Origin of the sequence: Allonocardiopsis opalescens, assembly GCF_003002095.1 — a bacterium.
In the GTDB taxonomy this organism is placed as follows: Bacteria; Actinomycetota; Actinomycetes; order Streptosporangiales; family Streptosporangiaceae; genus Allonocardiopsis; species Allonocardiopsis opalescens.
Genome location: NZ_PVZC01000007.1, coordinates 285478 through 396853, shown reverse-complemented (window position 1 = coordinate 396853; position 111376 = coordinate 285478). Strand labels below are relative to the sequence as shown.

The 111376-nt window shown below is 74.2% G+C and carries 110 protein-coding genes (2 of these 110 running past the window's edge); 62 read left to right on the top strand and 48 right to left on the bottom strand.

What is annotated here, in order from left to right:
- The 5 genes from CLV72_RS23495 to fahA all read left to right on the top strand — a co-directional run.
- Positions 1-1240 carry the 3' portion of an extracellular solute-binding protein gene (locus CLV72_RS23495; RefSeq protein ID WP_211303063.1) on the top strand. 65 nt of this gene lie to the left of the window's left edge, so 1240 of the gene's 1305 nt are visible here — the last part of the coding sequence; its start codon lies off the left edge, out of view; its stop codon occupies positions 1238-1240.
- 81 nt (positions 1241-1321) lie between these two features.
- Positions 1322-2305, top strand: a complete 984-nt coding sequence (locus tag CLV72_RS23490; protein WP_106250299.1) for a carbohydrate ABC transporter permease — start codon at positions 1322-1324, stop codon at positions 2303-2305.
- A complete protein-coding gene (locus tag CLV72_RS23485) occupies positions 2298-3137 on the top strand; it encodes a carbohydrate ABC transporter permease (protein ID WP_245930395.1) in 840 nt (279 codons plus the stop codon). The genes CLV72_RS23490 and CLV72_RS23485 overlap by 8 nt, the downstream gene beginning before the upstream one ends.
- 77 nt (positions 3138-3214) lie before the next feature.
- Positions 3215-4585, top strand: coding sequence for a GH1 family beta-glucosidase (locus CLV72_RS23480; RefSeq protein ID WP_106250297.1), 1371 nt, complete (start codon positions 3215-3217; stop codon positions 4583-4585).
- A 17-nt stretch (positions 4586-4602) separates the two neighbouring features.
- Entirely contained in the window at positions 4603-5820 is a 1218-nt protein-coding gene (gene fahA / locus CLV72_RS23475; protein ID WP_211303062.1) for a fumarylacetoacetase, read from the top strand.
- Positions 5821-5973: 153 nt separating this feature from the next.
- Here the strand turns inward: fahA and CLV72_RS23470 are convergent, their stop codons facing one another.
- Positions 5974-6741, bottom strand: coding sequence for a YqjF family protein (locus CLV72_RS23470; protein ID WP_106250294.1), 768 nt, complete (start codon positions 6739-6741; stop codon positions 5974-5976).
- A gap of 131 nt (positions 6742-6872) precedes the next feature.
- On the opposite strand from CLV72_RS23470, the gene CLV72_RS23465 reads away from it, so the two are divergent.
- The gene (locus tag CLV72_RS23465) at positions 6873-8387 is read left to right on the top strand and encodes an aldehyde dehydrogenase (NADP(+)) (protein WP_106250292.1); all 1515 of its coding nucleotides are present in this window, start codon (positions 6873-6875) and stop codon (positions 8385-8387) included.
- A 72-nt stretch (positions 8388-8459) separates the two neighbouring features.
- Here CLV72_RS23465 and ctaD read toward each other — a convergent pair whose 3' ends face one another.
- Positions 8460-10142 carry an aa3-type cytochrome oxidase subunit I gene (ctaD, locus tag CLV72_RS23460; RefSeq protein ID WP_106250289.1) on the bottom strand — a complete coding sequence of 561 codons (1683 nt, stop codon included), beginning with the start codon at positions 10140-10142 and terminating at the stop codon, positions 8460-8462.
- Positions 10143-10796: 654 nt separating this feature from the next.
- Here ctaD and CLV72_RS23455 point away from each other — a divergent pair.
- Together CLV72_RS23455 and CLV72_RS23450 are read left to right on the top strand one after the other, a co-directional pair.
- Entirely contained in the window at positions 10797-11507 is a 711-nt protein-coding gene (locus tag CLV72_RS23455; protein WP_106250286.1) for an L-2-amino-thiazoline-4-carboxylic acid hydrolase, read from the top strand.
- A gap of 212 nt (positions 11508-11719) precedes the next feature.
- Positions 11720-12967, top strand: a complete 1248-nt coding sequence (locus CLV72_RS23450; protein WP_106250284.1) for a glycosyltransferase — start codon at positions 11720-11722, stop codon at positions 12965-12967.
- Here the strand turns inward: CLV72_RS23450 and CLV72_RS23445 are convergent.
- Complete coding sequence (locus CLV72_RS23445) at positions 12964-13623, bottom strand: TetR/AcrR family transcriptional regulator (protein ID WP_106250281.1); 660 nt, start codon at positions 13621-13623, stop codon at positions 12964-12966. The genes CLV72_RS23450 and CLV72_RS23445 overlap by 4 nt on opposite strands.
- Positions 13624-13708: 85 nt before the next feature.
- Here CLV72_RS23445 and CLV72_RS23440 point away from each other — a divergent pair, with 85 nt between their 5' ends.
- The 3 genes from CLV72_RS23440 (at position 13709) to CLV72_RS23430 (ending at position 15595) form a co-directional block, all read left to right on the top strand.
- Positions 13709-14443 carry an SDR family NAD(P)-dependent oxidoreductase gene (locus CLV72_RS23440; RefSeq protein ID WP_106250278.1) on the top strand — a complete coding sequence of 245 codons (735 nt, stop codon included), beginning with the start codon at positions 13709-13711 and terminating at the stop codon, positions 14441-14443.
- A 174-nt stretch (positions 14444-14617) separates the two neighbouring features.
- On the top strand, positions 14618-15355 hold the full coding sequence (locus tag CLV72_RS23435; protein WP_211303061.1) for an SDR family oxidoreductase: 738 nt from the start codon (positions 14618-14620) through the stop codon (positions 15353-15355).
- Positions 15356-15406: 51 nt separating this feature from the next.
- On the top strand, positions 15407-15595 hold the full coding sequence (locus tag CLV72_RS23430; protein WP_106250276.1) for a hypothetical protein: 189 nt from the start codon (positions 15407-15409) through the stop codon (positions 15593-15595).
- Positions 15596-15792: 197 nt separating this feature from the next.
- Here CLV72_RS23430 and CLV72_RS23425 read toward each other — a convergent pair whose 3' ends face one another.
- On the bottom strand, positions 15793-16521 hold the full coding sequence (locus tag CLV72_RS23425) for a glycerophosphodiester phosphodiesterase (RefSeq protein ID WP_106250274.1): 729 nt from the start codon (positions 16519-16521) through the stop codon (positions 15793-15795).
- Between the two features lie 183 nt (positions 16522-16704).
- Between CLV72_RS23425 and CLV72_RS23420 the strand changes: the two genes are divergently transcribed.
- Positions 16705-17565 (top strand): CPBP family intramembrane glutamic endopeptidase, encoded by an 861-nt coding sequence (locus tag CLV72_RS23420; RefSeq protein WP_106250271.1) that lies wholly within the window; start codon positions 16705-16707, stop codon positions 17563-17565.
- Here CLV72_RS23420 and CLV72_RS23415 read toward each other — a convergent pair.
- Entirely contained in the window at positions 17562-18416 is an 855-nt protein-coding gene (locus CLV72_RS23415) for an NAD(P)H-binding protein (RefSeq protein ID WP_106250269.1), read from the bottom strand. The two genes, CLV72_RS23420 and CLV72_RS23415, sit on opposite strands and share 4 nt — an antisense overlap.
- 113 nt (positions 18417-18529) lie before the next feature.
- On the opposite strand from CLV72_RS23415, the gene CLV72_RS23410 reads away from it, so the two are divergent.
- Positions 18530-19456, top strand: a complete 927-nt coding sequence (locus tag CLV72_RS23410; protein WP_106250267.1) for an AraC family transcriptional regulator — start codon at positions 18530-18532, stop codon at positions 19454-19456.
- A 16-nt stretch (positions 19457-19472) separates the two neighbouring features.
- Here CLV72_RS23410 and CLV72_RS23405 read toward each other — a convergent pair whose 3' ends face one another.
- Genes CLV72_RS23405 through CLV72_RS23395 form a run of 3 tightly spaced genes read right to left on the bottom strand, consistent with a single transcriptional unit; the run spans position 19473 to position 22010 of the window.
- The gene (locus tag CLV72_RS23405; protein ID WP_106250265.1) at positions 19473-19883 is read right to left on the bottom strand and encodes a cupin domain-containing protein; all 411 of its coding nucleotides are present in this window, start codon (positions 19881-19883) and stop codon (positions 19473-19475) included.
- Between the two features lie 46 nt (positions 19884-19929).
- The gene (locus CLV72_RS23400) at positions 19930-20751 is read right to left on the bottom strand and encodes a phosphoenolpyruvate hydrolase family protein (RefSeq protein ID WP_106250262.1); all 822 of its coding nucleotides are present in this window, start codon (positions 20749-20751) and stop codon (positions 19930-19932) included.
- Entirely contained in the window at positions 20748-22010 is a 1263-nt protein-coding gene (locus CLV72_RS23395; RefSeq protein ID WP_106250259.1) for a Tm-1-like ATP-binding domain-containing protein, read from the bottom strand. The genes CLV72_RS23400 and CLV72_RS23395 overlap by 4 nt, the downstream gene beginning before the upstream one ends.
- A 230-nt stretch (positions 22011-22240) precedes the next feature.
- Here CLV72_RS23395 and CLV72_RS23390 point away from each other — a divergent pair, with 230 nt between their 5' ends.
- The 5 genes from CLV72_RS23390 (at position 22241) to CLV72_RS32360 (ending at position 24581) form a co-directional block, all read left to right on the top strand.
- On the top strand, positions 22241-22567 hold the full coding sequence (locus CLV72_RS23390; protein ID WP_106250256.1) for a nuclear transport factor 2 family protein: 327 nt from the start codon (positions 22241-22243) through the stop codon (positions 22565-22567).
- A 113-nt stretch (positions 22568-22680) separates the two neighbouring features.
- Positions 22681-23169: a nitroreductase/quinone reductase family protein gene (locus tag CLV72_RS23385; RefSeq protein ID WP_211303060.1), complete on the top strand. Its 489-nt coding sequence runs from the start codon at positions 22681-22683 to the stop codon at positions 23167-23169.
- Between the two features lie 215 nt (positions 23170-23384).
- Positions 23385-23624: a hypothetical protein gene (locus CLV72_RS23380; RefSeq protein ID WP_146159538.1), complete on the top strand. Its 240-nt coding sequence runs from the start codon at positions 23385-23387 to the stop codon at positions 23622-23624.
- A gap of 133 nt (positions 23625-23757) precedes the next feature.
- Positions 23758-24414 (top strand): DsbA family oxidoreductase, encoded by a 657-nt coding sequence (locus CLV72_RS23375; RefSeq protein WP_106250248.1) that lies wholly within the window; start codon positions 23758-23760, stop codon positions 24412-24414.
- A complete protein-coding gene (locus CLV72_RS32360) occupies positions 24411-24581 on the top strand; it encodes a hypothetical protein (protein ID WP_170141086.1) in 171 nt (56 codons plus the stop codon). The genes CLV72_RS23375 and CLV72_RS32360 overlap by 4 nt, the downstream gene beginning before the upstream one ends.
- Positions 24582-24630: 49 nt before the next feature.
- Here the strand turns inward: CLV72_RS32360 and CLV72_RS23370 are convergent, their stop codons facing one another.
- The 5 genes from CLV72_RS23370 to CLV72_RS23350 all read right to left on the bottom strand — a co-directional run bounded on the left by CLV72_RS23370 (position 24631) and on the right by CLV72_RS23350 (position 30044).
- On the bottom strand, positions 24631-25857 hold the full coding sequence (locus CLV72_RS23370; protein WP_106250246.1) for an MFS transporter: 1227 nt from the start codon (positions 25855-25857) through the stop codon (positions 24631-24633).
- Between the two features lie 29 nt (positions 25858-25886).
- Positions 25887-26900, bottom strand: a complete 1014-nt coding sequence (locus tag CLV72_RS23365; protein WP_106250244.1) for an ABC transporter substrate-binding protein — start codon at positions 26898-26900, stop codon at positions 25887-25889.
- Positions 26897-27688, bottom strand: coding sequence for an ABC transporter ATP-binding protein (locus tag CLV72_RS23360; RefSeq protein WP_106250241.1), 792 nt, complete (start codon positions 27686-27688; stop codon positions 26897-26899). Before CLV72_RS23360 ends, CLV72_RS23365 begins: the two co-directional genes overlap by 4 nt.
- A 1-nt stretch (position 27689) precedes the next feature.
- Positions 27690-28814 (bottom strand): FecCD family ABC transporter permease, encoded by a 1125-nt coding sequence (locus CLV72_RS23355; protein WP_106250239.1) that lies wholly within the window; start codon positions 28812-28814, stop codon positions 27690-27692.
- Positions 28815-29021: 207 nt separating this feature from the next.
- Positions 29022-30044: a glycoside hydrolase family 113 protein gene (locus tag CLV72_RS23350; RefSeq protein ID WP_106250235.1), complete on the bottom strand. Its 1023-nt coding sequence runs from the start codon at positions 30042-30044 to the stop codon at positions 29022-29024.
- A 454-nt stretch (positions 30045-30498) separates the two neighbouring features.
- Between CLV72_RS23350 and CLV72_RS23345 the strand changes: the two genes are divergently transcribed.
- From CLV72_RS23345 to CLV72_RS23300, 10 genes are all read left to right on the top strand, one after another.
- On the top strand, positions 30499-31281 hold the full coding sequence (locus CLV72_RS23345) for an ABC transporter ATP-binding protein (RefSeq protein WP_211303059.1): 783 nt from the start codon (positions 30499-30501) through the stop codon (positions 31279-31281).
- A gap of 2 nt (positions 31282-31283) precedes the next feature.
- Positions 31284-32123 (top strand): ABC transporter permease, encoded by an 840-nt coding sequence (locus CLV72_RS23340; protein ID WP_106250233.1) that lies wholly within the window; start codon positions 31284-31286, stop codon positions 32121-32123.
- A gap of 34 nt (positions 32124-32157) precedes the next feature.
- Positions 32158-33198, top strand: a complete 1041-nt coding sequence (locus CLV72_RS23335; RefSeq protein WP_106250231.1) for an ABC transporter substrate-binding protein — start codon at positions 32158-32160, stop codon at positions 33196-33198.
- A gap of 45 nt (positions 33199-33243) precedes the next feature.
- Positions 33244-34389: an FAD-dependent oxidoreductase gene (locus CLV72_RS23330; protein WP_211303057.1), complete on the top strand. Its 1146-nt coding sequence runs from the start codon at positions 33244-33246 to the stop codon at positions 34387-34389.
- A gap of 14 nt (positions 34390-34403) precedes the next feature.
- Complete coding sequence (locus tag CLV72_RS23325; RefSeq protein WP_106250230.1) at positions 34404-35003, top strand: amino acid synthesis family protein; 600 nt, start codon at positions 34404-34406, stop codon at positions 35001-35003.
- A 43-nt stretch (positions 35004-35046) separates the two neighbouring features.
- On the top strand, positions 35047-35805 hold the full coding sequence (locus CLV72_RS23320) for a class II aldolase/adducin family protein (RefSeq protein WP_106250227.1): 759 nt from the start codon (positions 35047-35049) through the stop codon (positions 35803-35805).
- A 51-nt stretch (positions 35806-35856) separates the two neighbouring features.
- Positions 35857-36789, top strand: coding sequence for a 3-hydroxyacyl-CoA dehydrogenase NAD-binding domain-containing protein (locus CLV72_RS23315; RefSeq protein ID WP_106250224.1), 933 nt, complete (start codon positions 35857-35859; stop codon positions 36787-36789).
- Positions 36790-36794: 5 nt separating this feature from the next.
- On the top strand, positions 36795-37628 hold the full coding sequence (locus tag CLV72_RS23310; protein ID WP_106250222.1) for an alpha/beta fold hydrolase: 834 nt from the start codon (positions 36795-36797) through the stop codon (positions 37626-37628).
- 73 nt (positions 37629-37701) lie between these two features.
- Positions 37702-38154, top strand: a complete 453-nt coding sequence (locus tag CLV72_RS23305; RefSeq protein WP_106250220.1) for a YbhB/YbcL family Raf kinase inhibitor-like protein — start codon at positions 37702-37704, stop codon at positions 38152-38154.
- 42 nt (positions 38155-38196) lie between these two features.
- Complete coding sequence (locus CLV72_RS23300) at positions 38197-38979, top strand: IclR family transcriptional regulator (RefSeq protein ID WP_211303056.1); 783 nt, start codon at positions 38197-38199, stop codon at positions 38977-38979.
- A 26-nt stretch (positions 38980-39005) separates the two neighbouring features.
- Here the strand turns inward: CLV72_RS23300 and CLV72_RS23295 are convergent, their stop codons facing one another.
- Positions 39006-40013 carry an aldo/keto reductase gene (locus tag CLV72_RS23295; protein WP_106250217.1) on the bottom strand — a complete coding sequence of 336 codons (1008 nt, stop codon included), beginning with the start codon at positions 40011-40013 and terminating at the stop codon, positions 39006-39008.
- 232 nt (positions 40014-40245) lie between these two features.
- On the opposite strand from CLV72_RS23295, the gene CLV72_RS23290 reads away from it, so the two are divergent.
- Complete coding sequence (locus CLV72_RS23290) at positions 40246-41109, top strand: LLM class F420-dependent oxidoreductase (RefSeq protein ID WP_106250214.1); 864 nt, start codon at positions 40246-40248, stop codon at positions 41107-41109.
- 54 nt (positions 41110-41163) lie between these two features.
- On the opposite strand, the gene CLV72_RS23285 is transcribed toward CLV72_RS23290, so the two are convergent.
- A complete protein-coding gene (locus CLV72_RS23285; RefSeq protein ID WP_245930394.1) occupies positions 41164-41568 on the bottom strand; it encodes a winged helix-turn-helix transcriptional regulator in 405 nt (134 codons plus the stop codon).
- A 95-nt stretch (positions 41569-41663) separates the two neighbouring features.
- On the opposite strand from CLV72_RS23285, the gene CLV72_RS23280 reads away from it, so the two are divergent.
- Positions 41664-42521 carry an SDR family oxidoreductase gene (locus CLV72_RS23280; RefSeq protein ID WP_106250212.1) on the top strand — a complete coding sequence of 286 codons (858 nt, stop codon included), beginning with the start codon at positions 41664-41666 and terminating at the stop codon, positions 42519-42521.
- A 134-nt stretch (positions 42522-42655) separates the two neighbouring features.
- Here the strand turns inward: CLV72_RS23280 and CLV72_RS23275 are convergent, their stop codons facing one another.
- Positions 42656-43072 (bottom strand): hypothetical protein, encoded by a 417-nt coding sequence (locus CLV72_RS23275; protein WP_106250210.1) that lies wholly within the window; start codon positions 43070-43072, stop codon positions 42656-42658.
- Between the two features lie 191 nt (positions 43073-43263).
- On the opposite strand from CLV72_RS23275, the gene CLV72_RS23270 reads away from it, so the two are divergent.
- The 8 genes from CLV72_RS23270 to CLV72_RS23235 all read left to right on the top strand — a co-directional run bounded on the left by CLV72_RS23270 (position 43264) and on the right by CLV72_RS23235 (position 54420).
- A complete protein-coding gene (locus tag CLV72_RS23270) occupies positions 43264-44451 on the top strand; it encodes a sensor histidine kinase (RefSeq protein ID WP_245930393.1) in 1188 nt (395 codons plus the stop codon).
- On the top strand, positions 44448-45050 hold the full coding sequence (locus CLV72_RS23265) for a response regulator transcription factor (RefSeq protein WP_106250206.1): 603 nt from the start codon (positions 44448-44450) through the stop codon (positions 45048-45050). Before CLV72_RS23270 ends, CLV72_RS23265 begins: the two co-directional genes overlap by 4 nt.
- Positions 45051-45218: 168 nt before the next feature.
- Positions 45219-46454, top strand: a complete 1236-nt coding sequence (locus CLV72_RS23260; protein WP_106250204.1) for a right-handed parallel beta-helix repeat-containing protein — start codon at positions 45219-45221, stop codon at positions 46452-46454.
- A 547-nt stretch (positions 46455-47001) separates the two neighbouring features.
- Positions 47002-48519 (top strand): family 43 glycosylhydrolase, encoded by a 1518-nt coding sequence (locus CLV72_RS23255; RefSeq protein ID WP_106250202.1) that lies wholly within the window; start codon positions 47002-47004, stop codon positions 48517-48519.
- A 90-nt stretch (positions 48520-48609) separates the two neighbouring features.
- Entirely contained in the window at positions 48610-50004 is a 1395-nt protein-coding gene (locus CLV72_RS23250; protein ID WP_106250200.1) for a glycoside hydrolase family 43 protein, read from the top strand.
- Positions 50005-50053: 49 nt separating this feature from the next.
- Positions 50054-51085: an arabinan endo-1,5-alpha-L-arabinosidase gene (locus tag CLV72_RS23245; RefSeq protein ID WP_245930392.1), complete on the top strand. Its 1032-nt coding sequence runs from the start codon at positions 50054-50056 to the stop codon at positions 51083-51085.
- A gap of 285 nt (positions 51086-51370) precedes the next feature.
- Positions 51371-52423 carry a DUF1996 domain-containing protein gene (locus CLV72_RS23240; protein ID WP_106250198.1) on the top strand — a complete coding sequence of 351 codons (1053 nt, stop codon included), beginning with the start codon at positions 51371-51373 and terminating at the stop codon, positions 52421-52423.
- 173 nt (positions 52424-52596) lie between these two features.
- On the top strand, positions 52597-54420 hold the full coding sequence (locus tag CLV72_RS23235) for an adenylyl cyclase (protein WP_106250196.1): 1824 nt from the start codon (positions 52597-52599) through the stop codon (positions 54418-54420).
- Positions 54421-54527: 107 nt separating this feature from the next.
- On the opposite strand, the gene CLV72_RS23230 is transcribed toward CLV72_RS23235, so the two are convergent.
- The 6 genes from CLV72_RS23230 to CLV72_RS23205 all read right to left on the bottom strand — a co-directional run bounded on the left by CLV72_RS23230 (position 54528) and on the right by CLV72_RS23205 (position 62499).
- The gene (locus CLV72_RS23230; RefSeq protein ID WP_245930391.1) at positions 54528-56318 is read right to left on the bottom strand and encodes a discoidin domain-containing protein; all 1791 of its coding nucleotides are present in this window, start codon (positions 56316-56318) and stop codon (positions 54528-54530) included.
- A gap of 178 nt (positions 56319-56496) precedes the next feature.
- A complete protein-coding gene (locus CLV72_RS23225) occupies positions 56497-57615 on the bottom strand; it encodes a LacI family DNA-binding transcriptional regulator (protein ID WP_106250191.1) in 1119 nt (372 codons plus the stop codon).
- 149 nt (positions 57616-57764) lie between these two features.
- A complete protein-coding gene (locus CLV72_RS23220) occupies positions 57765-58790 on the bottom strand; it encodes an ABC transporter permease (RefSeq protein ID WP_106250189.1) in 1026 nt (341 codons plus the stop codon).
- Complete coding sequence (locus CLV72_RS23215; RefSeq protein ID WP_106250186.1) at positions 58790-59752, bottom strand: ABC transporter permease; 963 nt, start codon at positions 59750-59752, stop codon at positions 58790-58792. The genes CLV72_RS23220 and CLV72_RS23215 overlap by 1 nt, the downstream gene beginning before the upstream one ends.
- Positions 59745-61334: a sugar ABC transporter ATP-binding protein gene (locus CLV72_RS23210; RefSeq protein WP_106250184.1), complete on the bottom strand. Its 1590-nt coding sequence runs from the start codon at positions 61332-61334 to the stop codon at positions 59745-59747. The genes CLV72_RS23215 and CLV72_RS23210 overlap by 8 nt, the downstream gene beginning before the upstream one ends.
- A gap of 94 nt (positions 61335-61428) precedes the next feature.
- Positions 61429-62499, bottom strand: a complete 1071-nt coding sequence (locus CLV72_RS23205; RefSeq protein WP_106250181.1) for an ABC transporter substrate-binding protein — start codon at positions 62497-62499, stop codon at positions 61429-61431.
- Positions 62500-62899: 400 nt separating this feature from the next.
- Between CLV72_RS23205 and CLV72_RS23200 the strand changes: the two genes are divergently transcribed.
- The 3 genes from CLV72_RS23200 to CLV72_RS23190 all read left to right on the top strand — a co-directional run bounded on the left by CLV72_RS23200 (position 62900) and on the right by CLV72_RS23190 (position 66904).
- Entirely contained in the window at positions 62900-65545 is a 2646-nt protein-coding gene (locus tag CLV72_RS23200; RefSeq protein ID WP_106250178.1) for an RICIN domain-containing protein, read from the top strand.
- Positions 65546-65708: 163 nt separating this feature from the next.
- Complete coding sequence (locus CLV72_RS23195) at positions 65709-66317, top strand: TetR/AcrR family transcriptional regulator (protein ID WP_245930389.1); 609 nt, start codon at positions 65709-65711, stop codon at positions 66315-66317.
- Positions 66314-66904: a GNAT family N-acetyltransferase gene (locus CLV72_RS23190; RefSeq protein ID WP_106250176.1), complete on the top strand. Its 591-nt coding sequence runs from the start codon at positions 66314-66316 to the stop codon at positions 66902-66904. The genes CLV72_RS23195 and CLV72_RS23190 overlap by 4 nt, the downstream gene beginning before the upstream one ends.
- Positions 66905-66964: 60 nt before the next feature.
- Here CLV72_RS23190 and CLV72_RS23185 read toward each other — a convergent pair whose 3' ends face one another.
- The gene (locus tag CLV72_RS23185) at positions 66965-68167 is read right to left on the bottom strand and encodes a right-handed parallel beta-helix repeat-containing protein (protein ID WP_245930388.1); all 1203 of its coding nucleotides are present in this window, start codon (positions 68165-68167) and stop codon (positions 66965-66967) included.
- Positions 68168-68531: 364 nt separating this feature from the next.
- Between CLV72_RS23185 and CLV72_RS23180 the strand changes: the two genes are divergently transcribed.
- The gene (locus CLV72_RS23180) at positions 68532-69317 is read left to right on the top strand and encodes an SDR family oxidoreductase (RefSeq protein WP_106250174.1); all 786 of its coding nucleotides are present in this window, start codon (positions 68532-68534) and stop codon (positions 69315-69317) included.
- A gap of 99 nt (positions 69318-69416) precedes the next feature.
- On the top strand, positions 69417-69767 hold the full coding sequence (locus CLV72_RS23175) for a DUF8129 domain-containing protein (protein ID WP_106250171.1): 351 nt from the start codon (positions 69417-69419) through the stop codon (positions 69765-69767).
- Positions 69768-69821: 54 nt separating this feature from the next.
- On the opposite strand, the gene CLV72_RS23170 is transcribed toward CLV72_RS23175, so the two are convergent.
- The 5 genes from CLV72_RS23170 to CLV72_RS23150 all read right to left on the bottom strand — a co-directional run bounded on the left by CLV72_RS23170 (position 69822) and on the right by CLV72_RS23150 (position 73499).
- The gene (locus CLV72_RS23170; RefSeq protein WP_106250169.1) at positions 69822-71384 is read right to left on the bottom strand and encodes an FAD-dependent monooxygenase; all 1563 of its coding nucleotides are present in this window, start codon (positions 71382-71384) and stop codon (positions 69822-69824) included.
- 90 nt (positions 71385-71474) lie between these two features.
- Complete coding sequence (locus CLV72_RS23165; protein ID WP_106250166.1) at positions 71475-72098, bottom strand: acyl-CoA-like ligand-binding transcription factor; 624 nt, start codon at positions 72096-72098, stop codon at positions 71475-71477.
- A gap of 62 nt (positions 72099-72160) precedes the next feature.
- On the bottom strand, positions 72161-72505 hold the full coding sequence (locus CLV72_RS23160; RefSeq protein WP_106250163.1) for a histidine phosphatase family protein: 345 nt from the start codon (positions 72503-72505) through the stop codon (positions 72161-72163).
- A gap of 74 nt (positions 72506-72579) precedes the next feature.
- Positions 72580-73125 (bottom strand): TetR/AcrR family transcriptional regulator, encoded by a 546-nt coding sequence (locus CLV72_RS23155; RefSeq protein ID WP_281262432.1) that lies wholly within the window; start codon positions 73123-73125, stop codon positions 72580-72582.
- 50 nt (positions 73126-73175) lie between these two features.
- Positions 73176-73499, bottom strand: a complete 324-nt coding sequence (locus CLV72_RS23150) for a DMT family transporter (RefSeq protein ID WP_106250160.1) — start codon at positions 73497-73499, stop codon at positions 73176-73178.
- A gap of 230 nt (positions 73500-73729) precedes the next feature.
- On the opposite strand from CLV72_RS23150, the gene CLV72_RS23145 reads away from it, so the two are divergent.
- A complete protein-coding gene (locus CLV72_RS23145; RefSeq protein WP_425428107.1) occupies positions 73730-74920 on the top strand; it encodes a DUF418 domain-containing protein in 1191 nt (396 codons plus the stop codon).
- On the opposite strand, the gene CLV72_RS23140 is transcribed toward CLV72_RS23145, so the two are convergent.
- Positions 74917-75363: a PaaI family thioesterase gene (locus CLV72_RS23140; RefSeq protein ID WP_106250154.1), complete on the bottom strand. Its 447-nt coding sequence runs from the start codon at positions 75361-75363 to the stop codon at positions 74917-74919. The two genes, CLV72_RS23145 and CLV72_RS23140, sit on opposite strands and share 4 nt — an antisense overlap.
- Before the next feature lie 65 nt (positions 75364-75428).
- On the opposite strand from CLV72_RS23140, the gene CLV72_RS23135 reads away from it, so the two are divergent.
- Positions 75429-75860: a MarR family winged helix-turn-helix transcriptional regulator gene (locus tag CLV72_RS23135; protein ID WP_106250152.1), complete on the top strand. Its 432-nt coding sequence runs from the start codon at positions 75429-75431 to the stop codon at positions 75858-75860.
- A 163-nt stretch (positions 75861-76023) separates the two neighbouring features.
- Positions 76024-76683: a lytic polysaccharide monooxygenase auxiliary activity family 9 protein gene (locus CLV72_RS23130; protein ID WP_106250466.1), complete on the top strand. Its 660-nt coding sequence runs from the start codon at positions 76024-76026 to the stop codon at positions 76681-76683.
- 98 nt (positions 76684-76781) lie between these two features.
- On the opposite strand, the gene CLV72_RS23125 is transcribed toward CLV72_RS23130, so the two are convergent.
- Entirely contained in the window at positions 76782-77135 is a 354-nt protein-coding gene (locus tag CLV72_RS23125; RefSeq protein ID WP_106250149.1) for a DoxX family protein, read from the bottom strand.
- Between the two features lie 170 nt (positions 77136-77305).
- On the opposite strand from CLV72_RS23125, the gene CLV72_RS23120 reads away from it, so the two are divergent.
- A complete protein-coding gene (locus tag CLV72_RS23120) occupies positions 77306-78178 on the top strand; it encodes a sigma-70 family RNA polymerase sigma factor (protein ID WP_106250147.1) in 873 nt (290 codons plus the stop codon).
- Between the two features lie 115 nt (positions 78179-78293).
- The gene (locus CLV72_RS23115; RefSeq protein WP_106250144.1) at positions 78294-78701 is read left to right on the top strand and encodes a YciI family protein; all 408 of its coding nucleotides are present in this window, start codon (positions 78294-78296) and stop codon (positions 78699-78701) included.
- 25 nt (positions 78702-78726) lie between these two features.
- Here CLV72_RS23115 and CLV72_RS23110 read toward each other — a convergent pair whose 3' ends face one another.
- Both CLV72_RS23110 and CLV72_RS23105 read right to left on the bottom strand, forming a co-directional pair.
- Complete coding sequence (locus tag CLV72_RS23110) at positions 78727-79260, bottom strand: GNAT family N-acetyltransferase (protein WP_106250141.1); 534 nt, start codon at positions 79258-79260, stop codon at positions 78727-78729.
- Positions 79261-79298: 38 nt separating this feature from the next.
- Positions 79299-79892 (bottom strand): helix-turn-helix domain-containing protein, encoded by a 594-nt coding sequence (locus CLV72_RS23105; protein ID WP_106250138.1) that lies wholly within the window; start codon positions 79890-79892, stop codon positions 79299-79301.
- 126 nt (positions 79893-80018) lie between these two features.
- On the opposite strand from CLV72_RS23105, the gene CLV72_RS23100 reads away from it, so the two are divergent.
- Complete coding sequence (locus tag CLV72_RS23100; RefSeq protein WP_106250136.1) at positions 80019-80690, top strand: TetR/AcrR family transcriptional regulator; 672 nt, start codon at positions 80019-80021, stop codon at positions 80688-80690.
- Positions 80687-81625 carry an alpha/beta fold hydrolase gene (locus tag CLV72_RS23095; protein WP_211303053.1) on the top strand — a complete coding sequence of 313 codons (939 nt, stop codon included), beginning with the start codon at positions 80687-80689 and terminating at the stop codon, positions 81623-81625. The genes CLV72_RS23100 and CLV72_RS23095 overlap by 4 nt, the downstream gene beginning before the upstream one ends.
- Positions 81626-81682: 57 nt before the next feature.
- On the opposite strand, the gene CLV72_RS23090 is transcribed toward CLV72_RS23095, so the two are convergent.
- The 7 genes from CLV72_RS23090 to CLV72_RS23060 all read right to left on the bottom strand — a co-directional run bounded on the left by CLV72_RS23090 (position 81683) and on the right by CLV72_RS23060 (position 87163).
- Positions 81683-81904 (bottom strand): hypothetical protein, encoded by a 222-nt coding sequence (locus CLV72_RS23090; protein WP_170141085.1) that lies wholly within the window; start codon positions 81902-81904, stop codon positions 81683-81685.
- A gap of 17 nt (positions 81905-81921) precedes the next feature.
- Positions 81922-83541 (bottom strand): ABC transporter permease, encoded by a 1620-nt coding sequence (locus CLV72_RS32355; protein WP_170141084.1) that lies wholly within the window; start codon positions 83539-83541, stop codon positions 81922-81924.
- Positions 83538-84434, bottom strand: coding sequence for an ABC transporter ATP-binding protein (locus CLV72_RS23080; protein WP_106250131.1), 897 nt, complete (start codon positions 84432-84434; stop codon positions 83538-83540). Before CLV72_RS23080 ends, CLV72_RS32355 begins: the two co-directional genes overlap by 4 nt.
- An 8-nt stretch (positions 84435-84442) precedes the next feature.
- Positions 84443-85651, bottom strand: coding sequence for a cytochrome P450 (locus CLV72_RS23075; RefSeq protein WP_106250128.1), 1209 nt, complete (start codon positions 85649-85651; stop codon positions 84443-84445).
- Positions 85648-86319, bottom strand: a complete 672-nt coding sequence (locus CLV72_RS33715) for a TetR/AcrR family transcriptional regulator (RefSeq protein ID WP_170141083.1) — start codon at positions 86317-86319, stop codon at positions 85648-85650. The genes CLV72_RS23075 and CLV72_RS33715 overlap by 4 nt, the downstream gene beginning before the upstream one ends.
- 123 nt (positions 86320-86442) lie before the next feature.
- Positions 86443-86706: a DUF3817 domain-containing protein gene (locus CLV72_RS23065; protein ID WP_106250126.1), complete on the bottom strand. Its 264-nt coding sequence runs from the start codon at positions 86704-86706 to the stop codon at positions 86443-86445.
- Between the two features lie 4 nt (positions 86707-86710).
- Complete coding sequence (locus CLV72_RS23060; protein WP_106250123.1) at positions 86711-87163, bottom strand: hypothetical protein; 453 nt, start codon at positions 87161-87163, stop codon at positions 86711-86713.
- Positions 87164-87256: 93 nt separating this feature from the next.
- Between CLV72_RS23060 and CLV72_RS23055 the strand changes: the two genes are divergently transcribed.
- Both CLV72_RS23055 and CLV72_RS23050 read left to right on the top strand, forming a co-directional pair.
- Entirely contained in the window at positions 87257-87592 is a 336-nt protein-coding gene (locus CLV72_RS23055) for a PadR family transcriptional regulator (RefSeq protein WP_106250121.1), read from the top strand.
- A complete protein-coding gene (locus CLV72_RS23050; protein ID WP_106250119.1) occupies positions 87589-88275 on the top strand; it encodes a permease prefix domain 1-containing protein in 687 nt (228 codons plus the stop codon). The genes CLV72_RS23055 and CLV72_RS23050 overlap by 4 nt, the downstream gene beginning before the upstream one ends.
- Here CLV72_RS23050 and CLV72_RS23045 read toward each other — a convergent pair.
- The gene (locus tag CLV72_RS23045; RefSeq protein ID WP_170141082.1) at positions 88272-88976 is read right to left on the bottom strand and encodes a hypothetical protein; all 705 of its coding nucleotides are present in this window, start codon (positions 88974-88976) and stop codon (positions 88272-88274) included. The genes CLV72_RS23050 and CLV72_RS23045 overlap by 4 nt on opposite strands.
- 36 nt (positions 88977-89012) lie before the next feature.
- On the opposite strand from CLV72_RS23045, the gene CLV72_RS23040 reads away from it, so the two are divergent.
- Positions 89013-89648: a TetR/AcrR family transcriptional regulator gene (locus tag CLV72_RS23040; protein ID WP_106250116.1), complete on the top strand. Its 636-nt coding sequence runs from the start codon at positions 89013-89015 to the stop codon at positions 89646-89648.
- A gap of 30 nt (positions 89649-89678) precedes the next feature.
- On the opposite strand, the gene CLV72_RS23035 is transcribed toward CLV72_RS23040, so the two are convergent.
- Positions 89679-90566 carry an alpha/beta fold hydrolase gene (locus tag CLV72_RS23035; RefSeq protein ID WP_211303052.1) on the bottom strand — a complete coding sequence of 296 codons (888 nt, stop codon included), beginning with the start codon at positions 90564-90566 and terminating at the stop codon, positions 89679-89681.
- A gap of 133 nt (positions 90567-90699) precedes the next feature.
- Positions 90700-91470 carry a hypothetical protein gene (locus CLV72_RS23030; RefSeq protein WP_146159537.1) on the bottom strand — a complete coding sequence of 257 codons (771 nt, stop codon included), beginning with the start codon at positions 91468-91470 and terminating at the stop codon, positions 90700-90702.
- Between the two features lie 132 nt (positions 91471-91602).
- On the opposite strand from CLV72_RS23030, the gene CLV72_RS23025 reads away from it, so the two are divergent.
- Entirely contained in the window at positions 91603-92301 is a 699-nt protein-coding gene (locus CLV72_RS23025; protein WP_106250107.1) for a DNA alkylation repair protein, read from the top strand.
- A gap of 40 nt (positions 92302-92341) precedes the next feature.
- Here the strand turns inward: CLV72_RS23025 and CLV72_RS23020 are convergent, their stop codons facing one another.
- A complete protein-coding gene (locus CLV72_RS23020) occupies positions 92342-93184 on the bottom strand; it encodes a helix-turn-helix transcriptional regulator (RefSeq protein WP_106250105.1) in 843 nt (280 codons plus the stop codon).
- Positions 93185-93323: 139 nt separating this feature from the next.
- On the opposite strand from CLV72_RS23020, the gene CLV72_RS23015 reads away from it, so the two are divergent.
- Complete coding sequence (locus tag CLV72_RS23015) at positions 93324-93590, top strand: Atu4866 domain-containing protein (RefSeq protein ID WP_106250102.1); 267 nt, start codon at positions 93324-93326, stop codon at positions 93588-93590.
- The gene (locus CLV72_RS23010; RefSeq protein WP_106250100.1) at positions 93587-94321 is read left to right on the top strand and encodes an SDR family oxidoreductase; all 735 of its coding nucleotides are present in this window, start codon (positions 93587-93589) and stop codon (positions 94319-94321) included. The genes CLV72_RS23015 and CLV72_RS23010 overlap by 4 nt, the downstream gene beginning before the upstream one ends.
- Positions 94322-94372: 51 nt before the next feature.
- Here the strand turns inward: CLV72_RS23010 and CLV72_RS33710 are convergent, their stop codons facing one another.
- Entirely contained in the window at positions 94373-94498 is a 126-nt protein-coding gene (locus CLV72_RS33710; protein ID WP_281262430.1) for a hypothetical protein, read from the bottom strand.
- A gap of 493 nt (positions 94499-94991) precedes the next feature.
- Here CLV72_RS33710 and CLV72_RS23005 point away from each other — a divergent pair, with 493 nt between their 5' ends.
- Entirely contained in the window at positions 94992-96083 is a 1092-nt protein-coding gene (locus CLV72_RS23005; RefSeq protein ID WP_106250098.1) for a glycoside hydrolase family 62 protein, read from the top strand.
- A gap of 75 nt (positions 96084-96158) precedes the next feature.
- Here CLV72_RS23005 and CLV72_RS23000 read toward each other — a convergent pair whose 3' ends face one another.
- The 3 genes from CLV72_RS23000 to CLV72_RS22990 all read right to left on the bottom strand — a co-directional run bounded on the left by CLV72_RS23000 (position 96159) and on the right by CLV72_RS22990 (position 99960).
- Complete coding sequence (locus CLV72_RS23000) at positions 96159-98063, bottom strand: sialidase family protein (protein WP_106250096.1); 1905 nt, start codon at positions 98061-98063, stop codon at positions 96159-96161.
- A 151-nt stretch (positions 98064-98214) separates the two neighbouring features.
- Complete coding sequence (locus CLV72_RS22995) at positions 98215-99138, bottom strand: hypothetical protein (protein WP_106250094.1); 924 nt, start codon at positions 99136-99138, stop codon at positions 98215-98217.
- Positions 99139-99264: 126 nt separating this feature from the next.
- Entirely contained in the window at positions 99265-99960 is a 696-nt protein-coding gene (locus CLV72_RS22990; RefSeq protein ID WP_106250092.1) for a TetR/AcrR family transcriptional regulator, read from the bottom strand.
- A 132-nt stretch (positions 99961-100092) separates the two neighbouring features.
- Between CLV72_RS22990 and CLV72_RS22985 the strand changes: the two genes are divergently transcribed.
- The 4 genes from CLV72_RS22985 to CLV72_RS22975 all read left to right on the top strand — a co-directional run bounded on the left by CLV72_RS22985 (position 100093) and on the right by CLV72_RS22975 (position 109149).
- Entirely contained in the window at positions 100093-100518 is a 426-nt protein-coding gene (locus tag CLV72_RS22985; protein WP_146159536.1) for a hypothetical protein, read from the top strand.
- Between the two features lie 103 nt (positions 100519-100621).
- Positions 100622-101014 (top strand): hypothetical protein, encoded by a 393-nt coding sequence (locus tag CLV72_RS31865; protein WP_146159535.1) that lies wholly within the window; start codon positions 100622-100624, stop codon positions 101012-101014.
- Between the two features lie 9 nt (positions 101015-101023).
- A complete protein-coding gene (locus CLV72_RS22980) occupies positions 101024-108412 on the top strand; it encodes a type I polyketide synthase (RefSeq protein WP_106250088.1) in 7389 nt (2462 codons plus the stop codon).
- On the top strand, positions 108409-109149 hold the full coding sequence (locus CLV72_RS22975; RefSeq protein ID WP_106250086.1) for an alpha/beta fold hydrolase: 741 nt from the start codon (positions 108409-108411) through the stop codon (positions 109147-109149). The genes CLV72_RS22980 and CLV72_RS22975 overlap by 4 nt, the downstream gene beginning before the upstream one ends.
- On the opposite strand, the gene CLV72_RS22970 is transcribed toward CLV72_RS22975, so the two are convergent.
- Positions 109119-110330 (bottom strand): sulfotransferase family protein, encoded by a 1212-nt coding sequence (locus tag CLV72_RS22970; RefSeq protein ID WP_106250084.1) that lies wholly within the window; start codon positions 110328-110330, stop codon positions 109119-109121. The genes CLV72_RS22975 and CLV72_RS22970 overlap by 31 nt on opposite strands.
- A 431-nt stretch (positions 110331-110761) precedes the next feature.
- Here CLV72_RS22970 and CLV72_RS22965 point away from each other — a divergent pair, with 431 nt between their 5' ends.
- Positions 110762-111376, top strand: the 5' portion of a protein-coding gene (locus CLV72_RS22965; protein WP_106250082.1) for a sensor histidine kinase. Its footprint extends 522 nt past the window's final position; only the first 615 of its 1137 coding nucleotides appear in the window; it begins with the start codon at positions 110762-110764; its stop codon lies off the right edge, out of view.

Sequence of the window (111376 nt, the reverse complement as noted above, 5' to 3'; positions counted from 1 at the left end):
CGGCGGTACGTCGGAAGAGGAAGGCCAGACCCTCACCTACTGGGCGACCAACCAGGGCACCAGCCTGGAGAACGACGCGGAGGTGCTCCAGCCCGCGCTCGACCGCTTCGAGGAGGAGACCGGGATCACCGTCGAACTGGAGGTGATCCCCTGGGCCGACATCCTCAACCGCATCCTGGCCGCCACCACCTCCGGCGAGGGCCCCGACGTACTCAACATCGGCAACACCTGGTCGGCCTCGCTCCAGGCGACGGGCGCCTTCGTGCCCTTCGACGCCGAGACCCTTGAGGCCATCGACGGCACCGGCCGCTTCGTGGAGTCCAGCCTCGCCTCCACCGGCGCCCCCGGCCAGGACCCCACCTCCGTGCCGCTGTACGGCATGTCCTACGGGCTGTTCTACAACCGGGCCATGTTCGAGGAGGCCGGCATCGAGGAGCCGCCGGCCACCTGGGAGGAGCTGATCGAGGTCGGCCAGGAGATCACCGGGGACGGCCGCTGGGGCTTCACCCTGGAGGGCGCCGCCTACACCGACAACGCCCACCAGGCCTTCATCATGGGCGAGCAGCACGGCGCCGTGCCCTTCAACGAGGACGGCACCGCCAACTTCGCCACCCCGCAGCAGGTCGCCGCGCTCCAGCAGTACCTGGACCTGATGGGCGAGCACGGCATCGTCAACCCCAGCAACGCCGAGTTCAGCAACGGCACCCAGGCCGTCACGGAGTTCGCCCAGGGCAATGCCGCGATGATGATCCGGCAGGCCGGCACGATGCGCGCCCTGGAGGAGCAGGGCATGACCACCGAGGACTACGGCGTGGCGCCGGTACCGCTGCCCGATCCGCTGCCCGAGGGCGGCCGGCCGATCACCAGCATGGTCGCGGGCATCAACATCTCGGTCTTCAACAACAGCGACAACCCCGAGGGCGCGCTGGAGTTCGTCCGCTTCATGACCAGCGCGCAGACCCAGATCGAGCTGAACTCCGCCTACGGCACCCTGCCCGTGGTCACCGACGCGGCCGACGACCCGGCCTTCCAGACCGAGCAGCTGGCCGTCTTCCAGGAGACCCTGCTGGAGTACTCGGCGCCGATGCCGCAGGTGCCCGAGGAGAGCCAGTACGAGACCCTGATCGGCACCGCGATGGCCGAGCTGTTCGCGCAGATCGCCTCCGGCGAGGAGGTCACCGAGGCCGACATCGAGGCGCAGCTGTCCGCCGCGAACGAGCAGCTGACCGTCGGTGGCTGAGGCACGCACGGCGGCGCGGCCGGGGCTCCCGGCCGCGCCGCGGCGCGCGGCCCGCCCCGGCCCGGCCGGACGGGGGGCCTGATGGCCGCGACCGCCACCCCCGCCCCGCCGGCGCGGCGCCGCCGCACGCCCCGGCGGCCCTCGGACCCGGCGGTGGCCGGGCGCGGCCGGCTGCTGCGCTGGCTGCCGTACCTGCTGGTGCTGCCGGCCGTGCTGATGGAGCTGCTGATCCACATCGTGCCGATGCTGATCGGCATCGGGATGAGCTTCCTGCGGCTCACGCAGTTCACCATCCGCAACTGGACCGCGGCGCCCTTCACCGGCCTGGACAACTACCGGGTCACCCTGGACTTCGGCGGCACCGCCGGAGCGGAACTGCTGCGCTCCTTCGGGGTGACGGTCGCCTTCACGGTCATCGTCGTGGCGGCGTCGTGGGCGATCGGGATCTTCGCCGGGGTGCTGATGCAGCGCCCCTTCCGGGGGCGTGGCTTCCTGCGCGCGTTCTTCCTGTTCCCCTACGCGCTGCCGGCCTACGCGGCGGTGATCACCTGGAACTTCATGCTCCAGCGCGACAACGGCCTGGTCAACCACGTGCTGGTGGACCAGCTCGGCCTCTTCGACGAGCGCCCGTTCTGGCTGATCGGCTCCAACAGCTTCGCCTCGCTGACCGTGGTGGCGATCTGGCGGCTGTGGCCCTTCGCCTTCCTGGTGATCATGGCCGGCCTGCAGAGCATCCCCGACGACCTCTACGAGGCGGCGTCCATCGACGGCGCGAGCATCGGCCGCCAGTTCCGGGCGATCACGATGCCGATGCTGCGGCCGATCAACATGGTGCTGGTCCTGGTGCTGTTCCTGTGGACCTTCAACGACTTCAACACCGCCTACGTGCTGTTCGGCAACTCCGTGCCGGCCGAGGCGGCGGTGATCTCGGTGCACATCTACCAGAGCTCGTTCGTGACCTGGAACTTCGGCCTGGGCTCGGCCATGTCGGTCCTGCTGCTGCTCTTCCTGCTGCTGGTGTCGGCCGCCTACCTGCTGTTCACGTCGAGGAGGGGCCGTGGCTGAGCCGCTGTGGTTCACCTGGCTGCGCCGGGTCGGGCTGACCGTGCTGACCCTGGTCACCGCGGTGCCGCTGTTCGTGATGGTGTCGTCGTCGCTCAAGCCCTCGGAGGACGTGCAGAGCGCCTTCCGCTGGGTGCCGACGGAGCTGACGGTGCGCCCCTTCATCGACATCTGGTCGACGGTCCCGCTGGCGTCCTACTTCGCCAACAGCCTGGTGGTGTCGCTGGCCGCGACGCTGTTCTCGGTGCTGATCGCGATCTTCGCCGCCTACGTGATCAGCCGGTACCGCTTCCGCGGCCGCCAGTTGTTCTCGATGACCGTGCTGTCCACCCAGATGTTCCCCGGCATCCTGTTCCTGCTGCCGCTGTTCCTCATCTTCGTCAACCTGGAGCAGCTGACCGGCATCCAGCTCTACGCCACCAGGACCGGGCTGATCATCACCTACCTCACCTTCTCGCTGCCCTTCTCCATCTGGATGCTGGTCGGCTACTTCAACACCATCCCGCGCGAGCTGGACGAGGCGGCCTTCGTGGACGGGACGGGCCCGGTCGGCGCGCTGCTGCGCGTCGTGCTGCCCGCCGCGACCCCCGGCGTGGTCGCCGTCGCCGTCTACGCGTTCATGGCCGCCTGGAGCGAGGTGCTGTTCGCCTCCGTGATGACCACCGAGGCCAGCAGGACGCTGGCCGTCGGACTCCAGGCCTACTCGACGCAGTCCGGCGTGTACTGGAACCAGGTGATGGCCGCCTCGCTCGTGGTCAGCGTGCCCGTGGTGGCCGGCTTCCTGTTCCTCCAGCGCTACCTCGTGCAGGGCTTCACCAGCGGCGCGGTGAAGTAGCGCGCCCGGCCGGGGGCGGCGCGCCCCCGGCCACCGACCGGCCCGGAGCCACCACCCCACCTGAGGAGACTGACAACGTGGACGACCTGCGCGCATTCGAGCCCGACTTCGTCTGGGGCGTGGCCACCGCCGCGTACCAGATCGAGGGCGCCGCAGCCGAGGACGGGCGGTCCCCGTCCATCTGGGACACCTTCTGCCGGGTGCCCGGCGCCGTGGCCAACGGCGACACCGGCGACGTGGCCTGCGACCACTACCACCGCTGGCCCGAGGACGTGGCCATCATGCGGCGGCTGGGCGTCAGCGCCTACCGGCTGTCCACCGCCTGGCCCCGGGTGCTGCCCGAGGGCACCGGGCGGGTCAACCAGGCCGGGCTGGACTTCTACGACCGGCTGGTGGACGCGCTGCTGGCGGCCGGCATCCGGCCCTTCGTGACGCTCTACCACTGGGACCTGCCGCAGGCGCTGCAGGACCGGGGCGGCTGGCCGGAGCGCCGCACCGCCGAGCACTTCGCCGAGTACGCCGGCGTGGTCGCCCGGACGCTGGGCGACCGGGTCACCGACTGGACCACCCTGAACGAGCCGTCGTGCTCGGCCTGGATCGGGCACCTCGACGGCCGGATGGCGCCCGGCCTGACCAGCATCGAGGCGGCGGTGCCCGCCTCGCACCACCTGCTGCTCGGCCACGGCCTGGCCACCGCCGCCATCCGCGCCGAGGCGCGGGCGACGCCGTCGGTGGGGATCGTGAACAACCTGAGCCCCTGCGAGCCCGCCACCGACCGGCCCGAGGACGCCGCGGCGGCGGTGCGCGCCGACGGCCACACCAACCGCTGGTGGATGGACCCGCTGCACGGCCGCGGCTACCCCGAGGACATGGTGCGGGTCTACGGGGTGGAGCCGCCGGTGCGCCCCGGCGACCTGGAGGCCATCGCCACCGAACTGGACTACCTCGGGCTGAACTACTACTTCCGCAACGTCGTCGCCGACGACCCGGGCGGACGGCCGCCGTTCATCCGCGGCGTGCCGGTGCCCGGCTCCCAGCGCACCGCGATGGACTGGGAGGTGCACCCCGACGGGCTGGCCTCGATGCTGGTGCACATGACCGAGGAGTACGGCGCGCGCCGCCTCTACGTCACCGAGAGCGGATCGGCCTGGGCCGACGTGCCCGGCGCCGACGGCGCCGTCCGCGACAAGCAGCGCACCGACTACCTGGAGCGGCACCTGGCGGCCTGCGCCGACGCGGTGCGGCGCGGGGCGCCGCTGCGCGGATACTTCGTCTGGTCGCTGCTGGACAACTTCGAGTGGGCGTACGGTTACGACAAGCGGTTCGGCCTGGTGCACGTGGACTACGCGACCCAGGCGCGCACCGTCAAGGCCAGCGGCCACCGCTACGCCGAGCTGATCCGCGAGCACGCGGCGCTCGGCGGCGCGCAGCCGCCGGCGCCGAGCTGAGCTGAGGGGTGGAGCGGGTGACGGGTGCGGCGGCCACCTGGGTGGACGTGCCGGAGGGCTCCGGATTCGGGCCCGCCAACCTGCCCTACGGGGTGTTCGCGCCGTCCGGCGGGGAGCCCCGGGTGGGCGTCGCGATCGGCGGCCGGGTCCTGGACCTGGCCGCCGCCCTCGGCGACCCGGTGTTCGCCGCCCCGGCGCTGAACCCCTTCCTCGCCCAGGGCCCGGCGCGCTGGCGGGAGGTGCGGGCGCGGGTGGCCGAGCTGCTCGGCGACGAGCGGCACCGCGCGTGGGCGGAACCGCACCTGCACCCGCTGGACGGGGTGGCGCTGCGGCTGCCCTTCGAGGTGGCCGACTACGTCGACTTCTACGCCTCCGAGCACCACGCCGCCAACCTCGGCGCCCTGTTCCGCCCCGGGCAGCCGCCGCTCACCCCCAACTGGAAGCACCTGCCGATCGGCTACCACGGCCGGGCCGGCACCGTGGTGCCCTCGGGCACCCCGGTGGTGCGCCCGTGCGGCCAGTACCGCCCCGACCCCGACGCGCCGCCCGTGTACGGGCCGACGCGGCGGCTGGACATCGAGGCGGAGGTCGGCTTCGTGGTGGGGGCGCCGTCGAAGCCGGGGGAGCCGGTGCCGCTCAGCGCCTTCGCCGAGCACGTCTTCGGGGTCTGCCTGGTCAACGACTGGTCGGCCCGCGATGTGCAGGCGTGGGAGTACGTCCCGCTCGGGCCGTTCCTCGGCAAGTCCTTCGCCACCTCGGTGTCGCCCTGGGTGGTGCCGCTGGCGGCGCTGGCCGCCGCCCGCACCGCCCCGCCGCCGCGCGAGCCCGCGCCGCCGCCGTATCTGCGCGACGGCGGCGAGCCGTGGGGGCTCGACCTCGCCCTGGAGGTGCGCCTCAACGGGCACCTGGTGTCGCGCCCGCCCTACGCCGCCATGTACTGGACCCCGGCGCAGATGCTGGCGCACCTCACCGCCAACGGCGCCGCGCTGCGCACCGGCGACCTCTTCGCCTCCGGCACCGTCAGCGGCCCCGGCCGTGAGCAGCGCGGCTCGCTGGCCGAGCTGTCGTGGGGCGGCGCGGAGCCGCTGCGGCTGCCCGGGGGCGCCGAGCGGACCTTCCTGCACGACGGCGATGAGGTGTCCATCACCGCCACGGCACCGGGCACCGACGGGAGCCGGATCGGCTTCGGTGAGGTCACCGGGCGGGTGCTGCCCGCCCGGCCGCCCGAGGGCTGATCCAGGCCCGCGCGTTCGCTGACGCGTGCCAGGCGCGTGACGCTTGCGCGTTCAGGTGACCCGGCCGGGGGTCGCCGCGGTGTTCGCTATGCGTTCCCAGGGGGTCGCCGCAGTGTTTGCTAGGCGACCCCGGAGGGGTCGCCGCGGTGCTTGCTAGGCGACCCCTCCGGGGTCGCCGAACCGGGCCCGCACCCCCGGCGACCACAGCACCGAGCAGGGCGGCTCCGCCTCGACCGGTAGGCCGGCGGCCCGCAGGACCGGGATCGCGGTCTTGCCGTCGCGCCCCGGGCCGACCAGTTCGGCGCGGTGCAGCGGCCAGGGCTCGTGGTCCACCGCCAGCCAGCGGGTGCCGGTGACGTGGGCGACGTGCAGGCCCCAGCGGGCGGTGAGGAAGTCGTCGAGCGGCGAGCCGCGGTGGACCGGCTCGTCCGGGTTCACCCGGAAGGCGGCGGTGACGCGCGGTCCCGGCAGCCGCCGCCGCGAGACGTAGCGGATGCCGTCGGCCCGGTCGGTGATCCGCACGTCGGCCAGCATGTAGGGCAGCTGGGTGAGCAGCCGCGCGCCGGCGACGACATGGGGGGAGTCGGCGTCCATCGACAGGAACACGGTGCCCTGGCGGCCGTGCCGGTCGCGCGAGTACAGCCGCACGTTCAGCTCGGCGAAGCCGCCGAGCGGCAGCAGCCCGGCCATGGCGTTGGAGGTGACCCGGAAGGCGACGATGCCGGCGTAGGCGACGCCGTCGAAGAGGTCGGGCTCGGTGCCGCGCGGCAGCAGCGCGGCCACGGCGGCGGTCGGGACCGGCCAGTGCAGGAACGCGACGTCGGCCCAGTCCTGGGTGACCAGCGCTGGGCCGCGCAGCGGCGGGCCGCTGCTCGGCGGCACCGTCTCGCGGGGAGGGTCGGCGGAAGCGTCAGCGGGCATGTGCTCCAGCTAACCGCATCCGCGGTCGCTCCCGCCACGCCGGAAAGCGCGTGTGGCAGACTCGGCACCGCCTGTGCGGATGCGATCTGATATACCAATATTCCGGACGCACGACTGGGAGAACCGACACCGTGGCACCCGTGATCAGTTACGACCCCCGTACCGGCAAGGCCGTCGAGGAGGTGATCGAGGAGAGCACCACCGCCGAGGCGGACGCCGCCTGCGTCGCGGCGCGGGACGCCGCGCCCGCACTGGAGGCGATGGGCCGCTCCGGGCGGGCCCGGCTGCTGCGCGGGCTGGCCGACGCGCTGGAGGCCGACCGGGCCGGCATCGTGGCGCTGGCCGACCGCGAGACCGCGCTGGGCGAGACCCGGCTGAACGGCGAACTGACCCGCACCTGCTACCAGCTGCGGATGTTCGCCGAGGTGCTGGACGAGGGCTCCTACCTCGAGGCCGCCATCGACCACGCGGGCGACACCCCGATGGGCCCCCGCCCCGACCTGCGCCGGATGCTGGTGCCGCTCGGCCCGGTGGCGGTCTTCGGCGCCAGCAACTTCCCGCTGGCCTTCTCCGTGCCCGGCGGCGACACCGCGTCCGCGCTGGCCGCGGGCTGCCCCGTCGTGGTCAAGGCGCACCCCTCGCACCCGGCCACCTCCCAGCGCTGCTTCGAGGTGATGCGCGCCGCCGCCGAGGCGGCGGGCGCGCCGGTCGGCACCCTCGGCCTGGTGCACGGCCAGGCGGCCGGCGCCGCGCTGGTCGAGCACCCGGCGGTGCGCGCGGTCGGCTTCACCGGCTCGCTCACCGGCGGCCGCGCCCTGGCCGACATCGCCGCCTCCCGCCCCGACCCGATCCCCTTCTACGGCGAGCTGAGCAGCATCAACCCGGTCGTGGTGACCCCGAGCGCCGCCGAGGAGCGCGGCGCCGACATCGGCTCCGGGCTGGCCGGCTCGGTGCTGCTGGGCGCCGGGCAGTTCTGCACCAAGCCCGGACTGGTCTTCGTGCCCGCGGGCGAGGCCGGCCGGGCGCTCACCGAGTCGGTGTCGGCGGCCGTCACCGAGGCGGCGGCCGGATGGGCGCTGAACTCCGGCATCGCCGGAACCTTCCGCGCGGGCGTGGCCGGCCTGTCCGGGCACGCGTCGGTCGCCACCGCCGCCAGCGGCGGCCAGGCCGACGGCGACGGCTACGCGATGTCTCCCACGGTGCTGGCCACCTCGGCCACCGAGCTGACCCCCGATCTGGTGGACGAGTGCTTCGGGCCGGTCACCCTGCTGGTGGCCTACGCCTCGGAGGCCGAACTGCTCGGCGCGCTGCGGCGGCTGCCCGGCTCGCTGACCGCCACCCTGCACACCGCCGACGGCGACGAGGAGCTGACCGCGCGGCTCACCGCCGTGCTGCGCCCCCGGGCGGGCCGGATCCTGTTCGGCGGCTTCCCCACCGGGGTCGCGGTGTCCTGGGCCCAGCACCACGGCGGGCCGTGGCCGTCCACCAACAGCCAGCACACCTCGGTGGGCGCCACCGCCATCCGCCGGTTCCTGCGCCCCGTCACCTGGCAGAACGCGCCCGAGCACGCCCTGCCGGCCGAACTGCGCGAGCAGCCGCCGAGCCCGCTGCCCCGCCGGATCGACGGGCGGCTGGTCCTGCCGTAGCGGCCCCGCCTCCGTGCACCGGGCGGCCCGGCCGGCCGGAAACACGGGCACCAGGCCCGCCTGAAGTGGCGGCTACCGGTCGGCATCTGCCCGGATCGGTTCCGTCGGCCCTGGATCGGGGTGGTGCAGGTCGAATGCGGGCCGCTCGGAGCGGATGCGGGGCAGCGAGGTGAAGTTGTGCCGCGGCGGCGGGCAGGACGTGGCCCACTCCAGCGAATTGCCGAAGCCCCACGGGTCATCGCTGGACACCCGGGCGCCCCGGCGCGCGGTGACGAGCACGTTGGCGAAAAAGAACAGCGTCGAGGCGCCGAGCAGGAAGGAACCCAACGACGACACCATGTGCAGCTCCCAGAAGCCGTCGCCGGGCAGGTAGTCGGCGTAGCGGCGGGGCATGCCCTCCGCACCGAGCCAGTGCTGTAGCAGGAAAGTGGCGTGGAAGCCGACGAATAGCGTCCAGAAGTGCCATTTGCCCATACCCTCGTGCAGGAACCTGCCGGTGAACTTGGGCCACCAGAAGTAGAAGCCGGCGAACATCGCGAAGACCACCGTGCCGAAGAGCACGTAGTGGAAGTGCGCCACCACGAAGTAGCTGTCGTGGACGTGGAAGTCGATCGGCGGCGAGGCCAGCAGCACGCCGGTGAGCCCGCCGAACAGGAAGGTCACCAGAAAGCCGATGGCGAAGAGCATCGGCGTCTGGAAGGTGAGGTGCCCGCGCCACATGGTTCCGGTCCAGTTGAAGAACTTAATGCCAGTGGGCACCGCGATCAGGAAGGACAGGAAAGAGAAGAACGGCAGCAGCACCGCGCCGGTGGGGAACATGTGGTGCGCCCACACGGTCATCGACAGGCCGGTGATACCGATGGTGGCCGCCACCATGGTCTTGTACCCGAACAGCGGCTTGCGGGCGAACACGGGGATGATCTCGGTGACGATGCCGAAGAACGGCAGCGCCACGATGTACACCTCGGGATGGCCGAAGAACCAGAACAGGTGCTGCCAGAGGATCGCGCCACCGTGCTCGGGATTGAACACGTGGGTGCCGATCATCCGGTCGGTGCCCAGCGCGGCCAGGCTCGCGGTTAGCACGGGGAAGGCCAGGATCACCAGCACGCTGGTGAACAGGATGTTCCAGGTGAAGATCGGCATCCGGAACATGGTCATGCCCGGGGCGCGCAGGACGATGATCGTGGTGATGAAGTTGACCGCGCCGAGCACGGTGCCGAGGCCGGCGACGATGAGGCCTACCACCCACAGATCGCCGGCGACACCGGGCGAGCGCACCTCCGTGGACAGCGGGGTGTAGGCGAACCAGCCGAAACTGGCGGCACCGCCGGAGGTGAGGAAACCGCTCATCGTGATTAGCCCGCCGAACAGGAACAGCCAGTAGCTCAGCATGTTCAGCCGAGGGAAGGCGACATCGGGCGCGCCGATCTGCAGGGGCATGATTACATTAGCGAAGCCTGCGAAGAGCGGAGTGGCGAACAGCAGCATCATGATGGTGCCGTGCATCGTGAACAGCCGGTTGTACTCCTCGTACGTCATCAGCTCCATGCCGGGGTACATCAGCTCGGCCCGGATGAGCAGCGCCATCACACCGCCGGCGACGAAGAAGCCGAACGCGGTGATGATGTAGAGGTAGCCGATGGTCTTGTGGTCGGTACTGCTCAGCCACGATGCGACCACGGAGCCCGCCGGGCGGCGGCCGATCGGCTCCGGTTCGACTTCGGAGCGCGGGCGCCGGTCGATGTCGGTCATCGTGTGTTCCTCTCGGTAACCTCGGCGGGCCGCGGGACCGTGGGTGAGCCGCCGGCCGCGCACAGCGGAACGACGGCGGCGAGCAGCACGGCGCAGAACGCGAAAACCGCGCAGATCGCGGTCAGCGCGCCGCGCGGCACCGGTTCGACCGGTCCTGGAGGGACGTACGCGCGGGCTGGGCCGGTGGCCGGCCGCTCCGTTGGGCCCGCGTCGTGGAATCGTCGCTCGATCTCCCGGAATGCCCGCCACTGGTCAGGCGACATCGTCATCAGAAAGCCCTCATTCTGGAATAAGTGCTGGTCAGCCCCAAGATTCAAGGCCAGCTGATCTCTACCCCGTGCCGCTGTCGCGTGATCCTCGGTCTGTGATCTGAGCGGACTCGTCGGCGAGGGAAAGAGATGAACGGTGCCGCGCCGCCCCACGGGCGGAAGCCGGCCCCTCACCGCCGCCCGGCCCGGGGCTCGGCCGCCGGCGGCCCGCGCGCACCGGCGCGGCTGCCATAATGGCGGCGTATCTGTTCACTGAAGTGTCGTCAGCGCCCGGTGGTCGGTGGAGCGCGCTGGCGTGCTCGCTCGGTTGCGAGCACGGCCAGCCCTGCCCCGGCAGTGCCGTCGTCCGTGCCCTCGGAGCCGAGCCCGCTCCGAAAGGACGACCATGTCCGACGAGTCCACCGACACCTTCGACCTGACCGGCGACGACTACCGTCCCGATCCCGACCGCGACACCACCCTGCTCATCGAGGGCTTCTTCGACCGGATCGCCCGGCGCTCGGCCGCACTCGGCCTGCCGGACGGGCGGCTCGACGCGATGCGGGCCCGCCACACCGCACTCCTCGCCGCCTCGGCGCACCGGATCGTGGACGAGCCCTCGCGGCACAACCTCCGCATCACTCTCGCCCTGGTCGCCGCATACGAGGGGCTGCGCCCGGAACTCGACGGCCCGGCGGCCGCCGCGGAGCTGCGGGCCGCGCTGGTGGAGCCGCTGGGGGAGGCCATGCGCGACGGCACCCGCGCGATGCTCGACGCCGCCGCCGACCCCTTCGCCGCGATGGTGGCGGTCTCCAAGGCGCGCGAGGAGCACGCCTTCGGCGCGGCCTTCACCTTCCACCGCCCGGTCGACGATGACGAGCGCTACTTCGTGGATGTGCGGCACTGCTTCTACCATGAGGTGCTGGCCGCGCACGGCGCGCCGGAGCTGACTCCGGCGATGTGCGCCATCGACGCCAACTGGATCGACGCCATCGACCCGGACCGGCACGGCTTCGCCTTCGAGCGCGCCACCACGATCGGACTGGGCGGCACGCACTGCCCGTTCCACTTCCGCCGCGTCGGTCCCGCCGAGCGGGAGGCCGGCCCGGCCGCCTAACGGAGGCCCGTGCGGGCGGGGCCGGTCCGGTCCCGCCCGTACGGTGATCACGGTCGATCGTGCCGAGGAACCCGGGCGGACTTGACGGAGAGTCGCGGACGTCTTGACGTTCTCTGTCCGGACCGGCGGAAACGGCGCCGTCCGCCGTCGCGGTCCGCCAGGATTCCGGGCACGACGTCGCCCGCGCACGGGCCGGAACGGAGGAGAGCGCGATGCGGATCGTGATCGTGGCGGTGGGCTCGCGCGGCGACGTGGCGCCCTACACCGGTCTCGGCCTCCGGCTCCGCGAGGCGGGGCACGACGTGGCCATCGCGGCGCACGCGCCCTTCGCCGATTACGTCCGCTCGACAGGGCTCGGCTTCAGCCCGCTGCCGATGGACCTGCGCGCCGAGCTGGACTCGCGCGAGGGATGGCGCGTGCTGCGCCGCTCGCCGCTGGCGCTGGCCCGGTTCGCCCGCATGTACGCCGAGCACGCCACCGCGATGGCCGAGGCCACGGCCGCCGCGGCCGAGGACGCCGAGCTGCTGATGCTGTCGGCCATGGGCTGGATGGGCCTGCACGTCGCCGAGGGGATGGGCATCCCGTCCATGGGCGTGTTCCTGCAGCCGATGGACGCCACCGCCGAGTTCCCGCCGTCCCTGGTCACCACCCGCTCGCTGGGCGGCTGGGGCAACGCGGCCGCCGCCCGGGTGCTGCGCACCCTCGGGCAGCGGCCGTTCCGCTCGGCCGTGCGGGCGCTGCGGGCCCGCTACGGACTGCCCGACATCGCCCCGGGTGAGCTTTTCCGCCGCCTGGAGGAGAGCGGCTGGCCCAACTGCTACGGGTTCAGCCCGGCGGTGGTGCCCCGGCCGGCCGACTGGCCGCCCGGGAGCGAGGTCGTCGGCTACTGGTGGCCCGCGGCCGAGCCCGGCTGGCGCCCGCCGTCCGAGCTGGCCGACTTCCTGGCGGCGGGGCCGCCCCCGGTCTTCGTCGGTTTCGGCAGCATGACGGCCGAGGACGGCGCCGAGCTGGGCGCGGCCGTTGCCGGCGCGCTGCGCCGGGCGGGGGTGCGCGGTGTGGTGCAGGCGGGCTGGGCCGGGCTCGCGGCCGAGGCGGGCGACGACGTCATCGCGGTGGGCGAGGTGCCGCACGGGTGGCTGTTCCCGAGGATGGCGGCGGTGGTGCACCACGCCGGCGCCGGCACGACCGCCGCCGCCCTGCGCGCGGGCGTTCCGGCCGTTCCGGTGCCGGCAGCGGCCGACCAGCCGTTCTGGGCCGACCGGATCACCCGGATCGGCGTCAGCCCGGGGCCGGTGCCGTTCCGGCGCGTCACCGCGGAGCGGCTCGGCGAGGCCGTGCGCGCCGCGGTGACCGAGCGCCGCTACCGCGAGCAGGCCGGGCGGCTGGCCGACATCATCGCCACCGAGGACGGCGCGGGCAGCGTGCTCCGGGTGGTCGACGCGCTGGCGTCGCGGACCTAGCCCGGTGCGCCGCCCGCGCTCTGCCCGTCCGTGCTCTGCCCGGCCGCCGGCCGGGCGGGGGCGAGCCAGTCCCAGGCCGCCATCGCGCTGTCGACGACGGCCAGCAGTTCGGCCCGGGTCGCGCCGTCGTAGGCCTGGATGGACATGCCGTGCAGGACGGCGTTGTAGAAGCGGGCCAGCGCGGCGGTGTCGGTGCCGGGCGGGAGGTCGCCCTCGGCCGCGCCGCGGTCGAGCCGCTCCCGCAGCGCGCCGAGGTCGTCGCGGCGCAGCTTGGCCAGTAAGTCGCGGGCGCCGGCGCTCTCCTCCGTGCAGTTGACGGCGGCCAGGACGACCATGCAGCCGGCCGGGCGGTCGCCCGCCGTGTAGGCGAGCGCGTTGGTGCGCAGCAGGCCGTCGACGGATGCGCGTGCGGTCGGGCCCTCGCGCAGCGCGCGGGACGGCGCCGCGCCCTCGGTGCGGGTGTACAGCTCCACGGCCTCGCGGAACAGCGCCTCCTTGGAGCCGAAGGCGGCGTAGAGGCTGGGGGAGTTGATGCCCATGGCCGCGGTGAGGTCGGCCATCGAGGTGGCCTGGTAGCCGCGCTCCCAGAAGGCGCACATCGCCTGTCCGAGCGCTGCTTCGCGGTCGAAGCCGCGGGGGCGCCCGCGTGCGGCCATCCCGCCTCCCGTCGCCGTCGCCTTGACGAGCCATCGTAGTCCCTGATTGTATTTCTGTGTCGTTCGATACAGAAATGAGGCGGACATGGCGTCAGGACGGGTGGCCCTGGTCACCGGTGGAAGCAGGGGGATCGGCGCGTCGATCGCGCTCCGGCTGGCCGCCGAGGGCGTGGACGTGGCGGTGACCTACGAGCGCGCCGCCGACCGCGCCGCCGAGGTGGTGCGGCGCGTCGAGGCGGCCGGGCGGCGCGGCCTGGCGATCCGCGCCGACAGCGCCGACGCCGAGCAGGTGGTCGCGGCGGTGGAGGAGACCGTGAAGGTGTTCGGCCGGATCGACGTGCTGGTCAACAATGCCGGGATCTACCAGGCCGCCCCGGTCGAGGAGCTGACCGCCGCCGACGTCGACCGGATGCTCGCCATCCACGTGCGCGCCGTCGTGCTGGCGACCGGGGCCGCCGTGCGGAGCATGGCGCCGGGCGGCCGGATCATCAGCATCGGCAGCAACCTTGCCGAGCGCGCCACAGTGCCGGGCACCGCCCTGTACGCGGCCGGCAAGTCGGCGCTGACCGGCTTCACCCGGGCGCTGGCCCGCGAGGTCGGCGGCCGGGGCATCACGGCCGTGGTGGTCCACCCCGGCTCCACCGACACCGACATGAACCCGGCGTCCTCGGAGTACGCCGCCGAGCAGATCGCCGTCACCGCGCTCGAGCGCTTCAACGGGCCCGGTGACATCGCGGCGACCGTCGCCTTCCTCGCCGGGGAGGGCGGCCGCAACATCACCGGCACCGCCATCACCGTCGACGCGGGCGCCAACGCCTGAGCGGGGGACCCGCGCCGAGGCCGTCCGACCGGGCAGGACGGCCTCGGCGAACCCGTCGGCTCCGTCTCGGCAGGTCGCGTTGGCCGATCGGGCGGGCGCCGCCTACGGTGGCGGTGCGCACCGGCCGGGGGCGGCCGGGCGGCGGAGCGCGGGCGCGAAGCGGGGGAGCGGAGCATGGCCGTGCCGATCAGGGGATCTCGGGTGCTGGTGACCGGCGCCGGGCGCGGGCTCGGCCGGGTCTTCGTGCGCACGCTGATAGACCGGGGCGCGGCGAAGGTGTACGCGTCGACCCGCAGCGGGGCGCCGGTCTTCGGATCCACCGCGCCGCTGCGGCTGGACATCACCGACCCGGGGCAGGTCGCCGAGGCGGCCGAGACCTGCTCCGACGTGAACGTCCTGATCAACAACGCCGGGGTCATGCACCGCACGCCGCTGATCTCCGCCGCCGACACCGAGGGCGCGCGGGCGGAGATGGAGACGAACTACTTCGGCACCCTCGCGATGTGCCGCGCCTTCGCCCCGGTGCTGGCCCGCAACGGCGGCGGCGCCCTGGTGAACATCCTGTCGGCCGCCGCCTGGTTCGCGATGCCGTTCAACGGCTCCTACTGCGCGTCGAAGTCGGCGGAGTGGTCGCTCACCAACGCCGCCCGGGTCGAGCTGCGCGCCCAGGGCACCCTGGTGGTCGGCGTCTTCGCCAGCGTGATCGACACCGCGCTGTCCTCGGGCGGCGCCGACGCGCCCAAGGTGAGCCCGGAGAGCGTGGTGCAGCAGACGCTCGCCGCCGTCGAGGCGGGCGAGCAGGAGGTGCTGGCCGACTCCCGCAGCCAGGCCGTCAAGGCCGCGGTCCCCACAGACCTCGACGACATCTACCCCGGCGTCCAGTCCCTGTGGGACGCCGGGGCGCAGGGCTGAGCGGGCGCGAAACCGGTGGCGGTCGGCGGCGGGCCGCGCCATCCTGGGCGCATGACCGCCGACGCCCCGTCCGGTGACCCACGCGTGCGGCCGCTGGCCGACGCCGTGCTGCTGTGGTGCGGAGGCATGGGCCCGGCCGCCGACGCGGTGCGGGCCGCCTGCGAGGCCGCCGCCGCGGGCGCCGAGGGGCCCGAGCTGCTGATGCTCGCCGCCCTGCCCGAGCGCGACGCATCTTACTAGCTGCGCGACGCCCTGCCCCGGCTCTGCGCCGAGCAGGGCGTCCGGCACTTCGAACCCGGTACGCCCGCGGCCCACGAGGCGGCCCTGGTGGTGCTGGCGCGGCGGGTGCTCGCGGGCGAGATCGCCCCCCGGCGGCTCACCGCGAGCGTGTACGAGGCGTTCGGGTACGCGGCGCCGTCCTGAGACGGGCGGTGCCGTCAGACGGGGGAGCGCAGCGCGGCGGCCAGTTCGCCTGGGTGGTCGGTGGTGACGCCGTCGACGCCCATCGCGAGGACGCGGCGCAGCTCCGGCACCTCGTTGACGGACCAGGTGGTGATGCGCAGGCCCGCGGCGTGGCAGGCGTCGACATGGGCGGCGGTGAGGCCGGGCAGGCCGCATACCACCGTCTCGGCCTCGGCGGCGCGGGCGGCGGCGACCAGCTCGGCGGCGGTCTCGGTGGCGCGGTGGGTGATGAGCCCGACCGGGGTGCCGGGGCGCAGCCGCCGGATCTCCAGCAGCCGGTCCGGCTTGAACGAGATGACCAGGGTGCGCGCGGCCAGCGCGGGCTCGGCGTCGAGCACCCGCGCCAGCGGCTCGACGGCCGCCGGGTCCTTCAGCTCGGCCTGGATCGGGACCGGGATCACCGCGACCGCCTCGGCGAAGGTCGGCACCCGCGTCTCGGGGTCGGGATCGAGCGCCCGGATGTCGGCCAGGGTCAGCTCGGCGACCTTCCCCGGGGTGCCGGTGGTGCGCAGGAGGTCGGCGTCGTGCACCAGGACGAGGTGGCCGTCGCGGGTGCGCCGCAGGTCCAGCTCGACCTCGTCGCAGCCGTCGGCGACCGCGCGCCGGAACGAGCGGAGGGTGTTCTCCGGTTCGACGCCCATAGCGCCCCGGTGCCCGGTGATGCGGACGGGGGCCGGGTCCGGGGCGGCCTGAGGGGTCGGCATGGTCGGATGCACCTCGATCGGGTCGGGGCCGGGCGGCCCGGTGCGGGTCGGATCTGGTCAGCGATGATCTCAGTCCGCCCCCGTGCGCCGGGGGACGGCGTGCCCCCGGTGCGCCGAAAGCCGTACGGCGGGTCCGTCCGCAGGGCGAGGCGGAGCGGTGCGGGCGCGGGCACACTGGCGGCCATGCGCTCCCGCACCACCGTGATCGTCCTCTGCCTCGCCGTATTCGGCGCGGCCCTCGCGTTCCTGCTGCTGACCGGGCACACCGGGCTGCGGCTGTCGGCCGACGCCGAGGCGTCGGCGGTGCCGATGGCCGCGGTGCTGGCCTCCACCGCCGCCGGGCTGCTGCTGGTGCGGCTGGTGCCGCCCCGGCTGCCCGAGGCGGAGCCCGAGCCGGCCGAGCACCGGCCCGCGCTGGTCCGGCAGGCATGGGGGCTGGCGGCGATCGCGGTCGTGTTCGCGGCGGCGGGGCTCGCCCTCGGCGGGCACTGGCTGCTGTACTCCGCGGGCAAGCTGGTGCTGTTCATCGGTGTCGCGCTGCTGGTGGTGCGGATCTGGCGGGTGCCGGGGCTGCTGCGCCGGGCCAGGGCGGGCGTGCCCGGGCGCTGGCGGCTGCTCGGACCGGTGCCCGCGCTGGCCGCGTGGGCCTACCTGCTCTACTACAGCCCGCTCGCGGGCGCCGCCGACCTGTCGGGCTACGCCGCCTACAGCCGCGAGTACCTGATCGCGGCGGCGCTGCTCACCTTCGTCACCGCCAGCGTCACCGAGGAGATCTTCTTCCGGATCCTGCTGCAGACCCGGCTGGAGGCGCTGCTCGGCCGCTGGGCGGGCGTGCTGACCGCGTCGCTGCTCTTCGCCGCCATGCACCTGTCCCGCGTCGCCGACTCGCCCGACGCCGCCACCCTCGCCACCATCGTGGTGTGGAACGGCGGCTTCGGGCTGCTCGCCGGCTACCTGTGGTCGCGGCACCGCAGCGTCTGGGGCGTCATCGCCCTGCACGGGGCGGTGAACTCCCTGACGCTGCTGCCCCTGCTGGCCGGCTAGACGGGCGCGCCGCTCCACGCCCCCGCGGCCGCCGCCCGCCTCGCCCAGTCGGCGAAGTCGACCGGGTCGCGGCCGAGGGCGTCGCGGACGCCGGTGGCGGGCCGCGCGGTCAGGCCCGCCTCGTGCAGGGCGAACATGGCGACGAGGGAGTCCGCCGCCGCCGCGGGCACCCCGGAGGCGAGCAGTTCGGCGCGGTACTGCTGCGGGCTCAGCTCCTCGAAGCGGATCTCGCGGCCCGAGGCGGCTGCGATCTCGGCCACGGCCTGCCCGAAGCTGAGGCCGCGCGGCCCGGACAGTTCGTAGACGCGGCCGCCGTGCCCGTCGCCGGTGAGGGCCGCCACGGCGACGTCGGCCACGTCCTCCACGTCCACGAAGGGCTCGGGCACCGCGCCGGCCGGCAGGCCGAGCCGGCCGGCCGCCAGCGGGGCGTGCCACAGGTCCTCGTCGAAGTTCTGGTCGAAGTTGTTGGGCCGCAGCACCGTCCAGGCGGCGCCCGAGCCGCGCACCGCCCGCTCGGCCTCGGCCATGCCCGCGCCGAAGCCGGCGCCGAAGTGCTCGGCGCCGCGGCCGGACAGCAGCACGAAGCGGCGCACCCCGGCGTCCTCGGCCGCCCGTACGAAGGCGGCGGTCGGCGCGGGGTCGTCCGGCGGCACCAGGTACACCCGGTCCGCCCCGTCCAGGGCGGGCCCCCAGGTGGCGGGCTCGGTCCAGTCGAAGCGCACGTCGGCGGTGCGCGAGGCGGCGCGCACCCGCAGCCCGAGGGCGCGCAGCCGGGCCGCCACCCGGCGGCCGGTCTTGCCGGTGGCGCCCAGCACCAGGATGCCGGGGCCGGTGGTCGTCGATGTCGTCATGCCCCCAGCCAAGCGCCGCCCGCCGCCTTGCGGCCATGGCCGGGCGTACCGCGCGCATAGGCGCCCGTCCGGGCCGCCGCCCGCCGGTCCGGGCGCTGCGTAGGCTGGACGCCATGGACGTGTTCGACGAGCTGCTGCGCGGGGTGCGCGGCTCCGGAGCGGTGTTCGGCCGGTCGGTGCTCTGGCCGCCGTGGGCGCTGCGGCTCGGCGGCGGCGCCTACCTGACCCTGGTGGTGCCGATGCGCGGCGCGGGCTGGATCGTGCGCGAGGGCGCCGAGCCGCGCCTGGTGCGGCTGGGCGAGGCGGCGGTGGTGCGCGGCCCCGAGCCGTTCACGATGGCCGACGAGCCCGCCGCGCCCCGCCGGCTCAGCCCGGCGCCCCCGGCCGACCTGGACGGCCTCGCGCCGGGCGAGCTGACCGGCCCCACCGTGCTGCTGGTCGCCGGCTACCAGGTGGGCGAGCAGGCGCCGCGCCGGCTGCTCGACGCGCTGCCGCCGGTCGTCGTCGTCCCCGACGAGGAGGACTGCGCCGGGCTCCGCGACTACCTGGAGGCGCAGATGGCGGTCGAGCGCCCCGGCCGCCAGATCGTGCTGGACCGGCTGCTGGACTGGCTGCTGGTGTGCACCCTGCGCGACTGGTTCGACCGGCCCGAGGCGGCGCCGCCCGGCTGGTACCTGGCGCTGGGCGATCCCGTGGCCGGCCCCGCGCTGCGCGCCGTCCACGACGACCCCGCCCGCCCCTGGACCACCGCCTCGCTGGCCGAGCTGGCCGGGGTCTCGCGCACCACCTTCGCCAAGCGCTTCACCGAGCTGGTCGGCGAGGGCCCGGTCGCCTACCTGACGGAGTGGCGGATGACCCTCGCCGCCGACCTGCTGGCCGACCCCGGCCTCACGGTCGCGGCGGTGGCGCGCCGGGTCGGCTACGCCGACCCCTTCGGCTTCAGCGCCGCCTTCAAACGGGTGCGCGGGCTGAGCCCGAGCGCGCACCGCCGCGCCCTGCTCGGTGCCGACGTGCGCGCCGAGCCGCTGCCGGTGGGCTGAGCGGGCCCGGCGCCCCTCAGCCCTCGCGCCGCCACAGCACCGGCATGCCCGCCCCGTCGGAGCGGAAGTCCGGCGCCTCGGTCAGCGCCGCCTCGGCGCCGCCGGGGGAGTAGGTGACCACCAGCCGCAGCGGCCGCCAGCTCCGGTTGTGCGTGGAGTGGTAGACGCCGGTCGGCACCCAGACCCCCTCGCCCTCGCGGATGGTGAAGGGCTCGCCGTCGCCGACCGTCTGCTCCGCCTCCCCGGACACGACGTAGATCAGTTCCTCGGCGTCGGGGTGGTTGTGCCGCTCGTGGCCCCGGCCCGGGTAGACGATCACCTCGCCCTGGCTGGTGGCGGCGCCCGGGACGGACGCGGGGGTGACGAACCAGGTGATGGTGCCCCAGTCGAAGCTCATCGTCGGGACGTCGTCGGGCCTGATGTGCATTGCCGCCTCCTCGCGGACGGGTGGGACGGAGGGCCGGGCCGGGGCATCAGCCCCTGACCCGCTTGAACGCGTCGACCTGCGCGGTGATCGCCCGCTCGGTGGGCAGCCGCTCCATCGAGGATGCGCCGAAGAAGCCGACCACACCGGAGGTGTGCTCCAGCACGTACCGGGCGTCGTCGGGTTCGGCGATGGGGCCGCCGTGGCACAGCACCAGGATGTCGGGGCGCTCGGCGACGGCCGCGTCGCGCATCTCCTGCACCCGCCGCGCCGCCTCGTCCAGGCTGAGCGCGGTGGCGGCGCCGATCGTGCCCTTGGTGGTCAGCCCGACGTGCGGGACCAGCACGTCGGCGCCGGCCCGCGCCATCGCCGCGGCCTGGCCGGGGTCGAACACGTACGGGGCGGTGAGCATGCCGCGTTCGGCGGCCAGCCGGATCATCTCCACCTCCAGCTCGAAGCCCATCCCGGTCTCCTCCAGGTTCTGCCGGAACAGGCCGTCGTAGAGGCCCACGGTGGGGAAGTTCTGCACGCCCGCGAAGCCCATCCGGGCCAGCTCGTCCAGGAAGACCGGCATCAGCCGGAACGGGTCGGTGCCGCAGACGCCGGCCAGCACCGGGGTGTGCCGCACCACCGGCAGCACCTCGGCGGCCATGTCCACCACGACCTGGTTGGCGTCGCCGTAGGGCAGCAGCCCGGCCAGCGAGCCGCGCCCGGCCATCCGGTAGCGGCCGGAGTTGTAGATGATGATCAGGTCGGCGCCGCCCGCCTCGGCGCACTTGGCCGACAGGCCGGTGCCCGCTCCGGCGCCGACGACCGTGCCGCCGCCGTCGACGGTGGCGCGCAGCCGGGCCAGCGCGTCGTCTCGGTTCATCGCTCCGCTCCGATCAGTGCGTGCAGCCGGTCCGCCATTGCGGCGGCGAACCGCTGGTCGTTGATGTGCAGGTCCAGCGGGACCAGCTCCACGGGCGACCCGGCCAGCTCCTCGCTGAGCGCGGCGAAGCAGGCGTCGTCGGCGGCGCGGTCCTGGAAGGGCTGCCCGTCGGCGTCCAGCGCCGAGACCCCGCGCCGCGGCCAGAACACCGAGGTGGGTCCGGTGGCCGCGCGCAGCTTCGCGCCGGCGAGCCGGCCCAGCTCGGCCATCTCGGCGGCGGTGGTGCGCATCAGGGTGACCGTGGGGTTGTGCACGTACAGCAGCCGGCCGGCGAAGGGCTCGGGCACGGTGCCGCGGGGGCCGAAGTTCACCATGTCCAGCGCCCCGGGCGCCACCACCTGCGGCAGCCCGGCGCGCCCGGCTGCGGTCAGCCGGTCGGGCCCGGCGCTGAGCACGCCGCCCACCAGCTCGTCGGCGAGTTCGGTGGTGGTCAGGTCCAGCACCCCGTGCAGCAGCCCGCTCGCGGCCAGCGACTCCAGTGCCCGGCCGCCCGCGCCGGTGGCGTGGAAGACCAGCACCTCGTAGCCCAGCTCCTCCAGCCGGGCCCGCGCCGACTCCACCGCCGGGGTGGTGACGCCGAACATTGAGGCGGCGACCAGCGGCCGGTCCTCCCCGGCGGCCGGGCGCGGCGCCGCGTGCGCCCTCGCCATCCCGGCCACCGCCGCCACGGCATTGCCCAGGACCAGCCGCGACACCCGGTTCACTCCGGCGATGTCGACCACGCTGTACATGATCGCGACGTCCTTGGCGCCCACGTACGGCGCGACGTCGCCCGACGCCATGGTCGAGACGATCAGCTTGGGCAGCCCGATCGGCAGCTCGCGCACGGCCCGGGCCGCGATGGCCGAACCGCCGCTGCCGCCAACGGCCAGCACCGCGTCCAGCCGCCCCCGCCCGTGCAGTTCGGTCAGCACCGACGCGGCGCCCTCGGCCATGGCCGCCACGGCCGCGCCGCGGTCGCCGGCGGCGCCCAGCCGCTCGACGTCGGCGCCGGCGGCCGCGGCCACCGCCGCCCGGTCGATGTCCGGTACGGCTCCGGCCGGCGGCCGCACGCCCGCGTCCACCAGCACCACCGCGCAGCCCGCCTCGGCCAGCCGCTCGCGCAGCCACGCGTACTCGGCGCCCTTGGTGTCCAGGGTGCCCAGCAGGGCGACGACGGGGGCGCGGTCCGCGTCCGCGCTCGGGTGCTCGGGGGTCATCCGCGCCCTCCTCGGTCGGCGTGCGCCCGGCGCGGTGCGTACGGGCCGAGGGCACCGGGCGCGGTCGGCACCACCTTCTCACGCGGACCCCGGCCGGGCACGGCCCCAGGCGACACACCGGTGCCGCCGCCGGGGCGCTCCCGGCGCGCCGGGCGCCGCCGCCGTACCGTGGGGACGGGCCCGCATCCGGCGCGGCCCGTGACGGCACCCGCAGGCCAGGAGGCAGGCACATGGCCGAGAACGCACTCCCCGACCCCGTCGAGCGCGCCCTGGCCGCGGCCAACGGCGGCGACACCGACGGCTTCCTCGCCGCCTTCGCGCCCGGTGGCGCGGTCGACGACTGGGGCAGGGTCTTCCGCGGACCGGCGGAGATCCGCAGGTGGAGCGATGCCGAGTTCATCGGCAAGCGCGTCAGCCTCGAGGTCACCGGCGTCCGGAGCGAGGGCGGCACCACCACGGTCAGCGCCCAGGTCGGCGGGGACGGCTTCAACGGCCCCTCCGACTTCGCCTTCACCCTCGACGGCGACCGCGTGTCCCTGATGCGCATCACCGGCTGAGCCGGCCGGCGGCGGCGCGGATCGCCGCGCGGCGCGCGGCGCGCGGGCGGAGGCGCGCGGCCGGGAGGCTCCGGCCCGCACCGATGCGCGACACGACCCGACGGAGGCGCGCGATGCCGCGACCGTTCCCGGCAGGGGCCGCCAAGCGGTGGATGTACCGCGGCGGCCGCCCCAACGCGCTGGCCCGCGTGCTGAACCGGCTGGCCGCGCTCCAGTTCGCCACCGGGCGGCTGGCACCGCGCAACTGGGTGGCCCTGGAGGTCGTCGGCCGGCGGAGCGGCCGCCCCATCTCCTTCCCCCTGGTCCTCACCGACCACGGCGGTGAGCGCTACCTGGTCTCCATGCTGGGCGAGGACGCCAACTGGGTCCGCAACGTCCGCGCCGCGGACGGCAGGGCCGTCCTGCTGCACGGCGCCCGCGAGCTCGTGCGGCTGCGCGAGATCCCCGTCGCGGACCGGGCGCCGGTGCTCCGCCGCTACCTGCGGCTGGCCCCGGGCGCGCGCCCGCACTTCCCGGTCGACCGCGACGCCCCGCCGCCGGAGTTCGAGCGGGTGGCCGGCCGCTATCCGGTGTTCCGGGTGGAGTCGGCGGCGGACGACTGAGCGCGGCCCGGGCCGCGGCCCAGCGGCGATCGCCGGTGTGGACGCGATGTCAACAGGCCGTGGACGCACGGTCAACAATTGCGCGACCGCGCTCGGCATACTGAGTGCCGCGCGGGATTTCTGGCCGTATAACCCTTGTTGAGCAGCGGTTATGTAATCGCCAGGAGGATTTCGCGCGCCATTTCTCGGTCGATGACGGAAAGGCGATGACGGCGATGCCGAAGACGGGGAAGGCCGCGCGGGCCGCGAAGCGGGCGGCGCTGGTGGCGGGGGCGGCCGCGGTCGCGTTCGGGCTTGCGGCCCCGGCGCATGCGGGCGACGGCTGGAGCACCCGGGCGCAGGGCGATATGAACGTGACGGCCCTGGGCGACTCCTGGGTCACCGGGGCGGGCGGCTCCGCCGCTCCGCAGAACACCTGGTACACGGTCGCCCCGCTGAACACCTGGTACTCCTGAGCCGCCCTCCGGTGCCGCCCGCGCTGAGGGGCGGCACCGGGCGCACGCCCGTCCCCGCGGCACCCGTGCGGCGGGGACGGGCGGCGTGCCGGGGGCCGGGAATGCCGCGTCGGGGGGCGGAGTTGCACGGCACGTGAGCGATGCGATCAAAGTGGACGTCTGGTCCGACGTCCAGTGCCCCTGGTGCTACATCGGCAAGCGCAAGTTCGAGGCCGGAGCCGCCCGGTTCGGCGGCGAGGTGGAGGTGGAGTACCACTCCTTCGAGCTGGCGCCCGACACCCCCGAGGACTTCGACGGCTCGGCCCTCGACTTCCTGGTGCGGCGCAAGGGCATGCCGCCCGAGCAGGTGCGGCAGATGCTGGACCGCGTCACCGCCATCGCCGCCTCGGTCGGGCTGGAGTACGACTTCGACTCGGTCCACCAGACCAAGACGCTGAAGGCGCACGAGCTGCTGCACCACGCCAAGGCCGAGGGGCGGCAGCTCGACATGAAGGAGCGGCTGCTGCGCGCCTACTTCGTGGAGGGCGCGCACGTCGGCCGGGCCGAGGGGCTGGCCGACCTCGCCGCCGACATCGGGCTCGACCGCGGTGCCGCCCTGGCGGCCCTGGCCGAGGGCACCTACCGCGAGGCGGTCCGCGCCGACATCGAACTGGCGCAGCGCTACGGCATCCGGGGCGTCCCCTTCTACGTGCTGGACGCCAAGTACGGCGTCTCCGGCGCCCAGGAGCCCGAGATCTTCGCCGACGCCCTCAGCCAGGCGCAGCGGGACCGGGAAGGGGCCCGCGCATGACGGCCCCCGCCGCTCCCGCCCCCGGCGACGGCCCAGCCCCGCCGGAGCCCGCCCCGCTGCTGATGGTCGGCACCGGCGCGGACGGCGCCGACAGCAGCTGCGGCCCCGACGGCTGCGCGATCCCCGCCGACCACCCCGCCCGCGCGGCCGCCGGAACCGGCGAGTAGCGAGACCAGTGCCGCGCCCGGACGCCGTCCCGGGCGCGGCACCGCCGTGTCAGGACGCGGCGTCCGCGCGGCGGAAGCGGCGGCTGCCGGGGGCGAGCGCGGCCGCTGCCGGGGCGGCGGCGCACACGGCGGCGCAGACCGCGAGCACGGGCACCGCGCCGAAGGCGCCGACGGCCGGCGCGATCAGGGCCAGCCCGACGGGGGCGAGCCCGTAGGAGACCAGGAAGTCCAGTGACGACACCCGGCCGAGCAGCCGCGGTTCGACCTCGCGCTGAGTGGCGGTGAACCACGGCACGTTGAACAGCTCGATCCCGGCGCCCACCAGCGCGTAGGCGGCCACCACCGCGGCGGGGTGCACCGGGAGCAGCAGGCTGAGCGGGGCCAGGCCGTAGAGGGCGAGCCCGGTCAGCGCGGCCCAGCCCTCCGAGCGGGGGCGCCAGCGCGCCATCAGCACGGCCCCGGCCAGCGCGCCCGCGGTGTAGGCGGTGAGGGCGGCGGCGAGCACCAGTTCGGTGCCGTAGCGGTCCCGGCTCACCAGCGGCAGGATGACGCCGGTGGCGGAGTAGCCGGTGGCGATGACGGCGGTCAGCGCCCCCAGGCCGGCCAGGAACCACGGGTGGCGGCGCGCTTCGCGGACCCCCTCGGCGAAGGCGCCCAGGCCGGCCGCCGGTGTCTCGCCGGCCGGCGGGGCGCCCGCCCCGCGCGGCGGCAGCAGGGCGGCGGCCAGCCACAGCGCCGCGGTGCCCAGGATCAGCCCCGGGCTGCCGACGACGGTGGACAGCAGCGCGCTCAGACCGGGGGCGAGCAGCACCGTGCCGCGCACCGCGAAGGTGATCGCGGCATTGGCGGCCTGCCGCCGCTCGGGAGCGACCACCTCGGCGGTGAGCGCCTGGAAGGCGGCCCGCGACGCGCCCTGCCCCGCACCGACGACCGCGGCCGCCACCGCCATCAGCGCCAGCGAGCGGCCCAGGCCGGCGGCGATCAGCGGGGTGGCCAGCGCCGCCGCCAGGCCCGACCACAGCACCACGGCGCGGCGGGAGTGGCGGTCGGCCAGCACCCCGCCGACCGGTACGGCGACCAGGAAGCCGGCCGTGCGGGTGGCCAGTACGACGCCCAGCTCGGCCGGGGACAGCGACCGGTCCAGGACGGCCAGGCCCAGCACGAAGGGCAGCGCCCAGATCGACAGCCCCGACGCCGTGGTGCCCGCCCACAGCCGCAGGAACCGGGAGTCCCGCAGCACCGCGCGGTCCGGCGCCGCGCCCTCGGCCCGCCGCATCGGCTCGGCCTCCCCTTCCGTCGACGCGGTCAGCCCTGGTGGTCGCGCAGGTACGCGGCGAAGCCCTCAAGGCCGTCGATGATGCGCGGCCCGCTGATGGCCTCGTTGTAGTCCAGCACGTAGAAGGCGTCGTCGCGCACGGCGGGCAGGTCCCGGGTGACCGGCGAGGTGCGCAGGAACTCGATCTTCTCCTCGGCGGGGAGGTCGCCGTAGTCCAGCACGATGATGATCTCGGGCTGGGCGTCCACCACCGGCTCCCAGCCGACCTGGGTCCACCGGTCGTCCAGCTCGCCGAAGATGTTCTCGCCGCCGGCCCGCTCGATGATCTCGTGCGGCGGCACCTGGTTGCCGCCGGTGAAGGGCTGGTCGGTGCCGGAGTCGTAGAGGAAGACGCGCGGGCGCTCGCCCTCGGGCACCTGCTCCTCGACGGCGGCCACCCGCTCGCGCATGTCGGCCACCACCTCGGCGGCGCGGTCCTCGACGCCGAAGATGGCGCCCATCCGCTCCAGGTCGGTGTACAGGCCCTCGAAGGGGGCGACCTCCAGCGGGTGGCCCGGGTAGTTGTAGCAGGACTCGCTGTGCATGAAGCTCTGGATGCCCAGGCCGTCCAGGATCTCGGGCGTGATGCCCCGCTCGTCGCTGAAGCCCGACTGCCAGCCGGCCACCACGAAGTCCGCGCCCGCCTCGGTGACGAGGTCGCGGTTGAGCAGGTCGTCGCTGAGCATCTCCACCTGGGCGTACTCCTCGGCCCAGGGCGACTCCTCCACCGGCGGGTTGGCGGGCGGCATGACGTAGCCGAGCACGGAGTCGGTCAGGCCGAGGACGAACATCTTGTCGGCGCTGCCCGCCTCGTAGACGACGGCGCGCTCGGGGCGGGTGTACTCCACCTGCTCGCCGCAGCGGCCGACGGTGACCGTCTCGGCGGCTCCGTCATCGGCGACCTGGGCGCCGCAGCCGGCCAGCAGCACGGCGGACGCCGCGATCGGGAGCGCGCGCAGGCGCCGGGGGAGCGGGCGGGGCGTCGTCTTGCCGGTGTGTGTCATGGTCGGCTCTCTGTGCGGACGGCGGTCGGGAGGGAGTAGAGCACCTGCGGGGCGCCGGTCAGCGGATGCGGCACCACGCTGGTGCGCACCCCGAAGACCTCGTGGATCAGCTCGGGTGTCAGCACCTCGTGCGGCGGCCCGGCCGCGACGAGCGCGCCGCGCGACAGCACCACGACGCGGTCGCAGGCGGCGGCCGCGAGGTTGAGGTCGTGCAGCACCACCAGCACGGTCGGCCCGGCGCTGCGCAGCAGCGCGAGCAGTTCGACCTGGTGGCGTATGTCGAGGTGGTTGGTCGGCTCGTCCAGCACCAGCACGGACGGCTCCTGGACCAGGGCGCGTGCGATGAGCACCCGCTGGCGTTCGCCGCCGGACAGGGTGAGCACGCCGCGCCGGGCCAGGTGCAGCACGTCGAGGCGGGCCATCGCCTCCGTGCACAGCTCCCGCTCGCGCCGGCTGAGCGGCTGGTTGCCGTCCAGGTGCGGGGCGCGGCCGAGGGCGACCAGCTCCTCGACGGTGAAGTCGAGGTCGGTGCCGGCCTCCTGGGTGAGCGCCGCGACCTGCTGCGCGCTGTCGCGCAGGCTCAGCGCGGTGATGTCGCGGCCGTCGACCAGGACGGCGCCCGAGGCGGGGCGCAGCGCCCGGTAGACGCAGCGCAGGGCGGTGGACTTGCCGCTGCCGTTGGGGCCGACCAGCGCGACGACCTCGCCCTCGGCCGCGGCCAGCGACAGCTTCTCGACCAGGGTGGCGCCGTCGATCTCGACGGAGACGGCGTCCAGTCGCAGCCGCATGTCAGCGCCCTCCGAACAGGTAGCCCCTGCGGTGCATCAGCACGATGAAGACCGGCACGCCCACCAGCGCCGTGATGACCCCCAGCGGCAGCTCGCGCGGCGCCACCAGGGTGCGGGCGACCACGTCGGCCCAGACCATGAAGACCGCGCCGACCAGCGGGGCGATGGCGAGGACGCGGGCGTGCGCCGCGCCCACCGCGATCCGCACCAGGTGCGGCATGATCAGCCCGACGAAGCCGATGGCGCCGCTGACGGCGACGATCGCGCCGGTCATCAGCGAGGTGAGCACGAACAGCCGCCGCCGCACCGCCGAGGTGTCCACGCCCAGGCTGGCGGCGGTCTCGTCGCCCAGGGCCATCACGTCGAGCGCCCGGGCGGAGCGGCGCAGCAGCAGGGTGCCGGCCAGCACGACGACGGCGACCACCGGCAGCGAGCCCCAGGTCGCCGCGCCCAGCCCGCCCATGGTCCAGAACAGCACCATCGTGGTGGCCTCGCCGTCGGGCGCCAGGTAGATGAGCACGCTCATCAGCGCCTGGAAGCCGTAGGCCATGGCCACGCCGGTGAGGACCAGGCGCAGCGGCGTCATGCCCATCCGGCTGCGCGAGACGGCGTAGACCAGCGCTGACGCGGCCAGCGCGCCGAGGAAGGCGCCCGCTGACAGGGCGTAGACGCCGAGGGCGGCCAGCGCGCCGAAGACGACCACCACGACCGCGCCCACCGAGGCGCCCGAGGAGACGCCGAGGACGAAGGGGTCGGCCAGGGCGTTGCGCACGATCGCCTGGACGGCCACCCCGACCGCGCTCAGCCCCGCCCCCACCGCGACGGCCAGCAGCACGCGCGGGGTGCGGATCTGCCAGATCACCTGGTAGCCGGCGAACTCCTCCGCCGGGATCACCCCGCCGGTCAGCGCCGCCCACAGGTACCGCACCGTGTCGGCCGGCGGCACGGACGAGGGGCCGAGCCCGATCGCCAGCACGACCGACACCACCAGCACCGCCAGCAGCACGGCGACCGCCGCGGCCAGGCCGGCCGGCGAGACCGTCCGGCCGGCCCGCCCCTGCCCGGCGGCGGGCCGGGCAGGGGCGGGCGGCGCGGCGGAGCCGGGAGGCGTCGGGGGAGACGACACGTCGTTACCCGCCTTCGAGAAGAACGATAATCATTCTCGAAGATCGTAGCGCACCGACCTGTCCGGTTCGGACGGGTACGACCCCGTTCGGCCGGTCCGTCCGCGCCCACGCGCTCGAATAACGATAATCAGAATCGTTGCCGTGGTCGAGGGGTACCGGTGCGGGATCGGCCCTGGCCGGGGCCTTGCGGTGGCGGGGCCGCCGCCTCAGGCCAGGGCCAGGGCGCGGTAGCGCTCGGCGAGGGCGGTGAAGGCGGCCTTGGGCTCCCACGGCATGCCGGGGTAGGCGGTGCCGGTCGTGCCGTCGAGCACCTTGACGAGCCCGTAGGACGCGGCGTCCAGGTCCGCTCGGGGGCCCGCGCGGTGCGGCAGGTTGTAGGAGGCGAAGGTGCACCAGAACGCGGTGTCGACGCCCGCCTCGGTGAAGACATCCAGCAGTTCGCGTGCGTAGGCCGCCTGCTCGGCCTCGTCGCGGACGAGCTCGCCGGTGAGGCGGACCGCCGCGGCGCCGTCCCACTCGACGACGAACATGCCGCGTGCGCCCAGGTCGGCCGCGCCCCGGAATGTGGTGCAGCCGAACTCGGTGATCGCCACCGGCTTGCCCTGGGCGGTCAGCGCCCGGACGGCCTCGGGGAAGCGGTCGGCGACCTCGGCCGAGCGGTAGAGGTCGGCCGCGACGAAGTCGAAGGGCGTCCAGTCGACCTGCTCGGAGGGCAGCGCGGCGTAGGTGACCCTGCCGCCGAAGCGCTCGCGCACGGTGGCGGCGGCGCGGGCGAGGAAGGCGTTGAGCCGGGCCGGCACGTCGGCGAGGGCCGGGCGCAGCCGGGCCGGGTCCGACAGCAGCGCCAGCCGCTCGGCGAGGGTGTCGCCTGGCAGGAAGCCCTTGGCCATCAGGGTCAGCTCGGCGCCGGTCACCATGACCACCTCGCCGCCGCGCCGGCGCAGCCGCTCGGCGCGCTCGGCGCAGTCGGCGAGCAGGTCCAGCAGTTCCTCGGCGTCCAGGTCGTTGGTGAACGGGGAGAACCAGACCTCCAGGCCCGCGTCGGCGGCGTGGGCGGCGGCGGTCTCCAGCCGGTCGGGCAGCCCGCCGGTGACGCGCACGGCGGTGCAGTGCAGGTCCTCGCGGATGACGCGCATCTCGCGCCGCACCCGCTCGGGCTCGAAGGGCTCGTGGGTGGTCGCCCCCTCGCTGATGAACCCGGTGTCGTAGGTGATACCTCTGCCGCGCACGGCCGCCGCCTCTCCGCTGTCGGGACGGGGCGGCACGGATTCCGTCCGCCCCAGTTACGGTACTGAGCGTACCCTAATGCTCCTTGAGGCTGGATAGCGGGCATGGCGAATTCGGCACTGCTCGTACCGAAGAGAACAGGGAGGAGAGGGTGCCGGCCCGTCCGGCCAGGGCGGCGCCGTGCCCGACCGGGTCGGTCCCGGGAAGCCGGTGGACGGGGCGCGGCGGCGCGGCCGCCGGCGTGAATACGCACGGTGATCTTCCCGGGCGCACGCTGCGCTTTTCCCGTTTCCGGCCGATGACATTCGTGTGACCAGCCGCTTTTCCGCAGAAGAACCCTTGACACCCTCAGAACTGGATCTTAGCGTTACAGCATCTGATAGATCATTATTAGATGTTAATAATGATCTCGGTTATTGGTGTGCGCCTCCCTCCAGCACCGAGAGGACCGACCGCATGCAATCGCGACAGATCTCCGCCGAGGGCGTGCGGATGCGCTTCGGCAGCGGGTCAGCGGCCCAGACCGTCCTCGACGACCTCGACCTCACCATCCGGCCCGGCGGATTCGTCACCCTGCTCGGCCCGTCGGGGTGCGGCAAGAGCACCCTGCTGAAGATCCTCGGCGGCATCCTGGAGCCCACGTCAGGCCGGGTCCTGATCGGCGGCCGGCCGGTCCGCGACGCCGTCGGGGACCGCCAGATCGGGCTGGTGCCGCAGCGCCCGGCCCTGCTGCCGTGGAAGACCGCCCTGGAGAACGCGGGCCTGCTCCGGCAGATCGCCACCGGGGCGCGCGGCCGCACCGAGACGGCCCAGGCCGCGGAGCGCGCCCTCGCCCTGGTCGGCCTGGCCGACGCCCGCGGCAAGCTCCCGCACCAGCTGTCGGGCGGTATGGCGCAGCGCGTCTCGATCGCCCGGGCGCTGGCGATGGACCCGGCGATCCTGCTGATGGACGAGCCCTTCGGCGCGCTCGACGCCATCACCCGCGACGAGATGAACGAGAAGCTCGCCGAGATCTGGGCGGCGACCGGGAAGACGATCGTCTTCGTCACCCACTCCATCTCCGAGGCGATCTTCCTGTCCGACACCGTCCACGTCATGGGCGCGGATCCCGGCCGCGTCGTGGAGACGCTGGACATCGAGCTGGCCCGGCCGCGGACCCGCGAGGTCTTCGCCGACCCCCTCTTCGCCTCCTACTCCGGCCGGCTGCGCTCCCTGCTCGAACCGAAGGCGGCGGTGTGACCATGGCGACCGCGACCGGAACCGCCCGTACCCCCGCCCCCGCCGCCCCCGAGCGCCCCGACCGCCCGGGTCCGCGCGCCTGGCTGTCGGCCGTGTGGCCGAGCGCGCTGGTCCTGCTGGCCGTGCTGGTGCTGTGGGAGCTGGCCGCCGTCGCCTTCGGCGTCTCCCAGTTCGTGCTGGCCACGCCGAGCGCCATCGCCGCCGAGACCTGGGCCTCGCGGGAGCTGCTGCTGGCGGCCGCCTGGGTGACCACCCAGGAGATCGTCTACGGCTTCGCGATCAGCATCGCGGTCGGCGTGCTGCTCGCGGTGCTCATCGCCCGCTTCCACTGGCTGGACCGCGCGCTCTACCCGCTGGTGGTGCTCTTCCAGGTCGTCCCCAAGGTCGCCCTGGCCCCGATCTTCATCCTGTGGTTCGGCTACGGGCTCACGCCCAAGCTGCTGCTGGTCGTCGTGATCGCGTTCTTCCCGATCACCCTGAACATGCTGGTCGGCCTGAAGAGCATCGACTCCGACCTGCTGCTGCTGATGCGCTCGGTCGGCGCGACCCGCAACCAGATCCTGCTGCGGGTCCAGGTGCCGACCTCGCTGCCCTACCTGTTCGCCGGGCTGCGCATCGCCATCACCCTGGCCGTCATCGGAGCGGTCGTCGCGGAGTTCGCGGGCGCCTCCGACGGGCTGGGCTACCTCATCCAGTTCGCCTCCACCCAGCTCGACACCCCGCTGATGTTCTCCGCCCTCATCCTCGTCTCGCTGCTCGGCCTGGCCCTCTACTACGGCATGTCCCTGGTGGAGATCGCGCTGGCCCGCAGGTTCCCCCACATCCGGGCCGACGTGCGGTAGCACCCGCGCGGCCTCCCCATCTTTGGAGCACACCATGCCCGAGCCCCGCAGACCCCGCGTCCTGTCCGCCGTCTCCGCCCTGTCCGCCCTCTGCCTGCTCGCCGCCTGCGGCGGGGGCGGACAGGACGGAACCGACTCCGTCACCGTCCAGCTCGACTACCAGCTGCGCGGCAACCACGGCATCTTCCACGTCGCCGAGGAGCTGGGCTACTTCGCCGAGGCCGGCATCGAGATCGAGGACATCACCCTCGGCAGCGGCTCCCCCGACGCGCTGCGGATCGTGGGCACCGGCCGGGCCGACTTCGGCTTCGCCGACCTGCCCTCGCTGGTCACCGCCCGCTCCCAGCAGGTGCCGGTGCGGGCGCTGGCCGCCGTCAACCAGGTCTCGCCGCTCGGGCTGTGCACGCTGGGCGACAACCTCAGCCTCCAGGCGCCCGGGGACCTGGTCGGGCACACGGTCGGCGTGCACCCGGCCGGCTCCACCTACATCTTCTACGAGGCGCTGCTGGCCGCCAACGGGGTGGACCGGGCGGGCATCGAGGAGGTCACCGTCACCCCGCCGTACGAGAACTACCTGATCGAGGGCCAGGTCGACGCGGTGATCTGCTACATCGACGCCGAGGTGCCGCAGCTGGAGGACGCCGCCGGCGGCGAGGGCTCGCTGAGCATCCTGCTCGGCTCCGACCACGGCTACGACGCCTACGGCTCCGGGCTCGTCACCAGCGACCAGATGATCGCCGAGGACCCCGAGCTGGTGCAGCGCTTCACCGACGCCTACCTGCGCGCCTTCGCCTACGTGGTCGACAACCCCGAGGAGACGGCGCGGATCCTGGCCGAATCCGCCCCCGAGCAGGCCGACAACGCCGACCTGTTCCTGCGCCAGCTCCAGGCCGACATCGACCACACCTTCACCAGCGAGACCACCGAGGCCGCCGGCCTGGGCGCGATGGACGAGGAGCGGTGGACCGCCACCGTCGACACCCTCGCCGAGCAGGGCGTACTGGACGGCCCCGTCGAGGTGGCCGACGTCTACGACCCCTCCTTCACCGAGACCCACCACGCCGAGAACGGCTAGCGCGCCGCTGCCAGGCGGGACAGAGCCGACAGAAGCGGAGAGCGAATGGCATCCCCACAGCGCACGACGGCCCGCCGCGCCGAGATCTCCGGAGCGGGCTTCGCCGGGCTGACCGCCGCCACGGCGCTGGCGCGGCGCGGCTGGACGGTACGCGTGCACGAGAAGGCCGCCGAGCTGCGCGAGCAGGGCGCGGGCATCGTGCTGTTCCACAACAGCATCAAGGTACTGCGGTCCATCGGCGCCTATGACGACGTGCTGGCGGACTCGATGACCCCGCCGTACTACGAGACGCGCCTGCACGGCGCCAGCGTCTCCCACGAGGACTTCGGCGGGCTCCCGTGGCGGACGATGACCCGCCCGCACCTGCACCGCTGCCTGCTGGCGGCGGCGCGGCGCGCGGGCGTGGAGATCAGGACCGGCTCGGAGGTGGTCGCCGCCGACCCGGAGGGCGCCGTCACGCTCGCCTCCGGTGAGACGCTCCGCGCCGACCTGGTCGTGGGCGCTGACGGCGTCCGATCGGCGGTGCGCGACTCCATCGGCTTCGAGCAGGAGCGGTCCCGCTCCCGCGACGGCATCATCCGCTTCCTGGTGCCGCGCCGCCGCGCCGAACTCGGCCCCGGCGAGTGGGACAACGTCATCGACTTCTGGAACCTCGAACCGCGCTATCTGCGCGTGCTGTACGTGCCGTGCAACGACCGCGAGCTCTACATCGCGCTGGGCGCCCCCCGGGCCGACGAGCAGGGCAGCCGCACCCCCATCGACCTGGACCTGTGGACCTCCGCCTTCCCCGAGCTGACCCCCGTGCTGGAGGCCGCCGCGGTCGCCGAGGACCCCCGCTACTACGGCTACCAGACCACCGTGCTGCGCAGCTGGACGCGCGGGCGCGTCGCCCTGGTCGGCGACGCCGCGCACGCCATGTGCCCCGCGCTGGCCCAGGGCGCCGGCACCGCGATGGCCAACGCCTACACGCTCGCCGACGCCGCCACCCGCGCCGAGCCCGGCGCGGTCCCCGACGCGCTGCCGGAGTGGGAGCGCCTGGAGCGGCCGATCACCGACCGCTGCCAGCACCGCTCGGCCGAGTACGCCGCCACCCGGCGCATGTCGGAGGGCAACCAGTTCGACGCGGTCAACCTGGAGACCGCCGTGTACGACCCGACGGACCCGCACCGGCACGCCGCCGGGCGCAGCTGAGAGGAGACACGAGGGTGAGTGCCGCAAGCGCCGTCGAGGACGGCTACCGGGTCCGCCGCTGGGTGGGCTTCGTCGAGGAGATCGCGCACGAGGGCGGCCCGGTGCCCGGCGAGCCGCTGGTCAAGGCCGCCTGCGGCGTGGTGATCGCCAACCCCTTCGCCGGGGGCTACACCGAGGACCTGTCCGCGCTCACCGCGCCCAGCGCCGCGCTCGGCACCGAGTTGGGCCGCCGCGCGGCCGCGCTGCTGGGCCGGCGCGAGGTGCACAGCTACGGCAAGGGCGGCATCGCCGGCACCGCCGGCGAGCAGGAGCACGTCGTCGCCTGCGTCACCACCGTCTTCGGCGACGCGCTGCGCGCGGCCGTGGGCGGCGGCGCGGCCTGGATCTCCTCGGCCACCAAGACGGCGTCGGCGGGCACCGCCATCGACATCCCGCTGGCCTACAAGGACGAGCTGTACGTCCGCTCGCACTACGACGCCGTCACCCTCGCGGTCCCCGACGCGCCGCGCCCTGACGAGCTGCTGATCTGCGTCGCCGTGGCCAGCGGGGGCCGGGTGCACCAGCGCGTCGGCGGCCTGAGCCTGGCCGAGGCCCGCGCCGCCGCACGCGGATGACCCCGCACCGCCCACCCACCGCTTGCACCAGAAAGGCCGCACGATGCCGCACAGCGACGCGCTGTACAGCCAGGACGACTCCATCGCCACCGTGCTCGAACAGGTGGCCCGCGCCCACCGCATCCTGGAGATGGAGGGGCACGGCGACATGTCCATGGGCCACCTCTCCTACCGCGACCCCCACGGCCGCGGGCTGTGGCTCAAGCGCGGCAACCTCGGCCTGGAGGAGGTGACCGGCCGCGACTTCATCCTGATCGACTTCGACGGCCGGGTGCTGGAGGGCCAGGGGCTGCGCCACCTCGAATGGCCGCTGCACGCCGAGATCATGCTGGCCCGGCCCGAGGTCGCGGTCGTCGGCCACTCCCACCCCTTCTACTCCACCGTCTTCGGGGCCACCGGCGCCGAACTGGGGCCCTACATCAACCACGCCGTCTGGTTCGCCCACCACGGCGTGCCGCGCTTCGCCGAGACCAGCCACATCATCACCACCCCGCAGCTGGGCAAGGCGCTGGCGCGCACCCTCGGCCCGGCCGAGGCGGTGCTGATGGCCAACCACGGGGTCTCCTTCGTGGGCCGCGACGTCCGGGAGGCGACGCTGGCCGGGATCTTCCTGGAGAAGGCGGCCCGCGCCCAGCTGGCCCTCGCCTCCTCCGGCCTGGCGCACCACCCGCCCGGCGCGGAGGAGAGCGTCGAGAAGTACGACGTGATCTACCCCGACCGGGCCAAGAACAATTTCTGGATGTACTTCAACCGCAAGCTCGACGCCCAGGAGGCGCGCCAGGGCGGGCCGCAGCCCCGCTAGGCCGCGGCGCCGACCGCTCACCCAGTCCCAGCACGAGGAAGGCACGTCAGCATGAGCGTCCCCACCACCACCGCCGTCATCGGCTCCGGCACCATGGGCCCCGGCATCGCCGCCCTGATGGCCCGGTACGGCTCCACCGTCCGGCTCAACGACGTCAGCGCCGAGGTGCTGGAGCGCGCCGCGGGCGCGCTGGCGATCGCCGAGTCCGTCCTGGACCGGCTCGGCGTCCCGACCACCCCCGGCGGCTCCGTCAGCTGCGAAGCCGACCTCGCCGCCGCGCTCGACGGCGCCGACCTGGTCATCGAGGCGGTGCCCGAGAGGCTCGACCTCAAGCGCGCGGTGCTGGCCGAGATCGAGGCCGCGGTGCGCGACGACGCCGTCATCGGCACCAACACCTCGGGCATCCCCGTCTCCGAGCTGGCGGCGGACATGGCGCACCCCGAGCGGCTGATCGGCATGCACTGGTCCAACCCGCCGCACGTCATCCCGATGATCGAGGTCATCCCGGGCGAGCGCACCGCCGAGGGCGTGCGCGACGCGCTGGTCGAGACCGTGCGGGCGATCGGCTACGAGGCGGTGGTGGAGAAGGAGGTCCCCGGCTTCGTGGAGAACCGGATCCTCTACGCAATCCTGCGCGAGTGCCTGTCGCTGGTCGAGCAGGGCGTGGTCTCCCGGCAGGACCTGGACACCTGCGTCAAGTGGGGCATCGGCTACAAGCTCGCCGTCATCGGCCCGATGCGGCTGCTGGACATGGCCGGGCTCGACATCTACGAGTCGGTCGCCGGGTACCTCAACCGCGAGCTGTCCACCGAGGCGGGCGTCTCCCCGCTGGTCACCGAGATGACCGGGCAGCGGAAACTCGGTATGAAGACCGGCGGCGGCATGTACGCCTACGGCGAGGGCGATGTCGCCGCCAAGCGCGCCGACATCATCGCCGGCCTGATCACCGTGCGGCGGGCGCTCTCCGACACCACCCCGGTCTGACGGCGATGCCCGAGCATCCCGAAACCCTGGCCGACCTGCGCACCGTGCGCGTCGGCGGGACCGAGCTGTGCGTACGCGACCGGGGGAGCGGCCCCGCCGTGGTGCTGCTGCACGGCACCACCGGCAGCCTCGGCGTGTGGGACGCGGTGGTGGCGCACCTGGGCGGCGCCGTCCGCACCGTCGCCGTCGACCAGCGCGGCCACGGCCGCAGCGGGAGACCCGCGAGCGGCTACGGCGCCGACGAGTACACCGCCGACCTGCTCGGGCTGATCGCCGAGCTGGACTGCGGCCCGGCCGTCGTCTGCGGCCACTCCCTCGGCGCGCGCAACGGCGTGGTCGCGGCGGCGCGCGAGCCCGCCGCCGTACGCGGCGTCGTCGCGCTGGACTACACCCCGTTCATCGAGCGGCGGGTGCTCGACGAGCTGGAGGCGCGGGTGCGCGGCGGCGACCGGGTGTTCGCCTCCGCCGAGGAGGTGGCCGGCTACATCCGCGGCCGCTACCCGCTGATGCCCGAGGACGCGGTGCGCCGCCGCGTCGCCTACGGCTACACGCGCGAGGCCGGCGGCTACCGGGCGCTGGCCGACCCCGCCGCCATGGTGCGCACCGTCGAGGGGCTGCGCCGCGACTTCGCCGAGGAGACCCGCGCCGTCGCGGTGCCGGTCACCCTGGTGCGCGGCGCGCTCAGCAGGCTGGTGTCGCCCGACGCCTTCGCCGCGACCAGGCGGCTCCGCCCCGACCTGCGCGCCGTGGAGCTGCCCGGCGTCGACCACTACGTCCCCGAGGAGGCGCCGGAGCGGGTGGCCGGACTGATCAGGGAAATGGTCGGGGCCGCGCCCTGAGAAAGGGCTCCCGGCGCATGGGAGCCGCCGACCGGGCGCATTCATGGAGCCGAATCGAGCAAGGAGGAGAAATATGGGACTGAACATCAAGGACCTGGCGGTCTCGTCACCGGATTTCGCATTCGGCGAGCGGATTCCGGACGCCCATTCCGGCGCCGCGGGCACGCCGCCGGAGCTGGAGATCACCGGGGTGCCCGAGGGCGCGGTGGAGCTGGCCGTCATCGCGCACGACCCCGACGCCCCGCTGCCGCAGGGCTTCACGCACTGGACGGTCTACGGCATCGCCCCCGCCGACGGCCGCCTCGACACCGGGAGCGGCACCGTGCGGGAGGGGCCCAACGGCATCGGCGCTCCCGGATACACCGGCCCGCAACCGCCGCCGGGCCACGGAATCCACCACTACTATTTCTGGGTCTACGCGCTGAGCGCGGCCGTCGCGGGCGAGCCCACCCGCGAGGAGTTCCTCGCTCGGTACGCCGACCGCATCATCGAGCAGAACCGGGTCGTCGGGACCTACTCCGCCTGAGCCGCCGAGCGGGCGGGCGACCGGACGAGGAGACGAGGCGAAGTGGCGCAAGCGCGCGGGCGGACGCCGGGCGTCGACAGCGCGAGGCGGGCGCTGAAGGTGCTGCTGCTGTTCTCGGAGCAGTCACCGCAGCTCACCGTGGAGGAGATCGCACGCGACGTGGGCATCTCCACCCCCTCGGCCTACCGCTTCGTCTCGCTGCTGCGCGAGATGGAACTGGTGCAGGAGAACGGCGGCGGCACCTACGTGCTGGCGCCGCGCGTGCTGACCCTCGCCGAGAGCGCCGAGCAGACCATGCGGATGTCGCACCTGCTGCGGCCGCTGGTGGAGCGGCTGGCCTCGGTCACCGGCGAGGCGGCGCTGGTCATCCGGCGCGTCGGCGACTTCGCCACCTGCGCCGAGATCTGCCAGACCGAGCGCTCCATCCGGCTGTCCTTCCGCCCCGGGCAGATCATGAGCCTGCACCGGGGCGCGGGGCCCAAGGCGCTGCTGGCGGGGATGGGCCCGGAGTGGGCGGCCCGCTACTTCGACCGGCTGGAGCACCGGCCGCCCGAGGGCGAGCGGGAGTCGGTGCTGGCCGAGCTGCCGCTCATCGCCGAGCAGGGCTGGTCGCACAGCGCCTCGGAGGTCGACGAGGAGGTGTGGGCGGTGGCCGCGCCGATCAAGGTCGCCAGCAAGGTGGTCGCCGCCGTCACCGTCGCGGGGCCGCAGTACCGCATCGACGAGGAGCGCGGCGCCCGGATCCTGGCCGAGGTGGTCCGCGGCGCCGCCGACGTCTCCGCCGAGCTGAGCAGCTGGCACCCCGGCGCGGCCGAGCGGCCCTGAGCCGCCGCGCCGGGGCGCCCCGGGGCTCAGTACCGGCCGGCGCGCCCGTCGACCCTGGTGGCGGCCTCGCCGAAGACCCAGGCGTCGGGCTCGCACTGGGCGATGAAGTCCGAGGGGAAGCCCGCCTCGAAGGCGGCCGCCGCGTTCAGCCGCTCGACCGCCTCGCCGGGCAGGACCAGTTCGGCGGCGCCCAGGTTGTCGCGCAGCTGCTCGGCCGTGCTCGCGCCGATGATCGGCGCCACGGCGGGCGACCGGGCCCGGATCCAGGCGATCGCCACCTGCGAGGCGGTGGCGCCCAGCTCGTCGGCGACTTCCAGCACCGCGCGGGCGGCGGTGTGCTCGCGCTCGCCGAGGGAGTCGGCGGCGACCCGGGTGTCCGCGGGCACCGCCCCGCCGCGCGAGAACTTGCCCGAGAGCACGCCGCCGGCGAGCGGGCCCCAGGCCGCGAAGGTCAGCCCGAGGGCTTCGGCCACCGGGATCAGCTCGCGCTCGGCATCGCGCTGCAGCAGGCTGTAGGGCGCCTGCACCGCGACGAACGGGGACCAGCCGCGCCACTCCGCCAGCGTGTTCGCCCGGGCCACCACCCACGAAGGGGCGTCGGAGATGCCCACATAGAGGATCTTGCCGGAGCGCACCGCGTCGTCCAGCGCGCGCATGGTCTCCTCCAGCGGGGTGTGGCGGTCCCACAGGTGCACCCAGAACAGGTCCAGGTAGTCGGTGCGCAGCCTGCGCAGGCTCCGCTCCAGCGACAGGGTGAGGTTCTTGCGGTGGTTGCCCGCCGCGTTCACGTCGCCGCGGTCGCGGGAGAGCGTGTACTTGCTGCCCAGCACGAAGCGGTCGCGGCGGCCCTGCAGCAGCTCGCCGAGGACCGCCTCGCTCTCCCCGTACGCGGACGCCGTGTCGACCATGTTGCCGCCGGCCTCGGCGTAGGCGTCGAGGATGCGGCGGGAGCCGTCCACGTCGCCGAAGGTCATCGCGCCGAGGAACAGTTCCGAGACGCGCAGGCCGGAGCCGCCCAGCAGTCGGTAGCGCATGGAGTCAGAGTCTCTTTCGGTCGGGACCCGGCCGCGCCCTGGGCGCCGCCCGGTCGGGTACACGCCGAAGCCTAGGGCGCGGCCGGATCGGCGCGCCCGGCCGGTCCGCGGTCCGGTCCGGCGGGCGGCGACACGCTCAAGGGGGGATCGGCGAGTCCTTCCGCGCCGGGCCGATCGGGTGAAGGCTTGCTCACGGAGGGCCCGACAGGAGGTCCTCAGAACGGGAGAGACCGTGCAGATCAGTATTCACGTCCCGAACTTCAAGGTGCCCGGAGGGGACGCCGACCTCGGGCGGGTGCTGGGGGAGTCGGCCGCGATCGCCGAGGAGGCGGGCTGCGCCTGGTTCACGCTGATGGACCACTGGTTCCAGATGGAGCAGCTCGGGGGTGCCCCCGAGCCCATGCTGGAGGGCTACACCTCGCTGGGCTACGTCGCGGCCAGGACCCGCCGCATCCAGCTCGGCCTGCTGGTCACCGGGGTCACCTACCGGCACCCCGGCCTGCTGGCCAAGATCGTCACCACGCTCGACGTGCTGTCGGGCGGCCGGGCGATGCTCGGCATCGGCGCCGCCTGGTACGAGGAGGAGCACGCCGGGCTGGGCGTGCCCTTCCCGCCGGTGGCCGAGCGCTTCGAGCGCCTTGAGGAGACGCTGCGCATCTGCCTGCAGATGTGGAGCGACGACGACGGGCCCTTCGAGGGCACCCACTACCGGCTGGCGCGGACCGTCTGCTCGCCGCGCCCCCTCCAGTCGCCGCGCCCGCCCATCCTGATCGGCGGCGGCGGCGAGAAGAAGACGCTGCGGCTGGTCGCCCGCTACGCCGACGCCTGCAACCTCTTCGCCGCGGGCACGGAGGCGGTGGCGCACAAGCTCGACGTGCTGGCCGCGCACTGCGCGGACGCGGGACGCGACCCGGCCGAGATCAAGAAGACCCTCCTCAGCCAGTGCGACCCGTCCGCCCCCGACGACTTCCTCAGGGAGATGGAGTCCTACGCCAAGCTCGGCATCGACCATGTCGCGGTGATGCCGGGGAACGACCCGGTCGGCTACGCGACCGAACTGGGCGAGAAGGTCATCCCGCGCCTGTCCCAGATCTGACCGGGGCCTGACGCGCACGGCGGGCCGGCGGCGAAGCGCGCCGCCGGCCCGCCGCTAGCCCTCGTCGCGGCGGTAGGCGTCGCGGGCCCGCTCGACCTCGCGGGTGGACGCCTGGAGCAGATCGGCGAGGCCGCGCAGGTGCTCGGCGACGCGGGCGCCCAGCGGGGTGAGGGAGTACTCCACCCGCGGCGGGATCGCGGTGAGGACCCGGCGGGAGACCATGCCGTCGCGTTCGAGGTGCTGGAGGGTCTGCGACAGCATCTTCTCGCTCACCCCCTCCACCCGGCGGCGCAGCGCGTTGAAGCGGTAGCCGCCCTCGGCCAGCGCCAGCAGCGCCAGCGACGCCCATTTGGAAGTGACGCCCTCAAAGGCGCCGCGCGAGGTGCAGTCGCGGGCGAAGACGTCGGAGACCAGCGCCTGGGAGGGGCCCGGCTCGGGCCCGACGCGGTCGTTCGTCACATCCGCAGCCTAACCCACCCACTGCGGGACTAAACTGCGCTGTGCTTTAGTTAGTGCTTTCCGTCAGAAAGCACAGCGAGAGATGAGGTCTGCCCATGCCTGCCTACGCGGTCACCGGAGCCAGTGGTCCCTTCGGCCGTCTCGTGGTCGAGAGCCTGCTGGAGCGGGGCGTGCCCGCCGCCGATATCGTCGCGGTCGCCCGCACCGAGGCGAAGGCCGCCGACCTGGCCCGGCGCGGCGTCGAGGTCCGCCAGGCCGACTACTCGCGGCCGGACACCCTCCCGCCGGCCCTCGCCGGGGTGCGGCGCCTGCTGCTGGTGTCGGGCAACGAACCGGGCAGGCGGCTCGCCCAGCACCGCGCGGTGATCGACGCGGCCGCGGCGGCCGGCGTCGAGCGCCTCGCCTACACCAGCGTCCTGCGCGCCGACACCACCGCCAACCCGCTCGCGCCCGACCACAAGGCGACCGAGCGGGCCCTGGCCGCCTCGGGCCTGCCCGCCACCGTGCTGCGCAACGGCTGGTACATCGAGAACTACACCGACGCCGTCGACCGGTACCTGGCGCACGGGGAGATCGTGGGCGCCGCGGGCCAGGGCCGCGTCTCGGGCGCCACCCGCGCCGACTACGCCGCCGCGGCGGCCGCCGCGCTGACCGGCGACGAGGGCGGCACCACCGTCTACGAACTGGGCGGCGCGCCGTTCACCTTCACCGAGCTGGCCGCCGCCGTCACCGCGGTGACCGGCACCGAGGTCGCCTACCGCGACCTGTCCGCCGCCGACTACGCCGCCGTGCTGCGCGCGACCGGCATGGACGCCGGCACCGCGGAGTTCGTCGCCTCGATCGACGCGTCCATCGCCCGCGGCGAGCTGGAGACGGGCAGCGAGGACCTGCCCCGCCTGCTCGGCCGCCCGGCCACCCCGCTGGCCGAGGCGATCCGGGCGGCCCGGGCCTGACCCGCGGCGCGGGAGGGCCCGCCGGCCGTCCTCGGGCGGCGGACCCTCCCGCGCCGGCCGCTCGCCGCGCCGCGGTCGGCCGGCACGGCGGCGGGCCCCCGATTCCCGTTCTCCGCTGCGGCGCACCGCGGGGCTCATCCGCCGAACTCGGTACGGCGGCGCAGCATGACGGCGAGCATCAGCGGCAGCATCAGCACATGCTCGACCAGGTGCATGGTGTCGGCGGAGAGGAGGCCGAGCCACAGCACTGGGAAAAGCGCGACCGGCGGCAGGAACATCACACCCGACATTTCCAGGGTGCTCGCCCAGCCGTGGCCCCGGAAGCGCATCCACACGACCATTCCGACCGCCATGTCGAAGGCCATTTTCAGTGATGCGAACTCGGGCGACGCGGGCAGGTCCAGCCCGGTGAGGGCCAGGACGCCCTCCGTTGCCAAGCCGAGGACGACCATTCCGACCAGCATCGCGGCCACCATTTCGGCGAAATGGCGGATGAAGTGCCAGGTTCGAGTGCGGGTGGAGTGCTGCCGGACCTGCTGCTGCGTTTCCATGACGGCTCCTTCGGCCAAGGGGCGGACGTTCTCCCGCCGTTTCCTGATCCGAACGATGGCCGAGTGCGGCGGCCGCCGGTAGCGCCGAAACCGCACCGGCGCGGATGCGTCCGTCACCGGTCCGCATGACAGATGTCATTTTCCGAGTTCGGCGGGGTGTGGGGCCTTTGCGCGGCTGCCACAATGGCGGCGTGCGAGAGCGAGAGCCGGGACTCGTCCGGTTCCGGCGCTACACCTGGTGGAGCGTGCCGGGGACCGCCGTGACCTGCCTCGTCGTGTTCGTCGGCGAGTGGATCGCCGACCCCGACGTGCCCGTCCCCGCGCGGGCCGCGTCGGCGGCCGCGCTGCTGGCCACCGCGGTGGCGAGCGGGGTGCTGCTCAGCCGCCGGCTGGCGCCGGCCCGGTCCGGCGAGCCGCCCGGCCGCCCGCCGCTCGGCTGGCTGGCCGCCGGGGGAGCGGGCGCGGCGGTGCTCGGCGCGGTCCCGCTCGCCCTGGGCAATTACGGCCTGTGGGCGGTGGCACCCGCGATCATGGTCGCGATCGCCGCCGCCGTCCTGCCGCCCGCGCGGCGGCGGGTGCTGCTGGGCTGCGCGGCCGCCCTCGCGCCGGTGCCCGGCGGCGCCGCCAGTCTGGCCGCCGACGACGGGCAGGTGCTGTACGCCTCGCTGTTCCCGCTCGGACTGCTCGTCTTCTCCTGCTGGGTGACGCTCGGGCCGCTGTGGGCCTGGGACGTCGCCGCGCGCCTGGACGAGGCGCGGCGGATGTCCGCCGAGCTGGCGGTCAAGGACGAGCGGCTGCGCTTCGCCGCCGACCTGCACGACATCCAGGGCCACCACCTCCAGGTCATCGCGCTCAAGAGCGAGCTGGCGGCCAGGCTCGCCGCGGCCGACCCGGCGCGCGCCGCCGCGGAGATGGAGGAGGTGCGGCGGCTGGCCGCCGACGCGCTGCACGACACCCGCGCCGTGGTGCAGGGCTACCGCAGGACGACCCTGGACGAGGAGATCGCCAACGCCACCCGGGTGCTGGCCGCCGCCGACATCGACGCCCGGACGCACCTCGATCCCAGCGGCCCCGGCCGCCTCGCCGAGTCGAGCCGGCACCTGCTCGGGCTGGTGGTGCGCGAGGGCACCACCAACGTCCTCCGGCACAGCCGCGCCCGGCACGCCGAGGTCGACTACCGCGTCACCGGCGGCACCGCGCGCCTGCGGATGAGCAACGACGGTGCGGCCGGCCGGTCCGCCGGCCCGCCGGGCAGCGGGCTGCGCACCCTGGCGGAGCGCCTGCACGCGGCCGGCGGCGAGCTGACCTGGGAGCACGACGGCGACCGCTTCACCGTCGCCGCCACGCTCCGGGCCGACCCGAACGGGGGACCGGAATGATCCGCCTGCTGCTCGCCGACGACGACGCCCTGCTCCGCAGCGCCCTGGCGGCGCTGCTGCGGCTGGAGGACGACCTCGCCGTGCTGGCCGAGGCGGCCACCTCGACCGAGGCGGTGCTGCTGGCGCGCGAGCACCGACCCGACATCGCCGTGCTCGACCTGGAGATGCCGCCCGCCGACGGCCTGCGCGCCGCCGAGGAGATCAGGGCCGAGCTGCCCGCCAGGATCATCCTGGTCACCCGGCACGCCAGACCGGGCGTGCTGCGCCGCGCGCTGGCGGCCGGCGTCAGCGGCTTCGTGCCCAAGACGACCCCCGCCGCCCGCCTGGCGGAGATCATCCGCGATGTCGCCGCCGGCCGCAGGTACGTCGACCCCGACATCGCCGCGTCGGCGCTGACCGAGGACGCGTGCCCGCTCACCGACCGGGAGCTGGAGGTGCTGCGGGCGGCGCGCACCGGCGCCTCGGTGAACGAGATCGCCGCCCAGGTGCACCTGGCGCCCGGCACGGTCCGCAACTACCTGTCGGCGGCCATGGCCAAACTGGAGGTGGGCTCCCGGCACGCCGCGGCGCACCGGGCCTGGGAAGAGGGCTGGATCTAGGCCCCCGCGCGGGCGCCCGGCGCGCTCGCGGCGCCGAGGCGGCGCCTTTCGGACCCCTTGACGGTGATGGCGCGAAATCGTAGCGTCACCGGAAAGCGCTTTCCCCCGGCGCTGGCCGGCGCACCGGACCCAGGCGCTCCATGTCGGCCGACGAAAGGTACGAACACCATGCGTTCTCACCCAGGGAACCGAGGCCGGACGGTCCGCGCGCTGTGGCGCGGCCTCGCGGCGGTCGCGCTCGCCGCCGCCGTGGCGGCCGCGGGTGCCGGAGCGGCCGCCGCCGCCCCGGCCTGGTCGCCGGCCGCCGCCGGAGAGCTGTTCGTGGCGCCGAACGGGAACGATTCCGCGCCCGGCACCCTCTCCCAGCCGCTGCGCACCCTGCAGCGGGCGGTCGAGCTGGCGACCCCCGGCACCACGATCCAGCTGCGCGCGGGCACCTACGCCCCGAGCACCAACATCCGCATCCTGAAGGACGGCACCGCCTCGGCGCCGTACACCATCACCGCCTACCGGGGCGAGAACGTGGTGCTGGACGGCGAGAACATGCCGCACACGCCCGCGCCCGTGGACGGCAGCATCCCCAACATGGAGCGGGGCGTGCTGCACATCGAGGCCGACTACTGGCGGATCGTCGACATCGACATCATCCGCGGCCCGTACGGGATCTTCTGCCGCGACTGCAGCAACAACGTCTTCGACCGCCTCACCACCCGCGACAACTACGAGTCGGGCCTGCACATCCAGGCGGCGTCCAGCAACAACCTGGTCAGCAACCTGGACAGCCACGGCAACCGCGACCCGCGCAACAACGGCGAGAGCGCCGACGGCCTGGCCATCAAGGAGGGCTCCGGCTCCGGCAACGTGGTGCGCGGCGTGCGGCTGTGGAACAACTCCGACGACGGCTTCGACGCCTGGGAGTTCCTGTCGCCGATCACCGTCACCGACTCCGTCGCCTGGGGCAACGGCTTCAACCGGTGGAACCTGCCCGACTACACCGGCGACGGCAACGGCTGGAAGATGGGCGGCGGCGACGAGGACCTGCCCGCCGCGCACGTCGTGCGCAACTCGATCGCCTTCGACAACGCCGTCGGCGGCTTCATCGACAACTCCAACCCCGGCGCGCTCAGATTCGAACGCAACACCGCCTGGCGCAACGGCGGCACCGGCTTCGACGTCGCCGACGCCGACGCGGTGGTGGCGGGCAACCTGTCGGTGGCCAACGCCCGGGCCGTCTCGCTCGGCTCCTCCAGCAGTTCGGGCAACTCCTGGGACATCGGCGGCAGCTGGCCGCTGGCCAGTACGAACAGCTCAGTGATCACTGGGCCGCGCACGTCCTCGGGCGCGATCCCCTCGTCGAACTTCCTGCACCCGGCCAGCGGTGCCGCCGTCGGCGCGCGCATCTAGGCCGTACGAGCCGCGCTCCGGCGGGCCGCACTCCGACGGCGGCCCGCCGGAGCGCTCCACGGCTCCGTACGCGGCGCGGCGCCCGACGGGCCCGCGCCGTCCGTCCGGAGCACGGACCGCCGAGCACCTCCGGCGGTCCGCGCCACAGGCGGTCCGCCGCCGCGCCACGCAGCGGCGGCGGACCGTCCCGGCAGCGTGCGCGCAGGGTACCGAGTCGATCACTGTGCGGTCCGAAAACTTTCGAGAAGCCCTTGACGCACTGAAATGTTAGCGCTAACACTGTAGTCCACGTCACAGTGCGACGGCCTCGCCGCAGTGGCCGGTCCCGCCCGGGTTCCGCCGCCGGGGCGGCGCGCAGCCGACGTGGAGCACCCCGCAGCGACCATCCGACCCCCGCCCGGCACCGCCCGCCCCGGACGCCTCGCCCCCCGGTGCAGAGCGCGGGTGCCGCTCCGTCCGCCCCAGACCAGCACGATTTCGAGCACCCTCCACGCACCGGAATGTTAGCGCTAACATTCCGTCCGCCCGAACCCCCATCGGGAGCATCATGAGCACCAGAACCCCGGCGGCCCGTCCGCCCTCGAACCCCTGGCCGCTGCGCGCCGGCCTCCTCCTCGCCCTACTCGCGCTGCTGCTCGGCGGCGGCACCGCCGTCGCACCGCAGCAGGCCTCGGCGGCACCGGTGATCGACCCGAACGCCTACTACGTGCTGGTCAACCGGCACAGCGGCCTCGCGCTGGACGTGTACGACCTCGCCACCGAGGACGGCGCCCGGATCGCGCAGTGGACCCGCAACGACGGCGCCTGGCAGCAGTGGCAGTTCGTGGAGTCCGGCGACGGCTGGTACCGGCTGCGGTCCCGGCACAGCGGCCGGGTGCTGGACGTGGCCGGCTCCTCCACCGCCGACGGCGCCGGCATCGTGCAGTGGAGCGACCAGAACCGGGCCAGCCAGCAGTTCCGGCTCGCCGACTCCGGCGACGGCTACGTGCGCCTGATCAACCGCAACAGCGGCAAGGCGGTGGACGTGTACGAGTTCTCCACCGCCAACGGCGGCCAGGTCGTGCAGTGGCCGGACCTCAACGGCGCCAACCAGCAGTGGGAGCTGGTCGAACTCGACGCCGCGGGCAGCTTCACCAACCCGATCAAGCGCAACGGCCCCGACCCGTGGCTCCAGTACCACGACGGCTACTACTACCTGGCCACCACCACCTGGAACTCCACCATCACCATGCGGCGCTCGCGGACCCTGGGCGGCCTGGCGAGCGCGCAGGACACCACGGTCTTCGACCTGTCGGGGCGGCCCAACGGCTGCTGCAACATGTGGGCGCCGGAGTTCCACCTGATCAACGGACCCAACGGCCCGCGCTGGTACCTCTACTACGTGGCCGGGCAGAACGTGTCCGACTTCAACCCCACCCAGCGGCTGCACGTGCTGGAGAGTTCGGGCACGAACCCGATGGGCCCGTACACCTTCCGCGCCGACCTCGGCAACACCTGGGAGCTGGACCCGAGCATCCTGCGGGTCAACGGCAACCTGTACCTGCTGGGCAGCTACATGGACAACGGGACCCAGAGCCTGTCCATCACCCCGCTGAGCAACCCGTGGACCATCAGCGGCGCCCGGCGGACCATCAGCCAGCCCACCCTGGCCTGGGAACGGCAGACGCACCCGGTGAACGAGGGCGCCGAGCCCCTCTACCACAACGGCCGCACCATGATCGTGTACTCCGCCAGCGCCTGCTGGGGGCCCGACTACAAGCTCGGCCTGCTCACCCTCACCGGCTCCGACCCGCTCAACCGCTCGCACTGGACCAAGCACCCGCAGCCCGTCTTCCAGCGCAGCGACGCCAACGGGGTCTTCGCCCCCGGCCACAACGGCTTCTTCCGCTCGCCCGACGGCACCGAGGACTGGATCGTCTACCACGCCAATGACTCGGCGAGCGGCGGCTGCGACATGAACCGCTCCACCCGGGCGCAGCGCTTCACCTGGAACGCCGACGGCACCCCGAACTTCGGCACCCCGGTCCGGACGGGGGTGCAGCTGCCGGCGCCGTCCGGCGAGTGACCGGCGGATCCCCACGGTGAGCCCCGCGGTCCGGCGGCCCCCCGTCCGCCGCCGGACCGCGGCCCTCCGAGCAGACGAAAGGCATCGCTGATGCTCGAACGCCGCACCTTGCTGAGCCTGGGAGCATCCTCGCTGGTCCTGGCCGGCCTCGGCACCGCGCCGCGGGCCGCGTCCGCCGCCCCGGCCCCCGCCTACCAGGCCTACGTGATGGGCTACTTCACCGAGTCCCCCTCGCGGCTCGGCGACGACTACGGCCTGCACCTGGCGGTCAGCACCGACGGGCTGCACTGGATCCCGCTCAACCAGAACGAGCCCGTCGCCACCCCGACCGCCGGAACGGGCGGCCTGCGCGACCCCTTCATCATCCGCAGGCAGGACGGCGGCTTCGCCGTCATCGCCACCGACCTGCGCGGTACCGACTTCACGCAGCAGAACCAGTACATCCACGCCTGGGACTCCGCCGACCTGCGGTCCTTCACCGGCTACCGGCGGCTGCGGATGCACGGCATGCCCACCCACACCTGGGCGCCCGAGGCATTCTGGGACGCGGCCCGCGGCCGGTACGGCATCATCTACTCCGCCAACAGCGGCGGCCGCGACGCGCTGTGGGTCAACTACACGGCTGACTTCGTCACCGTCTCCCAGCCGCAGCTCTTCTTCGACCCCGGCTTCAACGTCCTGGACGGGACGATGCACGTCACGCCCAGGGGAAACTACCTCTACTACAAGAGCTTCGCCGACGGGCGGCTCTACGGCGCGCGCTCGGCCACCCTGGACCCGCGGTCCTTCGACAGCGGCACCTACACCTCCGGCGTCATCAGCGGCGGCATCGAGGCGCCGATCGTCGCCAAGGCCAACGACCGCGACGAGTGGTTCCTGTGGGGCGACTCCTTCTCCCCGGTCAACGGCGAGTTCTACGTGTGGCGCAGCACCGACGTCGCCGCGGGGAACTGGTCACCGCTGTCCAAGGCCGAGTACACGCAGCCGCTGAACGCCAAGCACGCCACCATCGCACCGATCACGGCGGCCGAGCACGCCGCGCTGCTGGCCCGCTGGGGCGCGCCCGCCTGGAACCGGATCAAGTCCTACAACTTCCCCGACCACCTGATCCGGCACGCCGACCACACGGCACGGATCGATCCCTACCCCTTCGACCCCTACGCCGACGCGCAGTGGCGGCTGGTGCCCGGCCGCGCCGACGCGTCGGGCCTGTCCTTCCAGTCGGTCAACCTGCCCGACCACTTCCTGCGCCACTCCGGCCACGTCCTGGTGCTCGCCCGCGACGACGGCTCGGCCGCCTTCGCGGCCGACGCCACCTTCCACCGCGTCCCGGGCCTGGCCGACTCCGCCTGGACCTCGTTCCGCTCGCACAACTTCCCCGACCGCTACATCAGGCACTCCGGCTACCAGCTGCGCACCGACCCCGTCACGACCGGGTCCTCCGCCATGGACCGGCAGGACGCCACCTTCCAGATCGGCCACTAGACCCCCGGGCGGCCACCCCCAACCGCCTCCGGCAGCAAGGAGAGAGACCGTGACCGAAGACCCCCGCATCCCGTCCCCCGAACCGCCGTCCCGGCGGCGCCTGCTGGGCGCCGCGCTGGCGACGGGCGCGATGGCGACCGCCTCGGCCATCGCGGGCCTCACCGGCCCCCGGCCCGCCGCCGCCGACGTCAGCGCGGTCGCCTATCCCTACCCCGGCCCGGTGACGGGCGACATCACCGTGCACGACCCCTCGTTCGTCCGGCGGCCCAACGGCGGCTACCTCGTCGCGCACACCGGCGACAACGTCGCCCTGAAGACCTCGACCGACCGGACCGCCTTCCGCAACGCCGGAACGGTCTTCCCCGGCGGCGCGCCCTGGACCAGCCCCTACACCGGGGGCGCACGCAACCTGTGGGCGCCGCACCTGTCCTACCACAACGGCCGCTACTACCTGTACTACTCGGCGTCGACCTTCGGCTCCAACCGCTCGGCGATCTTCCTGGCCACCAGCACCAGCGGCGACTCCGGCACCTGGTCCAACCAGGGCCTGGTGATCGAGTCCTCCTCCTCCAACGACTACAACGCCATCGACCCGCACCTGCAGGTGGACGACCAGGGCCGCTGGTGGCTGGCCTTCGGCTCCTTCTGGTCCGGCATCAAGATGATCAGGATCGACCCGGCGACCGGCCGGCGGCTGGACTCCAGCCTGTACTCCATCGCCGGCCGCAACGGCGGCGCCATCGAGGCGCCGACCATCTTCCGGCGCGGCGGCTACTACTACCTGTTCGTCTCCTTCGACCTGTGCTGCCGCGGCGCGTCGAGCACCTACCGCATCATGGTCGGCCGCTCCAGCAGCATCACCGGCCCCTACACCGACCGCAACGGCACCCGGATGACCTCGGGCGGCGGCACCGAGATCCTGGCCGGCCAGGGCAGCATCCACGGCCCCGGCCACCAGGACGTCTTCGCCGACACCGACCACGACATCCTCGCCTACCACTACTACAACGACAACGGCACCGCCCTGCTCGGCATCAACTGGCTCGGCTGGGACTCCGCGGGCTGGCCTTACGCGCACTGATTCCGTCCACCCGCCCCGCGCGGGCGGACACCGGCGGCACCGGTGGGAACGAGCGTCCCCGTTCCCACCGGTGCTTTTCGTGTTGCGGGGCGGGCGGGGCCGTGCGGTCGCGGTAACATCCGCGACTCCGGGTGTTCATGGAGTCTTGACACGGATCAGTTGAGGCATAGCATTTGCCGAAATGGGAGAGCGCTCTCCCAGTCCCTCTGGGAGGCGTCGCCTCCCCTGTGCACCGCCCGCCCCCCCGCTAACCGAGCCGCGCACCGGCGCGGCACGGAGGTCCGCATGGCACACAGACCGTTCGACCCGACCCGACTGCCCGCCCTCGCCGCCGCGTCCGCCGCGGTGTCCGTGCTGGCGATCGGCATGTTCAGCCCCACCGACCCCGCCGTCGCCGCGGCCGCCGACACCGCCGCCCACCACGAGCACATGGCCATGGCCGCGATGCCCGCCCCGCCCCCCGGGGAGTGGGTCCCGGTGGACGAGCCCGTCGCGGGCATCCCGCCGCTGGAGAACCCGCCCTTCGCGGTGCACCGCGAGTTCCAGGCCAACTGCACCGTCTCGCACACCGCCCCAGACGACCCGATCGTCTACCCGGGCCGGCCGGGCGGCTCCCACGACCACACCTTCATGGGCAACACCACCACGGACGCGTTCAGCACCCTCGCCTCGCTGGAGCGGGGCGGCACCAGCTGCCGCGTCCCCGGCGACCTGTCCGCCTACTGGATGCCGACGATGTACAACGGCACCGAGGAGGTCCGCCCCATCGGGCACCAGGTCATCTACTACAAGTCCGGCATCCGCGACCACACCACCGTGCGGCCCTTCCCGACCGGGCTGCGCTACGTCGTGGGCAGCCCGACGCAGAGCGCCGAGGAGTTCCTGGACGCCACGGTCCAGGGCTGGGAGTGCGGCGACGACTACGACAACGCGCACGTCCCGGCGCACTGCCCGGACGGCACCCAGCTCAACGTCCGCTTCCAGGCGCCCAGCTGCTGGGACGGGCGCCACCTGGACTCGCCCGACCACCAGTCGCACATGGCCTACCCCGTGGTGGAGAACGGCTCGGACGTCTGCCCGGACAGCCACCCGGTGGCCGTGCCGATGGTCGAGTTCAAGATGGCCTTCCCCGTGGACGGCGACATGTCCGGCGTCCACCTGTCCAGCGGCGAGGGCTACTCGTTCCACTACGACTTCTTCAACGCCTGGGACGAGGCGACGCTCGCCGCCATGGTCGAGCACTGCATCAACGGCGGGCTCCAGTGCGACGCCCGCGGCTACGACCAGCACCACCCCGGTGAGGGCGCGGCCCTCAACGAGGACTACGAACTGCCCTGAACCGCACCCGACCGTTCCGATCCCCGCTGAGCCGCAGGTCCGGCCGCACTGAACGCGCGGCCGGCCGGGCCCTCCCACCCCGGAGCCGGTCCGGTCCCCGGACCGGCTCCGTTTTGAGAGCGCTCTCCGTCCCGGCGCCCCTCCGCCGGGACCTCCCCGCCGAGGAGAACCCCGTGCCACAGCCCGAAGACCCCCGCGAGCACCGCGCCCCCGCCGCCGAGCAGCCGCCCACCGGGGCGCTGACCCGGCGTGCCACCATCGTCGGCCTGGCCGCCACCGCGGTGGCGGCGGCCGTCCCGGGGGCGGCCTCCGCCGCGCCCGCCCGCGACACCGCCGCCCCGGCCGCCGTCGACCCCGACTTCGGCCCCAACGTCGTCATCTTCGACCCCTCGATGCCGCGCCAGCAGATCCAGGACCGGCTCAACGCCGCCTTCACGGCGCAGGAGACCGCCCAGTTCGGCCCCGGGCGCTACGCCTTCCTGTTCAAGCCGGGCCACTACCAGGACATCGACGTCAACGTCGGCTACTACACCCACATCGTGGGCCTCGGCCGCCAGCCCGACGACGTGAACATCACCGGCTGGGTGCGGGTGATCGCCGACTGGTTCGGCGGCAACGCCACCCAGAACTTCTGGCGCGGCGCCGAGAACCTGTCGGTGACGCCGTGGGACGGGGTCAACCGCTGGGCCGTCTCCCAGGCCGCGCCGATGCGCCGCGTGCACGTGCGCGGCGAGCTGCCGCTGTGGAACGGCTACGACGGCTGGTCCAGCGGCGGCTTCATGGCCGACTGCCAGGTCGACCGGGTGGTCTCCGGCTCGCAGCAGCAGTGGTTCACCCGCAACAGCCGGCTGGGGGAGTGGGCCGGCTCGGTGTGGAACATGGTGTTCCTGGGCGTCGAGGGCGCACCGCCGAACCACTTCCCCAACCCCTCGCACACCACGATCGACCGCACCCCCTACGTGCGCGAGAAGCCCTACCTCTACGTCGACGGCGCGGGCGCCTTCCACGTGTTCCGCCCCGAGGCGCGCCGCGACTCCCGCGGCATCAGCTGGGCCAACGGCCCCACGCCCGGTACCTCGATCCCCATCGGCGACTTCCACATCGTCCGGCCCGGCGACTCCGCCGCGAGCATGAACGCCGCCCTCGCCCAGGGCCGCCACCTGCTCATCACCCCCGGCGTCTACCACCTGAACCAGACCCTGGAGGTGACCAGGCCGGACACGATCGTGCTCGGCATGGGCCTGGCCACCCTCATCCCCGACAACGGCATCACCGCCATCCGGGTGGCCGACGTCGACGGCGTCCAGCTGGCGCACCTGCTGGTCGACGCGGGCCCGCAGGAGTCCGGCACCCTGGTGGAGATCGGCCCCGCCGGCTCCTCCGCCCGCCACGAGGGCAACCCGATCCACGTCCACGACGTGTTCGCCCGCATCGGCGGCGCCGGCGCCGGCCGGGCGCTGCGCAGCCTGGTCGTCAACAGCCACGACACGATCGTCGACCACGTCTGGCTGTGGCGCGGCGACCACGGCGACGGCATCGGCTGGGAGGTGAACCCCGCCGAGCACGGCCTGATCGTCAACGGCGACAACGTCACCATCTACGGCCTGTTCGCCGAGCACTACCGCCGCGAGCAGGTGATCTGGAACGGCGAGCGCGGCCGCACCTACTTCTTCCAGTGTGAGCTGCCCTACGACCCGCCCAGCCAGGCGGCGTACATGAACGGCGGCGAACGCGGCTTCCCCGCCTACCTGGTGGCCGACTCGGTCACCGACCACCGCGCGTGGGGCCTGGGCGTGTACTGCCTGTTCCTGGAGGACGCGAGCATCGTGTCGGAGCGGGCCATCCAGGCGCCGCGCCGCTCGGGCGTCGCCTTCCAGCACATGGTGATCGTCTCGCTGGGCCAGCTCGGCACCATCAACCGCGTCATCAACGACACCGGCGGCCCGGCCGGCCCCGGCCTCAACGACGGCATCTACTACCTGGTGTCCTATCCGTGACGGCGTCCTGACGGCACCCGCTGACGCTGCCGCCCCCTCGCCTGCCGGGGCGAGGGGGCGGTGGCCGTCCCGGGCCCGCCGGGGGCGGGCGGCCGGGACGGCGGTGGTCAGCGGGCGTACACGCCGAACTCGTACAGCGAGTAGCCCCAGCTCGTGCCGCGCCCGGTGCCGAGCACGCGCACGTAGCGGCCCGAGCCGCCGACCGGGATGGAGTCCACGCCGCCGTTGCCGGCGGTCTCCTGGTGGACGGTGGTCCAGTTCGCGCCGTCGGTGGAGGTCTGCACCTGGTAGGCCCGCCCGTAGGCCGTCTCCCAGACCAGCTGGACGTGGTGGAAGGAGCGGACCGAGCCCAGGTCGACCTGGATCCACTGCGGGTCGCTCCAGTCGCTGGCCCAGCGGGATTCGGGGTTCCCGTCGGTGGCGTTGCCGGGCGGGAAGGGCTCGCCGCCGTTCTGGCCCTGCCAGGAGGAGGCGGTGGTGGCGGCGCCGCGAGCGATGTTCGTGCCGTCGACGTCGGGCGGGACCACCCGGATGGACGTGGTCTCGATGCCGATGTTGCCGCGGCCGTCGCGGGCCAGCAGGTACACCTTCCACACGCCGGGCCGCTCGGGCGCGGTCACCGTGAATGAGCCGCCCCCGCCGCTGGAGGCGGCCGGCACCAGCGCGCCGCTGTCGTCGACGTAGCGGCTGCTCAGCATGACCTCGTAGGAGACGGCGTCGCCGTCGGGGTCGGACACGTTGGCGCTGAGGCCGAAGCCCTCACCCGCCTCGACGGCGGTGCGGTCGCCGCCGACGGTCAGGCCGGTGATGACCGGCGGGGTGTTCGTCGGCCGGTCGCCGCCGTAGAGTTCGGCCACCTCGTAGTAGGACAGCCGCCGCTCGCCGCCGGGCAGCAGGTTGAACCAGACGCCGCCGAAGTCCTCCTCGATGCCGTAGTGGAACAGGGTGCCGCCCAGGGCGACGCCCTCGTGGCCCATCAGGCACTCCCAGGCGCGGCGGTAGCCGTCGCGCTTCTGTACGTCGGTCGGCTCCAGCGGCACGCCGTTGACGTCGTCGGGCACCTCCCATTCGCCGGCCGGGCCGCCCTCGGTGAGGATGTAGGGCCGGTCGTAGCCGCCGGCCGCCCAGGTCTCCTCGATGCCGCAGACCGCGTCATAGGCATTGACCGCGAGCAGGTCCAGGGCCGGGGCGTGCTCCTGGTAGTAGGGCCAGGCGCCGGTCCACGCGTCCGTGGAGGTCACCGGGTGGTTGGGGTCCAGGGCCCGGATCTCCTCGGCGGCGTCGTTGACGAACTGCGCGTAGGCGTCGCGCTGCGCCTCCAGCTGGGCGCCGGAGTAGCAGTTCTGCAGGCCGAGCAGCGACTCGTTGCCGACGTTCCACATCAGCACGCCCGGGTGGTCGCGGTAGGCGCCGACCCACTGGTTCATCAGGTACAGCTGGTAGCCCTTGTAGTCGTGGTCGTTGACGTAGTCGACGCAGCCGCCGCTGCCGGGGCCGCCGCCCGGCTGGAGCCAGAAGCCGGCGATGACGCGGATGCCATTGGCCGCGGCCGCGTCCAGCAGCGGCGCGGTGGTGGCGTCGGTGCCCCAGGTGCGCACGGTGTTGACGCCCATGGAGGCCAGATCGGGCATGTACTGGGCCGCGGCGGCGGTGCTCGGGCCCCAGGTGAGGCCCTGGACGGTGTAGGGCGCGCCGTCGACGGTCAGCTCCCAGTCGCCCTGGCTCCCGGTCACCTCCACCACGGAGGCGGCGGTCGGAGCGGCGGCGGGCTCGGCCGCGTCGGCGGTCGCGGGGGAGGGGGCGGACCAGCTCAGCAGGGCGGCGGTCAGGCTGAGTGCGGCCGCCGCGGACGGCCATCGTCTCGTGCGGCTCGCCGCGGGTCTCGTCTCGGTGGACACGGTGTCTCCTCGGTGCGGGGGACGGGCACCCGCGTGCGGCGGCGTGCCCATTGTTTCGGGAGAGCGCTCTCCCGAAACAATGCGTTGGCCCGCCCTGTCTGTCAACGCCTGCGGGGGCATCGCCCGGCCGGACCGCCGGGCGGCCGGCGGTCCGCGGTCCGGCGGCCGCCCGCGGGGCTCAGGCCGAGCGGCGGACGACCAGGGTCGGCTCGAAGATGACCGAGGTCGGCGCCAGGCCCGGGTTCTCGATGTGGTCCAGCAGCAGCCGCGTCATCTCGGCCGTCATCTCCTCGACCGGCTGGCGCACCGTCGTCAGGGTCACCCGGCTGGCGGTGGCCGCGCTGCTGTCGTCGAAGCCGATGAGCGCGACGTCCTCGGGCACCCGCCGCCCGCGTTCGAGCAGCACGTGCAGCGCCCCCTGGGCCATGAGGTCGTTGGCGGCGAAGACGCCGTCCAGCTCCGGCTCCTCGGTGAGCAGGCGCTCCATCGCCTTCTCGCCGCTCTCCTGCCGGAAGTCGCCCTCGACGGAGGGCACGTAGGGGTGGCCGTGGCGGGCCATCGCCTCGCGGAAGCCGGCCAGGCGGTCCTGGCTGGCGGGCACGTCCAGCGGCCCGGCGATGGTGGCCACCCGGCGGCATCCGCGCGCCACCAGCCGGTCGGCGGCCAGGCGGGCGCCGTCGCGGTGGGCCAGGTCGACGTAGCTCACCGGGACCGGCCGCGCCGGGCGGGCGAAGAGCACGAAGGGCAGCCCGGCGTCGGCCAGCAGCGCGGGGAGGGGGTCCTCGGGGTGGGTGGAGACCAGGACGGCGCCGTCGGCGTGGCCCTGGCGCAGGTGGGAGACGATCTGCTCGCGGGCGCCCGCGGAGTCGGCCAGCATGAGCACCGGGTGCATGGCCCGCGGGCGCAGGAAGCCCACCACCCCGCTCGCGGCGCGGCCGAAGAAGGGGTCGGCGAGGATGTGGCTGTCGAAGGGGCTGCGGGCGGCGGGCGGGCCGTCGACCTCCTCGGCGCCGACGCCGTCCAGCTCCTCGTGGCCCGCCCCCGACATCACCAGCGCGACGGTGCCGGTCCTGCGGGTGACCAGGGACCGGGCGGCCCGGTTGGGCACGTAGCCCGTGGCGGCGATGGCCTGGCGCACCACGGCCTGGATGGCCGGGTCGACATTGCGGTTCTCGTTGATCACCCGTGAGACGGTCGCCCGGGAGACCCCGGCCTCCCTGGCCACGTCCTCCAGGGTGGGGGAGCCGGACGGGGAGGAGCGGGAGTCCTTCGGTGACCTCGCCGAGCGATCGACCATGATCGCAGTTATACCAGAGAGCGCTCTCCGCGCCGGGGCGGCTGAGCCGCCGGGAACGGCTGTGTTCCAGGTGGTCAGGGCGCGGACGCCCCGCCCGGCGCACCGGACGGGACGAGACGAGGAACACGCCGACCGGTCCGCCGGCCGGCTCAGCCGATGCGGCGGCGCCGGCTGAGGTAGGTCTGCGCGACGACCACCGCGATGAGGAACAGCCCGCTGACGACCTGCTGGTAGGAGGAGCTGAGTGAGCCGATCAGGTTGATGACGTTCTGGATCACCTTGAGCAGCAGGACGCCCACCAGCGAACCGCTGACGTAGCCGAGCCCGCCGGTGAGCAGGGTGCCGCCGATGACCACGGCCGCGATGGCGTCCAGCTCCATGGCGAAGCCGAGGATGGTCACGCCCGAGCCCAGGTAGGCGGCGTTGAGGGCGCCGGCGAAGCCGGCCAGCAGGCCCGACATCAGGTACACGGTCAGCTTGGTGCGCGCCACCCGGACGCCCATCAGCGCGGCGGCGTCCTCGTTGCCGCCCACCGCGTACACGGACTGGCCGAAGCCGGTGCGGCGCAGCAGCAGCCCGCCCAGCCCGAACAGCGCCAGGGTGAGGTAGACGGGGTAGCCGATGCCGAACAGGCCGCCCTGCGCCAGCTCCAGGAAGGCCGAGCCCTGCGGCACCAGGTAGGTCTCGTTGCCCTCGCCCGACACCGCCAGCATCAGCCCGCGTGCGCCCAGCATGCTCGCCAGGGTGACGATGAACGGCGCCAGCCGGGTGCGCGCCACCAGCAGCCCGTTGGCCAGCCCGATCGCCCCGGCCGCCGCGACCGGCACCAGCAGCGCCGGCAGCGTCCCGTACTGAGAGGCCCACGCGGCCAGCACCCCGCCCAGCGCGAAGACCGAGCCGACCGACAGGTCGATGCCGCCGGTGATGATGACGAAGGTCATGCCCAGGGCGACGATCGCCAGGAAGGCGGCGTTCACCGCCAGCCGGTTGAGGTTGTAGCCGGTGAAGAAGGTGTCGAAGCTCAGCGAGGTGACCAGCACCACCGCGACCAGCACCACCAGCGCGCCGTGCCGCTGGGCCAGCGCGCTGATCCGCTCGGCCCCGGACGCCCCGGCCGGGGCGGCGCCGCCGCGGGACACGTCGACGGCGGCCGCGGTGACGGGTGTCCGCGCCATCAGTTCCTCCCCCGTTCGCGCGCCACCCAGACGGCGAGCACGATCACGACCGCGGACGCGATCTGCGTCCACGACTGCGGCAGGTTGTGCATGATCAGCGTGGCGGTGAGCAGCTGCATCAGCACCGCGCCGGCCACCGTCCCGGCGATCCTGACCCGGCCGCCGGTCAGCGCGGTGCCGCCGATCACCACGGCCGTGATCGCGTTCAGCTCCATCAGCTCGCCGAGCCGGGTGGGGTCGCTGGCGCCCAGCCGGGCGGTGGCAAGCACCCCGGCGACCGCGGCCAGCACCCCGGCCAGCACGTAGACGCCGATCAGCACCCGGCGCACCGGCAGCCCGGCCAGCGCGCTGGCCGCGGGGTTGCCGCCGATGGCCAGCACCTGGCGGCCGAAGGTGGTGCGCCGCACCACGAAGACCACCACCAGGGTGAGCGCGACCGCGATCAGCACCACGTAGGGCACCCCGAGGAACATCCCGCTGCCCAGGGCGCGCAGCTCGGGATTGCGGAAGGTGTCCAGCTGGGGCAGCATCACCTCGGCCAGGCCGCGCCCGCCGATCATCAGTGCGAGGGTGGCGACGATCGGCTGCACCCCGACGAAGGCCACCAGCGAGCCCGCCACCAGGCCCGACACCGCTCCGGCCAGCAGGGCGGCCAGCACCGCCGCCACCGGGCCGTAGCCCAGGTACAGCGAGATCATCGAGGCGGCGACCGCCATCACCGCGCCGACCGACAGGTCGATCCCGCCGGTGCCGATCACCACCGCCATGCCAAGCGCCACGATCAGGATCGGCGTGACCTGCACTGCCTGCACCCGCAGCGTGTCCAGCGAGGCGAAGTTGGGGGTGAGCGCCAGGTTGACCAGCACCAGCGCGGCCACCCCGGCGTACACGCCGTAGTCGCGCAGCCAGCGCAGCAGTACGGTGCGGTCCGGGCGGACCCGCGCCAGGGCCAGGTCAGCCACTGCCGGCCTCCCCGCCGGGCGCGGCGGGCACCGGTGCGGTCCCGTCCGGTCCGGCCGCGTCGGCGATGGCCGCCAGCAGGGCGTCCTCGGTGACGTCCTCGCCCACCAGCTCGCCGACCACGGCGCCGTCCTTGAGCACCACCACGCGCTCCGATCCCTCGATCAGCTCCTCCAGGTCGGAGGAGATCAGCAGCACGCCGAGCCCGTCGGCGGCCAGTTCGTCGATGAGCCGCTGCACCTCGGCCTTGGCGCCGACGTCGACGCCGCGGGTGGGCTCGTCCAGCAGCAGCACCTTCGGGTGCAGGGCGAGCCACCGGGCCAGCAGCACCTTCTGCTGGTTGCCGCCGGACAGCTCGCCGACGGGCTGGTGCGGGCCGGCCGCCTTGATCCGCAGCCGCTCCATGAAGGTGGCCACCACCCGGTCCACCCGCCGCTCGGAGACCAGCCCGAAGCGCGACAGCCGGGGCAGTGCGGCGAGCGCGATGTTGTCGCGCACCGACAGGCCGGGCACGATCCCCTCGGCCTTGCGGTCCTCGGGCAGCAGGCTGATCCCGCCGCGGATCGCCGCGGCGGTGGAGCGGCGGCGCAGCGGGACCCCGGCGACGCTCACCCGGCCGCCGTCCAGCGGCAGCGCCCCGGCGATCGCCTTGGCCGTCTCGGTGCGGCCCGCGCCGAGCAGCCCGCCGAGCCCGACGATCTCCCCGGGCCTGATCCGCAGGGTCACGCCGTCGACCAGGTGGCGGACGCGCAGGTCCTCGGCGACCAGCACCGGCTCGTCGGCCGAGGCGGTCCGCTCGCCGCTGAAGCGGGTCAGGCCCTCCCGGCGCACCTGCTCCACCTCGCGGCCGAGCATCAGCGCGACCAGCCGCAGCCGGGGCAGCTCGGCCAGCGCCCCGGTGTGCACCACCCGCCCGTCGCGCAGCACGGTGACCCGGTCGCAGACCCGGTACAGCTCGTCCAGCCGGTGGCTCACGTAGACGATCGCGATGCCCCGCTCGCGCAGCCGGCCGATCACCCCGAACAGGGTCTCCACCTCGCGCGGCTCCAGCGAGGAGGTGGGCTCGTCCATGATCACCACGCGGGCGTCCACGTCCACCGCCCGCGCCAGCGCCACCATCTGCTGGGCGCCCAGGCCCAGGGTGCGCAGCGGCGCGCGGACGTCGACGGAGACGCCGTACTCGCGCAGGGTGCGCTCGGCCTCGGCGTGCATCCGGCCGAAGTCGATCAGGCCGAGCCGGTTCTTCGGCTCGCGGCCCAGGTAGAGGTTGCGGGCCACGCTCATCAGCGGGACCAGGTTGACCTCCTGGTAGATGGTGGAGATCCCGGCTCGCTGCGCGTCCAGCGGGGTGGCGGGGCGCAGCGGGGCGCCCTGGAAGAGCAGGCTGCCGGCGTCGGGCCGGTACACGCCGGTGAGCACCTTGATCAGGGTGGACTTGCCCGCCCCGTTCTCGCCGACCAGGGCGTGCGCCTCGCCGGGGCGCAGGCTGAACGCGACCTCGTCCAGGGCGAGCACCCCGGGGAAGCGCTTGGTGAGCCCGGCGGTCTCCAGGATCGGCGCGAGCGGTGCGTCGGGTCCGGTCATCGGCCCCCTCCTCGGCTCCGTGGGACCGGCCGCGGCGCGGACGGCGGCCGGACCGGTGCCCCGGTCCGGCCGCCGGCGCCCGCGCCGGTGCGGGTCAGTAGGCGTTGGCGATGTCGGACTCGGCGTTGGCCTGCGTGTACTCGCGGTCCTCGATGACCAGGTTCACGCCGATCTCCTCGCCGGCCGCGAACTGCTCGGCCGCCTGGAAGGCCAGCGGCCCGAAGCGGGGGTTGGACTCGATCACGGCGAACATCCAGCCGTCGATGATGGCCTGCACGGCGCCCTCGGTGCCGTCGATGGTGACGATCTGCACCTCGCCGGGCTCGCGGCCCGCGCCCTGGAGGGCGGTGATCGCGCCCAGGCCCATCTCGTCGTTGTGGGCGTAGATCCCGTCGACGTCGGGGTTGGACTGGAGCAGCTGCTCGGCGACCTCCTGGCCCTCCTCGCGGGAGAAGTTGCCGGTCTGCTCGAAGACGATCTCGATGCCGGGCGCCTCGGCCTCGATCTGGTCGACGAAGCCCTGGTTGCGCTCGGTGGTGACGTTGTTGCCCGGTGCGCCGAGCAGGATGGCCACCTGGCCCTCGCCGCCCAGCGCCTCGATCATCCGGTCGGCGGCGCGCCGGCCCTGCTCCACGAAGTCCGAGCCGAGGAAGGCGACGTAGTCGGCGCAGGGCTCGGCGTTGATCTGGCGGTCGACGGTGATGATCGGGATGCCCTGCTCGGCCGCGTCGGCCAGCACCGGCTCCCAGCCGTCGGAGTTGAGCGGCGCGATGATCAGCAGGTCGACGCCCTGGGCGATCATGTCCTGTACATCGCTGATCTGGCGGGAGAACTCGCCCTGGGCGTTGGTGTCGATCAGTTCGATGCCGCGCGCCTCGGCCTCCTCGCGGATGGAGGCGGTCTCGGCGATCCGGAACGGGTTGGCCTCGGGCTCGGACTGGGAGAAGCCGACCGTGCTGCCGGCCAGGTCGAAGGGCTCCACCCCGTACTGCTCGGCCGTGCACGTCTCGCCGTCGGCCGCCCGCAGGGAGGGGCCCTGGTCGGCCGGCTCGGGGCTGCCGCCGCCCTCGGCGGCGTCCTCGCCCCGGGCGCAGCCGGCGAGCAGGGCGAGCGCGGCCAGGCCGGCCAGGCCGGTCCTGGCGAGTCGTGCTCGGTACGTGGCCATCCAGGGCCTCCTTCGCTCGGATCTGTGCGCATCATCACTCCGCCCGGAAACGAGTCCGCAACCCTACGGTCGCAAGCCGATAACGTCTGATCAGTTCGAGTCTTAAACGATCGCTAACGTTCAGTCGCCGTGACGCCGGTGCCGAGCGGCTTCCAGGGCCGGATGAGCGCGACGAACAGCCCAAGCCGCCGCCGTCGGGACGGGACGGCTCGGATTAAAAGGCGTGTTTCCAGTCAATTCCGATCAGCTGACGTGCAGGAACGAAACAAGTCGGCTACCGACTATTTACGCAACTGAACGCTTGGGATAGAACCCAGGCAAAGCGGCTGCGCGCGACCTCGCCGTCACTCTCCGTGCAGCAGGGCCGCGCGTGCTCTCGCCCGCCTCCGAGAGGAGCCCCATGTCCGTGCGCAGACGTATCCACCTCCTCGCCGCCGCCCTCGCGCTGATCGCCCCGATGCTCACCGCCGCCCCCGCCGAGGCGCAGCCGGTCGAACCGCCGCTGTCCACGCCGTGGACGGACGAGGTCTCGCCTGACAACGCCCTGCCCGAGTACCCCCGCCCCCAGCTGACCCGCGACGACTGGCTGAACCTGAACGGCACCTGGGAGTGGGAGCCCGCCGAGCCGGGGGAGGCGCCGCCCATCGGCCGCGAACTGGAGCGGGAGATCCTGGTGCCCTACCCGGTGGAGTCGGCGCTGTCCGGCATCGCCGAGCAGCACAGCGACATGTGGTACCGCCGGAGCTTCACCGTGCCCGAGGACTGGGCCGGCCGCGACGTCCAGCTCAACTTCGGCGCCGTTGACTGGCGGGCCACCGTCTGGGTGAACGGCACTGAGGTCGGCACGCACACCGGCGGCTACACCGCCTTCGAACTCGACATCACCGACGCGCTGCGCCCCGGCGGCAACGAGGTGGTCGTCGGCGTGCACGACCCCAGCGACGCGGGCGGCCAGCCGGTCGGCAAGCAGCGGCTGGACACCGGCGACGGCGACTGGTCGATCTGGTACACCACCAACTCCGGCATCTGGCAGACGGTCTGGCTGGAGCCGGTCGCCCCGGCGCACCTGGACCGGCTCGACACCACCCCCGACCTCGGCGCCGGAACCCTTGAGGTGGTCGCGCACACCGCCGCGGCCGGCGGGCACACGGTGCGGGCGACGGCGAGCACCCCCGAGGGCCGGGTGGTGGGCACCGCGCAGGGAGCCCCCGGCGAGCCGGTCGCGGTCCCCGTCCCCGACGCCCGGCTGTGGTGGCCGGACGACCCCTACCTGTACGACCTCACCGTGCAGCTGCTCGACGGCTCGGGCGCGGTGGTGGACGAGGTCGGCTCCTACTTCGGCATGCGCGAGATCAGCACCGGCATGGTCGACGGCGTGCGCCGCCCGCTGCTCAACGGCGAGTTCGTCTTCCAGCTCGGCCCGCTCGACCAGGGCTACTGGCCGGACGGCATCTACACCGCCCCCACCGACGAGGCGCTGCGCTTCGACATCGAGGCCACCCGCGACCTCGGCTTCAACACCATCCGCAAGCACGTCAAGCTGGAGCCGGCCCGCTGGTACTACTGGGCCGACCGGCTCGGGCTGCTCGTCATGCAGGACATGCCCACCATGGACGGCGAACCGGGAGCCGCCGAGCGCGCGCAGTTCGAGGCCGAGCTGACCGAGATGATCGACCAGCGCCGCTCGCACCCGTCCATCATCCAGTGGGTCCCCTTCAACGAGGGCTGGGGCCAGTACGACGGCGCCCGCATCGTCGAGGACATCCAGCGGCGCGACCCGTCCCGGCTGGTCGTCGGCGCCAGCGGCTGGCACGACACCGGCAACGGCGACGCCCACGACATCCACATCTACCCGGGGCCGACCACTCCGGTGCCCACCAGCGAGCGCGCCGCCTACCTCGGCGAGTTCGGCGGTTCGGCGCTGCTGGCCCCCGGCCACCAGTGGGACCCGGAGCGGGGCGGCGGCTACGAGGTGCTGCCCGACGCCGCCGCGCTGACCGAGCGCTACGAGTCGCTGCTGGGCCGGGTGGCCGAGCAGGTGGACACGCACGGCCTGTCCGCCGCCATCTACACCCAGACCACCGACGTGGAGAACGAGCTGAACGGCCTGCTCACCTACGACCGGCGGATCGTCAAGCCCGACGCCGACCGGGTCAGGGCCGCCAACCAGGCCGTGCTCGACGCGGCGGCGCCGTCCGGGCTCGGGATGGGGGCGTGGTTCCGGCTCGAGAACCGCAACTCCGGCCAGGTGCTCGCCGTCGACGGTATGTCCACCGAGGACGGCGCCCAGGTCACCCAGTGGCCCGACAACGGCACCGCCGACCACCGCTGGCGGCTGGTCAACAACGGCGACGGCACCTTCCGGATCGTCAACGACCACAGCGACCGGGTGCTCGCGGTCGACGGCATGTCCACCCAGGACGGCGCCGCCGTCGAGCAGTACCGCGACGCCGGCACCGCCGACCAGCGCTGGCGCCTGGAGGACACCGGCGACGGCTACGTCCGGATCGTCAACGTGCACAGCGGCCTGCGGCTGGACATCGCCGGCTCCTCCACCGAGAACGGCGCGCACGCCCGGCAGCGCGCCGCGCACGGCGGCGCCAGCCAGCAGTGGCGGCTGATGCCCGATGGCGAGGTCAACATCCAGAACCTCAACAGCGGCCGGGTGCTCGACGTGTTCGGCGCCTCCCACGACAACGGCGCCCGCCTCACCCAGTGGTGGGACAGCCAGGTCAGCCAGCAGAACTGGCGCTTCGAGGACAGCGGCGACGGCTACTTCCGGGTCGTCAGCACCCACTCGGGCAATGTGATGGAGGTGCTGGGCTGGTCCACCGCCAACAGCGCCCAGGTGGTGCAGTGGGACTGGCACGGCGGCGCCAACCAGCAGTGGCGGCTGCTGCACGACGGCGACGGCTACTTCCACCTGCAGAACCGGCACAGCGGCCTGCTGCTCGCCGTCGAGGGCGCCTCGGCCTTCGACGACGCCGACATCCACCAGTACGAGGACAACGGCACCCGCGACCACGTCTGGCGCTTCACGCCCTGACCCCCGTACGGCGCGCCGGTGCCGGTCCGCACCGGCGCGCCGTCCCGCCGATCCGTCCATCCCGGGGCCGCCGCGGCGGCCCCGTTTGACGTGCTCAGGCGGCGGTCTTAGAGTAAACAATTGTTCATTGTAAAATTCGGCAGCACCCGGATCCGGAGCGAAAGTGTCGAGGACCGAGGAGCAGTACGAGGCGATGCGGGCCGCCACCCGCGCCAAGGTGGAGGCGGCCGCGGTTCGGCTGTTCACCCGCCGCGGCTACGCCGCGACGAGCGTGCGCGACATCGCGGCCGAGGCGGGCATCAGCACCGGGCTGATGTACCGGCACTACGCCACGAAGGAGGAGCTGTTCGGCGCGCTGGTGGCGCAGGCGGCCGAGGGCCTGGGCGCCGTGGCCGCGGGTTTCCGCGGCGAGGGCTCCCCGGCCCGGCTGCTGGGTGAGTTCACCCGGGTCTTCGTCGCCGACCTCGGCCAGGAGGCCGAGGCCGTCGAGTTCTACCTGCTGATGAACCACGCCTTCGCGATGGACGAGCCGCCGGCGCCGGTGCGGGTGCTGGCCGAGCGGCACGCCGAGCTGGCCGCGGCGCTGGAGGCGCTGATCGAGCGCGGCCAGCGGCTGGGCGAGTTCAGGCGCGGAGATGCCGCGGAGCTGGCGGCCTGCTACTTCGTCGTGCTCAGCGGGCTGGTGTCGATGAAGACCACGCTGCGGGAGCGCTTCCAGGTGCCGGCGATGCCGGTGCTGCTGGCCTTCCTGCTGGAAGGGGACGGGGCATGATCGAGGTCAGGCGCGCCGACGAACTGGGGGAGGGGTACCGCAGGGCGATCGGCGGCATCTTCGTCGACGCCTTCTACGAGTACTTCTCCTACTTCTCCACCGACCGGGAGCGGCTGACCGACGCCTTCGCGCACATGCTGGTGCCGGACCTCTTCTACGTCGGCCTGGTCGACGGGAGCCCGGCCGGGATCGCCGCCTGCACCGACGGGCGGCGGCTGTCGATCCAGCACGACACCCGGGAGCTGCGCCGGCACCTGGGCCTGGTCAAGGGCACCATCGCCGGCTCGGTGTTCAAGAGCAACTTCCAGGCGCCGTTCCACCACCCGGGCCCGGCCACCGCGTCGGTCGAGTGCGTCGCCACGGCGGCGGCCTACCGGGGCAGGGGCGTCGCCTCGGCGATCCTGACCCACCTGCTCACCCTGCCGGGCTACCGCGCGTACGTGCTGGAGGACATCGCCGACACCAACGGCGCCGCCCTGCGGGTGTACGGCAGGCTCGGCTACACCGAGATCCACCGGCGCCCGGTGAAGCACACCAAGCGGACCGGCATCAACTCCTACATCTGCATGCGGCTGGAGCGGGACTGACGGCCGGCGGACCCGGCCGGGCACGGTGCGCCCGGCCGGGTCGCGGTGGAGCGTCGCGCACTAGCAGGAGTTGTCCCTGCTGTTGTTGTACGTGATGTTGCGGATGGTGATGTTGCTGCCGCACGGGCTCTCGTTGATGGCCGTGTTGGTCAGCGTCAGGTTCTGGAAGGTGATGTTGGAGGTGTTGGCGAACTCCGAGCGCGCCGCGATGCGGATGTCGCCGGGCCCGGCCACACTGCCGCTCTGCGCCGCGATCGTCACGTTGTGGCAGTTCTCGATCAGGATGGCGTTGTTGCCGGTCTGCGCGATGTCGACCCGGTCGATCACGGCGCCGCCGCTCTCGGAGACGCAGAAGACGCCGCGCCCGCCGCCGCGTGCGATCACCTGGCCCACCCGGATGTTCGTCGGGTAGCTGCCGCCCACCCGGCCGTTTCGGTTGGCCATCCGGAAGGCGGCGTAACCGGTGCCGGTGCCGGCGTTCTGGGCGTCGACCGTGCCGATGGTGGCGTTGACGGTCTCGTTGAGCAGCAGCCCGGACTCGCCCGTGCTGCGGGCGGTCACCGTGCCGATGTTCAGGCCGTCCACGCCGTAGGTCTCCACGCCGTGGCTGCTCGTCCCCGACACGTAGACGTTGTCGATGCGGACGTTGCGGGTGGGAACGCTGGTGTCGCCCCGGTTGTCGATGCGGATGCCGAGACCGCGCGACAACCGCATGTCGATCTGGCCGAGGATGACGTTGGTGACGTTGCGCATGAAGATGCCGTACAGCGGGGTGCCGGTGAGGGTGAGGTGCTGCACCTCGATGTCGCGCACACCGCGTGCGTAGACGGGTGCCTGGTCGCCCGAGCCCGAGCCGGTCACGTTGATCGTGCCGCACACGTCCAGGACGGTGTAGCTGGGCAGCGAGAGCCGCGATCCGGCGCTCATGGAGCCGGAGCCGCGCACGACCACCCGCTCCTTGGAGGTGCGGCCCGAACTGAGGCTGTTCACGGCGGCCTGCATGGCCGCGCGCATGTCGCCGCCCGTGTAGACGACGCTGCTGCCGCGCCGGGCGGTCCAGGTACTGCCGCTGAGCACGGCTTCGGCGTGGTAGGTGCCGGCGCCGCAGTCCTGCTGGGTGCCGATCGGGTCGGCGGCCGCGGCGGTCGCGGGGGCCGCGGCGGTGATGGCGGCGACTCCGGCCGCGAAGACGAGGGCCGCCGCGGCCGCGGTGCCCGCGGCCAGGCGCGTCCGTATTCCGGGGAGGAGACCGAAGGGTTTCACCAGGATGTCCTTCCTGTTCGCTGCGACTGTGCTCCCGGAACGTCGCGTCCCTAACTGCCTCCGTGAGCGGGGTGGCCGGGCCGCGCGCCGCGTCCGGCGCGCGGGAACCGGTGATGGAAAGCGTTTTCCAAGGTGGATGATAGCGACTTGTGTCACATTCCGATAGGCGGCGGAGCGCAATCCGTCGCCGCGCGTTCACGGCCCGTCGGCCCTGAGGGGCGGCGGACGCCGTTTCCGGTCCGGTGGGGCAGGGCCGAAACGAACGCGTCACGCGGCCGCCGCCACCGGGGGCGCGCTCGTGGAGCCGCCGCCGGAGCTGAAACCGCTTGCCCGGGCGGTGTCCGGCGGCGCACGATTCCATCTTGTGACGAGCACCGCGGCAGACCCGAGCCCCGACACGACCCGTCCGACGGCACTGATCACGGGGGTCGGCCGCACGGTCGGGATCGGCGCGGGGATCGCGCGCCGGCTGGCCGACTCGGGCTGGAACATCGCCTTCACGTACTGGCACCCGTACGACCTGCGGATGGAGTGGGGGATCCAGGAGGGGGCGACCGAGGCGATCGTGCGCGATCTCGTCGGCCGCGGCGCCGCCACCGCCCCGGTCGAGGCCGACCTGGCCGACGTCTCCACGCCCGCGTGTGTCTTCGACGAGGCGGAACGGCGGCTCGGCCCGGTCACCGCGCTGGTGCTGTGCCACTGCGAGTCGGTCGACTCCGACCTGCTCGGCACCACCGTCGAGAGCTTCGACCGGCACTTCGCGGTGAACGCCCGCGCGAGCTGGCTGCTGATCCGCGAATTCGGCCTGCGCTTCTCCGGCGCCTTCGGGTCCGGGCGGATCATCAGCCTGACCAGCGACCACACGGTGCGCAACCTGCCCTACGGCGCCAGCAAGGGCGCCCTGGACCGCATCACCCTGGCCGCGGCGCACGAGTTCGCGCACCTCGGCGTCACCGCCAATGCCATCAACCCCGGGCCCGTCGACACCGGCTGGATGACCGACCAGGTGCGCGAGGACTGCCTGCGCGCCACCCCGCTCGGCCGCCTGGGCACCCCGCGCGACACCGCGCACCTGGTGGACTTCCTCTGCTCGCCCGAGGGCGGCTGGATCAACGGCCAGCTGCTGATGAGCAACGGCGGCTTCGGATAGGTCCCGGCCGACGCGCACGCGGCCGTCCGTACGGCGGCGCGCATACTCGCGCGCCGCCGTGGCAGCGTCCCGGCGACAGCCGAGTTACAGGAGGACCCCATGGCCAGGGAACGAGCCACGCTCCCGATCGCGGACTACGAGCACCTGCCGGTCGGTTCGCTGCAGCACCGCATCCGCTCCCTGTCCGAAGACCAGTTGCGCGCGCTGATCGACCACGAGGAGGCGCACGCCCGGCGCACCCGCGTGCTGGAGATCATGACCCGGCGCCTGGCCGAACTGGAGCAGGGCGCCGAACCGTCGGACGGCGTGCACGAGCGGCACCTGGAGGCGCCGCCGCCCCCGGCCGGCGGCTCCCCGGTCACCGACGCGAGCGCCGGCCCGCCCGTGAACCCGCCGCCGCACGGCGTGCCCGCGCAGCCCGGCCGCCCCAAGGGCGACCGGCGCGGGTGACGGGCGCCGCAGTGGGCGGCATCGCTCCGGGCCCGGTCCGCGGGCCCGCCCGGGTCAGGCGCGGGCCGGCTCGGGCACACCGAACCACGCGTGCGCGGCGGTGCGCAGCGCCGCCAGTTCGGCGCGGTCCGGGCGGGGCGACGACGAGGCCCAGGCGACGCGGGCGTCCGGCCGGAGCAGCAGCGCGGTGGCCGGCGCCTCGCCGCCCCGCGGACGCGCGGTGACGGCGTCCACCCGGTCGGCGGCGTCGGACAGGGTCCCGGCGGGCGAACCGTCCTCGGTCAGGTCGACCAGCAGCGGCCGCGCGCCCCTGCACAGCTCGGCGAGCCGGGCCGTCCCCGTGCCGGTGCGCAGCACCAGGTCGGGGGCGAGCCGCCCGGCGAGCGGATGGGCGCCGCCCACCCCCATGTCGTAGCGGACGTCGGCGCCCGCCATCAGCTCGGCGAGGTACCGGACGTTGCGCGGTTCGGCGAGCAGTTCGGTGAACAGTTCGCGCAGGGCGGTCACCTCGCCGCCCGGGGCGATCAGCGCGGACTGCGCCTGGGTGTGCATGACCACGCGCTCGGCCACCGGCCGCCGCTCACTCTCGTAGCTGTCGAGCAGAGCGGGCGGCGCCCAGCCGAGGACCGCGGCGGCCAGCTTCCAGCCGAGGTTGACGGCGTCTTGCAGGCCGAGGTTGAGGCCGGGGCCGCCGAGCGCGGAGTGCACGTGCGCGGCATCGCCGACCAGCAGCACCCGGCGGTCCCTGAAGCGCTCCGCCAGCCGGGTGTTGCCGCCGGTCAGCCGGCGCAGCACATGCGGTCCTCCGCCGGCCGGCGGGCCGAGCGGCACGTCGACGCCGAGCACCCGCGCGACGCTCGCCCGCATCTCCGCCAGCGTCATCGGGCCGTCGTCGTCGGTCCGGTCCCACTCGCCCGTGCCCACCAGCGGCGTCCGCCCGGGGAAGGGCGCGAACACGAACAGTCCGCGCTCGTTGCGCTGGTGCGCGAAGGGCGGGACGGTGCCGTACCCCGGCACCGCCAGCGCCTGCGTGGCCGGGTCCACCCAGTCCTCGGGCACGGTGGCGTGCGCCGTCCGCGAGACCATCCGGTCGGTGGTGACGCCGGGGAAGCCGATGCCGGACAGCTTGCGGGTAAGGCTGCGGCCGCCGTCGGCGCCGACCAGGTAGCGGGTCCGCAGCCGGTAGGGGCCCTCGGGGCCCGTGACCTCGACGCCGACGCCGTCGGCGTCCTGGGACAGCTTGGTCAGCTCGTGGCCCCGGCGGACCTCCACTCCGAGTTCGCGGGCGCGCTCCGCCAGCACCTGCTCCAGGCGCCGCTGCGGCACCCCCAGCAGGTGCAGCGGGTTGTCGGCCAGACCGGACAGGTCCAGGGGCAGCGCACCGAACACATAGGCGGAGGCCGGCCGCGGCGGCTCGGCGCCGCCGCTCAGGCGCTCGTACAGGCCCCGGTGGTCGAGCACCCGCACGACCTGGCCGACCAGGCCGTTGGCCTTCGGCTCGGTCGCGGGCTCGGGCAGGCGCTCCAGCACGATCGGCCGCACTCCGGCCAGGCCCAACTCGCAGGCCAGCATGAGCCCGTTCGGGCCCGCACCGGCTATGACGACATCGGGGCTCATCGCATCCTCCTGTGGACGTCTTCGGGCATGGCGGACCGGCCCGGCGGCGGCCGGGCGGTTCCGGGGAATCGAGAAAGGGGCGCGGACGGATCAGGGCTCGGGGAGCCCCGCGCGCAGCCGGTCGAGCGCGTCGTCGAGCAGCGGAGCCATCGGGACGGGTGGATCCGCGCGCATCCACTGGCCCATGGCCACCGTGATGGCGGCTCCGACCGCCGCGGCGACGAGGCGCGGGTACATGTCGGCGTCGGGGTCGGTACCGGTGCGCTCGGCGACCGCCCGCGCCAGCGCGGCCTCGGCGACGGCGTTGGCCTTGAACAGCTCGCCCCGCAGCGAGGGTTCGGTGACCATGAGCCTGACGCCGTCGGTCCAGCGCCGGTCGGGCGGCCGCTCGCCCTCCTGCTCCAGGGCGAAGCGCGCCCGCACCGCATTGGCGATGGCCTCCCACAGCGGTTCGGCCGCGGGGCGGGCGCGCAGTTCGTCAGCGATCAGCAGGGCGCGATCGACGTGCCGGGCGGCGATCGCCTCGGCCTTGCCGGCGAAGTAGTTGCGGAAGGTGCGCAGCGAGACCCCCGCCTCGGCGGCGATGTCCTCGACCCGCACCTTGTCGACGCCGCGCTCCACGCTCAGCCGGATCGCCGCCCAGCTCAGCGCGGTGCGGGTCTGCTGCTTCTTGCGCTCCCGCAGTCCGCCGGGCGCGTCCTCGTCCGTGCTCATGGCACGACTCTACTGAATTTTGCCTAAAAGGCAAGATTGCCTAGTAGGCAAAATTTTATCCGTCACCCGAGGCGGTACTCCCGGCCCTCGCGCCAGCCGAAGTCGGCGTCGACCAGCTCTTCCAGCGGACGGCCGTCGATGAGCTGGTCGAGCGCCCGGCGGGTCGGCGCGTGGCCGACGATCAGGACTCTGGCGCCGGGCCGGAACCGGGGCAACTCGGTCTCGGCGGCGCGGGCGAGGTCGGAGCTGAGGACGGCGGCGACGCCGTTCTCGCGGCGCCGCTCGCCCAGCTCGGCGGCGAGCCGCCGGCCCTGCTCGGACAGGCGCCCGGGCAGCCGGCCGGCGGCGATGCCCCGCTCGTTGTCCTCGCTGATGGAGCGGGTCCCGAACACGATGTCGACCGGCATGGCGCCACGGCAGACCGGCCGCCGCCGCGCCGCCCCGTCTTCGCGCCCGGCGTAGCGGCGGGCGGTGCCGGGCGTCAGCCCTCCGGCGGCGCCGGGACGGCCGGGGCAGGGCCGCGCCGGAGCAGCCGGTCGAGCACGGCGCGGACGGCGGCGGCGTCCGGTGGGCCGGGGTAGCTGTGGCAGCGCAGGAAGAGGCCGTCGACGGCCGCCGCCGCGCCGGCCCGGTCGACGGGATCGGGGGCGAAGGGGGCGAGGAAGGCGTCGACGGCCTCGGCCCAGCGCACCGCCTCGTGCTGGAGTTCGGGGTGCCGCCCCGCGAGCAGGAACAGCTCGTACTCGGCCGCCGTGCGCGCGCCGCCGTCGGCGGCGCCTTCGGCGATGACGGCGGCGAGTTCGCCCAGCGGGTCCTCGGCGCGGGCGCACTCGTCCAGGCGGCGCAGGTAGCGGTCGTTGCAGGAGCTGAGCGCGGCGACCAGCAGGGCGTCGGCGGTGGCGAAGTAGTAGGTGACGGCGCTGGGGGGAAGCGCGGCCTCCTGCGCCACCGCCCGCTGGCTGAGCGCCGCCACCCCGCCGCGTCCGATCACCCGCAGCGCGGCCTCGATCAGCAGGCCGCGCCGCAGCTCGCCCTTGCGGCGCCGCCCGTCGGCTATCTCGCCGCCCGCTGCGCCGCTCAGTGCCGCGCTCCCAGTTCGAGGGCGAGCACGCCCGCGATGACCAGCACGATCCCGCCGATCTGCACCCAGGTCAGCCGCTCGTCCAGGAAGACGGCGCCGACCAGCGAGACCAGCGCGATGCCCGCGGCCGCCCACACGCCGTAGGCGACGCTGATGCCCATGCCCCGGGTGAGGGACTGCGACATCAGGAAGAAGGCGGTGATGTAGCCGACCACCACGACGGCCGACGGGACGAGCCGGGTGAAGCCCGCCGAGAGCTTCAGCGCCGTGGTGGCGACCACCTCGGCGGCGATCGCGCCCGCCAGGAACAGCCAAGGCATGGAGCCTCCTCCGAAAAAAGCTGAGCGATTGCTCCAGAAGTTACCACGGTGGAGAGCTCACCGGGATCCGCCCTTCGCCCTTGGTCGGCACCGGGTCGATTCGACGCATGATTTACATGTTATCTTTTGTATTGCGGTCATCTGCTGGATTACGGACGGGGCGCCGGGACGCCACGACCCGAGTCGGCCGGGGCCGCGGCCGGGGAATCGGACAGCGAGGAGACATGCACGTGGACACACCGACCCGGGCACCGGCGCCGCCCGCCGCGGCGGGCACGGCCGGCACGGCGGCGCGGGCGCTCGCCCCCGACCTGGCCAGGGGCGGCATGCTGCTCGCCATCGCCTTCGCGCACGCACCGCTGTTCGTGGCCGCCATCGACCGCGGCCCGGCGCTGCTAAACGGGGTGTCGAGCTTCCTGCACACCCTCTTCGTCAGCAACCACGCCCGGCCGATGTTCGCCTTCCTCTTCGGCTACTCGCTGGTGCAGCTGCTCACCCGGCAGACGCGGCGCGGCGGTGACTGGGTGTCGGTGCGCAAGCTGCTGCGCCGCCGGGGCTGGTGGCTGATCGTGTTCGGCCTTGTCCACACGCTGCTGATGCCACTGGACATCCTCGCCGTCTACGGCATGGGCGCCCTCCTGGTGGTCGGACTGCTGCGGGCCAGGGACGCCACGCTCCTGTGGACGGCGGGCCTGGCGCTGCTGCCCGCCACCCTGTCGGTCGGCTTCGGCATGTGGAACGCGATGGACAGGGGGATCTCCACCTTCGAGGCGGGCAGCGTCGTGCCGACGGCGGGCCTGGTGGAGAGCCTGGTCGCCCGGGCGCAGATCCTGCCCTTCTCGCTCGTGTTCGCCACGGTCTCCGTCATCCCCGCGATGATCCTCGGCATCTGGGCGGCCCGGCGCCGCGTCCTGGACGAGCCCGAGCGGCACCGCGGCTTCCTGGTCCGCACCGCGGTGGTGGCGACGGCCGTGTCCATCGCCGGCGGCCTGCCCATGGCCCTGATCCAGACCGGGGTGTGGGCCGCGCCGTCGGGAGCCGCCGTCTGGGCCGCGGCGCTCGCCCAGCCCCTCACCGGCTACTTCGGCGGGATCGCCATGGCCGGGATCATCGCCCTGATCGCGATCCGGGTCGGACGGCGGCGCGGTGCGCTGACCATCGCCGTCGAGGCGCTCGGCCAGCGCTCGATGAGCTTCTACCTCTTCCAGTCCGTCGCCTTCGTCGCGGTCTTCCACCCCGATGCCCTCGGGCTGCAGGACCGGCTCGGACTCGCGGGCGCCATGGGCGTCGCCGTGGCGACCTGGCTGGTCTCGCTGCTCCTCGCCGAGCTGATGCGGCGGGCGGGATACCGCGGTCCGGCCGAGAACCTGCTGCGCCGCCTCAGCTACGGTCGGCGGCGGCCCGAGGGTCGCGCGGCCTAGCGATCCGCGGTCTCCCGCCGCCCGCGCGGCCCGGACACCGCGACCGCGCCCTGCGCCACCGCGCACAGTCTGCGCGTGCCGTCGGCGGCCACGGTGAGCAGATCGCAGCGCCCGACGACGCGGGTGCGCCCGGCCCGGAGGATCCTGGCCTCCGCGCGCAGCACCGCGCCGTCGGCGGGCCGCAGGAAGTCGATGGCCAGGCCGGTGGTGATCAGGCCGGCACCCACCGCGGTGCCGGCGGCGAAGGCGAGGGCGTTGTCGGCGGCGAAGCCGAGCACACCGCCGTGCAGGAAGCCGAAGTGCTGGTACAGGTCCTCACGCGCATCCAGCTCCAGCACCGCGGCGCCGTCGCCGAAGTCCACCAGCCGCGCGCCGAGCAGCACGCTGAACGGCTGCGCCGCCAGTACGCGCCGGGCGGCTTCGAGATCCAGGATGTCGTCCACACGTACCTCAATTCACTGGTGAAGTGAGAATGGCGCCCACCTGTCACATCTGTCAAGATCGGCGCATGCCAGAGCCCGACCAGCGCCTGTTCTTCCTGCTGCAACGGGCGGCGCACCGGCTGCGCATCGACGCCGACCGCCGCTGCCTGGCCGCGGCCGGGGTCACCACGGCGCAGCTCGGCGCCCTGTTCGCCGTGCACGACCAGCCGGGTGCCACCCAGCGGCAGCTGGCCCGGACCCTCGGCCTGCGCGAGTCCGCCGTCACGCCCCTGCTGCGGCGCCTGTCCGCGGCCGGCCTGGTGGCCAAGCACGCGCACCCGAGCGAGCACCGGGCCGTGGTGCTCGAACTGACCGCCGAGGGGGCCGCCGCGCTGCGCGCCGCGCGGCCGGAGATCGACCGCTTCAACGCCGAACTGCGTGAACTCCTCGGCGAGCAGGGCTTCGCCCAGACCGCCGCCGCCCTGCACACGCTCGCCTACGGCCGGCCCCGGTCCTGACGCGGGACGCGACGATGTCCGTAACCGCCCGGATACAGGGGCTTCACAGCGTGCACAGAGATTGTTACGCTCATGTGGGAGCGCTCCCATATGTCCGTTACCTGATCGTCCCCCACAGCCGGGCATCCCCGTGCTGTCGATCGATGCGAATGTGGCGGTAGTGATGCTCTCCTTTGTCAAGTCCACTGCCTGGCGCGCACTCGCGGTCCTGGCGTCCGCGATGCTGCTGACCTCGGTCGCCGTGGGCAGCGCCTCCGCGCACGGCGCCGTCAGCGACCCGCCGTCACGCCACTACGGGTGCTACCACCGGTGGGCCAGCGAATGGCAGTCGCCGGACATGGCCACCGAGGACCCGATGTGCTATCAGGCCTGGCAGGCCGACCCGAACGCGCTGTGGAACTGGAACGGCCTGTTCCGCGAGAACGTCGGCGGCAACCACCAGGCCGCCATCCCCGACGGGCAGCTGTGCAGCGCCGGCATGACCTTCAACGGGCGGTACGCCGCCTTCGACCAGCCCGGCGCCTGGCAGCCCGTGGACCGGCCGAACCGGTTCACCCTGAACCTGCTCGACCAGTCCCACCACGGCGCCGACTACATCCGCGTCTACGTCACCCGCCAGGGCTTCAACCCGACCACCCAGCGGCTGCGCTGGAGCGACCTGGAGCTGGTGACCCAGGTGCAGAACATCCCCACCAGCCCGACCACCCCCGTCCAGGTGAACGCGCCCGGGCGGACCGGCCACCACGTCGTGTACACGGTCTGGCAGGCCAGTCACCTCGACCAGTCCTACTACTTCTGCAGCGACGTCAACTTCACCGGCTGACGTCCGCCGACACCCCCGCGGCGGGGGCCGGGCACCGCCCGGCCCCCGCCGTCTGCCGTGGGACGGCGAGCGGCACCACGGCCAGGCGGTCGGCATCGCTACGCCACGGCCAGGGCCGTGACAAGGGAGCCGACCGCCAGCAGCAGGAAGCCGCCGGGGAAGGCGATGTTGTGGAAGACGCGGGCGCGTACGTGCACGGCGACGGCGCCCACGAAGAACAGGACGAGTCCCGTCGCGGCGGCGATGCCCACGAGGCGGAGGCCGAACAGGCCGAGGAGGAGGCCGGCGGCTCCGGCGGCCTTGAGCACGGCCAGCGGGGGCACCCACGAGGGTGGGACGCCGACCTCGGCGGAGTTGGCCATGACGAAGGGCGCGCGGGCGAGGTCGGCGGCGGCGATGCCGGCATTGGCGGCGATCGTGAGCACGGTGACGACGAGGTAGAGGCTGTGCATCGGTCGGTCCGTTCAGTGGTGCGGCCGGTGGGAGGGGCGCGGGCGGCGGACCCCGCCGCGCGGGGCGGCGCCCGGCCGGTAGGGTCGCTGCCGTCGGCCTCCTCGGGTCCGGCGGATGTGCGTGCGGTCTGCTCGCCCCCATGACGTCCTCCGCGCCTGAAAGGTGACCCATGAAGGCCGACGAATCGCTGGCGGCCCGGTTCGACGCCGACCGGCCGCACCTGCGGGCGGTCGCCTACCGGCTGCTGGGCTCCGCCGACGATGCCGACGACGCGGTACAGGCCGCCTGGCTGAAGATCGACCGGGCCGACTCGCACGAGGTCCGGAACCTGACCGGGTGGTTCACCACGGTGACGGCCCGCGAGTGCCTGGACCAGCTGCGCGCCAGGAGGCGGCGCGGCGAGGTGGCGCTGCCCGGTGACGGCTCCGCGCTCGCGCCGCCCGCGCCGCCCGCCGAGGACGAGGCGCTGCTGGCCGACTCGGTGGGACGCGCGCTGCTGGTGTTGCTCGACCGGCTGTCGCCCGCGCAGCGGGTCGCCTTCGTGCTGCACGACCTGTTCGCGCTGCCCTTCGACGAGATCGGCCGGCTGCTGGAGCGCTCGCCGAGCGCCGCGAAGAAGCTGGCGAGCCGGGCGCGCGAGCGGCTGCGCGGCGGCCCGTCCGCCGAGCGGGCGCCCAGCGCCGAGCAGCTGAGGATCGCCGACGCCTTCCTGGCCGCGTCGCGCGGCGGCGACCTGCCCGCGCTGCTCGACCTGCTGGCCCCGGACGTGGTCCGGCGGGTGGACCGGGTGCTGGTGCCCGAGGGCGTCGCGACCGAGCTGCGCGGAGCACGGGCGGTCGCCGAGGAGACCAGGATCTTCGCCGCGCGGGCGCGTGCGGGCGCCGTCGCGGTGGTGGACGGCGCGCCCGGCGCCGTCATCGCGCCGGCGGGGCGCCTCCAGGCCGTGCTGCGGCTGGACATCGACGGGGACCGGATCCGCGGTATCGAGATCATCGGTGATCCGCGGCGGCTGGCCGCCGTCACCCTGGCGCTCCCGGGCTGACCGGCCGGGGCGCGGCGCGGGATCGCGGCCCGGCGCGTGTCCGGTCGGCGGGCCCGGCTCCGACCACATGGTGGGGGCGCGCGAGGGGCGCGCCCCTGAACAGGAGGAACCGCGGATGAAGTACCTGATCGCCACCTACGGCTCGCAGCGGGACCACGACGCGCTGTCAGGCCGGGAGGGCGGGCCGCCCGCCGCCTCCGCCGAGGAACCGGCCGCCATCGGCGGCTTCCTGGCGGAGTTCACCGCCGCACTCGCCGACTCGGGCGAGCTGGTGGACGCCCAGGGCCTGGCCGCCCCGGCGCTGGCCCGCCGGGTCCGGCTCCAGGAGGGGGCGCGGGTGGTCACCGACGGACCCTTCGCCGAGACCGAGGAGGTGCTGGCCGGCTACTGGATCGTGGAGTGCGCGGACCTGGAGCGCGCCACCGAGATCGCGGCCCGGCTCAACGAGTGCCCCGGCCCGGTGCCCGAGGCTGGCACCGTCATCTGGCCGGTCCTCGGCGCAGACGGCGGCCTGGACGACTGAGCCGGCGGCCGCGGCGGCGACCTGCTCAGGCGGCGAGGTGCTTGTAGTAGAAGCTGCAGTCGCGGAGGGCGCCGCCGGGTTCGGCGGCGTAGTCGGGGACGACGCCGTAGCGGGTCCAGCCGGCGCCCAGGTAGAGGCGTTCGGCGGGGCTGCCGGTCTCGGTGTCCAGCAGCAGGAGGGCGGCGCCGTCCTGGGCGGCGGCCCGCTCGGCGGTGGCGAGCAGGGCCCGGCCCAGGCCCTGGCCGCGGGCGGCGGGGTGCACCATCAGCTTGACGACCTCGGCGCGGTGGCGGCCGTTGGGCCGGGTCTCGCGGGCCAGGCCGATGGTCCCGGCCAGACCGCCGGGCCCGTGGGCCGCCCAGACGGCGAGGGTGCCGGCGGCCACGGCCTCCTGCCGGGAGCGCCACCAGTCGGCCGCCTCCTCCTGGCCGAAGGGCAGCACGAAGCCGAGGGAGGCGCCGTCGGCCACCACCTCGGCGAACAGGTCGGCCAGGGCCTTCACGCTGCGGGCGAAGTCCGCGGCGGACAGGCGGACGATGGTGTGCGGCGCGGATCTCATGGCTGTGCTCGGTCTCCTTCGAAATGGGGCGGACGGCGTCACGGCAGCACGACCACCAGGGCGTACCGGACCGGGTCGGGGCCCGGGCAGCGGAACCGCGAGCGGTCCCACAGCCGGAAGCGGAGGCAGTCGCCGGCGCGGAGGGTGTGCGCGGTGCTGCCGGCGGTGACCTCGAGCACGCCGTCGAGCACCCAGATGTGCTGTTCGAGCCCTGGTACGGCCGGGCCCTCGTAGGAGATGTCCGCGCCGGCCCGCAGTTCGGCCTCGACGAGTTCGCCGCGCAGGCCGGGATGGGGCGGGGAGACCGACCGCCGGGTGAAGCCGGAGCCCTCGTCGCGCCACACCGTCTGCCGCCCGGCCCGGACCACCTGGGGCGGCTCGGACTCCACCTCGGCCAGCAGCTGCGACATCGTCCGCCGGTACACCGTGCACAGCCGGTTGAGCAGCGCGGCCGTCGGGCTGATCTGCGCCCGCTCCAGCCGCGACAGGGTCGAGCGGCTGACCTCGGCGCGCCTGGCCAGCTCGTCCAGGGACCAGCCGTGCTCGGTGCGCAGCTCGGCCAGGCGCGCGGCGAGCCGGGCCTCGACCTGCTCGGCGCCGCCGGACTCGGGGGGCGGTTCAGCCTCTCTCATATATGGGAGTATATGCCGAATCAGAGAATATCCAGTACGCGGGCGCGGTGCGCGGTCGGCCGGAGTGGCCGGAGCGAGGTAGTGACCACAACTGCTAATCTGGTCACTACCTAGCGAGGAGGCGCCGTGCCGCGACCCACCATCCCCGACCGCGCCGAGGCGCTGCTGGACCACGCCCGCGCCGTCATCCTGGAGCAGGGCTACCGGCGGGCCACCGTCGCCGCGATCGCCCGGCGGGCCGGGGTCGCCAAGGGCGCGGTCTACCTGGACTTCCCGTCCAAGGAGGCGCTGCTGGACGCGCTGCTGGTCCGCTCGATGCGCCGGATGGCGGCGTCGGTGCGGGAGCGCGTCGCGGCGCACGGCGAAGCGGTCACCCTGTCGGCGGCCTTCCGCTACGGGGCCGAGGCGCTGCTCGGCGACGAGCTGATGCTCGCCTTCTACCTGGGCGACGCCGAGGTGCTCGGCGACTACGTGCGCGCCAAGGGGCCGGAGCGCTACCGGCTCCGGCTGGACTGGCTGACCGAGTACGTGGTCGAACTGCGCGGGGCCGGGCTGCTGCGGACGGATCTCGACCCCCGCGAGGCGTCGCTGCTGATGTCGGTCTTCACCGTCGGCCTGATCAACGCGGCCGGAGCCCTGGGCCCGCTCACCGCCGGGCAGCTGGGCCGCACCGTCGAGCTGATGGGCGAGCTGATCGCCACCGGGTGGGAGCGGCCGGGAGACCCGGGATCGCCCGCCGTGCGCCGGGTGTACGCGGCGCTGCTCGACCGGCTCGACGAGCAGTTGGCGGCGCCGTGACCTCCGGCCCGTACCCGCGCCACCGGGACCTCGCGCTGCCGGGCGGCACCCTGCGCGTGCACGAGGCCGGACCGCGCGACGCCGAGCCCGTGGTGCTGCTGCACGGCGCGATGCTGGACGAGGCCGCGCTGATCTGGCACCACCTCGCGCCCCTGCTGGCCGGGCACCTCCGGGTGATCGCCCCCGACCTGCCGCGCCACGGCGCCTCCCGGCCCTGGGCCGGCACGCTCGACCAGGCGGCGATGGAGGCCGTCGTCGACGGGCTCCTCGACGGCCTCGGCCTGGAGCGGGTGCCGCTGGTGGGCCTGTCCATGGGCGGCGGGATCGCGACCGGCTACGCGCTGGCCCGGCCGGAGCGGGTGCGCGGCCTGGTGGCCGTCAACCCGGGCGGCCTGGACGCGGTGCGCCCCTTGCAGTTCACCACCTGGCTGCTGCTCCGCTCGGACCGGCTGCTGCGCGCCGCGAGCCGCTGGATCGCCGCGCCGTCGTACCTGCGCCGCGCCATCGCCGGACAGCTCGCCCGCGGTGAGCACACGCCCGGCTTCGACCGGCTCATCGCGCTGGCCGAGGCCGAGGCGCGCGCCCGCGCGCGCGGCGGCGAAAGCGCCCTGGACGACTGGCAGACCACCGCCTACGGCCCGCGCCGGATGCGCACCTACTTCACTCCGCGCCTGCACCGCCTCGCCGTCCCCTCGCTGTGGATCCACGGTGGCCTGGACACGGCCGTCCCGCACGGCGCCGTGCGCACGGCCGCCCGGCTGGCGCCCGGCGGCGAGTTCGCCGAGGTCCCCGACGCCGGCCACCTCGCCCCGCTCGACCGGCCCGAACACCTGTACGAGCTGATCACCGGCTTCCTGGACCGGCTGCCCGGTCCCCGGCCGCTCCCCGGCCGCCGAACGGGCACGGACCCCGATGCGCCGGGGACCGCGCCGTGACCGGGGCGAGCCGCCCGGCACCCGCGGCACGCTCCGGACGGGCCGCCGGTCCCGTTCTCAGCCGGCTTCACCGCCGAACTCGTAGCGGAGGTTCAGGCTGAGGTCGCGCAGCAGGGGAACGGCCCGCTCCAACTCGTGCCCGTCGTCGATGGCCCACGTCAGCATCGGCGCGCCGAAGATGCGCTTGGGCACCCGGTCGACGCCCTTGACGGCGAGCCGGTCGTGCGTGTCCAGGACGACCGTGCCACCGGCGAAGCGGTCGGTGATCCGGCGGAACACCGCGTGCCCTTCGGCCGTCACCCGCCGTCGAGGTCGCGGCGGCGGAAGCCGTACACGCCGGTCAGAGCGAGAGCGGCCGCGAGTGCGGTGAGCGCCACGAGCGGGGCGAGGCGGAAGTCCTCCAGCGGCATGCGGGGGATGTGGTCGAACGGCGACAGGCTCCTGAACCCGTCCGGCAGGTCCCCGGCCCAGAAGCGGACGAATCCGCCGTAGGCGAGCACGGCCCAGCTCAGCGCGACGGCCCGGGGCGCCAGCCCGAACAGCGCGGCCGTGAGCGCCAGCAGGAACAGCACCTCGGGAGTGCGGACGAGCACCGCCGCGGTCAGCTCCCCGACGAGGCCGCTCTCGCCGACCGACAGGGCGGCGCCGACGCCCAGCCCGACGCCCGCCAGGGCCAGCAGCGCGACCGCGCCGACGGCGGTGGCCAGCAGCGACGCACCGAGCCAGGCCCACCGGCCGGTGGGCGCGGCCAGCAGCGGCGCCACCCGTCCGCGCGTCTCCTCGGCGCGCAGCCGGGTCGCCGACAGGATGGTGAAGACCCCGACGAGGAAGACCATTCCCACGGCCATGAGGCTCAGGTAGCCGCCCAGCACGTCGGGCCCGGCACCGATGAACTCCTCGGCCACGCCCGCGCGCATCGAGCCCGCGAGCGCGCCGAACACCAACCCCGCGACGGCCAGCGAGGCGCCCCACCACAGCAGCGACGCGCGCTGGAGGCGCAGTGCGAGCGTGAACGGGGAGCGCAGCCAGCGGCCCGCCGATTCCCGGCCGCGACGTGCGGGCAGCAGCCCGGCGCCGAGGTCGCGGCGGGCCGACAGCGCGTACGCCGTCGCGACCAGGGCCGCGGTGGACACGGCGGACAGCAGCAGCGGCCACCAGCGTTCGTCGGCGAGCACCCGGGTGAACTGGGCCCATCCCATGGGAGACCACCAGGTCAGCGGGCCGCCGTGCACCTCCTGGGCCGCTCCCACGCCGCGGATCACCCACACGGCGCCCAGTACCGCGCCCGCGAGGCCGGCCGCGCCCCTGGAGTGCTCGGTGAGCTGCGCGGTGACGGCGGTGACCCCGGCGAAGACCAGCCCGGTGGCGGCCGTGCCCGCGGCGAACAGCAGCGCGCTGCCCGGCGGGAGCCCCACGCCCACCGCCGCGATGGCCAGCAGCAGGGTCAGGACGGCGTTGGTGATGGCCGCGAGCAGGAGCGCGGCCGTGAGGGGGGCGTGTCGGCCGACGACGGCGGCGCGGATCAGCTCGGCCCGGCCGCTCTGCTCCTCCGCCCGGGTGTGCCGGGCGATGAGCAGGATGTTCATCAGCGCGGCGCCGAGCAGGAACTCGACGAAGTAGACCGCGATCACGTACCGCGGGAGCGTGGCGGCCTCCATGCCGAACGCCGGGCCGGTGAACAGTCGCAGCATCGGCACGCTTACCAGCTGCGCGGCGGCCTCCAGATCCTCCCGGGTCGATGTCGTCCTGCCCGCCACCGCGGCGAAGTACGGGAGGAGCAGCGCGATGCCGAGCGTCCAGGCGGGAAGCTTGACGCGGTCGCGGCGCAGCGCGAGCCGCAGCATCGCGCCGGTGCCGGTCAGCGGGCCGCCGCCCGCCGCCGGCGCGGCGCGATGGGCCGCGACGGCAGCGGTCATGCCGCTGCTCCGTTCCCGTAGTGGCGCAGCATGAGCTCCTCCAGCGTCGGCGGATGACTGGTCAGCGCGCGGATGCCGAAGGCGCCGAGGTGCTTGAGGGCGGCGTCGAGGTGGTCGGCGTCCACGTCGAAGCGCACCTGGACGCCACCGGTCTCGGCGTGGTGGACGCCGGGCAGGGCGGCCAACCCGGTGACGGGGGCGGCGGTCTCGGCCTCCACCGTGGTGCGCGACAGGTGCCGCAGCTCGGCCAGCGTGCCGGACTGCACCGTCCGGCCCCGTCTGACGATGCTGACCCGGTCGGCGAGCCGTTCGACCTGGGCCAGGATGTGGCTCGACAGCAGCACCGTGCGGCCCGCGGCCCGCGCCTCGGCGACGACCTCCTGGAACACCGCCTCCATCAGCGGGTCCAGCCCGGAGGTCGGCTCGTCCAGCACCAGCAGCTCCACGTCGGCGGCGAAGGCGGCGATGAGCGCCACTTTCTGCCGGTTTCCCTTGGAATAGGTGCGGCCCTTCTTGGCGGGATCGAGCTGGAAGCGCTCGACCAGCGCGTTCCTGCGGGCCGGGTCCAGTCCGCCGCGCAGCCGTCCGAGCAGGTCGATGGTCTCCCCACCCGTCAGGTTCGGCCACAGCTCCACGTCGCCGGGCACGTAGGCCAGCCGCCGGTGCAGCGCGGTGGCGTCGGTCCACGGGTCGCCGCCGAGCAGCACGGCGCGACCGGAGTCGGCGCGCACCAGGCCGAGCAGGACGCGGACGGCGGTGGACTTCCCGGCGCCGTTGGGGCCCAGGAGGCCGTGGATCTCGCCGGTGCGCACGCTGAGGTCGAGCCCGTCGAGGGCACGGGTCGGTCCGAAGGTCTTGACCAGCCCGGAGACGGCGATGGCAGTCTGTGCCATATCGCGGATCACCACTCCACCGGCAGACGCGTGACGCTGTAGAAGTTCGAGTCCGTCCTCATCGGGACCTCGTCCGAGGGGACGGCGAGCCGCAGGCCGGGGAAGCGCTGGAACAGGGCGGGGAAGACGGTGCGCAGTTCCACGCGGGCGAGGTGCTGGCCGAGACACTGGTGGACGCCGTGCCCGAAGGCGAGGTGCCCGTGGCCCGACCGGACGATGTCGAACTCGTCGGGGCGCTCGAACCGGGCCGGGTCGTGGTTGGCGGCGCCGACGAGCAGTTCGACCGTCTGTCCCTTTCTGATCAGCTCGCCCTCGATCCGCACGTCCTCCAGCGCCGTGCGCAGCATGCCGCCCGGACCGGTGATGAAGCGGAGCAGCTCTTCGACGGCGCCGTCGATCAGACCGGGGTCGCGGCGCAGTGCCTGGAGCTGGTCGGGGTGGTGCAGCAGGGTGAAGGTCCCGAAGCCGAGCAGCCCGGTGGTGGTCTCCATCCCGCCGGCGAACAGCAGCAGGCCGACGGAGGTCAGTTCCTCGTCGGAGAGGCCGCCGCCGTTCACCAGCCCGCTGAAGACGTCCTCCGTGGGCGCCGCGCGCCTGCGCGCGATGAGCGGTGGGAAGACGCCGAGCATGGCGGCGTAGCCCTGCCGGACCTCCTCGGGCGAGGACGCCGGGTCGAGCACCGTGTCGCCGGCCTGCCGGAACGCCGCCATGTCCGAGTCCGGGATCCCGAGCAGTTCGCAGATGAGCAGCGACGGCACGGGGCGGGCGAGGGCCTGCACGAGGTCGGCGGGCGGTCCGGTCCGCTCCATGCCGTCCAGGTGGTCGCCGGTCACCTCGGCGACCCTCTCCTCCAGCCGGCGCATCCTGCGGGCGGTGAACTCGCGCGCCAGCAGCTTGCGGTACCGGGTGTGCTCCGGCGGGTCCATGCGGACGAACATTCCCGGCGGGGGAGGCCCGTGGAAGATGGCCTGCTCCTCGGCGTTGGGCAGCGTGACCGGCGGATGGGTCAGTTCGCGCCGGACGCTGAACCGGCCGTCGGCGAGGATGGCGCGGACGGCTTCGTAGCCGGTGGCCAGCCAGCCCTCGTGCCCGTCGGCGAAGACCATCGGCCGCAGCGGGCGCTCCTCCCTGAGCCGGGCGAAGGCGCCGGGCTGGTCGAAGGGGGTGCGCCGCTCCGTGCGCGCCTCCCAGGGAAGGCTGATCGCGCTCTGTGTCATGTCGCGCTCCGTCGTGTACGCGGGTCGGTGGGGGTGTCCCGGATGCGCTCGAGGGCCGCGCGCATCTCGGCGGCCGCCTCCGGGCTGAGTATGGGATGGGAGTGGATGTCGAGCAGGACCACCGCGAGCAGGTGCGCCCCCTCGGGACTGGACAGATCGGCGCCGAGCCCGCGGGCGACGTGCTGCTGGAGGAGGGGGACGGCGAGGCCCATGGCGGTGCCCACCGTGGCGCGGGCCCTGCGGTCGGCGAAGGGCGGATCGGGACGGTTTCGGTCGGCCTCCTCCAGCCACTGCTCGCTCATCCGGACCATCTCGTCGAACAGCGGTGCGGCCCGGCCTTCGACGAGGGCGCGTGCCAGGTAGGGCTGGTAGGGCCCGAACGCGGCCTGGGCGGAGGCGACCGGGTTCACCTCCGTGGGCGCGGGTTCGGCCCGCGCCTGCTCGTTGAGCCGGTGCAGCGACGCGATGAGGAACTCGTCGCAGGCGTCGCGCAGCGCCTCCTTCGAGCCGAAGTGGTGCCGCACCAGCCCGGAGGACACCCCGGCGGCTTCGGCGATGCCCCGGATGGTCGCCCGTTCGAATCCGTGCTCGCCGAACTGCCGCAGTGCGGCGTCCCGGATGCGGGCGCGAGCCGTCAGGTCCTCAGGCTCCGCTTCGATCCTCGCCACGCGTACCGCTCCTATCCGTCCGTGTATCTGGCTATACACACGACACGGATATTACACACAGGTGTAGTCGTCTGGCCACACGGGGCGCGACGCGATCACGCTGTCCGGGGCTTCCGCCCCGCGTCAACCGTCGGAGGCTCGGGTGGTGAGCCGGATCCGGCGGACGGCCAGCAGGCCGCCGACGCCGGGGACGAGGGCGCGCCACCGGGCGCCGGGGGCGGCGGCGGACGGCATGAGCCAGGTGGCGGCGATCACGGCGAGGTAGGCGGTGCCGTGCACGGGGCCGCCGAGCGAGGTGACCGCCTCGTGGTGCACGGTGACCAGGTTGACCAGCAGCACCGCCAGCGAGACGGCCTCGACGGCGGCGGCGAGGCGCAGGAGCCGCACGGGGTCACACTCCGGTGGTGGAGCCGGGGCGGACGATCATCAGCACGACGACGACCGCCCACAGGATGTTGAACGCGCCCGTCAGCATGCTCAGCCGGGCGGCCCACCGCCGGGCCTGCCCGGGGGCGGCGCCCTCGGGAAGGGCGAGCATGCGCCGCTGCCCGGGCAGGATGGCCAGCGCCAGCACGGCGGCGGCGATCGCGGTCAGCACGATCGAGACGATGAGCCAGGCGTCGGTCAGCACGCCGAGCTGGGCACCGGTTGCCAGGCCGAAGACGGGGACGGCGATGCCCACCACGGAGTAGCCGCGGCAGATGCGGTGCAGGAAGGCGGCGGTCCCGGCCCGTCCGCCGGGCGCGTCGCGGGCGTAGCGGGGGAACAGCGAGGCGGCGACGGTGATCGGCCCGATCGTCAGGATCGCGGCCAGGACGTGCACCGACAGCAGCAACTTGGTCACGACGACTCCTCGGGAACGGCAGCACGGATTGGCTGCCAATGGATTGGCTGCCAATGTATAGCACGCCGTCTATGTGGGATAGGCTGCCTACCCATGAGGGACGATGCGGTACGGGGCCACCTGGACGGCCTGCTGCTGGCGGTCCTGGAGTCGGGCCCGCTGCACGGCTACGCCATCATCGCCGCGGTCCAGGAGCGCAGCCGGGGCGCGCTCGAACTGCGCAAGGGCACCATCTACCCGGCGCTGAACCGGCTGGAGCGGCTCGGGCTGCTGCGCAGCGAGTGGGAGTCGGTGGGCGAGCGGCGGCGCCGCCGCTACCGGCTGACCGACGCCGGCCGGCGCTCGCTGGCCACCGAGCGGGCGGCGTGGCGCGAGTTCACCGCCGCCATCGGCTCGGTCCTGGACCCGGCGCCGGGAGCGGCCACATGAGCGCCGCCCCCGTCCGCGCGGACCCCATCGAAGAGCACGTCGCCGCCCTGGCCGCCGTGCTGCACGGACCCGAGCGCGACAAGGCCCGGATGCTCGACGAGCTGCGCGACGGCCTCGTCGACACGGCCGACGCCCTGGTGGAGCAGGGCCTCTCCGGTCACGCCGCCGCGCGGCGGGCGGTGCGCGAGTTCGGCACCGTCGGCCAGCTCGCCCCGAGCTTCCAGCACGAACTCACCCTCATCCAGGCCCGGCACACCGCGCGGGCCGTCGCGCTCACCGTTCCGGTGCTGCTCGCCTGCTGGTACCTGGTGGGGATGGCCGACCTGGCGCAGGGGCGGCAGCTGCCCGCCGCCGCGCAGCTGCTGGCCGCCGCCACCGGCGGCGTTGCCGCCACCGCGGCGCTGTGCGCGGCCGCGTCGCTGGCCTGCACCGGCGCGCTGGCCCGCCGGCTGCCGGTCTGGCACCGGCTGCCGCTGGTGGTCGCCTGGACGGGCACCACCGCCGGGATCGCCTTCGCCCTGAGCGCGCTGGCCCTCACCACCGCTTCGGCCATGTCGGGGAACTGGCAGCTGAGCGCGCTCGCGGGCGCCGCCACCCTGGTCGTGCACGCCCGGGTGGCGGCGTCGGCCCGCGTCTGCCGCGAGTGCGCCCGGCTCCCGGCCGGCGGCCCCGTGCCCGCCTAGTCCACCGCGTGCTCCGGCCGGGCGCGGATCAGGCGGACGCCGTAGGCGACGAGCCACACCACCCAGATCAGCCACCCGGTGAGGCCGATCAGGCCGAGCAGGCCGTAGCCGGTCACGATCAGCGGCGTGAGGGTGGCCGAGGTGAACTGCAGCGCGGCCGCGACCATCCCGATGGCGGCGTGCCACCGGCGGAGCAGGCCGGCGCGCCGGCCGCTGACGGTCAGCCCGACGAGCGCCAGGGCCAGGAAGGTGCCGTTCAGGCTGAGCAGCGCCTGGTGCAGCGTCCAGAAGACCGCCGTCGTGGCGGCGTCGTGCGGGGCCGCCGCGGCGAGGGCGAAGCGGACCGCGATGAGCCCCGTGAAGGTGGCGTTCTGCAGCACGAGGCCGGCGAAGCCGACCAGCGACCAGGCGTCGCCCCGGCCCGGCTCGGACCGGCGCGCCGCGGCGACCGCCCCCGCGCCGAACACCGTGGCCAGCGCCCAGGCCGCGGGCGTGAGCGCGGACGCGAGGCCCAGCACGCCGCTCTGCGTGCTGAAGAAGGCGACCACGTCCTCGGGGCGGGCGCCGCCGTGCGGCAGCCCGGCGGGCACCAGGATCACATTGCCGAGGACGATCATGGTGGCGAAGCCGATGGCGGCCAGTCCGCTGGTCCGCGAGAAGGAGGCGGCGGCCGGCTCGGCAGATTTGGTTTTACGTGTCATATATTCAATATACAGAGCGGTAAGTCCGGAGGTTCCATGGGTGCACCCACAGGGCGGCGACGGTACGACTCGCTGCGCCGGGCGACGCAGGCGGACGAGACGAGGGCCGAGATCGCCCGCGCCGCCCGCCGGCTCTTCCTCGCGCAGGGCTGGTCGGCCACCACCGTGCGCGAGGTGGCGCGGGAGGCCGGCGTCTCCGTGCCCACCGTCTACTCGGCGTACGGGAGCAAGACCGGGCTGACGCGGGCGCTGGCCGACGCGGCCGACCTGTCGGCCGACGCGCCGCGGCAGCTCGCCGAGGTGGAGGCGGCCTCGGCCGATCCGGCCCGGCAGCTCGCGGCGATGGCCGGCTACGACCGGCGGCTGTTCGAACGGGCCGGCGACGTCATCGCGCTGATCCGCGAGGCGGGCCGCACCGAGCCCGAGCTGGCCGCGGCCTACGCCGACGGCCGCCGCCGCGCCGACGAGATCCGCACCGAGGTGTTCTCGTCCTGGCCCGACGGCGTGCTCAGGGACGGCCTGGACGTGCCCGCGGCCGTGGACGTGTACGCGGCGGTGTGCAGTATCGACGTCTACACCACGCTCACCACCGAGCGGTCCTGGCCGCCCGAGCGCGTCGAACGCTGGTGGGGCGGGGTGCTCGGCCGGGAGCTGCTGGCACCCGGCCGGTGAGTCCGCGCCCCGCCGGCGGGGCGCGGCCGGTCACCCGGCCGCGGTGTGCTCCAGGATCATCCCGGCGATGCGCTCGGGCAGCCCGGGGGAGTGGAAGCCGTGGCCCATGCCGGGGACGGTGCGCAGCCGCGCGCCGGGGATCCGTTCGGCGAGGGCGCGGCCGTGCGGCAGCGGGAGCAGCGGGTCCTCGGTGCCGTGCACGACCAGGGTGGGCGCGGTGATCGCCGACAGCGGGGCGAGCCGGTCGGGCGTCAGGGCGCGTCCGGCCAGGTCGTGGTTGGCGGCCGCGGCGGGGTCGGCGGCGCGGTCGTGGGCCCCGGTGACGAAGGCCAGGGCCGCCGCCTCGTCGAAGGGCAGGGCGCCGCCGTTGAGCACCCGCCAGGTCTCCAGGCTCGCGGCGATCTGCTCCTCGCGGGTGGACGGGGGCCGTTCGGCCAGCCGGGCCAGGTGGTGCAGGAAGGCGGGTGCGGGCGGCGGCAGGTCGTCGGGATCGGGCGCCTGCCCGGCCAAGGCGCGTGCCCAGGCCGGTCCGGCGTCGTGGCCCATCGGGGCGGACATGACGACGGTGAGCGTCCGCACCCGCTCGGGGCGGTGCACCGCGAGCCACTGGCCGATCGCGCCGCCCAGCGAGGCGCCCACGAGGTGCGCGTCGGCGACGGCGTGGCCGTCCAGGACGGCGAGCGCGTCGGCGGCCATATCGGCCAGGGTGTACGGGCGGGCGGCGAAGTCCACGCACGAGGACCGGCCGGTGTCGCGGTGGTCGAAGCGGATCACCTGCCGCCCGCCGGCGACGAGCGCCGCCACCAGCTCGTCCGGCCAGCCCGCCGCCGGGGCGGAGGTGCCCATGACCAGCAGCACCGGCGGGTCGTTCGGATCGCCGGAGCGCTCCGTCCACAGCCGCAGTTCACCGGATTTCACGAATTTCTCTTCGGGCGTCGGCATGCGCGCCAATATAGCGAATTCCGCATCGCTTTTGCATGGCCATTTCAATGTGCAATTGCATGCCATTTATGGTATAATTCAGCTGTCCTGGGAAGGGGCGTCCGCCCGGTCAGCCGTCGCCGCCCTCGATGATCCACCACCACACGGCGGCGACCACCGAGAGGACGCAGCCCACCACGCACACGATGGCGAGCGCCGCCAGCCCGCCCGCGGCGGCGTCGCTCAGCGGCTGCACCCCCTCGGCGTAGCCGGGCGACAGCGCGTCGGTCCGCGCGTCGTCGGCGATGAAGACGGAGGCGATCCACCACAGCCCCGCGCCGAAGCCGATCGCGAACAGGGGGGTCAGCCGCAGCAGCCAGACCAGCACGTCGTCCAGCCACTCGGGTTCGGTGGTCCGGCCGACCGCCTCCGGGCAGTGGCGCACCACCGCCTCGGCGAGCGTCCTGGCGCCCCGGGTGAGGCCGTTGAACTGCACGCGGGCGCCGTCGCGGAAGGAGACCGCGCAGCCGAAGTCCCAGCCGAACACCGCCCCCGCGCCCTTCTCGGCGGCCCGCACTCCGAACACCTGGTCCCAGGTCCAGCTCCGCCGAACGCCCCGGGCGACGTGCGCCACCCCGCCCTCGTACAGCTCGAAGGACTCAGCCGCACCGCCGCGCACCGCCTTGGCGAACTGCGTCCACGCGGCGGGCACCGCGACCGCGAGCACGATCATCATGACCGCGAGCAGCCCGCCGTAGCCGCGGCCGGGACCGGGGTTGAAGATGAGCAGTGCCAGCAGCCCCACCGCCGTGCCGACCACCAGCAGCACCGCCAGCCCGGCCGACCAGCGGCGGCCGTTGGCGACGGGATGGACGCTCACCAGCGCCCCGAGCGGCTGCATGGCCGACACCATAGCCATCCCCGACCCGGGCGGGTACTCCGGCGGAGCCCCGCTCCCGGCCGGCCGCCAATAGGATGGCGCGGTCCGGCGGGGCGCACGGGGCGGCCGCCGCGGCGGGGGAGGGGGAGCCGGATGGCCGGTGCCACGGCCGCGGAGTTCATCGAGGCGATGCACGCGCTGCGCTCCGACGCCGAACGGGCGAAGATCCGCCGCTACCTCAGGTCCGAGAAGGACTTCGAGGTCATCGGCGTCCGGATGAAGCAGCTCTTCGACACGGCGAAGTCCTTCGAGCGCATGCCGCTCGATCAGGTCGACCTGCTCTTGGACAGCCCGTACTACGAGGCGCGCGTCGGAGCCGTGAGCATCCTGGACTTCAAGGCCCGCCGCAAGGGGATCGGCGACGACGAGCGGCGCGAACTCTACCTGCTGTACCTGCGCCGCCATGACCGGATCAACAACTGGGACCTCGTCGACCGCGCCGCACCGCGCGTCATCGGCTGGTACCTGCTGGACAAGCCGCGGCGGCCGCTGTACGAGCTGGCCGCGTCGGCCGACGTCTGGGAGCGCCGCACCGCGATCACCGCCTCCTTCTGGTTCATCCGCGCGGGCGAGGTCGACGACGCGCTCGCCCTCGCCGGGATCCTGCTGGACGATCCGGAGGAGCCCGTCCACAAGTCCGTCGGGACGGCGCTCCGCGAGATCGGCAAGGTCGACCGCGACCGGCTGCTCGCCTTCCTCCGCGAGCACGCCGAGCGGATGCCGCGGGTGACGCTCCGCTACGCGGTCGAACGCCTCCCGCCGGAGCTGCGCGCCGAGCTGATGCGGCGCTGACCGGGCGCGCGGCCCTGCCGCGCCCGCCCCTGGCGCGCCGCTACCGGCGCGGACCGGGTTCGGCGCGGCGGGTGGCGTGGACGGAGCCGAGGAGGCCCAGCGCCTGGGCGTCGGCGCCGCCCGGCTCGGCGTGGTAGATGACGAGCTGCTGGCCGGGGGCGTCGCGGACGTCGAAGGACTGGTAGGTGAGGGTGAGCGGGCCGACGTCGGGGTGGTGCAGCCGCTTGGCGTCCCGGGTCTTGCCGCGCACGTCGTGAGCCTGCCACAGCCGGGTGAAGGCCGGGCTGCGCTCGCTCAGGGCGGCGACGAGTTCACGCAGGCGCGGGTCGTCGGGGTCGAAGCCGGCCGCCTCGCGCAGATTGGCGACCGTCGCCTGGGCGGTGCGGTCCCAGTCGAGGTAGAAGTCGCGGGCGGCGGGGTCGAGGAAGACCATGCGGGCCAGGTTGTCGGCCGGGTCGAACGGGGCGAACAGCGCGTCGGCCAGCGCGTTGGCGGCCAGGACGTCCAGGGTGCGGCCGAGCACGAAGGCCGGGGTGTTCGGATAGCCGTCCATCAGCTGGCGCAGCGCCGGGCCGGCCCGCTCGGCGCCGCGCCGGGAGCCGCGGTAGTCCGGCGCGGCCCCGGCCAGCCGGAACAGGTGGGCGCGGGCGTCGGCGTCCAGGCGCAGCGCGCGGCCGAGAGCGTCGAGCACCTGGGGCGAGGGATTGCGCTCGCGGCCCTGCTCCAGGCGGGTGTAGTAGTCGGCGTTCACCCCGGCCAGGACGGCGACCTCCTCGCGGCGCAGCCCGGCGACCCTGCGCACCCCGTGGCTCGCCATGCCGATGTCGTCGGGGCGCAGGGCTGCCCGGCGGGCGCGCAGGAACTCTCCCAGGTGCTTGTCCACGACCCCAGGCTAGGCGGTGGTCCGGCCTGCAGCCTGGGTGCGCCGCACCCAGGCTCCGAGCGGCCTGGTCCGCCCCCGCCGACCGGCCCAGACTCGGTTTTGCGGGACAGGACCCGCGCTTACCGAGGGGAGGAGCGCCATGGCCGGCACCGCCGACGACGGCGAGGTACACGTGGTGGGGATGTGGGTGACCGCCGACGGCCGCATCCGCCAGGAACTGCGTCCGGACGGCCGCTACGACGAGGCGCGCGACGGCCGGCGCAGCGCCTACACCGGCCGCTACACGGTCACCGGTAGCCATCTGGACTACGTCGACGACACCGGGTTCACCGCGACGGGCGACATCCGCGACGGAGTGCTCTACCACGAGCACCTGGTGCTGTACCGAGAGGAGGAGCGGGCATGACCGGCACCGCGAAGGTCGTCCTGGTGACCGGGGCGAGCAGCGGGATCGGCGCGGCGGCGGCCCGCCGCCTGGCGGCCGCCGGGCACCGGCTGATGCTGGGCGCGCGGCGCACCGACCGGCTGGAGGAGCTGGCCGGGCGGATCGCCGCCGAGGGCGGCGAGGCGGCCTGCCGGCGGCTGGACGTCACCGACGCCGCCGACGTGCACGCCTTCGTCGCCGCCGCCCGCGAGCGCTGGGGGCGGGTGGACGTGATGGTCAACAATGCCGGGGTGATGCCGCTGTCGCCGCTGGCGGCGCTGCGGACCGAGGAGTGGGACCGGATGATCGACGTGAACGTGCGCGGCGTGCTGCACGGCATCGCCGCCGCGCTGCCGGTCATGCGCGAGCAGGGCGGCGGCCATTTCGTCAACGTCGCCTCGGTCGGCGCCTACGAGGTCTCGCCCACCGCAGCGGTGTACTGCGCGACCAAGTTCGCGGTGCGTGCGATCTCCGAGGGGCTGCGGCAGGAGTCGCCCGGCGACATCCGGGTCAGCGTCGTCTCCCCGGGTGTCACCGAGTCCGAACTGGCCGACTCCATCGGCGACCCGGCCGCCCGCGAGGCCATGCGGACCTACCGCGCGGTCGCCATCCCGGCCGAGGCCGTCGCCGACGCGATCGCCTTCGCCGTCGCGCAGCCCGCCGAGGTGGACGTGAACGAGATCGTGGTCCGCCCGGCGGCGAGCGCCCAGTAGCCGCCGGACCGCGGTGCCGCCCCCGGCCGGGGGCGGCACCGCGGTCCGGGCTCAGCCCGGCGCGGAGCGCGGCAGCACGACCGGTGCGCCCGTGCCGGGGTCCGGAACGACCCGCGCGGGCAGGCCGAAGACCTTCTCCACCAGGGCGGCGTCCAGAATGTCGCGCGGCCCTCGCACGCGGTGAAGCGCTCGCCCGGACGCGGGTGGAGCCGGGTAGCGAACTCATTGTGCGCACCAGCACCGCACCGCCGGCCGAAATGACATTCTGACTCTCTGTCGACCAGCCTTGACGCCTTGGTTATGCCTGGTTATATTCACCTCAGTATTTCCGTTCGGGTGAGTCGCTCGCATAATTGTTAGCGCTAACATCGGCCGGGCGAGTGCGGACGTATTCGGGTGGTCCGCATGGCCGATGCCATGGCGTCATTCCGTAATGCGGACAGCGGTATGACGCTTGGCAACTCCCTTTTCGCGGCGACTCTTTCTTCCATTCGACAGGTGAATTCCGCCTGCCGTGCGCCGATCGCCCTCCGTGACCGCCGTACGGCCCCGCACTCAAGCATTCGCGCCGCATCCGGCACGGCCGCGGCGCGGCGGCCGCCGCGACCGCGCGAGCGGACGCGCCCGCGCCACCCGCGGCCATCCACACCCCGCGATCCGAGGAACCCCCATGACCCCACCGCGTATGAAAGGCGCCGTCCTCGCGGCGGCCGCCGCATTAGCCCTGCTCCTGCCCGCCGCCGCGCCCGCCGCGGCCGCACCCGCGCAGCCCGCCCCGGCCGCCGCGGCGGCCGAGGCGCCCGCCACCCTGCCGTCCAGCTTCCAGTGGTCGTCCAGCGGCGTGCTGATCAGCCCGCAGCGCGACGCCACCCACGACATCGTCTCCGTCAAGGACCCGTCGGTCGTCTACCACGGCGGCCAGTGGCACGTCTTCGCCACCACCGCGAACACCGCCGGCGGCTGGAGCCTGACCTACACCCGCTTCAACGACTGGAGCAACGCCGCCGGCGCGCGCCAGTACCACCTGGACACCACCGCGATCGGCCGCGGCTACCGCGCCGCCCCGCAGGTGTTCTACTACGCCCCGCAGGGCCTGTGGTACCTCGTCTACCAGACCGGCCTGCCGTCGTACTCCACCACCCGCGACATCAGCGACCCCTACAGCTGGTCGGCACCGCGCAACTTCCAGGACCGGATGCCGCCCATCGTCGAGGAGAACATCGGCAACGGCCACTGGCTCGACTTCTGGGTCACCTGCGACACCGCCATGTGCTACCTGTTCTCATCCGACGACAACGGCCAGCTCTACCGCGCCGAGACCACCGTGGCGAACTTCCCCAACGGCTTCACCAACACCGTGATTGCCATGCAGGACAGCAGGAACAACCTCTTCGAGGCCGCCAACGTCTACCGCGTCGACGGCACCGACACCTACCTGCTCCTGGTCGAGGCCATCGGCAGCCAGGGCCGCCGCTACTTCCGCTCCTGGACCTCGCGCTCGCTGCGCGGCCCGTGGACCCCCCTGGCCGCCACCGAGAGCAACCCCTTCGCCGGCGCCGCCAACGTCACCTTCCCGGGCGGCCGCTGGACCGCCGACATCAGCCACGGCGAGATGATCCGCGCCGGCACCGACCAGACCATGCGCATCAACCCCTGCAACCTCCGCTACCTCTACCAGGGCATGGACCCCAACGCCGGCGGCGACTACTCCCAGCTCCCGTGGCGGCTGGGCCTGCTCACCCAGCGCAATTCCACCTGCTGAGCCCGTCGGACGGCCGCGCCCCGGCCGCCGCCCGCCCGATGCCGGGGCGGACGGCGGCCGGGGCTCAGGCCCAGATCACCAGATCGTGTTGAAGGCCAGGCGGACCTGTTCGTCGGGGATGTCGGTGGCGCCGGTGCGGACGCGGGCGGCTTCGGCGGTGGTGAGGGCGCGGTCGTAGGCGCGGACGTCGTCCATGGCGCCGGTGAAGTGCTCTCGCTCGTCGGGGCGGGCGCCGATGTGGATGGTGAAGGCGCCGGCCGGGGTGAGGTCGCCGGTGGGGGCAGTGGCCGCGGCCGGGGTGGCGCCGTCGACGGACAGGCTCAGCCGGCCGGCCTGGCGGGTGAGGACGACGTGGTGCCAGGCGTTGTCGTTGTAGGCCGATGTGGTGCTGACGGAGGCGGCGGCGGTGCCGGTGTCGATGGCGGCGCGGACGCGGTCGGACGCGGGTTCGGCGCGGAGCCAGAACTGGCGTGCTCCCGAGCCCTGGCCGTAGCCCCACATGATGGGGTGGGCGCCGGTGGTGGCGTTGTAGCGGATCCAGGCGGCGACGGTGAAGTCGCCGTCGCCGAAGCGCAGCGACGCCGGGCAGTTGATCAGGCGGAGGTGGTCGTCGGTGCCGTCGAAGGTCATCGCGCTGCCGGTGCCCCTGCTGCCGAGCGCCGCGCCGCCGTGCACCACGGCGTGGTTGCCGTTGCCCGAGCCGTCGCTGGTGCGCGGGAAGGTCAGGTCGCCCGCGGCGCCGTCGAGTTCGGCCTCGGTGAAGGAGGTGAAGACGATGTTGCCGTGCGCGGTGTTGATACCGGTCTCGTACAGCAGGCCGATCCGGCCGGAGTCCAGCTCGGTCAGGTCGGAGTAGCCCGCGCGGAGCGGCACGATGACGGTGCCGACCGGGTCCCAGCTGGCGCCCTCGTCGTAGGAGGAGCGGATGGACAGCACCCGCCGGTCCGACGCCTCCGCGCCCGGACGGGCCGGTGCCGACAGCAGCAACCGGTTGCGGGCGTCGCCCTCGTCGGTGGCGCGCAGCCGCAGCAGCGAGGCCGACACCGGCGGCACCGGGAGGTTCGGCACGGGGGCGAAGGCACCGGGGTCGAAGCTGAGGCCGCCGTCGGAGCTGGTGGCGGCGAGGCGGTGGTCGGGGGTGCCGCAGTTGGCCGAGGAGCGGGAGTTGAGGTAGATGGAGCCGTCCACCCGCTCGACCACGGTGGTCTCGCCCGGGTGCGCACTGCCGGCGGGCGCCTCGTGCATCGCGCCCATCGCCCAGGTACGGCCGCCGTCGTCGCTGTAGTACAGCTGCACTCCGGACCGGCCGGTGACCCGGTTGGTGTGGTCACCGGGGACGATGATCCTCGGCGAGGCGCCGGGCGCCAGGCCGTCCTGGCGGGTGAGCTGAATCCCGTGCCCGGGTCCGAGCGCGATCCAGCCCCAGTCGGGCAGCTTGAGCGAGCCGAGATAGGCGCCGGGGGTCCAGTTCACGCCGTCGGAGTCGCTGTAGAGGGTGTGCAGGGTGCGCTCGCCGCGGACGCGGTCGCCGTCCTCGTCCAGCGTCCAGGGGTTGTAGGCGAAGAGCACGGAGACCCGGCCGCTGACGGAGTCCACCACCGGAACGGGGTTGCCGAAGCCGCCGGTGTCGTTGCGGCCGCGCAGCACCTGCACATCGCCCCAGGTGCGGCCGCCATCCTCCGAGCGGCGCAGCACCAGGTCGATGTCGCCGACATCGCCGCAGTCGGCCACCCGGGCCTCGGCGAAGGCGAGCACCGTGCCGTCCCGGGTGGTGACGACGGCCGGGATGCGGAAGCAGCGGTAGCCGAGGTCGCCGGCGGCGAACGGACGCGACAGCTCCTGGTCGGGCGCTGCCGCCGCGGACGGGTCGGCGAGGGCGGGCGGAGCGCCGGCGAGCAGGGCCAGGAGTGCGCTGAGCAGAATGGACGTCCAGAATCGGGCCGTTCGTCCGGGACGGCGGCGCCGTGTCGTTGCAGACATAGCCGGAGGCTATGGCATTGGGATGTTCCGGATTCATCCGGATCCATTCCGTTCTCCTGCCGCCGGCGCCGAATCCGGGCGTGCAGTCGCGACCTGCGGAAATGGCGGCAGAAATCGGCTGCGATGTGCGCGCCGGACCGGCACCGGCCGGTCACCTCAGCAGTTCGGCGCGGAGTTCGGCGTAGGTCGGGGCGAGCGAGCGCAGGGCCCGGGCTGCCGCGCGGTCGTCGCCGACCGCCAGCGCGTACTGGAGCGAGCCGGTCAGCCGCGCCTGGGCGGTCAGGACGGCCGCCGCCTCGGGCCGGCCGGCCCCGCGCATGCAGGCGGCGGCGTCCGCCAGGCGCCGGGTGCCGACGCGGACGGCGAAGTGCACCAGGTGCTCGCGGGCCGCCTCGCCGCAGCCGGACTCCAGCAGTGCCGCGAGGGCCGGCGCGGCATCGCCGTTGGCGAGGGTGCCCGGCGGGGCCGGGTGGCCGGTCTCGCCGCCCAGCCAGGCGGCCGCGCGGGGCACGGCCGCGGCGAGGGCCGCAGCGGCGTCGGTCGGCGCGGACCGGGTGAAGCCTGTGCGCATGGTGTACGGCTCGGCGTAGTCGACGGTCTCGGCCCGCCACGCCTCGGCGAACTCGCCCAGCGGCAGGGTCGCGTAGGGGTATCCCTGCGGATCGTGCAGCAGGACGCGCTCGTCGTCGACGCCGAGCGCGATGAGGTAGTGGTCGGCGCCGATCGGGCCGGCCATGCCGGGCTGGTAGCGCAGGCGCCCCATCTCGACCGGGCCCACCATGACGGGTCCGTGCGCCAGCTCGGCGGACAGGCGCGCGACCGCCGTGGCGGCGTCGCCGCCGCTGGTCCGTTCCGCGGTCCAGCCCAGGGCGGCCAGCGCGTCGTCCACACCGATCTCCGGAGTCCAGCCGAAGGGGTCGAAGAACGGCAGCCCGCCGCCGAGCAACTGCATACCGAAAGGGCTGCCGGTCAGCGTCTCGATGACCCCGGCGGGCGGCGCTTGCGCGCCCATCATCATCGCCAGCGAATTCGAATAGCAGTACGGGCCGGAACCGAGATAGGGAATTTCGATCACGGCGACACGCTCTCATTTTTCAGCGGGAAATTTCAACCGCGCAAGAAAAAAGGGGGGTGGAGCGGGACCGGCCCGCATTCGACGCCGGACCGCGCCGGGATGCGACCACCGGCGGCGGCGCCCGAACTAGTCGAACGCGCCCGTCAGCACCGCCTGGACCTCCGCCTCGACCAGTTGGCCCGCGTCGATGCCCATGGTGCCGAAGACGCCGGCGATCTCCAGCGTGGCGAGGCCGTGGACGCGCGACCACAGCAGCGCGCCGCGCCGCAGCACCGGCGCCGGGGTGCCGGGCGGGGCGCCGATCCGCTCCGCCCACCGCGCCAGGGACTCGTCCATGCCGAGCGGGCCTTCGACCGGCCCGGGCGCGGCCTCGGCCAGGGCGGCGAGCAGGTCCAGCATGGCCTGGTTGAAGGCGGCGACGCCCTCCGCGGGCTCCGCCATATCGGGACGGCGGTCGGTGAACAGCATCGCGTACCGGCGCGGGTGCCGCAGCACCCAGGCGCGGTACGCGCGCGCCATGTGCCTGACCTTCGCCGCGCCGTGCTCCTCGCCGGGCCGGGCGGTGGTGATCGCCGCGGAGAGTTCGGCGTAGGAGGAGGTGACGAGCCGGTCGATCAGCGCGTCGCGCGAGGGGAAGTAGCGGTAGAGGGCCGGTGCGGTCATGCCCATCGCCTTGCCGACCGCCGCCAGGGAGACCGCCGCGACGCCGCCGTCGTCCAGGAGCGCGTACGCGGTCCGCTCGATCTCGGCGATCGTCTGCTCGCGCTGCTGGAGTCGTAGCCGCTCACGGCGCGGGAGCTGGCTGGCGGATTCCGTCGGCATCACGGATCAGTGTATCCCGGTTGCCGTCGCTATAGGACTTCGCTACAGTAACGGCCATTAACTTGAGTCACGTACCATTACTGCATGAATGGTGGCTCTGTCGTGCCGCGAGGCCACCGAAAGGATATTGTCATGACACCGGTAACCCCGACCGCTCCCGCCGACGCGCCCACACGCACACAGGACCGCATCGGCCGTGGAATCAACGTTCTCAACGTGCTCGCCACCCTCGTGGCCCTGGCCAACGGAATTCTGATCGTACTGAACGCCCCCGATGAAACGCTCGTGGTCGAGACCTGGCGGACGCTCGGATACGTCGTCTTCGCCGGTATGTGGGCGCTGCTGGTGTTCTGGCCGCGCAGCCTGCCGGGCGTATGGGAACTCGTGCTGTTCCACAAGATCGTGGTGACCATTCTGTACTTCTCCTACGGGGACGTGCCCGACGCGGTCCAGGCGGGCTTCATCGACCTGGGCGTCTCCGTGGCCACCGTCATCGCCTACGTCCTGTGCCGCGGCTGGACCTCCTGGTGGCACGTCGCCGTCGTGCCGGCCCGCTGATACCGGGCGCCGGGCCGCCGGGACGGCCCCTTCCGGTCCCGGCGGCCCGCGCGCCGCCACCGCCTCACGGCCGCGCCGGGTCCGCCGGCAGGGCGGCGTCACCGTGAGCGGGGTCGGCAACGCACTCCCCGAACTGCTCGAACGCGTCGTCTACGTCCGGGCCCACTGCTGCGTCGACCCGCCGGACAAGAACGCCTACCTCGCCGAGCCGGAGAACGCCGAGAGCCTGATCGGCCAGGTGGCCGCCGCGCTGGTCGGTGATCCGGCGGCCCCGGAGGTGGCCCGGGTCGACTGGGACACGCCCGGCGATCGAACCGCATTTCGACCCTTTGGCGATTATGTGGCGCGATTTCGCGGCCGCCGTATCGGACCGACAATTCTTTATTCCTCGAACCGTCTTCCGGTCCTATCGGCCTGTGGTTCCATGGGAAAGGGCAAGCTGTCCGCTCGCGCGGATTACCGGCTTTCCGTGACGCTTCACGCCTTTCTCTCCTGAAGGATCGCTATGGGTCGGTGGCCGGATTTCGGTCCTAATGCAATTGCTGTCGTCGGCGCCGCTTGTCGGCTTCCGGGTGGAATCGTCGATCTGTCCGGTCTGTGGTCTGCCCTGGCCGAGGGGCGCGACCTGATCACGCCGCCGCCCCCCGGGCGCTTCGACGAGGCGCGGTACCTGTCGGACGACCGGGCGCGCCCGGGGCGGACCTACTCCTTCACCGGCGGCTACCTGGACGACCTGGCCGGCTGGGACGCCGGCTACTTCGGCGTCTCGCCGCGGGAGGCGAGCCGGATAGACCCGCAGCAGCGCATCATGCTCGACCTGGCGGCGGAGGCGCTGGACGACGCGGGCATGGACCCGGCGGCGCTGGCCGGCTCCGACACCGGCGTGTACATCGGCGTCTACCAGTACGGCTACGGCGCCCTCCAGCAGCACAACCCGGACACGCTCGACGCGCACACCGTGTGCGGCACGGCCGGGACCTCGGTGCCCAACCGGGTGTCCTACCACTTCGACCTGCGCGGTCCCAGCACCACCGTCGACACCGCCTGCTCGTCCTCGCTGATCGCGGTGCACCAGGCCTGCGAGAGCCTGGTGCACCGCCGCAGCCGGATGGCGATCGCGGGCGGCGTGAACGTGCTGATCAACCCCTACGAGTTCGTGCTGGCGGCGAAGGGGCAGGTCCTTTCGCGGCGCGGCCGCTGCCAGACCTTCTCGGCCGGGGCCGACGGCTACGTCCGCTCCGAGGGCGGCGGGCTGGTACTGCTCAAGCTGCTCGACGACGCCCTGGCCGAGGGCGACCGCGTGCACGCGGTCATCATGGCAACCGGCACCAACTGCGACGGCCGCACCGAGGGCGGCCTGTCCCGCCCGAGCGCGGCGGGACAGGCGGCGCTGCTGCGCGAGGTCTACGCGCGTGCGGGAGTCGCCCCCGACGAACTCGCCTACTTCGAGGCCCACGGCACCGGCACGCCGACCGGCGACCCGGTGGAGTGCGAGGCGGTCGGCCGCGCCCTGGGCGTCGCCCGCACCGAAGGGCCGCTGCCGATCGGCTCGGTCAAGACCAACCTCGGCCACCTGGAGGGCGCCGCGGGCATCACCGGCCTGCTCAAGTCCGTCCTGGTGGTGCGCGAGAGGTGCGTCCCGCCGCTGCTGCACGCGGACACGCTCAACCCCGCCATCGACTTCGCCGGCCTCGGCCTGGACCCCGTCCGCACGGCGCGGCGGCTTGAACCGGGGCGGCGCGCCGTCGTCGGGGTGAACTCCTTCGGGATCGGCGGCGCCAACGCGCACGTCGTGCTGGCCGAGCCGCCGCCCGCCGAGCGGGCCGAGCCGCGCTCCCGGCGGCGGCTGCCGGTGCTGGTGTCGGCGCGCACGGGCGAGGCGGCGGCGCGGGCCGCCGCCGACATGGCCGACCGGCTGGCGGCGGCGCCCACCGAGGACTTCTACGACCTGAGCTACACCTCCTGCCGCCGGCGCGGCGGCCACGAGCACCGGGCCGCCGTGCTGGCCGCGACGCCGGCCGAGGCCGCCGGGCGGCTGCGGGCGCTCGCCGCCGCGCCCGGCCGCGCCGTGCGCACCGCCACCGCGGCGCGCGGCGTCGCCTTCGTCTTCTCCGGCAACGGCTCCCAGTGGGCGGGCATGGGCGCCGCGCTGCTGGAGGCCGACCCCGTCTTCCGCGCCGCGGTCGCCGAGGCCGACGCCGTGCTCCGGCCCGAACTCGGCTGGTCGGTCCTTGACGAGCTGACGGCACCGCCGGAGCGGTCCGGCCTGGCCAGGACCGAGGTGGCCCAGCCCGCCCTGTTCGCCCTCCAGGTCGGCCTGGTCGCCGCGCTCGCCGAGCGGGGAGTGCGGCCGGCCGCCGCCACCGGGCACAGCGTCGGCGAGGTCGCCGCCGCCCACGCCGCAGGCGCCTACGACCTCGCCACGGCGGCGCGGGTGATCGCGGCGCGCAGCCGGGCCCAGGGACGGACCGCGGGCACCGGCCGGATGGCGGCGGTCGGCCTGTCGGTCGCGCGGGCCGAGAAGGAGCTGGCCGCCTTCGCCGGGCGGCTGGAGATCGCCGCCGTCAACAGCGACACCGACGTGACCGTCTCCGGCGATCCCGCCGCCCTCGCCGAACTCGGCGAACGGCTCCGGCTGCAGGAGGCGCCGTTCCGCGCGCTCGACCTGGACTACGGCTTCCACAGCCGCGCGATGGACCCGATCGAGGCGCAGGTCATGGCGGACCTGGCCGGGCTCGGCTCCGCCGAGCCGCGCATCCCGCTCGTCTCCACGGTCACCGGCTCGCCGGTCGCCGGGGACGAGTTGGACGCCGGGTACTGGTGGCGCAACGTCAGGGAGCCGGTGCTGTTCGCCGCGGCGGTGCGCCGGCTGGCCAGGGAGGGCTGCGGCGTCTTCGTGGAGATCGGCCCGCACCCGGTGCTCGGCGGCTACCTGCGGCGGCTGACGGCCGGGGCGGAGCGGCACGGCGCCGTGGTGGCCACGCTGACCCGGCCGGAGCGCGCCCCCGAGGGCGGCGAGGCCGCCGCCCTGGACGCCGCCGCGGCCGACGTCATCGCCTGCGGGGCCGAGGTCGACTGGGAGGCGCTGCTGCCCGACCGCGGACGCGTGGTCGACCTGCCCCGCTACCCCTGGCGGCGCGAGCCGCACTGGAACGGCGACCCGAACTGGTGGGCGCCCCGCGCCGAGCACCCCGCCCTGGAGCACGCTCTCCTCGGCGAGCGGGCGCCGGTGATGGAGCCGACCTGGACCAACCGGCTGGAGCCCGCCCTCCTGCCGTGGCTGGCCGACCACAAGGTCCGCGACGCGGTCGTCATGCCGCTGATGGGCTACGCCGAGATGGCGCTGGCGGCCGGCCGGCGCGCGCTCGGCGCGCCCGTCGAGGTGGCCGGCCTTGAGGTGCTGTCCCTGCTCGCCCTGGCCTGGGACGACCCGGAGATGGACGTGCGCACCCAGGTATCGGTGGGCGCGGACGGCGTGCTGCGGGTCGCGGGCCGCACCGGGACCGCGGGCGACTGGCGGGTGCACGCCCGGGCGCGGGTGCGCGAGCGGCCCGAGCGCCGCCCCGCCGACCTGGACCCCGCCGCGCTCCGCGCCCGTTTGGACGGCGGCCGCTGGGAGGCCGAACGCGTCTACGCGCTCATGCGCGGCCTCGGCATCCAGCACGGCCCCGCCTTCCGGATCGTCCGCGAGGTGCACGTCGGCACCGGCGAGGGGCTGGCGCGCTACCGGTGCGAGCACCCGGCCGACGGCTTCGAGGCGCACCCGGTCGTCCTCGACGGCGCCCTGCACACCACGGCGGCCCTGCTGGCCGGGTTCAGTTCCGGGCAGCTGTTCCTGCCGGCGGGGGTCGACGCGCTCCGCGCCTGGCGCCGCCCGGCGGCGGACGGGCTCGTCCACCTCCGCGTGGTCGGGATGAGCGGCGACGAGGCCGTACTCGACCTGCTCATCGCCGACGAGGACGGCACCGCGGCGGTGGAGATCGAGGGCTACCGGCTGCGGCGCGTGGAGGACGGCGCCGCCGCCGAGCGGCGCTACACCACGGTGCGCCGGGCCGTGCCCCGGCCCGGCCCGGCGGAGGTCCCCGTCCTGTCGCCGAGCCCCGCGGAACTGGTCGCCTCGGCGGCGGACCGGCTGGCCGCGGCGCACCGCCTGGTGCGCACCCCGCGCGCCGTCGCGGCCCGCCGCGCGCTCATGGAGGCCGGCGGACACTTCGCCGCCGGGGCGCTGGCGGAGTTCGCGGCGGCCGGCGCGGTGTTCACCGCGGCCGACCTCGTCGCCCGCGGCGTCCTGCCCAAGTACGCGCGCTACCTGGACGTGCTCGCGCACTGCGCGAGCAGGCAGGGGCTGGTCGACGCGCTCGGCACGCCCGAGGCGCCGCGCTGGCGGGTGTGCGGGCGGCCGACGCCGGTGGAGTCCTTCCGCCGGGCCCTCGCGGACTTCCCCGAGCTCGACGGCGCGCTGCTGCTGCTCGGCCGCTGCGGCCGCCACCTGGCCGCCGCGCTGCGCGGCGAGCACGACCCGATGGACCTGGTCGTCCTCGGGCAGACGCGGCTGCTCGAACACGTCTACCGCGAGCTGCACGCCACCAGGAAGATGAACGAGGAGGCGGCCGCGCTGCTGGCCGCCATCGCGGCGCACCGGCCCGCGGACCGGCCGCTGCGCGTCCTGGAGGTCGGCGCGGGCACCGGCTCCCTCACCGCCGCGCTGCTCCCGGTGCTGCCGCCGGAGCGCACCCGCTACGTGTTCACCGACCTGACCCCGTACTTCGTCGACCCGGCCAAGAAGCAGTTCGCCCGCTACGACTTCGTCGACTACCGGCTGCTCGACCTGGAGAAGGATCCGGCCGAGCAGGGCTTCGCCCCGGGCGGCTTCGACGTGGTGGTCGCGGCCAACTCGGTGCACGCCACCACCGACGTGCGGGCGACGCTGCGTCGCCTCGCCGGCCTGCTGGACGAGGGCGGTCACCTGCTCTGCGTCGAACTGCACGAGCTGGACAGCATCGGGATGAGCTTCGGGCTGCTGGACGGGTTCTGGAACTACTCCGACACGGAACTGCGCGGCCCCCTGCCGCTGCTGCCCCGCGACCGGTGGCTCGACGTGATCGCCGACGCGGGCTTCGCGGACGTGGTCCCGGCGAGCACCGATCCCGAGGACGAGATCTCGGTGCTGCTCGCCCGGCGCGGCCCCGTCGACCCGGCCGCCGGCAGGCCGGCGCCCGACGCCGCCGAGGCGCGGCCGGCGAGCTGGATCGTCGCCGCCGAGCCCGGCGCCGAGGGCCTGGCCGACGCGCTCGGCGCGCGGCTGGCCGAGCCGGGCGGTGCCGTCGTCCGCACCGGCGCGGACGGACTGGTCCCGGCCTGGACCGAGCACACCGAGGCGTCCGGCCTGGTCATCGTGCTGGGCGATGGACCGGACGGGCGGACGGCGGACACGGTGGAGGACGCGGTGCGGCGCATCGCCGTGCTGCGGTCGGTCGCCGCCGCGGCGGAGCGGTCGCCGGCCGGCGCGCTGCCGGCCCTGTGGCTGGTCACCCGCCCGAGCGGCTTCCCGCCCGGGGCCGAGCCGCCCTTCGCGCTCGGCCACGCGGCGGCGTGGGGCGCCTGCCGCGTGCTGGCCAACGAGAACCCCGGCATGGCGGTGCGCAAGGTGGCGCTGCGCCCCGGCGGCGACGCCGAGCGCGACGCCGCCCTGCTCGCCCGCGAACTGCTCGACCCCGACGGCGAGGACGAGATCATCCTCGACGGCGGCCGCTTCGCGCCCCGCGAGACCGCCGTGCCCCCCGCCGCCGAGCCGGCGCCCGCCGTGCTCCGGCTGCGCCGGCCGGGGCCGCACCACCGGCTCGACTGGACCGAGCGAGCGGCCGTCGAACCCGGCCCCGGGCAGGTCGCCATCGAGGTACGGGCGGTCGGGCTGACCCGCCGCGACGCCATGGAGGCGTCCGGCGCGGTGCGGCCGGCCAGCCCGCTCGAGTCGGGTTACACGGTCGGTACGGACTGCGCGGGCGTGGTCGTCGCGGTGGGGGAGCGGGTGACCGGCTTCGCCCGGGGCGACCGGGTGTTCGCGCTGGCCCCAGGCGCGGCCGCCTCCCACGTCGCCGCCGACGCCGGCCTGGTCGGGACGATCCCCGCGGAGATGCCCTTCGCCGCCGCGGCCGTGCTGCCCACGGCCCTCCTCACCGTCGAGTACGCCCTGCGGCACACCGCGCGGCCGCGCCCGGGTGAGACGCTGCTGCTCCTCGGCGGCGCGGGCCCGACCGAACTGGCGGCGCTGCGCCACGCCCGGGGCGCCGGGGCGCGGGTGATCGCCGTCGGCGCCTCAGCCCTCGCCCGCGACCTGCTCGCCCTGTCGGGCGCCGACCACGTGCTCGACCCTGAGCCGGACGAGCTCGCGCGGCGGATCGCGGCGCTGACCGGCGGCGGTGTGGACATCGTGCTGGACACGTCCGGCACCGCCGACCCGCACCTGGCCGGCGAGCTGCTGCGGCCCGGCGGCCGCTTCGTCGCCGCGGGGCCAGCACGGCCGGCCGGCGGCGCGCCGTCGCCTTCCGTCCTGGGCTCCGCCGCCGCCGTCGACGTGCACGCGATGATCGTCGAGCGGCCCGACCTGGCCCGGGCCTGCTTCGCGGACGCGATCGCGTCCGTGCGCTCCGGCCACGCCGTCCCGGCGCCCTACACCGCCCACCCGGCCGAGGACCTCGCCGCCGCCTACCGGGCGCTCGCCGACCCGGGCGGCACCGGCGGCACCGTCATCGCGCTCGACCGCGCCCCGGCCGCGGCGCGGCCGGCCGCCCGGATCCGGCTGGACGCCGACGCGGTCTACCTGGTCACCGGCGGCCTGGGCGGCTTCGGCGCGGCCACCGCCCGCCGGCTGGCCGAACGCGGCGCGCGTCGCCTCGCCCTGGTGGGCCGGCGCGGCGCCGGCGCGCCCGAGGCGCCCGCCCTGCTGGCCGAGCTGCGCGCGAGCGGCGCGGAGGCCACGGCGCACGCGGTCGACGTGACCGACGAGGCGGCGCTGCGGGCGCTGCTGGAGGAGCTGACCGGACCGGGGCGGCGGCTGGGCGGCGTCGTGCACGCCGCCATGGTGCTCGCCGACGCGCCCCTCACCGAGACCTCCGACGACGACCTGCGCACCGTGCTCGCGCCCAAGGTGCGCGGCGCGGAGCTGCTCGACCGGCTCACCCGCGGCCGCGAGCTCGACTTCTTCGTGGTCTACTCGTCCATCGCCACCACCGTGGGCAGCGGCAACCAGGCGGCCTATGTCGCGGCCAACGCCTACCTCGAAGCGCTGGTGCGCGAGCGCCGCGCCGCCGGGCTGCCCGGCCTGGCCATGGGCTGGGGCGCGATCGGCGACACCGGGGTGGTGGCACGCGGCGGGATGGGCGCGGCCATGGGCCGCAGGGGCATCGGCGCGATCGACTCGGCGACGGCGCTGGACGAGCTGGAGGCCGCTCTCGCCCGGCACGCCGCCGTCGTCGCGGTGGCCGAGATGGACTGGCCGCGCTTCGCCTCCTTCAGCCCGAACTTCCACACGCAGACCAGGCTGGCCGGGTTCGCGCCGCGGACCGGCGGGGAGGCCGGCACGGTGCCGGCCGCCGGGCTCGACGAGCTGCCGCCGGAGGAGTGCGGACGGCGGGTCGAGGACATCCTGGTCGGTGTGATCGCCCGCGTCATGCGCACCGGCGCGGACGGAGTGGACCGCACCCGCCGCCTGGCCGACCTCGGCATCGACTCCATCATGGCCACCGAGCTGGTCCTCGGCATCCGCGCCGAACTCGGCTGCGAGCTGTCGCCCGTCGAGGTCGGGTCCAGCCCGTCGGTCGCCGATCTGGCCGAGCGCGTCACAGCCCGGCGGCGGCTCGCCGCCGTCGCGGTGCGGACGGAGGCGGCGCCGTGAGGCTGCACACGCGGGAGTGGGGGGCGGGCGAGCGCACCGCCCTGCTCGTCCACGGCATGGCCGTGGACTCCAGGACCTTCAACCGGCTGGCGGCCGAACTGGTGCGGCGCGGTTACCGGGTGCTCGCCGTCGACCTGCGCGGGCACGGCCGCAGCCCGCGCGGCTACTACAGCCCCGCGGCCCTGGCCGCCGACGTGGCCGAGACGGTGCCGGCAGGAGTCGACCTGGCGCTCGGCCACTCCTACGGCACCGTCGTCCTCAGCCTGGCGGCGCCGCGGCTCGCACCCCGGCGCGTCGTCTACGCCGAGCCCTACTGGAACGTGGTCGGAGAGGAGTTGCCGCAGGTCGCGGCGGACTACCTCGCCGACGCGGCCGCCGCGCCGGGCGAGCGCTGGACGGCGCAGGACGTCCGCGACCACGAGGCGGCCCGGGCCTGCTGGGACCCGCGCACCCTGCTGGACCTCCGCCGCTTCGACACGCCCGCCACTCCGGACCCGTCAGCGGCGCCGGTGCTGGTGCAGTTCGCGGAGCGGTCCGGCTACTCCGCGGCCCTGGACGAAAGCGACCTGCGGGCGCGCGGCTTCGAGGTGCACACCGTGCCCGACGCCGGGCACAACCTGCACGTCGACAACCTGCCCGCGACCGCCGCCTCGCTGGACCGCTGGCTCGGCCCGGCGGAGCCGCCCGGCGCGGCGGCGGGCGGCGGTCAGGCGGTCGGTCCGAAGGCGGCCAGGTAGGGGGCGAAGGCGGCACGGACCCGGTCCGCGTCGAGCCCGTACCGCTCCGCCGAGTAGCGGTGCCGGCTGCGGGGCCCGCCCGGCCACCGGGCCACCTCGGCCATCCGGTGGCGGGCGGGCCCGTCGCAGACGGCGCCGATCCGGGCGCACACCTTCTCGGCGGTCCCCGCCGGGTCCGCCGTGAGTTCGCGGTAGTCGACGTCGACGAAGCGGGCGGGGCCGGCGGCCTCGCGTACCGCCATGGCCTTCGCGACAGCGGCCGACCAGGTCCGCAGCCACTCCTCGCCCAGGTCGGCCGGGTCCGCCCCGCGGGTGAACACGCCGCGCAGGGCCTCGACCATGCTGCACCACGAGGCCATCACCCGCGCGGGGTCGCGGTGCGTCCACACCACGACGGCATCGGGGAAGGCCGACAGCAGCGCCTCCAGGTGGCACAGGTGGAAGGGCGACTTCAGCACCCAGCGGCGCTCGGGCCCCGGTCCGCTCAGCACCCGCAGCTGCCGCCCCAGGTAGCCGTAGTCGGCGGTGAAGTCGCGCCGGGCCAGCCACGCGCCGTACTCGGGCAGCCGGGCCCGGGTGCAGTGCCAGGAGCTGTGCGGCAGCAGGTGGGTGCACTCCTCGGGGGCGTCGGCGCGCAGCGGGTGCATATCGCGCAGGGCGGGGGTGCTGGAGAGCGCCTGGGCCACCATGAGCCTCCCCGCGGCCCGGCGGCGCCGCAGCTCGGCGCGTCCGGCGTCGGGCCGGCCCGGGGCCAGCAGCTCCCACAGCAGCGGCGCCCGGTGCTCCGACGGCGCGGCCAGCAGCCGGTGCATCAGGGTGGTGCCGCTGCGCGGCAGCCCCACGACGAACACCGGCCGCTCGACCGGCCGCGCGGCGGCCTCCGGGTCCCGCGCCTCGGCCCGGTCCAGGCGCAGGCGGTTCGCCAGGTGCCGGCCGATCTCGCCGTCGAAGGCGCGCCGGCCGAGCGCGGCCACCTCCGCGTCGGTATGCACGAATCCGTGCAGGAGACGCAGGTCGGCGACGAAGTCCGGGTCCACGGCCTCCGCCGCCGTGCCCTCGCGGCGCGCGGCCGCGGCCGCGATGCGGTCGAAGGACTCCTCGGGCGAGCGGCGCGCGTCCGCCGCCCTGCGGTCCAGCCAGGCGTTGACCGGGCCGACCCACCAGGCCGTACGAGCCCGCATCGTGATCCCTCCGCGTCCGGCGGACACGGGCCGGGGCGGGGCGGCCGCCGGTACGTGTCCGCGGTGCTCAATGGTTCGGACGGATTCCGGGTCCCGGCGCCGTGTCGTTCCGCCCGCCGTAGCCGCATCCGTTCCGGTGAAAATGTGCGCACGGCAGTTTTCTCCGATCGCCGGACGTGTCAAACCGCCTGGTCGGCGGTTTGATCAATCATTTCGTGAGTAGCTCGCTCGTGAATCGGAAATGGTCGGAAATGTGCGTCGAATTGTTCGCCGAACCGGTGAGGGCGAGTGTGCCGGCGCCCGTCGCGCCGGGCGCGGGCCTCCGGACGGAGCGCGGCGGTGCCGGAGGGCGCCCTGCCGCGGCGCCGGCCGGGCGGTCCGTCGTACTTTGGGCCGATCCGCGACCGGGTCTTTCTCCCTACCATGGTGGGGTGCTCGCGCTGCTGCGGTCCGTGTGGGATGAGCCCCGGCCCGCCCACCCACCGCCCCCCGGATGGCGCGACTGGGCGCTGGTAGGCGTGTTCGCGCCGCTCGCGGTGCTGGAAGGCGTGCTGCGGCCCGAGCTGCCATGGCGGTTCGTGACGGTGGCGATCGTGGTCGGGCTGGTCGCCGTGCTGCCGTGGCGGCGGAGCAGGCCGCTGGCCGTGCTCGGGATCTGCTTCACCGCCACCACCCTGTTCTCGCTGCTGACCGGCGGCTCCCTGGAGGCGTACACGCTCGCGTGCTTCCTGCTGGTGCCCTACGCGCTGTTCCGGTGGGGCTCGGGGCGCGAGGTCGCGGCAGGGCTGGCGCTGATGCTGGCCGGGGTCGGCTCCTCGGTGCTGCTCGGGCACCTCGTCGTCGCCGACGCGGTCGGCGGCTTCGTCGTGGTCTTCGCGACCCTCGCCCTCGGACTGGCCTTCCGGTACCGCTCGCGGGCGAGGACGCGCGAGTTCGAGCGGGTGCGGCTGCTCGAACGCGAGCGGCTGGCCCGCGACCTGCACGACACCGTCGCCCACCACGTGTCGGCGATGGCGATCCGCGCCCAGGCGGGCATCGCCACCGCC

Coding starts and splice junctions, on each gene's coding strand:
- CLV72_RS23200 (WP_106250178.1), top strand. CDS start 62,900: ATGTCCGTGCGCAGACGTATCCACCTCCTCGCCGCCGCCCTCGCGCTG.
- CLV72_RS23160 (WP_106250163.1), bottom strand. CDS start 72,505: ATGCCGGTCGACATCGTGTTCGGGACCCGCTCCATCAGCGAGGACAAC.
- ctaD (WP_106250289.1), bottom strand. CDS start 10,142: ATGACCGACATCGACCGGCGCCCGCGCTCCGAAGTCGAACCGGAGCCG.
- CLV72_RS23005 (WP_106250098.1), top strand. CDS start 94,992: ATGACCCCACCGCGTATGAAAGGCGCCGTCCTCGCGGCGGCCGCCGCA.
- CLV72_RS23150 (WP_106250160.1), bottom strand. CDS start 73,499: ATGCCTTGGCTGTTCCTGGCGGGCGCGATCGCCGCCGAGGTGGTCGCC.
- CLV72_RS23450 (WP_106250284.1), top strand. CDS start 11,720: ATGCGGATCGTGATCGTGGCGGTGGGCTCGCGCGGCGACGTGGCGCCC.
- CLV72_RS23170 (WP_106250169.1), bottom strand. CDS start 71,384: ATGAGCCCCGATGTCGTCATAGCCGGTGCGGGCCCGAACGGGCTCATG.
- CLV72_RS22990 (WP_106250092.1), bottom strand. CDS start 99,960: ATGCCGACGGAATCCGCCAGCCAGCTCCCGCGCCGTGAGCGGCTACGA.
- CLV72_RS23240 (WP_106250198.1), top strand. CDS start 51,371: ATGGCACACAGACCGTTCGACCCGACCCGACTGCCCGCCCTCGCCGCC.
- CLV72_RS23260 (WP_106250204.1), top strand. CDS start 45,219: ATGCGTTCTCACCCAGGGAACCGAGGCCGGACGGTCCGCGCGCTGTGG.
- CLV72_RS23430 (WP_106250276.1), top strand. CDS start 15,407: ATGACCGCCGACGCCCCGTCCGGTGACCCACGCGTGCGGCCGCTGGCC.
- CLV72_RS23365 (WP_106250244.1), bottom strand. CDS start 26,900: ATGACACACACCGGCAAGACGACGCCCCGCCCGCTCCCCCGGCGCCTG.
- CLV72_RS23190 (WP_106250176.1), top strand. CDS start 66,314: ATGATCGAGGTCAGGCGCGCCGACGAACTGGGGGAGGGGTACCGCAGG.
- CLV72_RS23385 (WP_211303060.1), top strand. CDS start 22,681: ATGCCGCGACCGTTCCCGGCAGGGGCCGCCAAGCGGTGGATGTACCGC.
- CLV72_RS23025 (WP_106250107.1), top strand. CDS start 91,603: ATGGCCGGTGCCACGGCCGCGGAGTTCATCGAGGCGATGCACGCGCTG.
- CLV72_RS23000 (WP_106250096.1), bottom strand. CDS start 98,063: ATGTCTGCAACGACACGGCGCCGCCGTCCCGGACGAACGGCCCGATTC.
- CLV72_RS32360 (WP_170141086.1), top strand. CDS start 24,411: ATGACGGCCCCCGCCGCTCCCGCCCCCGGCGACGGCCCAGCCCCGCCG.
- CLV72_RS23165 (WP_106250166.1), bottom strand. CDS start 72,098: ATGAGCACGGACGAGGACGCGCCCGGCGGACTGCGGGAGCGCAAGAAG.
- CLV72_RS23015 (WP_106250102.1), top strand. CDS start 93,324: ATGGCCGGCACCGCCGACGACGGCGAGGTACACGTGGTGGGGATGTGG.
- CLV72_RS23335 (WP_106250231.1), top strand. CDS start 32,158: ATGCCCGAGCCCCGCAGACCCCGCGTCCTGTCCGCCGTCTCCGCCCTG.
- CLV72_RS23305 (WP_106250220.1), top strand. CDS start 37,702: ATGGGACTGAACATCAAGGACCTGGCGGTCTCGTCACCGGATTTCGCA.
- CLV72_RS23405 (WP_106250265.1), bottom strand. CDS start 19,883: ATGCACATCAGGCCCGACGACGTCCCGACGATGAGCTTCGACTGGGGC.
- CLV72_RS23410 (WP_106250267.1), top strand. CDS start 18,530: ATGGACGTGTTCGACGAGCTGCTGCGCGGGGTGCGCGGCTCCGGAGCG.
- CLV72_RS23330 (WP_211303057.1), top strand. CDS start 33,244: ATGGCATCCCCACAGCGCACGACGGCCCGCCGCGCCGAGATCTCCGGA.
- CLV72_RS23470 (WP_106250294.1), bottom strand. CDS start 6,741: ATGCCCGCTGACGCTTCCGCCGACCCTCCCCGCGAGACGGTGCCGCCG.
- CLV72_RS23210 (WP_106250184.1), bottom strand. CDS start 61,334: ATGACCGGACCCGACGCACCGCTCGCGCCGATCCTGGAGACCGCCGGG.
- CLV72_RS23295 (WP_106250217.1), bottom strand. CDS start 40,013: ATGCGCTACCGACTGCTGGGCGGCTCCGGCCTGCGCGTCTCGGAACTG.
- CLV72_RS23440 (WP_106250278.1), top strand. CDS start 13,709: ATGGCGTCAGGACGGGTGGCCCTGGTCACCGGTGGAAGCAGGGGGATC.
- CLV72_RS23265 (WP_106250206.1), top strand. CDS start 44,448: ATGATCCGCCTGCTGCTCGCCGACGACGACGCCCTGCTCCGCAGCGCC.
- CLV72_RS23055 (WP_106250121.1), top strand. CDS start 87,257: ATGAGGGACGATGCGGTACGGGGCCACCTGGACGGCCTGCTGCTGGCG.
- CLV72_RS22980 (WP_106250088.1), top strand. CDS start 101,024: ATGGGTCGGTGGCCGGATTTCGGTCCTAATGCAATTGCTGTCGTCGGC.
- CLV72_RS23370 (WP_106250246.1), bottom strand. CDS start 25,857: ATGCGGCGGGCCGAGGGCGCGGCGCCGGACCGCGCGGTGCTGCGGGAC.
- CLV72_RS23310 (WP_106250222.1), top strand. CDS start 36,795: ATGCCCGAGCATCCCGAAACCCTGGCCGACCTGCGCACCGTGCGCGTC.
- CLV72_RS23390 (WP_106250256.1), top strand. CDS start 22,241: ATGGCCGAGAACGCACTCCCCGACCCCGTCGAGCGCGCCCTGGCCGCG.
- CLV72_RS23080 (WP_106250131.1), bottom strand. CDS start 84,434: ATGGCACAGACTGCCATCGCCGTCTCCGGGCTGGTCAAGACCTTCGGA.
- CLV72_RS23120 (WP_106250147.1), top strand. CDS start 77,306: ATGAAGGCCGACGAATCGCTGGCGGCCCGGTTCGACGCCGACCGGCCG.
- CLV72_RS23220 (WP_106250189.1), bottom strand. CDS start 58,790: ATGGCGCGGACACCCGTCACCGCGGCCGCCGTCGACGTGTCCCGCGGC.
- CLV72_RS23040 (WP_106250116.1), top strand. CDS start 89,013: ATGGGTGCACCCACAGGGCGGCGACGGTACGACTCGCTGCGCCGGGCG.
- CLV72_RS23130 (WP_106250466.1), top strand. CDS start 76,024: ATGCTCTCCTTTGTCAAGTCCACTGCCTGGCGCGCACTCGCGGTCCTG.
- CLV72_RS23400 (WP_106250262.1), bottom strand. CDS start 20,751: ATGAACCGAGACGACGCGCTGGCCCGGCTGCGCGCCACCGTCGACGGC.
- CLV72_RS23415 (WP_106250269.1), bottom strand. CDS start 18,416: ATGACGACATCGACGACCACCGGCCCCGGCATCCTGGTGCTGGGCGCC.
- CLV72_RS23435 (WP_211303061.1), top strand. CDS start 14,618: ATGGCCGTGCCGATCAGGGGATCTCGGGTGCTGGTGACCGGCGCCGGG.
- CLV72_RS23105 (WP_106250138.1), bottom strand. CDS start 79,892: ATGAGAGAGGCTGAACCGCCCCCCGAGTCCGGCGGCGCCGAGCAGGTC.
- CLV72_RS23280 (WP_106250212.1), top strand. CDS start 41,664: ATGCCTGCCTACGCGGTCACCGGAGCCAGTGGTCCCTTCGGCCGTCTC.
- CLV72_RS23125 (WP_106250149.1), bottom strand. CDS start 77,135: ATGCACAGCCTCTACCTCGTCGTCACCGTGCTCACGATCGCCGCCAAT.
- CLV72_RS23110 (WP_106250141.1), bottom strand. CDS start 79,260: ATGAGATCCGCGCCGCACACCATCGTCCGCCTGTCCGCCGCGGACTTC.
- CLV72_RS22970 (WP_106250084.1), bottom strand. CDS start 110,330: ATGCGGGCTCGTACGGCCTGGTGGGTCGGCCCGGTCAACGCCTGGCTG.
- CLV72_RS22985 (WP_146159536.1), top strand. CDS start 100,093: ATGACACCGGTAACCCCGACCGCTCCCGCCGACGCGCCCACACGCACA.
- CLV72_RS23425 (WP_106250274.1), bottom strand. CDS start 16,521: ATGCCGACCCCTCAGGCCGCCCCGGACCCGGCCCCCGTCCGCATCACC.
- CLV72_RS23420 (WP_106250271.1), top strand. CDS start 16,705: ATGCGCTCCCGCACCACCGTGATCGTCCTCTGCCTCGCCGTATTCGGC.
- CLV72_RS23135 (WP_106250152.1), top strand. CDS start 75,429: ATGCCAGAGCCCGACCAGCGCCTGTTCTTCCTGCTGCAACGGGCGGCG.
- CLV72_RS23455 (WP_106250286.1), top strand. CDS start 10,797: ATGTCCGACGAGTCCACCGACACCTTCGACCTGACCGGCGACGACTAC.
- CLV72_RS23075 (WP_106250128.1), bottom strand. CDS start 85,651: ATGACACAGAGCGCGATCAGCCTTCCCTGGGAGGCGCGCACGGAGCGG.
- CLV72_RS23490 (WP_106250299.1), top strand. CDS start 1,322: ATGGCCGCGACCGCCACCCCCGCCCCGCCGGCGCGGCGCCGCCGCACG.
- CLV72_RS23255 (WP_106250202.1), top strand. CDS start 47,002: ATGAGCACCAGAACCCCGGCGGCCCGTCCGCCCTCGAACCCCTGGCCG.
- CLV72_RS23010 (WP_106250100.1), top strand. CDS start 93,587: ATGACCGGCACCGCGAAGGTCGTCCTGGTGACCGGGGCGAGCAGCGGG.
- CLV72_RS23275 (WP_106250210.1), bottom strand. CDS start 43,072: ATGGAAACGCAGCAGCAGGTCCGGCAGCACTCCACCCGCACTCGAACC.
- CLV72_RS23115 (WP_106250144.1), top strand. CDS start 78,294: ATGAAGTACCTGATCGCCACCTACGGCTCGCAGCGGGACCACGACGCG.
- CLV72_RS32355 (WP_170141084.1), bottom strand. CDS start 83,541: ATGACCGCTGCCGTCGCGGCCCATCGCGCCGCGCCGGCGGCGGGCGGC.
- CLV72_RS23050 (WP_106250119.1), top strand. CDS start 87,589: ATGAGCGCCGCCCCCGTCCGCGCGGACCCCATCGAAGAGCACGTCGCC.
- CLV72_RS23380 (WP_146159538.1), top strand. CDS start 23,385: ATGCCGAAGACGGGGAAGGCCGCGCGGGCCGCGAAGCGGGCGGCGCTG.
- CLV72_RS23250 (WP_106250200.1), top strand. CDS start 48,610: ATGCTCGAACGCCGCACCTTGCTGAGCCTGGGAGCATCCTCGCTGGTC.
- CLV72_RS23395 (WP_106250259.1), bottom strand. CDS start 22,010: ATGACCCCCGAGCACCCGAGCGCGGACGCGGACCGCGCCCCCGTCGTC.
- CLV72_RS23225 (WP_106250191.1), bottom strand. CDS start 57,615: ATGGTCGATCGCTCGGCGAGGTCACCGAAGGACTCCCGCTCCTCCCCG.
- CLV72_RS23315 (WP_106250224.1), top strand. CDS start 35,857: ATGAGCGTCCCCACCACCACCGCCGTCATCGGCTCCGGCACCATGGGC.
- CLV72_RS23320 (WP_106250227.1), top strand. CDS start 35,047: ATGCCGCACAGCGACGCGCTGTACAGCCAGGACGACTCCATCGCCACC.
- CLV72_RS23445 (WP_106250281.1), bottom strand. CDS start 13,623: ATGGCCGCACGCGGGCGCCCCCGCGGCTTCGACCGCGAAGCAGCGCTC.
- CLV72_RS23030 (WP_146159537.1), bottom strand. CDS start 91,470: ATGCAGCCGCTCGGGGCGCTGGTGAGCGTCCATCCCGTCGCCAACGGC.
- CLV72_RS23340 (WP_106250233.1), top strand. CDS start 31,284: ATGGCGACCGCGACCGGAACCGCCCGTACCCCCGCCCCCGCCGCCCCC.
- CLV72_RS23205 (WP_106250181.1), bottom strand. CDS start 62,499: ATGGCCACGTACCGAGCACGACTCGCCAGGACCGGCCTGGCCGGCCTG.
- CLV72_RS23175 (WP_106250171.1), top strand. CDS start 69,417: ATGGCCAGGGAACGAGCCACGCTCCCGATCGCGGACTACGAGCACCTG.
- CLV72_RS23345 (WP_211303059.1), top strand. CDS start 30,499: ATGCAATCGCGACAGATCTCCGCCGAGGGCGTGCGGATGCGCTTCGGC.
- CLV72_RS23045 (WP_170141082.1), bottom strand. CDS start 88,976: ATGACACGTAAAACCAAATCTGCCGAGCCGGCCGCCGCCTCCTTCTCG.
- CLV72_RS23360 (WP_106250241.1), bottom strand. CDS start 27,688: ATGCGGCTGCGACTGGACGCCGTCTCCGTCGAGATCGACGGCGCCACC.